Source organism: Pantoea sp. EKM10T (assembly GCF_011800685.1).
Lineage (GTDB): Bacteria > Pseudomonadota > Gammaproteobacteria > Enterobacterales > Enterobacteriaceae > Pantoea > Pantoea agglomerans.
In genome coordinates this window covers 287821-389954 of sequence record NZ_JAALEU010000004.1, presented here as the reverse complement: position 1 = coordinate 389954, position 102134 = coordinate 287821, and the positions used below count along the sequence as shown (strand labels likewise).

Below are 102134 nucleotides of genomic sequence, written 5' to 3'. Positions count from 1 at the left end.
AAGGAGAAGCTCTTGATCGAAGCCCCGGTAAACGGCGGCCGTAACTATAACGGTCCTAAGGTAGCGAAATTCCTTGTCGGGTAAGTTCCGACCTGCACGAATGGCGTAATGATGGCCAGGCTGTCTCCACCCGAGACTCAGTGAAATTGAACTCGCTGTGAAGATGCAGTGTACCCGCGGCAAGACGGAAAGACCCCGTGAACCTTTACTACAGCTTGACACTGAACATTGAGCCTTGATGTGTAGGATAGGTGGGAGGCTTTGAAGCGCGGACGCCAGTCTGCGTGGAGCCAACCTTGAAATACCACCCTTTAATGTTTGATGTTCTAACGTAGGCCCGTAATCCGGGCTGCGGACAGTGTCTGGTGGGTAGTTTGACTGGGGCGGTCTCCTCCTAAAGAGTAACGGAGGAGCACGAAGGTCAGCTAATCACGGTCGGACATCGTGAGGTTAGTGCAATGGCATAAGCTGGCTTGACTGCGAGAGTGACGGCTCGAGCAGGTGCGAAAGCAGGTCATAGTGATCCGGTGGTTCTGAATGGAAGGGCCATCGCTCAACGGATAAAAGGTACTCCGGGGATAACAGGCTGATACCGCCCAAGAGTTCATATCGACGGCGGTGTTTGGCACCTCGATGTCGGCTCATCACATCCTGGGGCTGAAGTAGGTCCCAAGGGTACGGCTGTTCGCCGTTTAAAGTGGTACGCGAGCTGGGTTTAGAACGTCGTGAGACAGTTCGGTCCCTATCTGCCGTGGGCGCTGGAGAATTGAGGGGGGTTGCTCCTAGTACGAGAGGACCGGAGTGAACGCACCACTGGTGTTCGGGTTGTCATGCCAATGGCATTGCCCGGTAGCTAAGTGCGGAAAAGATAAGTGCTGAAAGCATCTAAGCACGAAACTTGCCCCGAGATGAGTTCTCCCTGACTCCTTGAGAGTCCTGAAGGGACGTTGAAGACTACGACGTTGATAGGCCGGGTGTGTAAGCGCAGCGATGCGTTGAGCTAACCGGTACTAATGACCCGTGAGGCTTAACCTTACAACGCCAGAGGCGTTTTTGAGAGACACAATTTTCAGCCTGTACCGGATAAAAATTAGCGGAAACGAAAGATTTTGCGGCGTGACAAGGCGCAGAGCGAGGACGTCAGCGGGAGCATACTGAAGTATGTGACCGGTGTGGCTGAGCGATGGCAACGCGGTCATGGCGTAAAAGATTCGTTTCGTGCACCAAGATTTGCCTGGCGGCTTTAGCGCGGTGGTCCCACCTGACCCCATGCCGAACTCAGAAGTGAAACGCCGTAGCGCCGATGGTAGTGTGGGGTCTCCCCATGCGAGAGTAGGGAACTGCCAGGCATTAAATAAGTGAAGAAGCCCCGCACGAAAGTGCGGGGCTTTTTTACGTCTGCACTTTGCCACGTTAAGCTGAAAATATGATCTGCAGGCACGCGGTATGTCACCCTTAACTCCCCATTATTCACTTCTGAATGACCAGCAACCCGCTGATTTTTCGATAATTAGCGACATGGCTCACAATAATAATCTCGGATTACGCCGCCTTTACCTTCAGTAGACTTAAATGCTTTACTCACTCCTTTAAACGCTGTTGATCAGCAAGGAACAGAGGTAAGGCATGGCACCCACAAATAATAAAACTCAGACGGATGATACAAAGAAACGTATCTGGGCTATCGTCGGCGCGTCATCGGGTAACCTGGTTGAGTGGTTCGACTTCTACGTTTACTCCTTCTTCTCACTCTATTTTGCCCACATTTTCTTTCCGCAGGGCGATACCACCACTCAGTTGTTACAGACGGCGGGCGTTTTTGCGGCAGGATTTTTAATGCGTCCGATTGGCGGCTGGCTGTTTGGCTATATCGGCGACAAACATGGCCGAAAAAATTCGATGCTGGTTTCGGTCTGCATGATGTGTTTTGGTTCGCTGGTGATCGCCTGCTTACCCGGTTATGAAACAATCGGTGTGGCTGCGCCCGTCATTCTGCTGCTGGCGCGTATGTTTCAGGGATTATCGGTGGGCGGAGAATATGGGACCAGTGCAACCTACATGAGCGAAGTGGCTCTGGAAGGACGCAAAGGATTCTACGCCTCATTCCAGTATGTCACGCTGATTGGTGGCCAGTTAGCGGCGGTACTCACCGTCGTGGTCCTGCAATTTCTGCTGACGGATGCAGAACTGCGAAGCTGGGGCTGGCGTATTCCGTTCTTCCTCGGCGCACTCCTCGCCGTTGTCGCATTATGGTTACGACGTTCACTGGAAGAGACCTCAGATAAGACGAGCCGCGAACATCGCGATGCGGGTAGCGTAATCGGGTTACTGCGTAATCATACTCGTCCCTTCCTCATGGTGCTGGGTTTCACCGCAGGCGGCTCCCTGAGTTTTTACACCTTCACTACCTACATGCAGAAGTATCTGGTTAATACGTCAGGTATGGATCCTAAAACCGCCAGTGGCCTGATGACCGGTGCTTTGCTGGTCTTTATGCTGATTCAGCCGATTATCGGTGCCCTGTCAGATAAAATCGGTCGTCGCACCTCGATGATGATTTTTGGCGCGGGCGCGGCCATCTGTACGGTCCCCATTCTGACGCTGTTGCAAAACGTGCAGAGCCCTGGTGTGGCTTTCCTGTTGATCATGCTGGCGCTGCTGATTACCAGCTTCTACACCGCCATCAGTGGCATTCTTAAAGCAGAAATGTTTCCGCCACAGGTGCGCGCACTGGGTGTAGGACTATCTTACGCAGTAGCGAATGCGATCTTCGGTGGGTCGGCAGAGTATGTTGCGTTGCTGATGAAGCAGCAGGGGATTGAGACGACTTTCTTCTGGTATGTTTCAGCGATGGGCGCGGTGGCATTTCTGGTGTCGCTGTTGCTGCACAAGCGCGGTAAGGGGATTAAGCTTTAACAGAGAAAGCTACTGACTCAGATTCCACAGGGCAATGCCGCTGGCAGCACCGGCGGCATCCCATGCGCAATCCTTCCAGCTCCAGCTGCTGCCATTTGGGCGGCTGTCATATCACTCTTTTCCTGCCCCAGGGGTAATGAAAACAGGATGCCGATAGTCTGACTTTGCCGGTCAGAATGGTGCTGACGCTGCCTTCCCATATTCACTACCGGCAGCGGCCAGAACTGCAGAGGCGACAAAATGCTCCGCTTTATCCCGTCCGCTCTACTGATCTTTTGCCATATGGGCGCATCCATTACACAACAGCCCAGCAAGCAGCACACTTCGCATAGCAGATGCCTTATTGGCCGCAGCGATTAAAGAATCCGGCTGATCAGGCGATCGATACGTATCCGGCGCAGACGGCGAATCAGCTTGCGCACCTTGGCCGGGTAATCAGCAATACTTTCAAGCTCACGGAAATGCGTCACTACCGTCGTGTTCTGCCGGATTAACGTCAGCTCCTTCTCACGCTGAGCCGCTAACTCCTGATGAGGATCGTGGATCAGCACCGCATTTTCCAGATCGAGCCGCCAGGCACGTGGATTGAGGTTATTACCGGTAATCAGCTGCCATTCATCATCAACCCACATTCCTTTAAGGTGATAACTGTTCTCGCCATCCTTCCACAGTCTCACGACCAGCTGATCGGTCGTAACGTAGTAGTGCAAACGGCTCATAAAGCGACGCAGATTGATTTCATACAGGTAAGGCAGTGCGCCGATGATTTTGAACGGCTGATCGGGCGCAATATAGAAGTCATTGGCTGTTTTATCGCCGACGATGATCTCAACCTGTTTTCCCTGACGCAGAAGATGAATGATATTACGTACCAGCAAGGCGGGCATGTTGAAGTAGGGGGTACAGATGATCAGCTTCTGTTCCGCACAGGGCATCAGGTGGAAAATGGTTTTATTGAGCAGGCTATGCTTACCCAGACCGACCAGCGGCGTGACCGTCAGTTCATCGTTGCCGGCATTCCCTTCAAACTGATAATTGAAACCGCGCAGGTCCTGACGGAACTGGCGTGTCTCATTTTTAATTTCAGGACTTGAGGGGCGCTCAGCAAAATCGAGTCGGTTTACCGCCTCTGCTGACTTCAGATTGAGCGTGATCCAGTCATACATCGTATCTGTCAGCTGGGAATTACGGATAACCTGATAACGGTCATAGCGATACTTATCATGCTGATGCAGGTAGACATCATTGATGCTGGCGCCGCTGTAGAGCAGCATATCATCAATAATGAACCCTTTAAGGTGGAGCACGCCCAGCGCTTCACGGGTATTGACCGGGATACCATAAACCGGGATGGCAATATCCGGATAACGTGTCGCCATTTCGCAATACCAGTCGGCATTGGTTACGCCTCGCGCTGCGCCAATTCGCCCACGCTGCGCACGGTGCCAGTCAACCAGAATCGAGATATCCAGCTCCGGCCGCGCCTGCTTCGCACTATAAAGCGCATCCATGACGGCACGTCCGGCGTCATCATTTTCCAGATAGAGCGCAACAATACAGATGCGAGTCTGCGCTGCCGCAATCTTCTCCAGCAACGTCTGGCGAAATTCGGCAGGCGAGTAAAGTGTCGACACATCCGCAACGGATTGTGACAGTTTCGGCAGCTGTGCGAGGTGTTGTTGGTGTTTGTTACGTTTAAATTTAGACAACATCACAGTGCACTTCTTCTCTGTTCATTGCATGGCCTTTTGCCATCAAATCAGGGTTATAACCACAAATAATAACATCAACTTCGCCGATTCGAACGTTTTTTACCTTTCTCTACAAGGTTAGTTGATCTCATTCTGTAAAGACAATTTCAGGCTGACAATACCGTCATCCAGTTGAATATCAACATGAAAGTTGAGCTTTCGTGCCAGCGTAATCATGCCGCGGTTATGGGGCATGGTGATACCGTTCAATTGTTGCAAGCCGTGATGCCGGGTATAGCGGATCATCTTTTCCAGCAGACGACGGCCCATGCCTAAGCCTTTCAGGTCGGAACGGACCAGCACCGAAAACTCCGCATCAATGTTATCTGCATCAGAGATAGCGCGGGTGACGCCGATGATCTCGGATCGTCCATGATGCTGACGTACCGCCACAATCGCCATCTCGCGGTCATAATCGATCTGGGTCATGTTGGCGAGATCATCATGAGTAAACTCACTGATTTCACTGAAGTAGCGGTAGTAGAGATCTTCTTTGGTGACCTGACTGATGAAATCGCGCAGCAGGGGCTCATCCTCTGGCAGAATGGGCCGGAACAGGCAGAATTGCCCATCCTTTAACTCTACCTGCTCTTCCAGATGCTGAGGATAAGGACGTATTGCCAGCCGTGCTTCGTTATCGCCGTGGAACGGAGCCAGCGTCAGGGTGACATCCAGCAGGGTAAAATCATTGCCCGCAGCCAGCAGCGGATGAATATCCAGTCGCTGGATCTCCGGACAATCCACCACCAGGTTAGAGACCTGCACCAGCAGCTGGCTTAAACCGGGGATATCCAGCGGATTCAGCGCGCTGCGGCTGCGGATTTTTCCGCTCTTGATCGCCTGAATCACCAGATAGCGTGCCAGCGTCATATTCAGCGGGGGAAGGGCAACGGCAGCCTGTTTATCGGCCTGCCATTCAACGCCGCCTTCCCCCAGCATAATGATCGGGCCAAACAGGGCATCCTGTTCGACCACGACCCGCAGCTCCTGTGCGCCTGCACGACTCGCCATGCTCTGAACCAGCAGCCCTTCGATACGTGCCTGCGGCAGCGTCTGTTTTACCCGATCAAAAATGGCCTCAGCGGCATGCTCCACTTCGCTGGCATTACGCAGGTAGAGCATCACGCCCTGCACCTCCGATTTATGCGCGATATCGGGTGAACGCAATTTTAGTGCCACCGGGTAGCCAATCTGATCGGCAATGGCCACTGCCGCCTTACTGTCACTGGCGATCCAGGTCGGCAGCGTGGCCAGCCCGTAAGCCTGCAGTACCGGCTGCACTTCGTGGGTATCCAGCGCAGTAACACCGCGCTCCAGCGCCTGTGACAGCAGCTGGTGTGCATGGGCACTGTCCAGGTTCAGGGTGGCGGGCAGGGCAGGGGTTTCGCGCAGCTGCTTCTGGTTACGGCGGTACTCAACCTGATGCATAAAAGCGGTCACCGTTCCCTCTGGCGTGCGCCAGGTCGGTATCCCCGCCTGCGTAAAGGCTCGGCGCGCGGCTTGTGAAGAGAACTCGCCGCTCCAGTTGGTCAGCAGCGTCACCAGCTTACCGCGCGGGTGACGGGCGATGGTGTCGATCAGATGTCCGGCCGTTTCAGTCGCGGGCGCGACCGCGCTTGGCGCATGAATAATCATCAATGCATCAAGTTCATGGCTGTCGAGCAGGATCTCTGTGCAGGCGGCATAACGTTCTGCTGTGGCGTCATCTTTTAAATCCAGCGGGTTGCCGCGGCCTGCGCCAGCGGGCAACAGCGCCTCGAGCTGCTGAATCGTCTGCTCGCTGAGCTGCGCCAGTTTCCCGTTGCGGGCATAGAGCTCATCCAGCGCCAGCGCGGCGGGGGCGGCACCATTACTGATGATCATCAGCCTGTCGCCACGCAGCGGCCGCATATGACTCAGCGACTCAACGGCGGAGAAGAGCTCATGAGTATCCTGCACCCGCAGTAACCCGGCACGCTGAATGGCTGCATCCCAGGCGGCGTCCAGACCGCTGTGGGTGCCCAGCAGCGCCTGTGCTTCCCGGCTGCGACCACTCTTGATCACCAGAATCGGTTTATTACGGGAGGCGCTGCGTGAGGCAGAAACAAAACGACGCGCATCGCTGAGGTGCTCAAGATAGAGCAGGATAGCGCTGGTTTTACCGTCGCGAGCCAGGAAGTCGAGCAGATCATCGACATCGGTATCCAGACTGTCACCCAGCGCGATAAACCAGGAGAAACCGAGATTACGCTGCTGCGCCCAGTCGAGAATGGTATTGGATACGGCGGCGGACTGGGAGATAAATGCGATACGGCCTTTCTCTATCGGCACTGGCGAGAAGCTGGCATTCAATCCCTGCCAGGGGGCCAGCAGGCCAAGACTGTTCGGGCCCAGCAGACGTATCTGCCACTGGCTGGCACAGGCTTTGAGTTCGGCAGACTGGCTGGCGGGCGCAGAGAGAATAATGCAGGCTTTGCAACCTTTCTCCCCGAGCTGTTGCAGCAGTTCGAGGTTACGTTTTGAGTGGGTGCAGATCACTGCCAGGTCTGGCGCGAAAGGTAAGCTGTCGATGGTGGGCCAGGCCAGTACGCCGCTGACCGCTTTATATTTCGGCGTCACCGGCAACACCGGGCCGCTAAAACCGCCCGCCAGCAGGTTACGCATCATAAAATATCCGGCGCGCCCTGGCGTGACCGAGGCACCAATCACCGCAATTGATTTAGGTCGTAACAGCGCTTCCAGTCCGCGTTGGCTCATCTCGCTCTCCAGAGTTCGGGATTTGCGTGATTGTAAACGCTTTTTGCTGGCAGTGCTTCCGGGCAGATCGCAGGCTGCGCATTCCGATTTTAATCTCTGTCACCGCAGGGACGCTCCCGCCAGGAGGTGACTGGGCGATTAAACCTGTCCGGCGTGGTGCGGTTTCCCTGCCAGGTAGGCCGCGCGGAACTGATCAAAATGGTGAGATAACGCCTCAGCTGCCAGCCGATCGCCCGCCTGCGCCAGCAGCGCCGCGGCCACTTCAGCAGTACAGTGCTGACCTGCGCCGTGGGCTTCACGCAGCGTATAGCGCGACGGGGTGCTGACATCCAGCGACATCACCGGCAGGGCGTCGAGCCAGGGGCTTTTACGGAACATTTTGCGGGCTTCGGTCCACGTGCCGTCCAGCATAATAAACAGCGGCGGCTTGCCACTGACGGGCGGCGTTGTCAGCACTTCGCGACCGGGGTCGGCATAAGCGGCCGGGAAAACCACCAGCGGCTGATAATCGGGATTGCGCACCGCCGCCAGCAGCAGCGGATCCGGCTCGGTGCGTGACCAGCCAAAAGCCTGGGTATCCGGCAGAATATCGGCAATCAGCCGGCCGGTGTTGCTCGGCTTCATCGGCTCGGTATCGAACATCACCAGGCAGAAGCGGCTACGGGCGGACTGCGGTACGATCTGACTGCAGAGACAGTTGACTTCTGGCAGCAGGCAGCCCTGACAGCGGATGACCCGATTCCCGCGCGCGAGGAAAGGACGGGTGGATCGGGCCAGGCGTTGGGTGCGCAAGCGCAAAACAGCATTATCAGACATGAGTATTCAGGGCAGGAAAAACGTCAGTGTAATCGAAGCACACGCGAAAAGGAAAAGGCCAGCCAGGCTGGCCTCTGAAGATTAAAGTGACTCATCCAGCCATTCATTGAAAGGCGCTTTGGGCATCGCGCCATTCAGCATGTCGACCCGCTCGCCGTTCTTAAACAGCATGATGGTCGGGATGCTGCGAATGTTGAAACGGGCGCTCAGGGCCGGTTCCGCTTCGGTGTTCACTTTAATAAAGCGGACTTTACCGCTGCGTTCACTGGCGACATCTTTAAACACCGGCGCAAAATTGACACAGGGACCACACCAGGGCGCCCAGAAATCGATCACCACCGGCAGATCGTCCTGCAGATATTTGTCAAAGTTAGCGCTGGTGGCATTCACCACTTCGCCATCAAATAACGCATTTCCACAGCGACCACATTTCGCCACGTCGGCAAGGCGTTCTTCAGGAACGCGATTGGTTGCCTGACAGGAAGCGCATACCGTATTCATAGGAACCTCTGATGTTGAAAAGTGTCAGTCTGATAAATATTGTTCATTATGAAAGGGGACGGATTCCCTCTCAATCTGGATTGCTCTATAGGTTCAATAGTTGATAGCTAAGCGCCAGCACATCAGGTAATCTGCGCGCTCTCAATGCAGGAGGAAGACATGAACGACGAATTTAAAGGCAAGAGCGGTAAGGTTAAGGTGATGTACGTGCGTGGCGAGGACGATAAAAGCGCGCGCGCGCCTAATCCTCGTACAGGCAAAGGTGGTCACGCTGCTGCCCGTTCGGATGATAATCGTCGTTCGTCTGGCCCCCGTACTGAACGCAGTCAGGAAGGTGGTCGCTCCGCTGGCCGTCGCAGCGACGACACCGGTCGCAGCAGTTCACCGCGTCGTGATGAAGGCGGACGTGGCGCTCCACGCCGTTCAGACGATGGCGCAGGCCGCCGCAACGATCGTGGCGATGATAATCGCGGCGCCTATGGCAGCAGCGATTCCCCATGGCGCACTGTGTCACGCGCGCCATCAGCAGATCGTCCGGCAACCGAAAGCGATAAGCCGGATCATGGCGGCATCAGCGGCAAGAGCTTCGTCGATCCCGAGCAGATCCGTCGTCAGCGTAACGAAGAGACGCGCGTCTATGGTGAGAACGCCTGTCAGGCGCTGTTCCAGAGCCGTCCTGAAGCGATTGTTCGCGCCTGGTTCGTGCAGGAAGTGACACCGCGTTTCCGCGAAGCGCTGCGCTGGCTGGCGGCTAACCGCAAAGCCTATCACGTCGTGGAAGATGCTGAGATTACCAAAGCGTCAGGCACTGAGCATCACGGTGGCGTCTGCTTCCTGATCAAAAAGCGCATGGGTATGGCGGTTTCTGAATGGCTGAGCCAGGCGAATACCAAAGATTGCGTACTGGCATTGGAAGATGTCAGCAACCCGCATAACCTCGGCGCGATTATGCGCAGCTGCGCGCACTTTGGCGTAAAAGGTTTGCTGGTGAACGACGCCTCACTGCTGGAGTCCGGCGCAGCGGTACGTACCGCAGAAGGCGGAGCTGAGCATGTGCAGGCCATCAGCGGCGCAACCTTCAGTGAAGGTCTGGAAGCGTTCCGTAAAGCGGGTTACACCATCGTCACCACCTCCAGCCATCAGGGCACGCCGCTGGCGCAGGCTCAGCTGCCCGAGAAAATGGTGCTGGTGTTAGGGCAGGAGCGTGAAGGTCTTTCTGATACCGCGTTCAAACAGGGTGACATGAGCCTGTCGATTGGCGGCACCGGCAACGTAGAAAGCCTTAACGTCTCGGTCGCAACCGGCGTACTGCTCGCCGAATGGTGGCGTCAGAACGCATAAAAAAACGGGCCGAAAGGCCCGTTTTGCTGTGTCACATCAGTGCGCGCCACCGCCACCGCCGCCTGCGCTAAACGGCGGACGGGCAAACCAGATCAGCACCAGCAGAATCAAAAAGACCCCCGCCGACGCCCAGAAAATTTCATTCGCTGAAATAATCAGTCCCTGGTTAGTAATCTGCTGCGCGATCCAGGCCGACGCCTGCTGCTGCGTCATCCCCATGCTCTCCAGCTGGCTATACATCTGCTGCGAATTGACGTTGTACGGGGTGATCGACTCCGTCAGGTAGCTATGATGCATCGACTCGCGGTTACTCCACATAGTGGTGGTAATCGACGTTCCCACCGAGCCTGCAAAGGTACGCATAAAGTTCGACAGGCTGGAGGCTGCGGCCATGCGCTCCGGCGGCAATCCCGACAGCGTAATGGTGGTCAGCGGCATAAAGAAGCAGGCCACGGCAAAGCCCTGAATAAACTGCGGCCAGGCTGAGGCACCAAAGTCCATTCCCGGTTCAAACGTATACGCGCGCCAGTAGAAGCAGACGGCATACATAATGAAGCTGAACGTGACCAGCCGTCGCATGTCGAGCTTATGGGCAAAGCGTCCGATGATCGGCGACAGGATCACCGGCAAAATGCCCACCGGCGCAGACGCCAGACCGGCCCAGGTTGCGGTGTAGCCGTAGACCTCCTGCAGCAGCTGCGGCAACAGAACAATCGAGCCGAAGTAGAGCATATAAGCCAGACTGATCGACAGGCAGCCAATGGTGAAGTTGCGCGACTTAAACAGCGACAGATCTATGATCGGGTGATCGTCAGTCAGCTCCCACACCAGCAGGACTGACAGCGCAATCACGGCCACTACCCCGAGCACGATGATCTCGGACGAGTTAAACCAGTCGAGCTCCTTTCCGCGATCCAGCATCACCTGCAAACAGCCGATCCCCACCACCAGCAGCACCAGCCCGACCATATCGATCCGCCGGATTTCGGTTTTGGTTTCCCGGCCGCGCAGGGTTTGCAGCGTCAGTATTACCACCGCCACACCAATGGGCACGTTGATAAAGAAGATCCAGCCCCAGTGATAGTTATCGCTGATCCAGCCGCCCAGTATCGGGCCACAGATTGGGGCGACGATCACCGTCATCGCCCACAGCGACAGCGCAACACTGCGCTTGGCAGGCGGATAGTTGTTGAGCAGCAGACTTTGCGACAGCGGGATCAATGGACCCGCGACGATCCCCTGAATGACGCGGAAGAAGATCAGCATCTCCAGGCTGTCTGACATGCCGCACGCCCAGGAGGCGATAGCAAACAGAATGGTCGACCAGGTAAAGAGCTTCACTTCACCGATGCGTTTTGCCAGCCAGCCGGTCAGCGGGATCGAGATCGCATTGGCCACACCAAACGAGGTGATCACCCAGGTTCCCTGGGAGTTCGACGCTCCCAGATTACCGGCAATCGTGGGGATAGCCACGTTGGCGATGGTCGAGTCCAGAACCTGCATGAACGTCGCCAGCGACAGCGCAATGGTCATCAGGACCAGCGGCATTCCTTCAAGCGGTTTTTGTGCCATTACAGCCTCCGCGTCATCATCCGGCGTTGGCGCGGACGATATCGGTGATCAGCTGATTGACCGGCGCAAGGTCAATCGCCAGTGCGTTGCTGCTGTAAGCGGCTTGCTGACGGGCGCTGGTGGCCAGCGCGCTGCCCTCTTTGCTGGTGGTATCTATTTTAACCAGCGTTGAGAGGCCAATACGCAGCGGATGTCTGGCGATATCTTCCTGATTCAGTTCGATACGAACTGGCAGGCGCTGAACCACTTTGATCCAGTTACCGGTGGCATTCTGTGCCGGCAACAGTGAGAAGGCGCTGCCGGTGCCCATATCCAGTCCTGCAACTTTGCCCTGATAAACCACTTCGTCACCGTAGATGTCGGCAACCACGGTGACAGGCTGACCAATACGAACGCCAGCCAGCTGGGTCTCTTTAAAGTTGGCATCGACCCACAGATTCGTTGCAGGCACGACGGCGAGCAGCGGGGTGCTGGTGGAGATTTGCGAACCGACCTGTACGCTGCGACGGGAGACAAAACCATCCATCGGGCTACGGATTTCGGTGCGCTGCAGCGCCAGCCAGGCGTCACGCAGCTCAGCCGCGCTCTGTTGCACGGCAGGCTGATTTTCCAGTGAGGTGTTGAGGATCATCGCCTGATTCGCATTGTATTGCTGAATCGCCACGTCCAGTTGTGCTTTGGCCGTCGCGACAGCATCGCGGGCGTGCTGCAACTCTTCACGGCCAATCAGATTAGCCGCACCTAACGGCTCACGGCGTTTCAGGTCGGCCTGTGCCTGCGCCAGAGCGGTCTGTTGCAAGGTAATGCTGGCCTGATACTGTTTGCCATTAATCATCAGCTGATGCGTCTGACGCACGCTGGTGGCGAGTGCCGTCTGCGCTTTTTCAAACGCCTGCTCCGCATCCGTCTTATCCAGTGAAACCAGCACATCGCCTTTTTTGACGAAATCGGTATCTTCAAACCAGACTTTATTCACGCTACCGGAGACCTGTGCCATCACCTGCACCTGGTTACCCGCAACGTAGGCGTCATCTGTTTCCTGAAAATGGCGCAGGACCAGGAACCAGTAAACTCCCCAGGCAATACCAATCAGCACAAAGATCAGCGCCAGCACGATGAGCACACTTTTGCGCTTCTTCTTTTTGTTGGCTGACGGTTGCGGGCTTTGTGCTTCTGCCGTTGCACTCATGTCTTTCTCCACGTTTTCCATTTAGTCGGGCGGCAGAAATCCCTTTTCGCCAGCGCCCGAGTCGAAAAAGCCAGCGACTGAGCGCTGGCCAGATAAAAAAGGAAATTAAAATAACGATTCCGACAGGTGATTGTGTCGCACTTATTGCTATTAGCGGGACAGTGAGGCGATCAGCTGATCTTCATCCATTTTATCAAGACGATTAAGTAGCTTACGGGTGATGCCTTCCAGCTGCGACTTCTCATCGACGGAGAGCGAAGACCAGAGGTATTGCAGGCTCTGATGCTGAGGTGGCAGCAACTGACGCAGGAACTCCATCCCTTTATCGGTCAGATGCAGGTGCAGGCAGCGACGGTCGTGATCGCTTTCGCGACGCTCAATCCAGCCGCGCTTTTCCAGTTCATCAGCAATGCGCGTGGCATTGGTGCGCGAAGAACCAAGGGCAGAGCTGAGCTCAGAGGGCTGAATACTATGGTTTTCCTGTGCATCCAGCGTAATCAACGCCATGAACAGGGTTTCATTAATACCCTGTGCTTTCAGCATCTTATTACGGTTGTCCAGCAGTTTACCCTGCATATGCATACAGAGACGCGTCAGAATAATTTCCTGCAACGGAAAATCCTTATGGCGATTGGCACGGATGTTTAGCATCTGCTCAATGGGAGTAAACGAACTTTCCATTAAAAAAAACCTCACTAATTGCAACTTGTATAATAACTATGGTGACAGGATAAGCGTAGTCACTTTTTGGCAGGTGATCGCTGACAGAATCACTATTCACCATCAAAGGTATTCCAAGCCATTCCCTGGCCCTGGGTCAAAAACCCGTACGTCCGGCGGCAGCCGCTGTGCCGGAACGTGATCAACAAGGGGGCAAATTTAATAATATCGCGGGGAAAAATAACTGAAGTGAATAGGTTTGCTACTAACCATAACAAACCTAACCATTTGTGACCAGACGCAATGCGCTGTCCGGCCAGGCTTCAGTTGATTTTTTCCGGCTCAAAGCGCGATCCGGCTGCCCAAATCAGCAGATTAACCACAGTCAGCAGCGCGCCAGCGCCACAGACGCCATACCAGCCCCAAAGATGGTAAGCGGTCGCGGAGAGCAGTGAGCCGGCCGCGCCACCCATAAAGTAGCTGGTCATGTAACCGGCATTAAGACGGTTCCGCGCCTCCGGCATCTGCGCGTAGATCACGCTTTGATTGGTGATATGGACGGCCTGTACCGCCAGATCCAGCAGCAGGATGCCGACGATCAGCGGCGCAAGCTGCTCCGCGCCCCACGCAATGGCGGCCCACGACAGCAGCATAAGCAGCAGGCCCAGTTGGGTGGTCAGCTTCGCTTTACCCTTGTCAGCCAGCGCGCCCGCCTGACGTGCGGCCAGCGCACCCGCGGCACCGACCAGCCCCAGCAAGCCAATCTCGCCCTCTGAGAAGTGATAGGGCGCCCCGGCGAGCAGAAAGGCCATTGAGGTCCACAGCAGGCTGAAATTGGCAAAGGAGAGGCAGCCGGTCCAGGCGCGGGTGCGGAGCACCCGATTACCCGCATACAGGCGAAAGATGGAGGCCAGCAGTTGCGGATAGCTCATGGGCACGGACTGTTTCACGCGCGGCAGCGATCGCCACAGCGCCAGGGCCATCACCACCATCAGCAGGCTGGCAGTCCAGTAAACGGTACGCCAGCCGCCAAGCTGCGCCAGGCCGCCTGCCACGGTGCGCGCCAGCAGAATCCCCAGCAGCAAACCGCTCATTACCGTTCCCACTATTTTGCCGCGCCGCTCCGGCTCTGCCAGCGTGGCGGCCAGCGGCACCAGGATTTGTGCGGCGACCGAGAACAGGCCGGTCATCACCGTGCCCAGCAGTAAAAAGAGAAAGGAGTGCGAAAGGGCGATAATCACCATGCCCGCAGCAGCCAGCAGGATCATCGTAACAATCAGGCTGCGTCGTTCAAACCGATCGCCAAGCGGCACCAGCAGCAGCAGACCGCAGGCGTAGCCCAGCTGCGCCGTGGTGACAATAAATCCGGCGAGGCTGACAGAGAGATCAAACTGTTGGGCGATGGTATTCAGTAGTGGCTGAACGTAGTAATTACTGGCTACGCAGAGGCCGGTTGCTACTGACATCAGCATTACTAAAGCAGGCGTCAGACCCTGGCGAGTCGCATTCATAAACAGCATCGGTCGCTAATAATCATTTGAGGTTAATAGTAACTCAAAAAACTATTTCACACGCATGTTTATTAACAGGCCATACCAGTCGGGAAAGCAGGCATAAAAAAAGGGCAGAAAAATTTCTGCCCTCAGATAACTGCCCGACTAAAAGCGTATGCTCACTGAGCCAGCACTTTTATCAACCACCCTGAGGCGGAAATGTTTTCAGGTTATTGCGCGGCGGCCTGCGCCTCGCTGATCCATTTATCGAACTCAGCCTGATGCGCCTTAATCCAGCCATCCACATGACGGTTAATCGCCTCTTCTGAGTTTTGTCCGGCATGCATTGCTGAGTTTTCAGCATTGATATCGGTAATGGGCAGCTTCATGACCGCAAACAGACGGGCAGCCGCCGGGTTTTTCGCCGCCCAGGCTTTGTTGGCGACGATGTGCATGGTGTTAACCGGGAAACCGTAGTTCGCGCCGTTTGGCAGCTTAGTATCCACATCCTTCTGTTCGCCAGGCAGCGAAGAGAACGGCACCTGCAGCCAGACCACATCGCGGCCCGGCTTCAGCACATCGCTCAGCCAGTAGGGCGTCCAGGTGTAATAAAGGATCGGTTTACCCTGCTTGTAGCGTGCCAGCGTATCCGCCACCATCGCCGAATAGTTACCCATATTGGCGGTTACGGTATCACTAAGACCGAAGGCGCTGTTCTGATGATTAATCACCGCTTCACAGCCCCAGCCTGGCGTACAGCCGGTCATATCCGCTTTGCCATCGCCGTTGGCGTCAAACAGGCTGGCGATCTTAGGATCTTTCAGCTGTTCGATATTGGTGATGTGATATTTCTCGGCGGTCTTCTTATCAATCAGATAACCCTGGGCGGCACCGGTAACGTAGGTTCCCTGACGATAGAGCTTCTGATCGCCACCGGCGGCTTTGTACATGTCGTCATGCAGCGGCTGCCAGTTCACCGCGGTAAAGGTGGCGTCGCCAGCGGCGATAGAGGTGTAGCCCACGTTGTAATCCACTTCACTCGGCTTGCTGACCTGATAGCCGAGTTTTTCCAGCGCGCGGCTGACAATCAGGGTCTGAAAAGTCTCTTCAGCGATAGTGCTCTGTATGGGTTGTACCGTAATACCTTTGCCCGGCAGATCGGCAGCGGAGACGTGTGAAACGGCCAGCGTGGTTACCACGGCGGCGAGCAGAGAGGCTCTGTTGCGCATAGTCATTCCTTATTTCAGATGTCGCGTCAGGATGGGCGGCGCGCAGGCGCCGCCCGACAGATTATTTTTTACGCGAAGGAGAGAAGATCAGGCCCAGCGGGCCGGTGTGATACCAGTGGCGATTACCGCGGCTGCGGCTATCGCGACCAAACGATTGGGTCAGGCGGTCAAGGATAATGGCAAGGATCACAATCCCTACGCCACCCACCGTAGCCAGCCCCATGTCGAGACGGCCAATACCGCGCAGCACCATCTGACCGAGTCCGCCCACGGCGATCATCGAGGCGATCACCACCATCGACAGCGCCAGCATCAGGGTCTGATTAACGCCCGCCATAATGGTGGGCATCGCCAGCGGCAACTGCACTTTGAATAGCAGCTGACGCGGACTGGCACCAAAGGATTCGCTCGCTTCGATCAGATCGGCGGGCACCTGCTTAATGCCGAGAATAGTCAGACGTACAATCGGTGGCAGGGCGAAGATAATCGTGACCACCACGCCTGGCACGTTGCCGATACCAAACAGCATCACAATCGGCACCAGATAGACAAAGGCGGGTGTTGTCTGCATCGCATCCAGCAAGGGACGTACGATACGCGCTGCCCGTTCACTGCGGGCCAGCCAGATCCCCAGCGGCAGGCCGATGAGAATGCAGAACATCAGCGCGGTAAGCACCAGCGCCAGCGTGACCATCGCCTGCGACCAGGCGCCAATTGCGCCAATCAAGATCAGCGATACCAGCGTGGCGATGCCCATGGCGGGTGTCGCGATCTGCCAGGCGATCAGCGCAAACACCAGAATCGCTACCGGCGCGGGCATTCCCAGCAACAGCTGCTGAAAGGCGCTGAGAATATAGTCAACCGGTACCCGGATACCCTGAAACAGCGGGCGGAAATGGTTGACCACCCAGTCGATGCCGGTAGTCACCCAGTGATCAAGCGGGATCCAGGTTTTGTGGAACGGATCCATGATATTGAAATGTTCCGGCGCGGGCGCGGGGGCGCTGTTGAGCCAGTCACTGCTGCTGGCTGCATCGGGTGTCGCGCTGCCATCGGGCGTGCCCCAGGCATCGGCACCGCCGCTGCTGGTGGGCGCAGCCTGACTGCTGGCGGCGGTGCCGCTATCCCACGGATTGGTGGTTTCCTGACTCATGGCTGGGCTCCTTCACGATCTAACGCGCGCAATAGCGTGCTTTTGGAAATGATACCGACATACTGATTCTCCTCGCCGACCACTGGCACCGCACAGGGCGCCTGAGCGACGTGCGAGAGCAGATCGCTCAGTGAGGTATCGGCGGGCACCGCGGCTGGCGAGTCGAGGAGGGCGCTATCGAGTCCCAGACCTGCTGCCAGCGCGGCTTTCAGCGAGTCGGTGGAGACCACGCCAAGAAACTTCTGTTTCTCCAGCACGTAGCCGTAGTCGCGGTCTTCATCCTGCAGCAGCTTAATGGCGGAGCGCGGGCCGAAACCTGGCGCTTTGCGGATCAACGCTCCCGCGCTACGACGGGCGATATCTTTGGCGCTGAATACGTGGCTGATATCGACGCCACGGAAAAAGGTGCGGACATAGTCATTGGCCGGATTATTCAGGATCTCATCCGGCGTACCAACCTGTATCACTTCGCCGCCCTGCATAATGGCAATACGGTCGCCAATACGCATCGCTTCATCAAGATCGTGGGAAATAAAGACGATGGTGCGCTGATGCCTGGCTTGTAAATTAACCAGTTCATCCTGCATTTCAGTACGAATCAACGGATCCAGAGCGGAGAAGGCCTCATCCATTAATAAGATGTCGGGATTGATGGCCAGTGCGCGGGCTAATCCGACGCGCTGCCGCATCCCTCCGGAAAGTTCATCCGGGTAAGCGTGCGCATAATTCTCCAGCCCGACCTGACGTAACGCTTCCAGTGCTTTTTCCTGGCGTTCAGCCAGTGCGACTCCCGCTAATTCCATGCCAAATGCCGTATTATTTAATACATTCATGTGCGGCATCAAAGCAAATGACTGGAATACCATGCTGATTTTATTTCTGCGCACGTCACGCAGTTCGCTGGCTGATATTTTGGCAATATCGACACCGTCAATAATCACCTGGCCGCGCGTCGGCTCTATCAGACGATTGAGAAGGCGAACCATGGTCGATTTTCCTGAACCGGATAACCCCATGATGACGAATATCTCGCCTTCTTCAATGGCCAGACTGGCGTTCTTTACGCCAAGGGAGAGCCCGGTCTTCTCAAGAATGACATCTTTGGTCGCACCCTTTTCAATATATTTAAACGCGCGATCCGGATTGTCGCCAAATATTTTATAGAGATTTTTTACTTCGAGCTTAATAGCCATGCAGTCATTAAATCCTGGTTGAAATATCTAATATTATCCTGTCGTTCCCGCTGAAATTTAAGCAGGCCATACCGTAGCACACTGACGTTATCTGACAACCCTGAAGTGGAATATTGACCGGCCGCGGGACATTCAGATGCCGATTATCTTCAGTGCTCACAAGGGATAAACGTGGATTAATTTTTTGTGAAATCATTGGCGGGTTTTTGGCATTTCAGCCGATTTGCCGCGTGAAAGGGAGAAAAACAAGCGTCACCAGGGTGAAATATTACGGAAATAATGGATTCCGATGCAGGGAAATAATCACGCCTGAAACGATCGGATTCAGTGGAATAATTGGTCGAAAAAAAAGGAAATGCGGGGAGGGGCAGAATCAACAAACGGTGAAATAGTCAGGCTGTTTTGCAGTAATATTTTTTTCTTATGATTAGACGGAATGGCGCGGCTGACACGGCACTGCCAGAGAAAACCGGATGCTGACAAAACAGCACCCGGTAACCCTCAGAAATTCCAGTCCTCGTCTTCGGTTTCGACCGCTTTTCCCATCACATAGGAGGAGCCTGAACCGGAGAAGAAGTCGTGGTTTTCGTCGGCGTTGGGCGACAGAGCCGACAGAATGGCCGGATTCACCGCTGTCAGCTCCGCCGGGAACAGCGCCTCATAGCCCAGATTCATCAACGCTTTGTTGGCGTTGTAGTGCAGGAAGGTTTTCACCTCCTCTACCCAGCCGACATCGGCATAGAGCGCCTCGGTATAAGCCACTTCGTTCTCATACAGCGCCAGCAGCAGATCATAGGCGAACTGCTGCAGCTCTTCGCGGCGCAGATCGTCAGCGGCAGCCAGCGCCTGCTGATATTTGTAACCGATGTAGTAACCGTGAACCGCTTCATCGCGAATAATCAGGCGAATCAGGTCAGCGGTGTTGGTCAGCTTGCCACGGCTCGACCAGTACATCGGCAGCCAGAAGCCGGAATAGAACAAAAACGACTCCAGGAAAACGCTGGCGATCTTCTTCTTCAGCGGATCATCGGCCTGGTAGTGTTCCAGAATGATGCGCGCCTTGTTCTGCAGCGGCGCATTCTCTTCACTCCACTGATAAGCGGCATCCACATCCTGGGTGTTACACAGCGTTGAGAAGATCGAACTGTAGGAGCGGGCATGCACCGCTTCCATAAAGCTGATATTCGACAGCACCGCCTCTTCGTGCGGGGTAATGGCATCTTCCATCAGCCCCGGCGCGCCGATCACGTTCTGGATAGTGTCGAGCAGCGTCAGGCCGGTGAACACCCGGATGGTCAGCTGCTGCTGCTGTTTATCCAGCGTCTGCCAGCCGGGCAGATCGTTGGAGAGCGGCACTTTCTCGGGCAGCCAGAAGTTGCTGGTGAGACGATTCCACACTTCAAGATCTTTGTCATCCTGAATGCGGTTCCAGTTAATTGCCTGAATCTGTTTTAGTTTCATCGTTTTCATCACAGGGAGCATGAGACGCAACCCTGAACCTCCGTGCCCTGAAGCGCCATCTGGCGCAGTCGAATGTAATAGAGCGTTTTGATGCCTTTTTTCCACGCGTAAATCTGCGCTTTGTTGATGTCACGGGTCGAGACGTCATCGCGGAAGAACAGCGTCAGCGACAGGCCCTGATCGACATGCTGAGTCGCTTCTGCGTAGGTATCAATAATCGCTTCCGGCCCAATCTGATACGCATCCTGATAGAGATGGAGATTCTCATTGGTCATAAAGGGCGCGGGATAGTAGACGCGGCCGGTTTTGCCCTCTTTGCGGATCTCGATAGGGGAGACAATCGGATGGATGCTGGAGGTGGCATGGTTAATGTAGGAGATTGAACCGGTTGGCGGGATCGCCTGCAGGTTCTGATTAAACAGCCCGTGCTGCATCACCGCGTCGCGCAGCGCCTGCCAGTCCGCCTGTGTCGGCAGCGTCAGTCCGGCGTCGGCAAACAGCGTCGCTACCCGTTGCGTGCGCGGCAGCCATTCGCGCTGCAGATACTTATCGAAGTAGGCGCCGCTGGCGTACTGCGATTCCGCAAAGCCATCGAAGTTCTGCTGACGCTCCTGTGCCAGCTGATTAGAGGTGTGCAGCGCATAATAGGTGATGCAGTAGAAGTAGAGATTAGTGAAATCCAGCGCTTCCGGTGAACCGTAGGCGATGCCTTCCCGCGCCAGATAGCCGTGCAGGTTCATCTGACCCAAGCCAATGGCGTGCGAACGGCGATTGCCTTCGGCGACCGAGGGCACCGAGCCAATTTCGCTCATCATCGACACCGAGGTCAGAGCGCGGATCGCCACATCCACGGTACGCGACAGATCGCGTGAATCCATCGCGTGCGCAATGTTCAGTGAGCCGAGATTACAGGAGATATCTTTGCCGATCCGGCGATAGCTGAGATCGTCATTGTACTCGCTGGCGCTGTTCACCTGCAGGATCTCAGAGCAGAGGTTGCTCATGTTAATGCGACCGGCAATCGGATTACTGCGGTTCACGCTGTCCTCATACATGATGTAGGGATAGCCCGACTCAAACTGAATCTCGGCCAGCGTCTGGAAGAAGTCGCGTGGCTGAATATAGGTTTTACGGATGCGGTCGTCGGCCAGCATCTCGTCATATTTCTCGCTGATGCTGATATCGCCAAAGGCCTGACCGTAGATCCGTTCAACGTCGTAGGGCGAGAACAGCGCCATCGGTTTGTTCTCTTTTGCCAGCTGGAAGGTGATATCGGGGATCACCACGCCCAGCGACAGGGTTTTGATGCGGATCTTCTCATCGGCGTTTTCGCGCTTGGTATCAAGGAAGCGGAAAATATCGGGATGGTGTGCATTGAGCCACACCGCGCCAGCGCCCTGACGCGCGCCGAGCTGATTCGCATAAGAGAAGGCGTCCTCCAGCATTTTCATCACCGGGATAACGCCCGACGACTGATTTTCAATACGTTTGATTGGCGCACCGGACTCACGCAGGTTCGACAGCAAAAAGGCGACGCCGCCGCCGCGCTTTGAGAGCTGCAGTGCCGAATTCACGGCGCGACCAATTGACTCCATATTGTCTTCGATGCGCAGCAGGAAGCAGGAGACCAGCTCACCGCGTTGCTGTTTGCCGCAGTTCAGGAAGGTTGGTGTAGCGGGCTGGAAACGGCCGCTGAGGATCTCCTCCAGCAGGGCCCGCGCAAGCTTTTCATCGCCCTGAGCCAGCGTCAGCGCCACCATGCAGGCGCGCTGTTCGAAGGTTTCCAGATAGCGTTTGCCGTCGAAGGTCTTCAGGGTGTAGCTGGTGTAGTATTTCCAGGCACCGAGAAAGGTTTTAAACTCAAATCCCCAGTTTTCCGCCACCTCATGCAGCGCAAGCAGGAACGCAAAATCGTACTGGTTCAGCACTTCCGCTTCGTAATAGCTCTCTGCCACCAGATAGCGTAAACGCTCAGCGCAGCTATTGAAGGGGACGGTATTGGGCTGCACATGCTGCAGATAAAACTGACGTGTCGCTTCGCGATCCTTGTCGAACTGGATGCGGCCCTCGGCGTCGTAGAGATTGAGCATGGCATTAAGGGCGTGATAATCGAGCGTCACGCCGTTGAGGGTGTCTGTTGTTGCCAAAATTGGGTTACTCCCGCTTTAACTTTCGCGATATCGTCAGGCGTTCCCATCAGCTCGAAGCGGTAGAGGCAGGGAACATGACATTTATTTGCAATGATGCTGCCCGCCAGGCAGTAACCGGCACCGAAGTTACGGTTGCCCGCTGCGATCACGCCACGAATACCGCGTCGGTTCGCCTCATCATTAAGAAACTGAATCACCTGACCGGGCACCGCACCGCGACTGCTGCCACCGCCATAGCTGGGCACCACCAGAATATAGGGCTGGTCGATATGCAGTTGTTGCCGGGCATCAAGCGGGATGCGCCGGGCAGGCAGGCCGAGGCGCGTCACAAACCGGTGGGTGTTTTCCGACTGGCTGGAAAAATAGACCAGCGGGAACATGTGTTTATCCTCCGACAGCAGAAAGCGTGCGCAGCGTGGCGATTTTGTCCGGGCGGAAACCGCTCCAGTGATCGTTATCTGCCATCACGACGGGTACCTGGCGGTAACCCAGTGATTTCAGGTTGTCGATCGCCTCGGGCTGGCTGTCGAGATTGATAAGCTGATAGGCGAGACCCTGACGGTCCATCGCATTTTTGGTTGCCGTGCACTGGACACAGTTATCTTTAGTGTAAATAATAATGCGCATGATTCGTATTTCCCTCTATATGCGGTTCTGATGCCCGAAAACAAAGCAGACGCGGCAGGTTGCGGGCTTCATTGTGACGAACATCTGGTGTCGTGCTGATGAGATAAATACTAGATGTAGTGGTTTTGTGGGTCAAGCCCACCAGATATAGGGTTTTATGATTTGCATTTGCGCAACAGCGGCAAAGCCAGCAGGGATGCGCCCTGCAGCCTGGAAAAATCTTTTGTAAATGTCATCGGCCAGAAAAAGGGCATAAAAAAGCCCCGCACAGGGCAGGGCTCAGGAGATTTTTTGGAGTTGAGCTTAGCGGCGTGAAGCCAGCAGCACACCCACTACGATACCGAAAGCGGCACCGATACCAACACCGTGCCATGGCTTGTCATGGACATAGGTGTCAACCTGTGCACTGGCATCACGGGCAACCTGTGAGACACGGTTGCTGCCGCCGTTCAGTCTGGAGCGGGTCTGTTTCAGCAGCTTTTCTGCCTGACTGCGTGCAGAATCCACTTCGTCTTTGGCGTCACTGCCGTAAGATTTCAGCAGCGCTTCCAGTGAATCGGCCAGTTCGTTAACATCCTGATTAATATCAATGTCATCGTTTTTTACAGTGCGATTAAACATTTTTTAGCTCCCTTTGATTTAAAAACGTAATACTAGTGTAGACGACCTTGAGATAAACGAGACGCGGGAGTGTTCTTTAGGGAAAATTCCGAATGCCCACTCTGTCATGCTGTTGTAAGGTTGCGAAGCTTTTGAAAGAGGAGAGGATCGAGCATGTATTTACGACCAGATGAGGTAGCGCGCGTACTGGAAAAAGCGGGTTTCGAAGTCGATGAAATTACCCCACGGGCCTATGGTTATCGCCGTGGAGAGAACTATGTTTATGTGAATCGCGAAGCGCGCATGGGGCGCATGGCACTCGTCATTCACCCGACACTGAAAGAGAAGAGCCAGCCGTTCGCTGAACCTGCTTCAGAAATGAAGACCTGCGATCACTACACCCAATTCCCTCTCTACCTGGCGGGTGATTCACAGGAACACTACGGCATCCCGCACGGATTTAGTTCCCGCATGGCGCTGGAACGTTATATTCAAAGCGTTTTCGGCTAACGCATCAGGCCCCGCCGCGACGGGGCACTGAACCGCCTTTACCTCCTCCCTGTTTCCCTGCCGTTGCAATTACCGGCTGTGACGCGTATAAAACTGTCCCTTATAGATGTTTAGACGTCCATACGGATAAAAGTGATGAGCGAACAGCCAACTCCCTCGCAGGAACAATTTAAACGCACCATGAAAGTGCGCCATCTGGTGATGTTATCGCTGGGCGGCGTAATCGGCACCGGCCTGTTTTTTAACACCGGCTACATCATTTCCACCACCGGGGCGGCGGGGACGCTGCTCGCCTATCTGATTGGCGCGCTGGTGGTCTGGCTGGTGATGGTCTGTCTGGGCGAGCTCTCGGTGGCGATGCCGGAAACCGGCGCGTTCCACGTCTATGCCGCACGCTATCTCAGCCCGGCAACCGGCTACACCGTGGCCTGGCTCTACTGGCTGACCTGGACCGTGGCGCTCGGCTCCAGCCTGACGGCGGCGGGCTTCTGTATGCAGTACTGGTTCCCGCAGATCCCGGTATGGATCTGGTGCCTGGTCTTCTGCTGCGCCATCTATCTGCTGAACGTTATCTCAACCCGCTTCTTCGCCGAAGGGGAGTTCTGGTTCTCGCTGATTAAGGTGGTAACGATCGTCGCCTTTATCGTGCTCGGCGGTGCGGCGATGTTTGGGTTTATCCCGATGAAGGATGGCACGCCCGCACCGGGCCTGAGCAATCTGACGGCGCACGGCTGGCTGCCCAACGGCGTACTGCCGATTCTGATGACCATGGTGGCAGTCAACTTCGCCTTTTCCGGCACCGAGCTGATCGGTATTGCGGCCGGTGAAACCCAGCAGCCGGAGAAAGTGCTGCCGCTGGCGATCCGTACTACCGTGGCCCGGCTGATTATCTTCTTCATCGGCACGGTATTTGTGCTGGCGGCGCTGATTCCTATGGATCAGGCGGGTATCGTGAAAAGCCCGTTCGTGCTGGTCTTCGAAAAGATCGGCATCCCGTGGGCGGCTGACATTATTAACTTTGTGATCCTGACCGCTATCCTGTCTGCGGCCAACTCCGGACTCTATGCCTCCGGGCGGATGCTCTGGTCGCTGGCCAATGAAAATACGCTGCCGCGCGCCTTTGCCCGGGTGAACAAGCGCGGCGTGCCGATGCTGGCGATCACCGTCAGCATGGTGGGTGGTTTGCTGGCGCTGGTCTCCAGCGTGGTCGCGCCCGACACGGTGTTTGTGGCGCTGTCAGCTATCTCCGGCTTTGCGGTGGTAGCCGTCTGGCTCAGCATCTGCGCTTCGCATTTTGTTTTCCGTCGTCGTCATCTTCAGCAGGGCAAATCGCTGGCCGATCTGGCCTATCGTGCGCCGCTCTATCCGCTGACGCCGGTGCTGGGTTTCCTGCTCTGCCTGCTGGCCTGTGTCGGTCTGGCGTTTGATCCGACTCAGCGTATCGCGCTGTGGTGTGGCATCCCGTTTGTGCTGTTCTGCTATGCCGCTTACCATCTGACCCACAAATCATCCCCGAAGCCTGAGGAGGCCAATGATGTCGTATAACCCTGTCGCGCAGGCTTTAACGGAGTCGCCACTGCTGATTCTGGATGGTGCCCTGGCCACCGAGCTGGAAGCCCGCGGCTGTCATCTGGCCGATGCGTTATGGTCAGCTAAGGTGCTGATGGAAAATCCTGAGCTGATCTATCAGGTGCACTACGACTATTTTGTCGCCGGCGCGCGCTGTGCCATTACCGCCAGCTATCAGGCGACGCCGCAGGGCTTTGCCACACGTGGCCTTGATGAGGCGGAGTCACTGGCGTTGATCGCGCAGAGCGTCGAGCTGGCGCGACGCGCCCGTCACGATTATCTGGCGGTCCGGCCCGACGCGAAAACGCTGCTGGTAGCGGGATCGGTCGGTCCCTATGGCGCCTTCCTGGCGGATGGTTCGGAATATCGCGGCGACTATGCGTTGCCGGAAGCGGAGATGATGGCGTTTCACCGCCCACGCGTGCAGGCGCTGCTGGCGGCGGGTGCCGATCTGCTGGCCTGCGAAACCCTGCCTTCGTTTGCCGAAGCGCAGGCGCTGGTAAAGCTGCTGGCTGAATTTCCTGAAGGCCGCGCCTGGTTCTCGTTTACCCTGCGTGACGCCGGACACATCAGCGACGGCACGCCGCTGTCAGACGTCGTGAGCTGGCTGAATCAGCAGCCGCAGGTGGTAGCGGTGGGGATCAACTGTGTGGCACTTGAGAGCGTGACGCCTGCGCTGCAGCAGTTGCAGAAACTGACCAACAAGCCGCTGGTGGTCTATCCCAACTCTGGCGAGCAGTATGATGCCAGCAGCAAAACCTGGCACTCAGCGCCATCAGGCTGCACGCTGCATGACAAACTGGCAGAGTGGCAGCAGGCGGGCGCGAAGCTGATTGGCGGCTGCTGTCGCACCTCACCCAACGACATCGCGGCTATCGCCCGCGCTTGTCAACCGCAATAAGCTGGCTGAATCGGGCGATGATAGCCCGATTGAGGTGGAGAGGGCGGTCTACACTCTGATCACTGATCACTCTGTGGACCCCTTCATGAAACAGCGAATTCTGGCCCTGGCCGCCGCGCTGCTGCTTAGCGGCTGTGCCACCATTGTCGGCAATGAAACCCAACTGGTGCGCATCGACTCCTTGCCGCAGGGCGCGCGCTTTACCGTGCAGGATGAGCGTGGCTATGCGGTTGCGCAGGGTTTCACGCCGCAGACCGTTGAACTGGAAAAATCTACCGGCCGCTACTTCGGCAAAAAGCACTACCTGCTGATGCTGGAAAGCCCGGGCTACGTGCCGGTCACGGTGCCTATCGAGGCACGCGCTAACCTGTGGTATCTGCTGGGCAATATCCCGCTGGGTGGATTCCCCGGCTGGCTGCTGGTCGATCCCTTCTATGGCGGCATGTACGACCTTAAGCCTGAACACCCGCGTCCCTTTATGAACCCGGTTGGCGCGCGCGGCTGATTACTGCGCGGTCGGCTTCACCATTCCGCCTGGCGTTTTATGGCGTTCCAGATACTGATGCTGGAAAATGCACATGCGGATGGTGTTGCGGTACTCCCCGTTGATGAAAAACTCATGTTTAAGCACGCCTTCGATCTCGAAGCCGAGCTTGGTGTAGATGTGGATCGCTTTTTCGTTCTCCTGATCGACAATCAGGTAGAGCTTGTAGAGATTCAGTACTGAGAAGCCGTAATCCATCGCCAGCTTCGCCGCCTGGGTTGCCAGTCCTTTGCCCTGATGGGCCGGATCGATAATGATCTGAAACTCGGCGCGGCGGTGCACATGGTTGATTTCCACCAGTTCCACTAATCCCGCTTTCTGCCCGCTGTGCTCGACCACAAAGCGACGTTCGGTCTGATCGTGAATGTGCTTGTTGTAGAGATCGGACAGCTCCACAAACGCCTCATACGGCTCCTCAAACCAGTAACGCATCACGCTGGCGTTGTTATCCAGCTGATGGACAAAGTGCAGATCTTCCCGCTCCAGCGGACGCAATTTTACCGTCATTGCCTTTTCCTCTCATGAAATAATGGTCGCGAGTATACCGCATCAGCCAGCCGCTGCGTTTTGCGCTGTCGCATTCGCGTGCCTGCTTCAGCCTGTAAAGGTTTACAGCGTCGCGTGGCAATCTAATGACTCAGAGGAAGATAACAGCGCGCCGTTCTGGCAATGGAGAGGATGACGCTAATGGCGGAAGAAGGGGATGTTACAGAAAGGCGCGGCGGATGCAGCAGCGCCGGACGGCAGGTGAACGCCGTCCGGCCTGATTTCAGGCAGAGATCTGTTCGATGATACGACCCTGCGACATGTGCACGGCGCGATCGCACATGTGATCGATCACGTCGGGATCGTGGCTCACCAGCACCATGGTCAGGCCATCCTGCTGTTTCAGATCGTTGAGCAGATTGAGGATCTCCGCCTGCACTGACATATCCAGCGCCGACGTCGGCTCATCCAGCAGCAGGATCTTCGGCTGCAGCAGCAGGGCGCGCACGATGGCAACACGCTGACGCTGACCGCCGGAGAGCTGATGCGGATAGCGATCCGCCATAGCGGGATCGAGTCCGACATGACGGAAGCCCTGATCGATACGATCGTTGATATTGTCGCGTTTCAGCAGCTTCAGCGGCTCGGCCAGCGTGCGACGCAGCCGGTGACGCGGATGCAGCGAGGCATAGGGATCCTGAAACACCATCTGCACTTCCTGACGCAGCGCGCCGGTGAAGGCTTTACCCGGCTGAACCTCGTGACCGGCAAGCTGCATCTGACCCTGCCAGTGTGGGTTCAGACCTGCCAGCACCCACAGCAGCGACGACTTGCCGCAGCCTGACGGACCCACCAGACCAAAACACTCGCCAGCGTTAACCTCCAGGTTAACCTCATGCACCACGGTGCGCAGCTCGTAACCCTGTTTGTGGGCGACGCTTAGATTCTGCAGCTTAATCATCATTCGCCTCCAGCGCAGCGCGGTCCAGCACCGGTAATGTCTGTCCGTGGGTCGCTTTGCCCGGACGGCAGGCCCACAGCGTGCGGGTGTAGGGATGGGTAGCGTGCGGCAGATCGGCGGCGGGCAGCGTATCCAGCAACCGGCCTTTATACATCACCATCACCCGCTCGCAATGTTCTGAAACCTGCTGCAAATCATGGCTGATCAGCAGCAGGCCCATGTTGCGCGCCTCCACCAGACCGCGGATCAGCGCCAGCACCTGATCGCGCATGGCATGATCCAGCGCGGAGGTCGGTTCATCGGCGATCAGGAAGTCCGGATCGGTAATCAGGGCGATCGCCAGCATCACGCGCTGGCCCATGCCGCCAGAGAGCTGATGCGGATACTGCTGCATCAGACGACGCGGATCGGGCAGGCCGACCGCATCCAGCATTTCACACACTTTCTCTTTGCGCTCGGCACGGCTCAGGCGGCGATGCAGGATCAGCGGCTCTTCCACCTGCCAGCCAATGGTGCGCGTCGGGTTAAGGGCATACTTCGGGTCCTGCATCACCATCGCCACGCGGTTACCGCGCAGCTGATTCCAGTGACGCTCACTCAGCGTCAGCGCATTTTCACCGGCCACCTGGAGCTGGCTGGCCTGCAGATGCAGCGCGGGCGAGAGTAAGCCCATCAGGCTGCGGGCGGTCAGTGACTTGCCGGAACCGGACTCACCGACCAGCGCCACACGCTCGCGGCCTACGGAAAAACTGATGTTATCGACCAGCAGCGCATCGTCGCTGCGAATGGTCAGCCCCTCGGCATGGAGCAGATTATTTTGCATGACGGGTATCCAGTCGGTCGCGCAGGCCATCGCCTGTCAGGTTAAAGGCCAGGCTGGCAAACAGAATCGCCGCGCCCGGTGCAGCAGCAACCCACCACTGATCAAAAATGACTTTACTGCCTTCGGCCACCATCGAACCCCATTCCGCCGTCGGCGGCTGAACGCCCATACCGAGGAAACCGAGCCCGGCTGCGGCCAGGATAATCCCGCCCAGGCTCAGGGCGGCGCGGACTACCGCCGTCGGCATGCAGAGCGGCAGGATATGACCGAACATCAGGCGAAAGCCCGTAATCCCCTGCATCCGCGCGGCGGCAAGGTAGTCGCTGCGGCGCAGTGCCAGGGTTTCAGCGCGTGCCTGACGGGCAAACGGCGGCCAGCTGGTCAGTGCCAGCGCCAGTGCGCCGTTCATCAGGCCAGGGCCGAGAATCGCCACCAGCGCCAGCGCGATTACCAGGTTGGGCAGTGACAGAAAGATATCGGTAATGCGCATCAGCAGGCGTTCGGTCCAGCCGCCCACGTAACCGGCGGTGATGCCGATCAACAGCCCGGCCGGAATGGTCAGCACCAGAATCAGCGACACCAGCAGCAGGGTCGGACGCGCGCCGTAAATCACGCGCGAGAGCAGATCGCGGCCAAAGCCGTCGGTGCCGAACCAGTGCTGTGCCGACGGGGCCAGCAGACGGCTCGACATGGTCTGCACGTTCGGATCGAACGGCGCAATCAGCGGCGCCAGCAGTGCCATCAGGATAAGAATCGCCACCAGCGTCAGCCCAACGGTTAACGAGGTAACGCGTTGACGGCGACGGCGTGGTCGCAGCGTTTCGAGTTCAGAGAGTTGTTGCGTCATCGGGTTCTCGGATCGGTTAACCAGGTTAAAACATCCGCCAGGGTGTTAATCAGGATAAAGCAGCTGCCGATTAACAGGGTTGAGCCCAGAATCGCCGGCACATCGCCGGAGAACAGCGCATTGGTCATATAGCGACCCACACCTGGCCAGGCGAAGACGGTTTCAGTCAGCACCGAGCCTTCCAGCAGCGTAGCGTAGGAGAGAGCGATCACCGTGACCAGCGTGCCCAGCACGTTGGGGAAGATATGGCGCAGCAGGATGCGCACCCGACCCGCGCCTTTAGCACGCGCCAGCACCACATACTCTTTGCTGCTCTCTTCCAGCAGCGCAGCACGCAGCAGGCGGGTAATGCCCGCCATCGCCAGCAGGCCGAGGATCACCACCGGCAGCCAGAGGTGCGCAATTGCATTGCGGAACATCTCCGGTTCACCCGACAGCCAGCTGTCGATCAGCACAAAGCCGGTCTTCGGCTCCAGGGTGTAGACCCAGATATCATCCAGCCGTCCCGGTCCGGCGGACCAGTGCAGCACCGCATAAAAGAGCAGCAGGCCCAGCAGGCCGAGCCAGAACACCGGCACCGAGTAGCCCAGCAGCGAGACAAAGCGGGCGAGATTATCGATCCAGCTGCCCGGTTTCCAGGCGGCCAGCAGCGCCAGCGTCACGCCGAACACCACCGCGAAGATCATCGCACAGGTCGCCAGCTCGATGGTGGCGGGGAAGGTGGTCATCAGGTCGCCGCTCACCGACTGATTGGTGAGACGGGAGACACCCAGATCGCCCTGCGCCAGATGTTCGACGTAGCGCCAGAACTGCATCAGCACCGGCTGGTCGAGACCCAGGTCATGACGCACCTGCTCATAAGTCGCTTCACTGGCGTGATCGCCGGCGATCTGCTGCACCGGATCGATCGGCGAGAGATGCGACAGCATAAAGGTAAAGGCGAGCAGGCCAAGCAGCGTAACCAGCAGCGACAGTACGCTACCGATCAGGCGCCCGCCACGCTGCCAAAAAAGCCGGGCGAACCCGGCTGAAGGAACAGACTGTGCCATTACTTAGTGACCTGCGAGTAATACACCATGTCAGGGTTAATGCCCTGCACATAGCCTTTCAGGTTGTCGCGCAGGGCGATCAGGTTCTTCGCCTGCATCCCAATCACATACGGTGAGTTCTTCATCACTTCACGCTGCATCGCTTCATACAGCGCCACGCGTTTCTTCGGATCGCTCTCGGCGGTCGCCGCAATCACCTGCTTGTTCAGCTCAGGAATGTGCCAGTCTGAACGGAAGGCGATGGTTTTGCTGCCATCTTCCGGATTGTAAGCAAACGAGGCGGCATTGGTGTTGGGATCGAAGTAGTCGGAGCCCCAGGCGTTCAGCGTCGCTTCATATTTATGCGCTTTCACGTTGGTCGACACTTCGGAGCTCAGACCCGGCACCACTTCCACTTTCACGCCCGCTTTGGCGAAGCTGCCCTGCAGCGCCTGTGCGATATCCAGATAAGGCGGCTGGTTGCTGGTGGAGAGCTTGAAGGTGACGTTGTTCAGGCCCGCTTTCTTCAGAATCGCTTTGGCTTTTTCCGGATCGTAGCTGTATGGCGTGTCGTTGATCGCGCCCAGGAAGCCCTTAGGCAGGAAGCTCTGATGCACGTCGAACTGGCCTTTCAGCAGCTCACTGGCGATGCCTTTGTAATCCCACAGGTAGCGTGCCGCTTCCCAGAAGGCCGGGTTCTTCATCGTTTCGTTCGCGCCGATGTTGAACTGGATGTAGTAGAGCGACGCCATTGGAATCGCTTCCGTCTTCACGCCCGGTTTGCCGTTCAGCGCAGCAATCTGATCGGCACCCAGGTTACGGGCGATATCGGCATCACCCTGTTCCAGCAGCAGACGACGCGCAGCCGGTTCAGGCACGTTCTTGATCAGAATGTTCTTCATTTTTGGCGCGCCCGCTGGTGAAGTCGGGTTAGCGCTGAGCAGCACCACCTGATGCATCACCACTTTGCGGATCTGATACGGGCCGCTGCCCGCCGAGTGGGTGGCCAGCCAGGCGTTACCGAAATCGCCGTTCTTCTGGTTCGCCATCGCGGTTTCTTCATCAATGATCGATGAAACCGGGGCAGAGAGCAGGCTCAGGACGTAGGTCGGGCTGACGTTGGCGGTCCAGCTGATCTGCACATGATTGTCGTCGACTTTCTTCAGGAAGCCATCGACGTTATCTTTGGTCCAGCCGAGCTGCGTCAGGATGAAAGAGGGATCGAGGTTCAGTTTCACCACGCGGCCCAGCGAGAAGATCACATCTTCCGGACGCAGCGGGTTGCCGGTAGAGAATTTCGCATCTTTGCGCAGTTCAAAGGTCAGGCTGCGATTGTCGCTGCCGGGCTGCCAAGAGGTGGCCAGTGTAGGTTTCAGGTCCACCGGATTCTGCGGGTCAGACTGCACCAGGCGCTGATAGATGTTAGTAAAAGCCTGAACGCTGGTCAGTTCAAACCCTTTGGCCGGGTCGAAGCTGTCTGCGTCGTCAGTTGATTGTGCAATCACCAGCGTATCTTTGGGTGTTGCGGCCTGGGCTGTGAAGGCGGCAGCCAGCGTCAGCGCCAGCAGTGATGGAATTATAGTTTTCATGAAATTTCCTTGCCTCTAAAAAGTTACGCGAGTTTACGAAAGGGCCGATGCGAAGAATAGTCGAATATGGGCTAATCATATGCCAAAAGGTTATAAGGATTACCTGGCGGTTATAAGAAGATCGCCACGCTGTTACCGAAGCGGCAAACTGAGCAGAAACAAATCCTCAACGAAACCGTTATTCAATACGTTATTGCTTTACCGAAGCCGGCCTCTCTTTATAATGGCGGCAGATAACTTCAGGAGAATTCAGTTGGACAGTCACCCGAGATTAACCTTTATTCTGGCAAGCTGAGTTTCCTCTGCTGCTTGCCAACCGGCGAGCAGCGATCCCCGCTTTAATTAACGATCGCGCTCCTTATTTTTAATCCTGCTATCACCAGGAGTGCGCGTTATGCTGCTGTTTATATTCGCTCTTTTTCCTCCGCCCCGTCTGGCGTAGCCCAGGCTGCGCCCAATCGCTGATATCAGACTTTTAAAACGCCGCGTATAACCGGCGTCAGGTAACCCTGCGTGCGTCATTATTTAGCGCGCAGGCGGAATAACCTGACTGTTTCTGAAAGTCACCCCATTAAATAACCCGGCCACGCCAGGTTTTATCCATGCACGTTATTTCCCGTGCAGGACAACTATTGCTTTAAATCAGGGAGATGTCGAAATGAGCGACATGAAACTGGAACAGGTTGCGATCACTTCATCCGGCAACCGTAATGATAAAAAAAGTAAAAAAATGTTTGCTGTGGCGCAGCAGGCAGACCAGCACATTGATATGACGCTGGCGAACCTGCGTAGTCAGCGTCAGGGCCTGACCCAGGCTGAAGCGGCGAAACGACTGGCTTTGTATGGCCGTAATGAAGTGGCGCATGAGAAAGCGCCACCGGCGCTGATTCAGCTGCTGATGGCGTTTAATAACCCGTTTATCTACGTATTACTGGTCCTGGCGCTGGTGAGCCTGTTTACCGACTATATTCTGCCGCTGCGCGCCGGTCAGGAGACCGATCTCTCCGGCGTCATCATCATCTTCACCATGGTGATGCTGAGCGGGCTGCTGCGCTTCTGGCAGGAGTTTCGCACCAACCGTGCGGCGCAGGCACTAAAGTCACTGGTGCGCAGCCAGGTCACCGTGCTGCGGCGTGAGCCGGGCAGCGAAACCGCGCAGCGCCAGGATGTGGATATGAGTGAACTGGTGCCGGGCGATATCATTCTGCTCAGCACCGGCGATCAGGTGCCTGCCGATGTCCGTCTGCTGAGTTCACGTAATCTGTTTATCAGTGAAGCGGTGCTGACCGGCGAGTCGCTGCCGGTTGAAAAACAGAGCTGCGATGCGGGTATCGATGCCGAAGGTCAGACCGCCCAGGAGCGGCTGGCATCACCGAATATCTGCCTGATGGGCACCAGCGTGGCCAGCGGCACAGCCAGCGCAGTCGTGGTAGCGACGGGCGGCGAAACCTGGTTCGGCTCACTGGCCTCATCGCTGACCGGAAGCCGTCCGCAGACCGCCTTTGATCGCGGGGTGAACAGCGTCAGCAAGCTGCTGATCCGCTTTATGCTGGTGATGGTCCCGGTGGTGCTGCTGATTAACGGCTTCACCAAAGGCGACTGGATGGATGCCACGCTGTTTGCACTGGCCGTCGCGGTCGGGCTGACCCCGGAAATGCTGCCGATGATTGTCAGCGCCAACCTGGCTAAGGGCGCGATTGCGATGTCACGTCGCAAAGTGATCGTTAAAAAGCTCAACGCCATTCAGAACCTCGGCGCGATGGATGTGCTCTGCACTGATAAAACCGGCACGCTGACCCAGGACACCATCCTGCTGGCGCATCATCTGGATGCGCGGGGTAACGAAGATGCACAGGTGCTGCTGCTGGCATGGCTCAACAGCGGCAGCCAGAGTGGCGCGAAAAACCTGATGGATCGCGCCTTACTCTGCGCGGGCGACAAGGTCATTTCACAGTCTCAGCGCAGCCAGTTCCAGCTGATCGATGAGCTGCCGTTTGATTTTACCCGCCGTCGGGTGTCGGTGCTGGTGGAGGATCTGACTCAGCATCATTCACAACTGATCTGCAAAGGCGCAGTGGAAGAGATGCTGGCAGTGAGCATTGCCGTGCGGCAGGGCGACACGGTAGTCGCACTGGATGCGGCACAGCGCGCGGCGCTGCTGGCGCAGACTGAACACTATCATCAGCAGGGTTATCGCGTGCTGCTGGTGGCAACCCGTGATGGCGAGCTGCACGCGCCGCTCAGCGACAGCGATGAGCGCGATCTGATTATCCAGGGAATGCTGACCTTCCGCGATCCGCCTAAAGCCAGCGCGGGCAAAGCGATTAAAGCCCTGCGTGACAGCGGTGTGACGGTGAAAGTGCTGACCGGTGACAATCCGCTGGTGACGCTGCGGGTCTGTGCCGATGTCGGGCTGACCGATCCGGCCATGCTGACCGGCGATCAGATTGAGGCGATGAACGATGATGAGCTGGCGCAGGAAGCAGAACGCTGCACTCTGTTTGCTCAGCTGACGCCGCTGCAGAAATCCCGTCTGGTGCGGCTGATGCAGCAGAACGGTCACACAGTCGGGTTCCTGGGCGATGGCATTAATGACGCGCCTGCGCTGCGGGCGGCTGACACCGGGATTTCCGTGGACAGCGCGGCGGATGTGGCGAAAGCCTCATCGGACATCATCCTGCTGGAGAAGGATTTACAGGTGCTGAATGAGGGTGTACTCAAAGGACGCGAGACCTTTGGCAACATCATCAAGTATCTCAACATGACCGCCAGCTCCAACTTCGGCAACGTTTTCTCGCTGCTGGTGGCCAGTGCCTTTATTCCGTTTCTGCCGATGCTGTCGATTCATCTGCTGATTCAGAACCTGATGTATGACGTTTCCCAGCTGGCGCTGCCGTGGGACAAGGTTGACCGTGAGTTTCTGAATAAGCCGCGTAAATGGGATGCCGGCAATATCAAACGCTTCATGCTGTGGATGGGCCCGACCTCGTCAATTTTTGACGTCACCACCTTTGCACTGATGTGGTTTGTTTTCGGCGCTAACCATGCAGGCGTGCAGTCGCTGTTCCAGTCCGGCTGGTTTATTGAGGGGCTGCTGTCACAAACGCTGGTAGTACATATGCTGCGTACCCGGAAGATTCCGTTTATCCAGAGTCGCGCCACCTTACCGGTGATGCTGACTACGCTGGCGGTGATGGCGCTGGGCATCCTGATCCCGTTCTCACCGCTGGGTGCGATGGTTGGTCTGGTGCCACTGCCATGGCAATATTTCCCGTGGCTGGTGCTGACGCTGTTCAGCTACTGCCTGGTGGCGCAGGGCATGAAACGATTCTACATCCGTCGCTTTGGTCAGTGGTTCTAGGGAGGAGAAGATGAAAAAAAGCAGGCTCGATAAGGTCTTTGTCGGCGTGATGATCATCGGCTTAACTCTGATTGCGCTGACGGTCATCGTGCGGTGATGGCGTTGTGATAGTGCGGTAAGTGAGAGGCAGCGAGGGGACTCGCTGCCTTTTTTTATTGATGCAGTTACTCTTCGTCGCGCTCACGGCTGGCGCGCTGGCGCTCGTAATATTCATCTTCTGCGGTGATGATCTCATCCATCAGAGAATCCATATCGACTACGCGCTCCTCTTCCACAAACTTCCCGGTAAGCGGCGTTTCCGGCGTTAGCTTGCCATCTTCATAGAGCAGCCAGATCTCTTTGGCATAGCGCGTCTTCAGCAACTGCGGAGCGAACTGACCGTAGTAGGAGGTGATGTTGTCCACGTCACGTTCGAACATCGACTCGGCATGGTTATTGGCCGCCGCATCGACCGCCTGTGGCAGGTCGATAATCACCGGCCCCTGTTCGTCCAGCAGCACGTTGAACTCGGATAAGTCACCGTGAACGATACCGGCACAGAGCATACGGACGATGTTGCGGATCATGGTGTGGAAATCCGTCACCGCCTGCTCTTCAGACAGAGAGACATCGCTGAGACGTGGCGCGACCGAGCCATTGGCATCGGTCACCAGCTCCATCAGTAACACACCGTCGATGCAGAGATAAGGCTGTGGAACGCGAACACCGGCGTTCGCCAGGCGGAACAGGGCATCTACTTCGGCGGTCTGCCAGGACTCTTCCTGCTGCTTACGGCCGAACTTTGTACCTTTCTGCATGGCGCGGGCGTTACGGCTGTTACGGGTTTTACGGCCTTCCTGATACTGCACGGCCTGCTTGAAGCTACGCTGGGTCGCTTCTTTATAGACTTTGGCGCACTGCACCTTGCCGCCGCATAGCACGGTATAGACGTCTGCTTCTTTGCCGCTTTTCAGCCGCTGCAGGACATCGTCAATCAGGCCGTCATCGACCAGGGGCTGGATTCTGTTTGGGATTTTCATGCGGCTTTATACCTTATTTCACCCGCTTTTCGTATCACTTTGCGATGATGGAAAACATTGGCAATGACTGAACAAAGTTTCTAATTCTACCCTGGAAAGTCGCTTTGTGGGGATGAACCTTGATGAGCTGCGCTTTTGACCTTTGTTTTATCATAAACAATGGATTAGAGGGGAGAGCAGGACGGTTTTATCCGCCAGAGCAACGCTTTGTTATGTATCAGCCCTGTGGGCGGGGATTTCGTGTCAGAGAAATGTGCCTGAATAGCAGGCTGGCGGGAGGCTGAAGGCCGGAATTCTGCTAACAGAATTTCGGCCCGCCTGCGGGATTACTTCAGGCCTTTAAGCACTTTAACCGTGCTTTCAATGTCGATCTCATCTTCGGAGAAGATCAGTGTCGTACCCTGGAAGGTGGTGACCGCCAGCTTTTTCAGCGAGCGCATCTCATTGGCGTTCGGGTCAGTTTTCGGCCGGATATTATTCAGCAACAGACCCACTGACAACACCGCGTTCTCTTTATCGACACCGGCATCGACCGGGACTTCTTCGTTGTAGACCAGATAAGACTTAATCGAGGTGATCTTGAGCCGCTCGCCTGCGATATAGATGTATTTGCTTGTCGGCGCGACCTTCACCGCATAGGCGGATAAGCCCTTGTTGTTGGTGGTGGGTTCAAACGTCACCGCCGCATCTTTCTTGATCAGATCAGGATTGGCGACCTTAATCACATGAAAATAGCGGTTATCACCGTTTTCATCTTTGATAAAGCCAAAACCTTTATCTTCAAACCAGGTTGTGATCGTTCCGTTCATCGCCATTTTTGCCTGCTTAATCTACTCAGTTTTTTACAGCGCGCAGTGTAAAACACAATGCCTGCGCAGACTATATAAGTCTGGATGATAATTTTCAGGTGCGCCAGAGGGTGAGCGGCGGAAGGGGGCTTTGTGGCGGATGAAGAGTAGTGTGATGGAGTGTGTGTAGCGGCAGATAAAGACGAAGATGGGTCGGCAGGGCAGGGAACGGATATCAGCCACGTGAGACACGTGGCTGTCAGCACTGGGCGTTGTTGCGGGGATACCGGCGCTGTGTCGAATCAGGTTGTTGAGTCAGGCAGATTAACCGGCGGATTGCGCAAAGCTCGTCTGCCGGTGAGTGTCTGTTACTCGTTGCCCCAGCGGTTCAGGAACTCCGCAATTTCATCAATACGCTGCTCATCGATACCCGCTTCACGCGCCATATCCTGCTGCGACTCTTCACTGATCTCTTCGTTGTTCATCAGACGGGTGATCAGCAGCTGGAAGTAATGCGCCAGTGGGGTACGTTCAGCTTCGCTCACCGGCTTAGCGGACTCCGTCGCATACTCATCTGCGACATCATAGTATTTGAGAGAGATTTCGTTATTCATAGGGTGTCCGCAGAGTTGAGTTTGGGTTTGGGTTTAAGCGTTGGCAGGGCGTTGTGGCCCGGCGTAGAGGGGTATTATTTCGTGTTTGGGTTGGGGCTGTAAAGGGGGGAGTGGGGAGGCGGAAGGGAGTATAGTAATGACGTTGCAGAAAATGTTGATATACATGCCTGAAGCGCATTCGTACGGAAGGCCGCAAGGCTGCACAGACACAAAAAGCCCGCAGTACGTTTATCTCGCGGGCTCTGAGGCGTTCGACGAAGTTCTTTTAACCCTCCATCGAACACCAATGCTCGTTTATAAGGGATTGCCATGGTCACTATGCTTGTTGATGCTTTCGAGTATTCTCAGAAGCAACCCTTTACCATCTTCCGGTGCAAAGGTATTAATATACCTGTCTCTGAACTCTGATTTTATCATTTCATCGTCATATGTCAGAAAGTTCATCACTTCTTTTTTTAGGTCTTCACGATCCTGGAGTGTTAATTCAGCTGTATAAATATCAATAGCTTCATCAATGGTGTCAGCACCTGTAATAAAGTCAAAGTCCTGATTTAATGTCCCTTCAATCAGAATATCTATATTAGTAGTTAGTAACATAATTTAAACCTCCGGGAATGCAGTCAGAATATAGTAAGGCTTGCCGTTGTACAATTCATATTTAAGAACAACCTTGACTTTCGTTGCCGGAGTCAGTTTTTGACTACCCCTGAACAGGGAATAACCAATGACTTTTCCGGTGTCATATTTGATATTTAAATTATGTCCTGGTCTGTTTGCCGCCCAAATCTTTATCCACTCTTTATTTACCTTTATGGCATCGGATACTGATTTTTCGGCCAGATCTATATTGGTGAAAGAGCTAATGGCATTTGGCGGGCGAGCCAAATTTTCTATGCTTTTTAACCGGGCTGCTAGTTCATGCTGGGTTTTACCAATATGCTTTAAAATTGCATGGCCTCCGGGCGTATGACCAGTTACTGATTCATGTTGAATAAGTTTGATGCGTCCTGTGCGAATGGCTGCAATTCTCGCCGCTCCTGCCCCCAGAGAAAGAGCAACAGGTACAGCAACATCGAAGGTTAAACCTACCTTCCAGGCAGTATCTTCATCAGCACCAAACTGTTTCGCCATCTCAATGGCGGCGCGATATGTTGCACTACGAACATTCTTGCCGCTCAGAACCTGATTTGCTGCGGTATTAATACTGTCCATGCTGTGCGTGCCAACAACGATGCAGGCCGCCTTTGTTAAGCCTGTAGGCTCGGGTGCCATACAAAGCGCAGTTGCCCCGGCAAGCTCCAGCGTACCCATTATCAGCCCCAGCCCGCCCATAAGACGGTTAGACATTGTTTCAGATTCGGTAACTGAGTTATCAGAAAGTGCAGCAGCCAGCTGGACAGGAGACAATACTATTTTTAACCCATCATCCATGATTCAACTCCATCTGTGTGAACGACATCCTTTTGAAATCAGGCAGGTAGGTGCTTTGATCAGACCTACCTTAAATAAACACTGTTTCTTTAAAGCTTTGTTATCTCGATTATTAGTTATTTATTTTTAAAATAATATAGTCAGGTCACTAACTATGGGGATCAACTTACGCAGCGAGGCTCATGCCAGTTTCATTATCTTATGGAGTTAGTGAGACGATGAAGCAGGGGTTTTGTTAATTGAGAGTTATGTTTTAAATAGGGTCGCAGACATAGAAAAGTCTGCAAGATTTTTATCTTGCAGGCTCAAAGTATTTTGATAAGGGCTGGCTGACAGGATTTCAATACGGCTGAACTCTCTGTAATTTAATGAAATAAAAACAATATTTTTTTAAAATGGTACGCCGCTTTTCATGCGGCTCCTTTTGAGGGGCCATCGCCCTCGACGTGTGACTGCATCATGGGAAATGTTCCTCTGTCTGGTAGTGGATTAAAGTTGGTTGTTGTAATCGGCATGACTCAGCAATTGCCAGTTCCTACCGTTATATCTTGAAAGCAGACATTATTGGTGCGTGACCCGAAATGAGAGATAGCTGTCACGGTAAGTGTGCTGTGCATGAATTTTTCCTGCACGCTATGAGCGGATTACCTGCTTAGCGCGCTGTTTTATCCGGTCAGGAGCATGAGGTTTGGGCATCATCGTGAACTCATTTCAGCGGCGTAGGCGGCTTCTGCACAAATGCCCGGGTAATGCCTGCACGATCTCTGATGCATTGACGGCTGCGTTCTAACAGGCAGGGCGTGAAAATAAGCCGTTTAATCTCATGGTGAATAATCATCACTGGCCTCATCAGCGGACAAAAAAACCGCCTTAGTGGGCGGTTGTGGCATTAATCAGGCAGTCAGGGCTGGCAATAAAAAAAGCCGGATATTTATCCAGCTTTAGTGAAAAGTTTGTTATGGCCTTTCATTTTTCTGCACGGAGTTTACTTTGAATTTTTAATAAAACTGCTTGATGAAAAAGCGAGTGAACTGTCTTTTGCTATTCGCTCCCCTTCAGCAGTAATACGGCTCTCTAAACCTTCACCCTTATCAATGATGATATCCTCATCTTTAATCATGAGTGTGTACATTGGCATGTATTCTGACCTGTAATTCATGTAGGTTTTTATTTTTAGCTTAAATTGAACACTGCCAAATAATGTCTCTGGTTTTAATGCTTTTTCATTAGTGAGCCCCTGGCTTTTGTTGACATCTTTCGCAATTTTTTCAAGTGCTTGATGAAGTTCTTTCGAGAAATTATCAGGGTCAATGTCTGTTAAGGTTATTGCTGCCGGGGATTTCTCTTCGGAATTAATAAGGATGATGTCCATGCCACGGCTTTCACTATATACTTTCCCTAAGTTTACATGGCCTACAGTTGTTGTAAGTATGTTTTCCTTAGGTTGTACATTTTCTTTTTGCAGTATTAGTCCGTTATTTACCATTGCGGAAAAAATTATCGCCAAGCCCAAAATAACAGCGGCACCTATTACTGAAACGACTATGTTTTTATTATTCACGTGTTGAGGTCCATTTTTTTATAAAGTTAGATTGCTCAACTCTACTAAGCGACGGCGTCGATCAAATGCTCGAACAGGCTTCATTAAGCATCTTTATTAAAGCTTTCTCTGTCAAATAACATAAATTATCCTATAATATACTGCCTTGACCGACTCTCTCTACCTGCCCCCAGTGGCCTGCCCCCAGTCTTAGATACAACGATCAGTTAGTAATGTCGGTTTGATTACCTTCTAATTTTCTATTTCTCCATCCCGCTGCAAATTCAGATGGTGTCTGGTAATTCAGCGACGAATGTGGACGGCACTCGTTATAATCTAGCCGCCAGTCATAAATGATTTTCCTGGGTAAACAATATCGCTGAACCAGTGCTCATTCAGGCATTCATCACGAAAGCGTCCGTTAAAACTCTCAATAAATCTTTTCTGCGTTGGCCTGCCCGGCTGGATTAAGCGCAGCTCCACGCCATGCTCATAAGCCCACTGGTCATGTGCTCTGCAGGTAAACTCCTGCCCCTGGTCAGTTCTTATCGTAACCGGATAGCCGTGAAAAAGCGCAATGCTGTCCAGAATACGCGTGACCTGCACGCCTGAAATCCCGAAGGTAACAGTGACCGTCAGGCATTCCTTCGCGAAGTCATCCACGCAGGGAAGGCACTTGATCTTGCGACCGGTGGCCAGTACGTCCATGACGAAATCCATCGACCAGCTCAGATTGGGCACCATTTGGTGGAGCAGCGGCAGACGTTCTGTTGTCAGCCCTTTACGACGTCGTCTGCGTTTTACACTCAGGCCATTAAGTTGATAGATGCGGTAAACTCGCTTGTGGTTAACGCAAAGACCTTCACGTCGCAGAACTGCCAGATACGCCGGTAACCAAAACGGCGGCGTTCAAGTGCCAGCTCTGTGATGCAGAGAGACAGCCGCGCGTCAGCAGCCGGACGCTGAGCCGAATAACGACAGGTTGACAGGGACAGACCTGCCAGCCTGCAGGCACGACGTTGCGACTGACCCGTCGCCCTCGCACATGACTTCCAAGGCTTCCCGCTTCTGGTCTGTCGTCAGTACTTTCGCCCCAGAGCCACCTGAAGAGCCTCCTTATCCAGCATGGCTACGGCAAGCAGCTTCTTGAGTCTGGCGTTCTCCTCCTCAAGCGACTTCAGGCGCTTAACTTCGGGCACCTCCATACCGCCATACTTCTTACGCCAGTTGTAAAATGTGGTATCGGAAATGGCGTGCTTACGGCAGAGCTCACGGACAGAAACTCCGGCTTCGGCTTAGCGGAGAATACTGATGATTTGTTCGTCGGAAAAACGCTTCTTCATGGGGATGTCCTCATGTGGCTTATGAAGACATTACTAACGTTGGTGTGTACTAATCAACGGGGAGCAGATCAATCCCTTCCGGGGAGCCAGAACCGACCGCCGCAAGCGTAAACTTTTCTGAGCCGCAGACTCAGAAACTCACCGAAGCCCGGCCCGTGCCGGGCTTTTTTACGTCCGCTTTGTGAGTGCATGTCTATGCTGCATGAAAACGCATGAGTCTCCGGCATCCCGGGACGGCGGGAAAGGCCAGCAGCAGCGCGGCTCAGAGCTAATCATGCAGGTGCATGAAAACCGCTGCATAGAGCGGGCAGGCGTGGCGGGGCTACGAGAGCGCGCTGGGTAAATTTAGCCTCACACATAAAATCTCACTTTCATCTAAACGTTATGATGGTTACATCAGATACATTATTTAAAATGATTGAAGCGTCTAGCCGGGTGGATGTCTTTTTTTTTAACCTTTTGATTATAGTGTTTAATTTTCAATATATTCTTTTTTCTCGGAAACGAACCCACCATTAATCATTAACAATATAAGACTATTCTCATTTAATTTGCTATTAATTGTAACCTCATGTATGCGCAACTCCATTAACTGTAAACACTTACGGACAAGAGGTTGGTTATGAAAATATCTTTTTTTGCAGTCAATAATTTCAGGAGTATTTCTGGAGGCTTAGATAAGAATAAAATAATATTTAAAGATACTAATACTTTATTTATTTATGGCGCAAACAATGCAGGTAAGTCTACCTTCCTCAAGGCTTATATGTTTTTTTATAAAGATGAGACTCCCTGCTTAGATGATTTCCACAGGAGAAATAAAAATTCCAAAATCGAGTTCGAACTAGAGGTAGAAATTGATGATTTTGATAGGGCTAAAATTGAATCCGTAGGGCCAACAAAAAAAGAAAGCTATAAAAAATATTTAAATGGCAACCTGCTTAAAATAAAAAAGATATGGGCGTATGAATCAAATAAGATCGTCTCAACTAATGTTACTTTCAACTATGAGACTGGAGTTTATGAAAATATTGCTTACGCATCGCTTGGGTTGCCGACTGTTTTTCAAGCTTGTCTGCCGAAGCCTATTTTTATAAATGCAATGCCAACTGAAGAACAAGCTAAAAATATTCTTAATGAAATTTTAAAAGCGATGGCAGAAAGCACATTAAAGGAAAAAGATTTTATAGAGCTGCAATTAGCACAAGCAAAAATTAAAGCTTTGCAAGAAAAAATGTATGATGCTTCACTTATAGATAGTTATCAACAATCAGTAAATACCTATTTCAATAAAATATTTGGAGATACAAATATATCGTTTAAAGATCATAAGGATAGAGTTATTTGGACTGAAAACAAATTAGGCAAAGAATTTGATATTGAATTTATAAAAAAAGGCTTGGATGGTAAGAATGATGAGAACATCCCTTCTTCTTATAACAGTGTAGGGCATGGAACAATCAGGACTGCAATATTTACCTTATTGTTAATGAGAGATGTGGCAGAAAAATTTGAAAGGCAGAAGGGAAGAAAAGATTATATGGTTCTTTTCGAAGAACCCGAGCTATTCTTATACCCAAGAATGGTCCAAGAGCTCAGAGAGTTAATTTACCAAGTCAGTACTGAAGATTTGCCTTATCAGGTATTATGTGCGTCTCATTCCGCATCAATGATTGATATCACTAAACCAAAATCATCAATTATAAAATTAGTAAAAAATAGTAGCGGAACCGAAATCTTTCAAATAAATGATGCTTTTCTGAAATCTGCCAAAGGGATAGCAACTAAAGAAGAATTAAAACAAGAAATGTATGAAGTCTTGAGGTTTAACCCTTACATTTGCGAATCGTTTTATTGTGATGAAGTTCTTCTGATCGAAGGGCCGACTGAAGAGATAATCGCGCGTGCTTATCTTCAAGAAAGACACTCAGAGAAATCCATATTTGTTTTAAACTGCGGAACTGTAAATAACATACCCTTTTACCAAAAGATATTTTCAAGATTTAATATCAAATACCATGTTATTTTTGATACAGACAAATCTGTTAGAATAGGAGCAGATGAACGAGGTAATTGTATTTTTGAGTCTGGAATACAAAAGTCTATTGTCGATCAATATAACCTAGATTATATTGCTATGAAGGGTAATTTGGGCATTTATAGGACACATGTAACAACATTTGAACCCGCACATAAATGTCAATCGATACCAGATATTCTAAGATTTACAGAGTCTGGAGATAAGAGTAAACCTTACAATGCAAATCTTTATTGGAAAAATGTGTTGAAGCCGAATATCGATCATGTAGATATACTTAAAGTTCCTATGATGAAATATCTTAATGAAATAATTAGCCATTAATTTAAGTTGCTGAGCCTAGGGCTCAGCAAACATTTATAAACTTCTTCACCCCACCAATTCATTAATTGAATGCGTTCTTTTAGATAACTAGAGCGGTTATAAGCTCTTCGGACCTCATTCCTATCGCTATGAGCCAATGCTGCTTCAATTGCATCAGGGTTGAAGCCATTTTCATTTAAAGCAGTACTTGCGATAGACCGTAAACCATGCGCAACTAACTTACCCTCATAGCCTAACCTTTTTAAAGCAGCATTAGCCGTTTGGCTGTTCATTGGCTGCCTTGGGTCGTTACGGCCTGGGAAAATATACTCACGATGCATGCTAATAGGCTTCATGATGTCAAGTATATCTAGCGCCTGAGGTGATAAAGGAACAATGTGTTCGCGTTTTGCTTTCATCCTTTCTGCTGGAATCGTCCAGAGTCTCGAATTGATATCAATCTCTATCCATCGAGCACCAGAAGCCTCAGATGGTCGCACAAGTGTCAGAAGTTGCCATTCAAGCAAGCAGCGAGTTGGAACAGTTAGATTAGACATTGCCAAAGAACGCATAAGGTTAGGCAATTCCTCAGGTCTTAATGTAAGCATATTTTGCTTCTTAGGCTTTTCAAAAGCCATCCCAATCCCAGACGCAGGGTTAGCATCAATTAGCCCGGTATTAACTGCATAAATCATAATCTCGTTAATACGCTGCACCAAGCGGCGAACAGTTTCAAGAGCACCTCGGGCTTTGATTGGTTCTAAAGCCTCAACTAGCTTACGAGCTTTAATCTCCTGCACAGGAATCTCGCCAATGGCAGGAAAAACATCTTTCTCAAGAGAACGCCAGATATCCTTCGCATAATCCGGTGTAACGCTGGCCTGCTTCAAAGCAAACCAGTTAGCGGCCACGGTTGAGAAAATGCTATCTAATGCAATCTGCTGCTGTTCTGTGGCCTGTTCAGCTTGGGTCTGTGGGTCAATACCATTAGCGAGTAAGGAGAGGTAATCAGTACGCAAGCGCCTGGCATCCCCCAGCGACAGGGCTGGGAAGGAACCGAGACCGATCATAGTACGCTGTTTCGTAGCTGGTCGCTGATAGCGAAAACGCCAGAGTTTCTTGTCGGTGGTTTTTACAACCATAAAAAGCCCGTCGCCATCATGTAGGGTTATATCTTTGTCAGTGGCTTTTGAGCGAAGCACTTCAGTGTTGGTTTAAGGGCGCGTTGTCCTTGCCATGCGGGGCCTTCCTGCGAAAATTGGTATACGTTTTTTGGATACATCTTACCGTATACCAATACGTGTACCAATTATCTCTGGATTCAGACGGATCTTCTCGGAAGGTTATAGACACAAAAAAGCCCGCAAGGCTTTCACCTTGCGGGCTCTCAGGACTTCGATGATGGTTCTGGTAACCATCAACCAAGAATTTGGTGGAGCTGGCGGGAGTTGAACCCGCGTCCGAAATTACTACACCGTCGGCACTACATGCTTAGTCAGTTTTTACATTCGCCGGTTAGCTGCGAACAGACACGCCACTAACAGACTAGCCTGATTGGATTTAACGCTTCAACCCCAGGCAAGGCATCCACGCGATCTCTTTTGGGTTTGACTTCTCTTGATCCCCGTCTTAAGAGCGGAAGCTAGGGAGAGAAGGCTCTAAGCAGGTTATTAAGCTGCTAGTGCGTAGTTTTCGTCGTTTGCGACTATTTTTTTGCGGCTTTTTACGAGGCAAACCGCCCCTCGGCATGCTCCTAAGGCTTCACAATCCCGTCGAGTCCAGAATCAGCCCCAGAACTTCAAATACTAACAACAAAACAACTCAAAATCCAGTGCTTAACGCTTTGAATTCTTCATGATACGTGCTTTGTCTAACTGCCATTCGCGGTCTTTGATATCATCGCGCTTGTCGTGCTCTTTTTTACCGCGTGCAACACCAATCTTCAGTTTGCACCAGGCGTTCTTCCAGTACAACGACAGCGCCACGATGGTGTAGCCTTCGCGGTTGACGCGGCCATACAGGGAGTCGAGTTCACGTTGCTTCAGCAGCAGCTTACGGCTGCGCGTTGGGTCACAGACCACGTGACTGGAGGCAACGGCTAAGGGTTGAAAGGTTGAACCGAACAGAAAGGCTTCGCCATCGCGCAGCAGAATATAGCTGTCGCTGATGTTGGCTTTACCAGCACGAAGTGACTTAACTTCCCATCCTTGTAACGACAATCCCGCTTCGTACTCCTCTTCAATGAAGTACTCGTGACGGGCGCGTTTGTTCATGGCAACAGTGGCAGAACCGGGTTTGTGTGCTTTTTTCTTTGTCATAGTGCGGCGTATTTTACATCACTTAGTCGGTTATCGCATCCCCAGTCCAGCGGGGCGGCAGGAAACGGGATATTCTAGCACACCCTCACTCGGGGACATTTTTGTTTAATCGCTGAAAATGCTATTATTCAGCGGTTTCGTGATGAACAGGAACCATTATGGCTCAGATTAGTCGTTCGGCGCTGGTCCCGTTTAGTGCCGGGCAGATGTACAAACTTGTAAATGATGTGGATGCCTACCCGCAATTCCTGCCGGGTTGCACCGGAAGCCGCGTGCTGGATGCGTCAGATAATCAGATGACTGCGTCCGTGGATGTGTCGAAAGCGGGCATCAGCAAGACATTTACCACCCGCAATACCCTGACAGATAACCAGAGCATCCATATGCAACTGGTTGATGGACCGTTCCGCAAGCTGACCGGCGGCTGGAAGTTCGTCTCGCTGGGCGATGACGCCTGCAAGGTTGAATTAAGCCTGGAGTTTGAATTCACCAACATGCTGGTAGAGATGGCCTTTGGCCGTATCTTCAAAGAGCTTGCCAACAGCATGGTGCAGGCTTTCACTCAGCGTGCCAAAGAGGTCTACAGTGCCTGAGATCTCCGTTGAGGTGGTCTACGCCTTACCTGAAAAACAGTATCAGCTTTACGTGAAAGTGGAGCAGGGCAGCACGGTAGAGCAGGCCATCGAAAAGTCAGGGCTACTGGAACTGCGTCGGGAGATTGACCTCACCAGTAATAAAGTCGGCATCTACAGTCGGCCAGTGAAGCTGGGTGATGAGGTTAATGAGGGCGATCGTATTGAGATCTATCGTCCGCTGATTGCCGATCCCAAAGAGCTGCGCCGTCAGCGCGCAGAGCGAGCGGCAGAAAGCAAAAAATAAGTCGCTATCCCTTCAGGCTCAGTGGATAGCGGGCATAAAAAAAGGCGCTCAGTGCGCCTTTTTGCTGTCTGTCGTTTAAACGGTCTTACGTTCAATCAGTCGCTGTTTCTGGCCAGATTCTGCTTATTGTCGATGTTAGTCAGAACACCGTTGCCATCAAAGTTCAGCGTCAGCGTCTGCTGCTTCACGCGCTCATGACCTGGCTCCTGACGGAACACGTAATACCACACGTTGCTGCCAAACGGGTCTTTCATCATCGGCGTACCGAGGGTGTAAGCCACCTGTTGCTGTGTCATACCGGTATGGATCTTGGCTACGTCGTTAGCTACCAGATAGTTACCCTGGTTGATATCAGGACGATAGACCACGCGCTCTAAGGTGGAACATCCGGCGGTCATCATCAACATTACTACTGCCGCGGCAGTCAGCGTTTTACAGCGCATCTATACATTCCTTTTCCGGGGCCAAACGCCTTATACAGGCGGTTTTCTTGCCATCAAAATCTGAACTCTGCCTGCGGCAGGCTTTATTACTTTGGCGACATAAGTGCCGATGATAATAAACCTTTTCGCTATTGGAAACCTCTACAGAGCAAGCTTATGACCCCAGCCGGTTAAAAAAGTGCGCTGCTATGCGGCTAAAAGTTCTTTTGCGTTGGCCAGGGTGTTGCGTGTGACCTCGCTGCCACCCAGCAGTCGCGCCAGTTCCTGCAGACGTGCACGCTTGTCCAGCGGCTGCATATGGGTCTCGGTCATCGCACCATCGGTCTCTTTGCTGACATAAAAATGCTGATGACCACAACCGGCCACCTGCGGCAGGTGGGTTACGCACATCACCTGGGTCGATTCGCCCAGCTGACGCAACAGTTTACCCACCACGGCGGCGGTCGGGCCGCTGATGCCGACATCCACTTCATCGAAAATCATCGCCGGCGTTTCCATTTTCTTCGCGGTGATCACCTGAATCGCCAGGGCGATACGTGACAGTTCACCGCCCGAAGCAACTTTGCCCAGCGGCTGCAGTGGCTGACCTGGGTTAGTGGTCACCTGGAAATCTACGCGGCTCGCACCGTCTGCGGTCAGCTGATCCGGGTTAAAGGTCAGCGCGATTTTAAACTGGCCATGCGGCATCGAGAGCAGATGCATACTCTGGGTAATCAGCAGCTGCAACTCATCGGCATAGTGGCTGCGCTGCTGATGCAGCTGCTCTGCGCTTTGCAGCGCGGCCTGATAGTGTTCACCCACCAGTAATTGCAGGCTCTCCTGATCGCTCTCCTGCTGAGACAGCAATTCCGCTTCCGCCAGCAGTTGCTGATGCAGTTCAGGCAGCCCTTCAGGGGTGACGTGATGCTTACGGGCTAAGGCGATCTGGCGCGAAATACGCTGTTCCAGTTCATACAGGCGGTTAGGATCCAGATCGAGGCTGTCGCAGTAGTGGCGCAGCTCATCGCTGGCTTCGCTCAGCTGAATCGCCGCCTCTTCCAGCAGGTTGTGAACGCCGTTCAGCTTCTCATCCAGTGAGGTCAGTTCTGAAATCATCTCACGTGCGCTGTAGAGCAGGCTGTTGAGATTATTGTCATCGCTGTCTGCTAACAGTTGCAGTGCCTGCTGGCTGGTCGAAAGCAGCTGTCCGCTGTTGGCCAGACGCTTGTACTCTTCGTCGATCTGCTCATATTCACCCTGCTGCGGAGCGAAGTCGTTCAGCTCTTTCAGCTGGTACTGCAACAACTCGCGGCGGGATTCGCGCTCCTGCGCCTGCTGCTGATGCAGCGCCAGGGTGCGGCAGCTCTGATGCCAGGTCTGATAGCTGGCGCGCATTTGCTGCAGCAGCTCGTCGTGACCGGCATAGGCATCCAGCAGATGTTTCTGATGGTCTGGTTTGAGCAGAAGCTGATGGGCATGCTGGCCGTGGATCTGAATCAGTAACTGGCCGAGATCGCGCAGCTGAGAGAGCGGCACCGCCGTGCCATTGATAAAGCCGCGGGAACGTCCGTCAGCGCTGATAACCCGGCGCAGCAGACATTCGTTGCCATCGTCCAGATGATTATCAATCAGCCAGCGCTGAGCAGAAGGGGAGGACTTAAGCTGGAAGCGGGCGCAGAGGTCGGCCCGGCTGGCACCCTGACGCACCATGTCGGCATCAGCACGACCACCCAGACATAACCCCAGCGCATCAATCGCGATAGACTTACCGGCACCGGTCTCACCAGTGATTGCTGTCATGCCGCGTTGAAAATCAATGTCGAGCTCACGAACGATAGCGAAATTACTGATGGTCAGTTGGGCCAGCATAGGTTCACCTGTATGAATAAACACATATGGTTTTTCATACAGTATAAACTGGTTTTTTATCCAGTAAAGAGGGGAGGCCGCATTTCAGAACAATTTTTTTGACCAGCCCAGTTTTGAACTCAGCGTATTGAAATAGCTGTAGTTTTTGGGGTGAATCAGGTTCAGGTGATTGGCGCTGCGTCGAATCAGTACATCCTCGCCTTCCTGAATCGGCAGCGCAATCTGGCTGTCACAGCTGATTTCCAGGTCGCTGCGGCGCGATGAGAAGCGCAAACGGATGGTACTGCTGCTGTTGATGACCAGTGGCCGCGCTGACAGCGTATGCGGGAACATCGGCACCAGCACGATTGCTTCGAGTGACGGCGTCAGAATCGGGCCGCCCGCAGAGAGTGAATAGGCGGTCGAGCCGGTGGGTGTCGAAATAATCAGCCCATCCGAGCGCTGGGAGAAGGCGAACACTTCATCGATATAGACTTCAAATTCGATCATGTGCGCGACTTTGCCGGGATGCAGCACCACTTCGTTGATAGCGGAGCCAATGCGCGGCGAGCAGTCAGACTTACACACCTGCGCTTCCAGCAGAAAGCGGCTCTCGACGAAATAGTTGCCCTGCAGCACCTCATCCAGCTGCTGCTGCGCATTGTCCGGGTCAAGGTCGGTGAGAAAGCCGAGATTACCGCGGTTAATCCCAATCACTTTAATGTCGTAGCGCGCCAGTACCCGCGCTGCGCCCAGCATATTGCCATCACCGCCCACCACGACCGCTAAATCGGCCTGCTGACCAATCTCCGCCAGCGTGCCCGTCTGCACGTCGTGAAGCGACAGCTCCTGCGCAATTTGCTTCTCAACGATCACTTGATAACCTTTGGCTGTCAGCCAGCGCCAGAGCATCTCATGCGTGGTTAACGCGGTGGGATGGCGCGGATGACCCACAATACCAATGCAGTTAAAGTGTTTGTTCATCTGGTCGGTGTTCCTTATAAGCCAAAACGGTAAGGCAATGTGATAGGTTCCCTTGAATCCGTCATACCAATCCCCATAATAAGCCAACCAGCGAAATGAATGTGCAAAACGCGGAGAAATTCATGAGTAGTAAAGAACAGAACACCCCAAACGAGCAAGTCTCAGACGAAATTCAGCAGGATCAGCAGCAACCTCAGGAAGCGGAGACAGCGGCAGAGGTGGATCCGCGTGATGAGCGTATTGCTCAGCTCGAAGCTGAATTAGCGCAGTCGCAGACCGGTGTGCGCGATGCCCAGCTGCGTGCGCAGGCAGAGATTGAGAACATTCGTCGTCGTGCCGAGATGGACGTTGAGAAGGCGCACAAATTTGCGCTTGAGAAGTTTGCCAACGAACTGCTGCCGGTAATCGACAGTCTGGAACGTGCGCTGGAAGTCGCGAACAAAGAGGACCCACAGCTGGCTTCGATGATTGAAGGGATTGAACTGACCCTGAAAGGCCTGCTGGGCGCCGTACGTAAATTCGGTGTTGAAGTGGTCGGCGAAACCGGCGTGCCATTTAACCCGGAAGTGCATCAGGCGATGTCGATGATGGAGTCTGAAGAGTTTGAGCCAAACCATGTCATGCTGGTGATGCAGCGTGGCTATACGCTGAATGGTCGCCTGCTGCGCCCGGCGATGGTTGCGGTTTCCAAAGCTAAAAGCTGATTCAACGCCTGAATCCCGTTACACGGCCGCGCTCTGACGCGGCCGTGTGCTTTCTGGCGTCAGTCAGGTAAAACCGGCGTCCAGTCCACCGGCTTTTTACCGGCAGCGCTCAGCAGCTCATTGGTTGTTGAAAAGTGTTTGCAGCCGAAAAAGCCACGGTGCGCGGAGAGCGGCGAGGGATGCGGTGCCTGCAACACGTGATGGCGCTGGCGATCGATAATGCTGCCTTTCTTCTGCGCATGTGAACCCCACAGCAGAAAAATCACCCCTTCACAGTGCTGGTTAATCGCCGCAATCACATTATCCGTAAAGGTCTCCCAGCCAAATCGCGCATGGGAATGCGCTTTGCCCGCCTCAACCGTCAACACGGTGTTCAGCAACATCACGCCCTGTTTTGCCCAGCTCTCAAGAAAGCCGTGATTGGGCTTCTGAAAACCTGGAATATCCTGCATCAGCTCTTTGTAGATATTCTGCAGCGAGGGCGGCACCTGGACGCCGGGCAGTACCGAGAAGGCTAGACCGTGCGCCTGATGAGGCCCGTGATAGGGATCCTGACCGAGTATCACGACGTTGACGTCGCCCAGTTCCGTCAGGCGAAAGGCGTTGAAGACATCTTTCTGCGGCGGATAGACCGTGACACCTGCGGCGCGTTGATCGGCGACCTGCTTCAGCGTCTCGATAAAATAGGGTTTCTCTTTCTCTTCAGCCAGCACGTCGTGCCAGGTCAGCTTTTCAGCCATGTTTAACTCCCTTAACGTTAGTGCCATAAGCTTAGCGGTTCCTGCCGCTGACCTGAAGGCAAAAATAATTTGAATAATGCAAATTAAGTTTAGGTGGCAGGGATATTGAGATCAATGGGTTAGCTTAAAAGCGGCCGGAATGCCTGATTAATATTGATACAGGTCAAAACTGTCCGAAATCAAAGGTGATATACCGGGGCCTCAAATTTGATTTATCCACGTATTACCCGGGAGACGCAATCATGATCACTGGTATCCAGATCACTCAATCAAACAATTCACAATTACTGAACTCCTTCTGGCTGCTGGACGAAGAGAAAGCCGAAGCGCGTTGCCTGTGTGCAAAAGCGGGCTACGAAGAAGATCAGGTTGTCGCCATCAGCGAGCTGGGCGAATTCGCTTACCGCGAAGTGCCGGTTGAAATCAAACCTCAGGTACGTGTTGAAGGTGGACAGCATCTGAACGTCAACGTTCTGCGTCGCGAAACGCTGGAAGATGCAGTTAAACATCCTGAAAACTATCCGCAGCTGACCATCCGCGTTTCAGGCTATGCCGTGCGTTTTAACTCACTGACGCCTGAGCAGCAGCGCGACGTAATTACCCGTACCTTTACTGAAAGTCTTTGAGCAGCCTGAGTTATCGGTTGCTGAAAATTAGCGCAAAGCGCACACAGCAATTTTTATTAATATTATGAATAAGATAAACAGTTAACTTTCTGGCACGCTGATGCCAGTGTCATGAAGAAAGCGCTCTGGCAGACAAAAGTTTGTGAAAGGGCTGTTACTGATTATCAGATAAAAAAAATCGCCTCCTGTGAGGCGATTTTTTTATAGCTGCGATGATTTATTCCGCATTCTCGTTAGCTGGCGTACTGCCGCTTGCCTTGCGGCGCTTGCCGACATTTTTGGCATCACGATGGCGTTTTTTCACACGCGGTTTTTCTGTTTCACTGGCTTTCTGCTCTGCACGCTTCGCCAGAACCTTTTTCGACGGTTTGCCGGTCGTTTTGGCACTTGGCGCCCGCGTCTCAGGACGCAGCTCATCAATCACGCGCGCTTTGATCGGCTCGTTAACATAGCGGGTGATTTTGCCCAGCAGCACGAAATCGTGCGCTTCAACCAGTGAGATGGCGATGCCTTTACGGCCCGCACGACCGGTACGCCCGATGCGGTGCAGATAGGTATCGGCGGTGCGCGTCATGTCATAGTTGAAGACGTGACTGACATCTTCAACGTCAATGCCGCGCGCGGCAATATCCGTCGCAACCAGCACGTTAACGCGGCCTTCACTCAGACGTTTAATCGCTTCGTTACGCTTCGCCTGCACCATTTCGCCTTCAAGATAGCTGCTACGAATCCCCGCTTCGTGCAGCCAGCTCACCAGCTCATGCAGACGTTCACGCTTACGCACGAACACGATGCTGCGCGTCACATCCGGCTGTTTCAGCAGATGGATCAGTAATTTGGTCTTGTGCTGCAGATCGTCAGCGCGGTAGTACCACTGCTGGATCTTTTTGCGCTCACGGCGGCTTGGGTCCGCTTCCAGCTCAACCGGATCGTTCAGCAGACGCTCGGCGAAGTCACGGATATTGTCGCCTTCCAGCGTGGCCGAGAACAGCAGGGTTTGCTTGCGCCAGCGCGTTTCAGCCGCGATGGTTTCGATATCCTGGGCAAAGCCCATATCGAGCATGCGGTCCGCTTCATCCAGCACCAGGGTTTCTACTGCGCGGCAGTCAAAGTTCTCTTCTTTGATGTACTGCAGCAGACGGCCGGTGGTGGCGACCACGATGTCCTGGTTTTCGCTGAACACTTCGGCATGGTTCATATAGGCCACGCCGCCGGTGATGGTGGCGATGTCCAGATGGGTATGTTTCGCCAGCTCACGCGCATGATCGGCGACCTGCATCGCCAGTTCGCGGGTCGGGGTCACAATCAGGATGCGTGGCGGGCCAGATTTCTTACGCGGAAAATCAAGGAGGTGCTGCAACGCCGGTAACAGATACGCGGCGGTTTTCCCGGTCCCTGTAGGTGCCGAACCCAGAACGTCACGGCCCTCCAGCGCGGGCGGAATTGCAGCAGCCTGGATCACTGTTGGGCGCGTAAAGCCTTTTTCCTGCAACGCTTGTAGCAGGCTTTCGTCGAGTTCGAGTTCGGAAAATGTGGTTACTGTCATGGTCTACCTCAGTTTGGGGCGCTGATTATAGACAGATCAGACTGAATCTTCATCTGTTAATCCGTTTCGGCTGCGCCTGGGGTTGTCTGCCGCGTGAATTCCCTCTGTTGTCACGTTACACTCATGCGCTGCCGTACGGCAGGAAAAAAACGATGGTAGTGACGAATGATGCAGGATAAGCCGCGTGAACGGCCACAGTTAAACAAGAACGGTTTTACCTTTAAACAATTTTTTGTCGCGCACGATCGCTGTGCGATGAAAGTGGGCACCGATGCCATTCTGCTTGGGGCCTGGGCGCCGGTTGCCGGGGTAAAACGTATTCTGGATATTGGCAGCGGCAGCGGGCTTATCGCGCTGATGCTGGCGCAGCGTACGCCGTCGCTGGTCAACATCGATGCGGTTGAGTTAGAACCGCAAGCCGCGCTTCAGGCGCAGGAGAATGTGCAGCAGTCGCCGTGGCCTGAACGTATTCAGGTTCATCAGCAGGATATCGCCGACTGGGCTGAACAGTGCGACAAACGTTACTCGCTAATCGTCAGCAATCCGCCTTATTTTGCGCCTGGCGTGGCCTGTTCGACTGCGGCACGGGACAGCGCCCGTGCCACGGCCTCGCTCGATCATCAGACACTGTTACGCAGTGCTGCATTACTGATTGAAGAAGAGGGGATGTTCTGCGTGGTGCTGCCCACCGCGACCGGCCAGGAATTCATCGCCCTGGCGCAGGCGGATGGCTGGCATCTGCGTTTCCGGCTGGACGTGGCGGAATATGCCCATCGTCCGCCGCACCGCGTTCTGCTGGGGCTGTCGCCGCAGGCCGGTGAAACCCTGCTTGAGCGTCTCGCTATCCGCACGCCGGACACCCGCTATTCTGATGAGTGGTGTAGTCTGACGCGGGAGTTCTACCTTTTTATGTAGTCCGGCGGCGTCAGGATGGTTGGCCGCGCCTCGGGCAGTAAATCCGGGTAGTCGCGGATATAGTGCAGGCCGCGACTCTCTTTTCGCTCCAGCGCACAGCGCACCATCAGGTCAGCGACCTGCACCAGATTCCGTAGCTCCAGCAGGTTATTGGAGAGGCGGAAATGACGATAATATTCATCGATCTCCTGCTGAAGCAGGTTGATGCGACGCAGCGCCCGCTCCAGCCGCCGGGTCGTGCGGACGATTCCCATGTAATCCCACATGAATAACCGTAGCTCGTGCCAGTTATGCTGGATCACCACGCGCTCATCGGCGTCATCAACCTGACTTTCATCCCATGCGGGTAGCGCAGTAACGGCTTCAATGGCGGGCAGGGTGCGAATCAGCTCCTCTGCGGCGGACCAGCCATAAACCAGACACTCCAGCAGCGAATTGGATGCCATGCGGTTAGCGCCATGCAGGCCGGTATAACTCACCTCACCGATGGCATAGAGGCCACTCACGTCGGTCTGGCCATGCTGATCAACGACTACGCCGCCACAGGTATAGTGCGCGGCAGGCACAATCGGGATGGGTTCTTTGGTGAGGTCAAAGCCAAAGGTCAGCAACTTCTCATAGATCATCGGGAAGTGCGCGCGAACAAACTCCTCAGGCTGGTGGCTGATGTCCAGATACATACAGTCAACGCCCAGCCGCTTCATCTCATGATCGATGGCCCGGGCGACGATATCGCGCGGGGCGAGTTCGGCACGCTCATCGAAATCGGGCATGAAACGGCTGCCATCGGGACGCAACAGCCAGGCACCTTCTCCGCGTAACGCTTCGGTTAACAGGAAATTCTGCGCCTGCGGATGAAACAGGCAGGTCGGGTGGAACTGGTTAAATTCCAGATTGGCAACCCGGCAGCCGGCACGCCAGGCCATCGCGATGCCGTCACCGGAGGCGATGTCGGGGTTAGTCGTATATTGATAGACCTTGGCGGCACCGCCAGTTGCAACCACCACGGCCCGTGCCCGACAGGTTTCCACCTGTTCGCGATTACGGTTCCAGATCCACGCGCCTACTACACGGCGTGGGCCTGGCAGGCCGATTTTATCTGAAAGAATCAGATCGACTGCGTTGGTGCGTTCCAGAATCCGGATGTTGGGATGGCTCAACGCCTGGCTTACCAGCGTCGTTTCAACCGCATGGCCGGTGGCGTCAGCGCTGTGCAGGATACGGCGATGACTGTGGCCGCCTTCCCGCGTCAGGTGATAACGCATGTCGCCGGCCGCCTGCGGATCGAGATCAAAGGCGACACCGTTGTCGATCAGCCACTGCACGCAATGCCGGGCATTACTGGCGATAAACGAGACGGCTTCACGGTCGCATAATCCGGCACCGGCAATCAGCGTATCTTCGATGTGCGACTCGATGCTGTCAGTCTCATCAAATACCGCAGCAATACCGCCCTGGGCGTAAAGGGTTGACCCCTCATTGACCTGCGCTTTACTGAGAACTGTCACCTGATACTGTTTTGCCAGCCGCAACGCCAGCGACAGGCCAGCAGCACCGCTGCCCACAATGAGTACATCACACTGATAATCCGGGTTCGCATTCATCATAATGTTTAATTTACTAAACAAGAATAGGGCTGAGCATAAGCGCAATGGGGGTTGCTGTGAAGTATTTTAAACATCTGGCGCAGGTTTTTGTCTGATGATTTCCCAAAGTTACTTAATATCAGTGAGTTAAAACCGGACTGCTTTTGGCGCGGTTTTTTATAGCAAACTTATTAAACCTAAAGGATTTAATGATGAAAAAGCTGTTGTCATAGGTTACTCTGCCTGCGATTTACGCTCCTTACACTGAACGAAAACGAAGAACCTGTGTAATGTCCATCGGAGCGGTAAATATCAGGGCGAGAAGTGAACTTCGCACCACATCACAACTCTAAGCGCATGCTTGCTCAGAACCATGAGATGTGCTGGCAGTTACTTTATGCGTATGAAAAATTTGGGGAGACATTACCTCGGATGAGCGAGCAGTTGACGGACCAGGTCCTTGTCGAGCGCGTACAGAAGGGAGATCAAAAAGCTTTCAACTTACTGGTGATTCGTTACCAGCATAAAGTGGCGAGCCTGGTTTCACGCTATGTTCCCTCGGGCGACGTACCTGATGTAGTACAGGAATCGTTTATTAAAGCGTATCGCGCACTGGATTCATTCCGGGGCGATAGCGCGTTTTATACCTGGCTGTACCGCATTGCGGTAAATACAGCGAAAAATTACCTGGTTGCTCAGGGGCGTCGTCCGCCATCCAGCGATGTGGATGCTATTGACGCAGAAAATTTCGAAAGTGCGGGTGCATTAAAAGAAATTTCGAACCCTGAGAACTTAATGTTGTCAGAAGAATTGAAACAAATTGTCTTTCGTACCATCGAGGCGCTACCCGAGGATTTGCGTATGGCAATCACCCTCAGGGAACTGGACGGTCTGAGTTATGAAGAGATCGCCGTCATTATGGATTGCCCGGTAGGCACTGTTCGATCACGTATCTTTCGTGCGCGAGAGGCCATTGATAACAAAGTTCAACCGCTTATCCAACGTCAGTGATAACGGCTACTGGAAGGGTACATAGGCATGCAGAAAGAAAAACTTTCCGCTTTAATGGATGGTGAGACCTTAGATAACGAGCTGTTTTCCGCCTTGTCTAAGGACGCAGAATTACAGAAAAGCTGGGCAAGCTATCATCTCATTCGCGACACCATGCGCGGTGATGTGGGCGATGTCCTGCATTTTGATATTTCTGCGCGCGTCGCTGCTGCCATCGAAAAAGAACCGTTGCGTACGGTTACAACGCTGATCCCTGAAGCTCAGCCAGAACCTTCCCGCTGGGAAAAAATGCCGTTCTGGAAAAAAGCGCGCCCGTGGGCTGCGCAACTGACCCAGGTCGGTGTCGCTGCCTGTGTTTCACTGGCCGTGATCGTAGGCGTTCAGCACTATAACCAGCCAGAGGGCAGCGCCACGCAGACCTCTGACTCTCCGGTGTTCAATACGATGCCGATGATGGGCAAAGCGTCTCCGGTGAGCCTGGGCGTGCCGTCTGATGCATTTGACACCAACAGTTCTAACCAGCAGGTTCAGGACCAGCGTCGTCGCGTAAATGCCATGCTGCAGGATTACGAACTGCAACGTCGCCTGCACGCTGACCAGCTGCAGTTTGAAACCACTGCGCCAAAACAGGCGCAGGTTGATGTTCCCGGAAATCAATCATTAGGACAGCAACAGCAGTAATGAAGCCGCTTTGGTATGCTGTTAGCCTGCTGACAGGCAGCCTGTTGTGGTCATCTGCCGCCCCGGCGCAACCTTCTGCGTCCGGGGCGCTATTGCAGCAGATGGAGCAGGCAAGTCAGAACCTCAACTACGAATTTGCCTATATCAACGTTTCCCGCATCGGCATCGAATCGCTGCGTTATCGTCATGCTGTAATCGATAACCGGATATTCGCGCAGCTGTTGCAGATGGACGGGCCACGTCGGGAAGTGATCCAGCGCGGCAACGATATCAGTTACTTCGAACCCGGCCTCGATCCCTTTTCGCTCCCCGGCAATCACATTATCGATGCTTTACCGTCGGTAATTTTTGCTGACTTCACCAAGCTCGCCACAGCCTATGATTTTATTACCGTAGGCCGCTCGCGCATTGCCGATCAGATGTGTGATGTGTTGCGCATCGTTTCACGCGATGGCACCCGTTACAGCTATGTGGTCTGGCTGGATGTGGACACCAAGCTGCCGCTGCGCATCGACTTGCTCGATCGTGATGGCGAAACGCTGGAGCAGTTCCGCGTCATCAGCTTTGCGGTGGACGAAGGGGTGCGTAATCTGATGCAGGGGCTGGAGAAAGCCAATCTGCCTCCGTCGCTTTCGGTGCCGAAAGGGGATGCGGTCACGCTCACCTGGCAGCCAGGCTGGATACCTGCCGGTATGTCGCTGGTGTCGCAGAATCGCCGCACGCTACCCGGTCTGAATAAAAATATGGAATCGAAGCTCTACAGTGATGGCCTGTTTAGTTTCGCTATCAACGTGACGCCGGCCGATAAAACCAGCACAACGCAGACATTGCGCACTGGGCGTCGTACGGTCCAGACCGTTGTGCGCAATAATAACGAAATAGCGGTGATCGGCGAATTACCGCCCTCGACCGCAAAACGTATTGCGGACAGCATCGACCTGGGGTCACAAAAATGATGAGAGAATGGGCCACCGTGGTGGCATGGCAGGATGGCATCGCCACGCTGCACACCGAAGCAAAAACCTCCTGCAACAGCTGCCAGGCGCGTAAAGGCTGTGGCAGCCATATGCTGAATAAACTCGGTCCGAAGAATGCCCACGTGATGCAAATCGCCAGCAGCAAGCCGCTGCAGCCGGGGCAGCGGATCGAACTCGGTATCAAAGAGAGCAGCCTGCTGGGTTCAGCGTTGCTGGTCTACATGACGCCGCTGTTTGGCCTGTTCCTGGTTTCCGGGCTGTTTCAGGCGCTGTTCAGCAGCGATCTGGCCGCCGCCTGCGGTGCGCTGCTGGGCGGCATCGGGGGTTTTATTGTCGCCAAAGGCGTTTCAATGAAATTCGGCGATCGGGAAGCCTTTCAGCCGGTCATTCTGAACATCGCCTTGCCTCCCGATGCGCTGCGTGTTGAAAGCGAAGCGTAACGCACGTCCAGGCCGCGCATCCCGCGGCCTTTGTCTGTTCTGCCTCGCGCAGATATCTGTTTCGCTTCCACCACGTTCCATTCTTTTATGCGCGGCGTTAACAGTGTAATATGCGTCGTCATTAATGAGGCTGACAGGATTGTGGGTAAAGAGCGATCTTCCTGAATGTGTCTGTGCTCAGGTTTTCAACTGAATTTTAAGCGAAGATATCCCAATAAATGAAGCACATAAGAAATTTCTCCATCATCGCTCATATCGACCATGGCAAATCTACGCTCTCTGACCGCCTGATTCAGATTTGCGGCGGCCTCACCGCTCGTGAAATGGCTGCGCAGGTTCTTGACTCTATGGATCTGGAGCGCGAGCGTGGCATCACCATCAAAGCACAGAGCGTCACACTCGATTACCACGCGAAAGACGGCCAAACTTACCAGCTCAATTTCATCGATACCCCAGGCCACGTAGACTTCTCTTATGAAGTTTCCCGCTCACTGGCCGCCTGCGAAGGCGCGCTGCTGGTGGTGGATGCCGGTCAGGGTGTTGAAGCGCAGACACTGGCGAACTGCTACACCGCGATGGAGATGGATCTGGAAGTGGTGCCGGTTCTGAACAAAATTGACCTGCCCGCTGCCGATCCCGATCGCGCCGCGCAGGAAATTGAAGATATCGTCGGCATTGATGCGACTGACGCGGTGCGCTGCTCAGCCAAAACCGGCGTCGGCGTTCCGGAAGTGCTGGAACGCTTAGTGCGCGACATTCCGCCGCCAGAAGGCGATCCGGAAGCGCCGCTGCAGGCACTGATTATCGACTCCTGGTTCGATAACTACCTGGGTGTTGTTTCCCTGGTGCGCGTGAAAAACGGCACCATGCGCAAAGGCGACAAGATCAAAGTCCTGAGCACCGGCCAGGTTTATAACGCTGACCGCCTGGGTATCTTCACCCCGAAACGGGTTGATCGTAATGAGCTGAACTGCGGTGAAGTAGGCTGGCTGGTCTGCGCCATTAAAGATATCCTCGGCGCACCCGTGGGCGATACGCTGACTACCGCACGTAACCCGGCAGACAAAGCGCTGCCAGGCTTTAAAAAAGTGAAGCCACAGGTTTACGCCGGTCTGTTCCCAATCAGCTCTGACGACTATGAAGCATTCCGTGATGCGCTCGGTAAGCTGAGCCTGAACGACGCCTCGCTGTTCTATGAGCCAGAAAGCTCAACGGCGCTGGGCTTTGGTTTCCGCTGCGGCTTCCTCGGTCTGCTGCACATGGAGATCATCCAGGAGCGTCTGGAGCGCGAATACGATCTCGATCTGATCACTACCGCACCGACGGTGGTGTATGAAGTCGTGACCACCAGCGGCGAAATCGTTCATGTCGACAGCCCATCCAAGCTGCCGGCACTGAACAATATCGAAGAGCTGCGTGAACCGATTGCCGAATGTCACATGCTGCTGCCGCAAGAGTATCTGGGCAACGTCATCACGCTCTGTATTGAGAAGCGTGGCGTGCAGACCAACATGGTTTACCACGGCAATCAGGTGGCACTGACTTACGAAATTCCGATGGCTGAAGTGGTACTCGACTTCTTTGACCGTCTGAAATCAACCTCGCGCGGTTATGCCTCGCTGGATTACAACTTTAAACGTTTCCAGCCTTCAGACATGGTACGTGTTGACGTACTGATTAACTCTGAGCGTGTGGATGCGCTGGCGCTGATTACCCACCGTGACAACGCGCCTTATCGCGGACGCGATCTGGTTGAGAAAATGAAAGAGCTCATCCCGCGTCAGCAGTTTGATATTGCGATTCAGGCTGCCATCGGCAACCACATTATCGCGCGTTCAACGGTGAAACAGCTGCGTAAAAACGTTCTCGCCAAGTGTTATGGCGGTGACGTCAGCCGTAAGAAGAAACTGTTGCAGAAGCAGAAAGATGGTAAGAAGCGAATGAAGCAGGTTGGTAACGTTGAGCTGCCACAGGAAGCGTTCCTCGCCATTCTGCATGTCGGTAAGGACAGCAAATAAGGATTTCCAATGGCTAATATGTTCGCCCTGATTCTGGCGATAGCGACGCTGATTACTGGCATCGTATGGGTAATTGATCGTTTTAAATGGGCACCCGCGCGTCGCGCGAAACAGGCTGAGGCTCAGGCCCAGACCGGTAACGCGCTCGACAGCAAAACGCTGGCGAAGGTCGCTGCAAAGCCAGGCTGGGTTGAAACCACCGCATCCGTGTTCCCGGTGCTGGCCGTGGTTTTCATCGTGCGTTCGTTTATCTACGAACCATTCCAGATTCCCTCTGGCTCGATGATGCCGACGCTGTTGATTGGTGACTTTATCCTGGTGGAGAAGTTTGCTTACGGCATCAAGGATCCGATCACCCAGACGACGCTGATCCCAACCGGTCAGCCGAAGCGCGGCGATATCGCGGTATTTAAATACCCGAAAGATCCGAGCCTGGATTACATTAAGCGCGTTATCGGCCTGCCGGGCGACAAAGTCATTTATGATCCTTACAGCAAAACGCTGACGGTGAAACCGACCTGCTCCGATGATAAAGCCTGTGACACAGCGTTAGCGGTGACTTACACCGACGTTGAGCCAAGCAACTTTGTTCAGACCTTTAGCGGCTTTGATGGCAACGAAACCGGCAACGGTTTTTATCAGGTGCCGCAGGGCGATACCCTGCGCGGTGGTTTGCGCCTGGGAACCCGCAAAGAGACAATCGGTAACGTGACGCATGACATTCTGCTGGTAAACGAAGCGCAGAGTCAGGCAGGCATGTATTATCAGCAGCCGGGTCAGCCGCAGGCGAGCTGGGTCGTGCCGAAAGGGCAATACTTCATGATGGGCGACAACCGTGATAACAGCGCCGACAGCCGCTACTGGGGCTTTGTCCCGGAGCGTAATCTGGTCGGTAAAGCGGTCGCTATCTGGATGAGCTTTGAGAAACAAGAAGGCCAGTGGCCAACCGGCGTGCGATTCAGTCGCATCGGTGGTATCCACTAACATTATTGTCTGATTAACAGGCAAATCGGGTGGCCTCCTCAGGGAGGCCACTGCACACCAAACGGAACGTGTTGGATTACCAGCCCCGTTTGGTATGCAGAGTCACAGACGCAACAAAGAACTGGAATCGCATGAACCCCATCCTGATTAACAAGCTTCAGCGCAAACTGGGCTACACTTTTACTCATTCGGAACTGTTACAGCAGGCCCTGACTCACCGCAGCGCCAGCAGTAAGCACAACGAACGCCTGGAATTTCTTGGCGATTCTATTCTTAGCTATGTGATTGCTAATGCCCTTTATCACCGCTTCCCGCGGGTTGATGAAGGTGACATGAGCCGCATGCGCGCCACGCTGGTGCGGGGCAACACGCTGGCTGAAATGGCACGCGAATTTGATCTTGGCGAGTGCCTGCGCCTGGGACCCGGTGAGCTGAAAAGCGGCGGTTTCCGTCGTGAATCGATCCTGGCGGATACGGTGGAAGCGCTGATTGGCGGTATCTTCCTCGACAGCAGTATCGAGCGGGTAGAGCAGCTGATCCTCGACTGGTATCAGAGCCGCCTCGACGAAATCAGTCCTGGCGACAAACAAAAAGATCCGAAAACGCGCCTGCAGGAGTATCTGCAGGGACGTCATCTGCCGCTGCCAAGTTATCTGGTGGTACAGGTACGTGGCGAAGCCCACGATCAGGAATTCACCATTCACTGTCAGGTGAGTGGCATGGCCGAGCCGGTTGTCGGCGTCGGCTCCAGCCGTCGTAAAGCCGAGCAGGCAGCGGCTGAACAGGCACTGATAAAATTAGGTCTTGAATAGATCTGTCGGGGTGACAGTGCCGGAACCGGCACTGAACCATTAACCTGACACTCTATCCCGGCGTCAGAAGACGCTGAATGACACATGACTCAAATAGCACTCTTTCGGCGCCGCATCAGGCGCTGAACAATTCAGGACTCGAATGAGCGAAAACGTTACTTATTGCGGCTTTGTCGCGATTGTTGGCCGACCAAACGTCGGTAAATCCACCTTACTGAACCAGTTGCTGGGGCAGAAGGTGTCGATCACCTCGCGTAAGCCGCAAACCACGCGCCACCGCATCATGGGCATTCATACCGAAGGCGAATATCAGGCGATCTACGTCGATACTCCCGGTCTGCACATGGAAGAGAAGCGCGCCATTAACCGTCTGATGAACCGCGCAGCCAGCAGTTCCATTGGCGACGTTGAACTGGTGATCTTCGTGGTTGAAGGCACCCGCTGGACGCCCGATGATGAGATGGTGTTGGGCAAACTGCGCGACAATAAAGTGCCGGTGGTGCTGGCGATCAATAAGGTCGATAACATCCAGGATAAAAGCATTCTGCTGCCGCATCTGCAGTTCCTGAGCCAGCAGATGAACTTCCTCGATATCGTGCCTATTTCTGCTGAAAGCGGCAAAAACGTCGATACCATTGCGGCGATTACCCGCAAGCATCTGCCACAGGCCGATCATCACTTCCCGGAAGATTACATCACCGACCGCTCACAGCGTTTCATGGCGTCAGAGATGATCCGTGAAAAACTGATGCGCTTCCTGGGTGCTGAACTGCCTTACTCCGTTACGGTTGAGATCGAGCGCTTCGTGACCAACGAACGTGGCGGTTACGACATTCACGGCCTGATTCTGGTTGAGCGCGAAGGGCAGAAGAAGATGGTGATTGGCAATAAAGGCGCCAAAATCAAAGTCATCGGAACAGAGGCGCGCAGAGACATGGAAGAGATGTTCGAAGCGAAAGTGCATCTCGAACTGTGGGTGAAAGTGAAATCCGGCTGGGCAGATGACGAACGTGCGCTGCGCAGCCTGGGTTATACAGACGATCTCTGATTCAATGGAAGGCTGGCAACGCGCCTTTGTGCTGCATAGTCGCCCCTTCAGCGAAACCAGTCTGCTGCTCGACCTGTTCAGCGAAAGTGAAGGGCGGGTGCGGGTTCTGGCCAAGGGCGCACGTTCGCGGCGCTCGCAGCTGAAGGGGGCGTTACAGCCTTTTACCCCGCTGCTGGTTCGCTGGAGCGGGCGCGGGGAAGTCAAAACCCTGCGCAATGCCGAGGCGGTGTCGCTGGCTTTACCGCTCAGCGGCATCACGCTCTACTGCGGTCTCTACGTCAATGAGCTGGTCTCTCGCGTATTGCAGCAGGAATTCCCCTTCTCAGAACTCTTCTTCGACTATCTCAACTGCCTTCAGGCATTAGCCTCAACGCACGGCAAGCCCGAACCGGCACTGCGGCGTTTTGAACTGGCGTTGCTAGGTCACCTGGGTTATGGCGTCGATTTCCTGCACTGCGCCGGCAGCGGCGAGCCGGTCAGCGACAACATGACGTACAGCTACCGCGAAGAGCGCGGCTTTATTGCCAGCCTGGTGGTCAATCAGCGCAGCTTTACCGGCCGCGAATTGCGCGCCCTGTGCGAGCGAGAGTTTCCCGATGCCGACACTCTGCGCGCCGCGAAGCGGTTTACCCGCATCGCCCTGAAGCCCTATCTTGGTGGCAAGCCGCTGAAGAGTCAGGAGCTGTTCCGCCAGTTTATCCCGAAGAAAAAGCCTGAACAGGCAGAAGAATAGCGCGGGTCGTACCGCCTGTTTCACTTTGCGCGGTACACTCAACATCACGATGAAAAACAAGTGAGGACGGTCATGGCTGAGTTGCTGTTAGGCGTCAATATCGATCACATTGCCACGGTGCGTAACGCCCGTGGGACAAACTATCCCGATCCGGTGCAGGCGGCGTTTATCGCCGAGCAGGCGGGCGCAGACGGCATTACCGTGCACCTGCGCGAAGATCGCCGTCACATCACTGATCGCGATGTGCGTATCCTGCGTGACACCATCCAGACGCGGATGAATCTGGAGATGGCGGTCACCGATGAGATGATCGGCATCGCCTGTGATATCCAACCCCATTTCTGCTGCCTGGTGCCGGAAAAGCGTCAGGAAGTGACCACTGAAGGCGGGCTGGATGTAGCGGGGCAGCAGGAGAAGATGAACGCGGCTGTACGACTGCTGAGTGACGCAGGCATTCTGGTTTCGCTGTTTATCGATGCCGATCACCGCCAGATTGAAGCGGCCGTGGCTAGCGGCGCGCCTTACATCGAAATCCATACCGGCGCTTACGCCGAAGCACCAGAGGGACTGGCGCGTGACGCTGAGCTGGCGCGTATCCGTCACGCCGCGACCTTTGCCGCCAGTCTGGGACTGAAGGTCAATGCCGGTCATGGTCTGACCTACCACAACGTGCTGCCGATTGCGGCGCTGCCGGAAATGCATGAGCTGAATATCGGCCATGCGATTATTGGCCGCGCGGTGATGAGTGGCCTGCCGGATGCGGTGAAAGAGATGAAGCAGCTGCTGCGTGAAGCCCGTCGCTGATGGCTATTCTGGGACTGGGTACGGACATCGTTGAGATTGAACGCATCGCCGGGGTAATAGAGCGCTCCGGCGACCGGCTGGCGCGGCGGGTGCTGAGCGAAGCCGAATGGCAGCAATATCAGGCGCACAAGCAGCCGGTGCGCTTTCTCTCTAAACGCTTTGCGGTAAAAGAGGCGGCAGCAAAAGCCTTTGGCACCGGTATTCGCGGTGGTCTGGCGTTTAATCAGTTTGAAGTTTACAACGATGCGCTGGGAAAACCGGGATTACGCTTCTTTCAGCATGCCGCTGAAGTGGCGGAGAGGCTGGGCGTTAAACACGTTCACGTGACGCTGGCCGATGAGCGTCACTACGCCTGCGCCACGGTGATCATTGAAAGCTAGCCGTGCAGCAGCACGAACTTCTCCCACAGCGCATCACGTGATTCGGTGTGCTGTGGGTCAATGATGATGGTGTTGTCGATGGGGCATACCTGCTGACAGGTTGGCGTCTCATAATGCCCGACACATTCCGTGCAGCGGCTGACATCAATCTCATAGATCGCATCGCCCAGTGAAATGGCCTGGTTCGGGCACTCCGGTTCACACATATCGCAGTTAATGCATCTGGACGTAATCAACAGCGCCATTTTACCCACCTGATAACAACAGAAAAAGCGCGGGTATTATACGCACTGCCGCTGATCAGACCAGCTTTTTCACCAGCGCTTCGCTGTGGCGAATATGACTGGACGCGCGTTCCGGATCGTTTTGCACCAGTGCCATAAACAGCAGATCGGTCAGTGCCAGCTGCGCCGTGGTCGAGGAGATGGCCGCGCTGCGGGTACTCTGCTCTTCCGCCACCGTATAGAGACAGTAACTGGCGCTCTGCTGCAGCGTATTCGGCGTAAAACCGGTAAACGCCACCACATCGGCGCCTACCTGAACCGCCTCCTGCGCGGCCAGATTGATCTCCCGTCGTTCACCGGTGTAAGAGATGGCGAGCAGCACATCGCCGGGCCCCATCGCCTGCACGCTGGCCAGCAGGGCGTGCATATCCTGCTCCGCCACCGCATTGATGCCGATCTTCATCAGCTTCCAGGAGAAGTCCTTCGCCACCAGACCCGAAGCGCCAATGCCTACCAGTAAAATACGCCGGGCATTTTTCAGCAGCTGTAACACATCGTTGAGCTTCTCTTCGCTGTTGATGTCAAGCGTGGCGCGGATCGCCGAGAGTTTCTCCGTCAGCAGCTTCTCACCCACCATTTTAAGGGGATCGTCGCTGAGGATATGGTTATGTACGGTAATGGCATCTTTGTCCGCCAGTGACTCACTCAGGGCCAGCTTAAGCGCCGGAAAACCTTTGTATCCCAGTTTCTGAGCAAACTTCACCACGCTCGACTGGCTGACGCCAGACTCTTCCGCCAGCTTTTGCGAACTCAGGTGGCGCGCCCGATCGGGTTGCGACAGTAGAAAATCAGCCAGCCGACGCTCGTTCAATGCCAGACGTGGATAAAGCTGGCGAATGCGCAGCAATGAACTCATGCCCAATCCTCGTAATTCAGGGATAATCTGTGAAGAATAAACTATTCATCAGGCATTGTAGTCATCGGAATTAAAAATGACAGTCATCGCCGTAGCGCCTGATGATGGCTACACTACTCTTTATCATTCCAGAATCAGCCTGAAGGAGAGTTGTTTGACCAGGGGAACACAACGTCGCGTCGTATTTTTTGACCTGGATGGCACTTTGCACCAGCAGGACATGTTCGGCACTTTTATGCGCTATCTGCTGCGTCGCCGACCGCTTAATCTGCTGCTGGTGGTGCCGTTATTGCCGGTAGTGGGTATCGGCTTGCTGTTTAAAGGCCGGGCGGCACGCTGGCCCATGAGCCTGCTGCTCTGGTCTATTACTTTTGGCCGTTCTGAGCGGACGCTGCTGCAACTCGAAGCCGAATTTGCGCAGTGGTTCCGCCTGCGCGTCAAAGCCTTTCCGGTGGTTCAGCAGCGCCTGACCGATTATCTCGGCAGTGATGATGCTGACGTCTGGCTCATCACCGGATCGCCACAGTCTCTGGTGGAGCAGGTCTATTACGACTCCGCGTTTCTGCCACGCGTGAAGCTGATTGCCAGTCAGATGCAGCGCGGCTGGGGCGGGCGGGTACTGGCAATGCGCTGCCTCGGCCATGAGAAAGTGGCACAGCTGGAAGAGAAAATCGGCACGCCGCTACAGCTCTACAGCGGTTATAGCGACAGCAAACAGGACAACCCGCTGCTGTTTTTCTGTCAGCATCGCTGGCGCGTAACACCCGCAGGTGAGCTGCAACAGCTGGAATAAGTTTCTAAAGGATCGGTGAGACCGCTATAATGCGCCGCTTTTCTGTCGCCCGGAGTGGTCAGCATGAAACAACAAGATGAATACTGGATGCGCCATGCGCTTGACCTGGCGCGCCGGGCGTGGGAGCAGGGCGAAGTGCCGGTGGGTGCGGTGCTGGTTCAGAATGACCGGGTTATCGGTGAAGGCTGGAACCGGCCCATCGGCCAGCACGATCCGACGGCGCATGCGGAGATTATGGCGTTGCGGCAGGGCGGTAAAGTACTGGAAAATTATCGTCTGCTGGACACCACGCTCTACGTGACGCTGGAGCCGTGCGTGATGTGCGCCGGCGCTATGGTTCACAGCCGCATCAGCCGGCTGGTCTACGGTGCGCACGACATCAAAAGTGGGGCGGCAGGATCGCTGCTCGATGTGCTGGGACACCCCGGCATGAATCATCAGGTTGAATTACAGAGCGGCGTGCTGGCTGAAGAGTGTGCCGCTATGCTGAGCGACTTCTTCCGTATGCGTCGCGAGCAGAAAAAAGCGCTGCGGCAGGCGCAACGCCAGGATTAGTTCATGGCGATCTTCGGTTCGACCGCCGGATAGCCTTTGGCCAGTTCGGCCTGTGCTTCTTGTGCTTCAGCCTGCTGCGCCAGGCGCTTTTCCTGCTCCTGCAGATAACCCACCAGGCTTAACTGATATTTGCGGATGTTCTCCACATAGTTATAGGCTTCATGCCCACGGGCATAGCCATAAGCCGTCTGGGTGTAGTAACGCTTCTGACTCAGCATGGGCAGACGCAGCTTCACATCCGCCCAGCTATCCGGATTACCCCCCTGGCGGGCAGTGAGTTTACGGACATCCAGCATATGGGCATAGCCCATGTTATAGGCCGCCAGCGCAAACCAGATGCGCTCATCTTCCGGGATGGTCTGCGGCACCTTCGCCATCATATCCTGCAGATACTGACTGCCGCCGCGAATGCTCTGTTCGGGATCGGTCCGGTCGCCCACATCCAGGCTCTCAGCGGTGTTACGGGTCAGCATCATCATGCCGCGCACGCCGGTAGGGGAGGTGGCCTGCGGGTTCCAGTGCGACTCCTGATAGGAGATTGCCGCCAGCAGTCGCCAGTCAATGCTGGTGGCGTACTTCTCAAACAGCGGTTTGATGTCAGGCAGCGTGTTGTCGATGGCGCGCAGGAAAGTGCGGGTATCGACATAATCAAAGGTGCCGACGTGGCCGAGATATTTCTCCTCCAGCCGCGCCATCGCCCCTTCTTCACCCATACCGTTAAAGAAGTCGAGCATCGCGGCATTCAGGCTGTCGTCATCGCTATGCCGCACATACCAGGTGACCGGCTCTTCATCAGTGACGTCAAACGCCACCGCCAGCTGCGGATAGATGCGCTGCAGCAGAGCGATGGTCACGGAGTCGCCAATCGTATAGTCGAGCTTGCCGTCTGCCACCGCTTCCAGCAGGGCTTTAGGACTTTGATCGGTGGAGATCGCCCAGTCCAGATCGGGGTACTGATTTGACCGCGCGCTCTTCAGCGTTGACAGATACGCCGATCCTGACGCAACAGTCAGCCGCCCCTTTAAGTCACCGAGGTTTTTAGGGCGCGGCTTATCCACGCGATAGACCAGCTGCTGCGAAACGTTGTAGTAGCCTGGCCCGGTCTGATAGCGGGTCAGGCGTTCGCTGTTGTAGTTCAGACCCGCGGCCAGCAAATCGGCTTTGCCATCATCTAAATCGTCAAACAGATCGCTCAGGTTGGGACGTACTGTCACCTTGAGTTTGACGCCCAGATAATCGGCGAAGCGTTTTGCCAGCTCATAATCCATACCGGCCGGAGATTGGTTCACTGTGTAGTAAGTCAACGGGGAATTGATGGTACTGACACGCAGTACTCCCCGTGATTTAATCTGTGAAATCTGGTCCTGCCCACCCCCATACCAGGGAATGGATGGCCATAGCGCCAACGCTAACAGCACGGCAACCAGACCGATAAACAGATAATTAAATTTTAGGCGTTTCAAATAGTTATCTCTCGCTGGCTCTAAGGCCTCTGTCTTTTAAAGGCAGTATTTGTCTTCTTTGAACTCCCAGAGCGAGGGGCATTTTGCGCAACAAAATCACGCTGAGCAACTTTTATAGCAGCTTTTGCGCAAAATTCAGGCAAATCCGGGTCGCCAAAAATTGTGCGCAAACGGTTTCGTCGCGAGGTCGCTTTCTCTATAATACGCCCCGTTTTCCCTGTTGCGCCCAATGAAGCGTCGCCCGGCGCCCTGACGAGAGATTTATTAATGGAAATTCTGCGTGGTTCGCCCGCCCTGTCGGCATTTCGTGTAAACAAACTGCTGACCCGCTTTCAGGACGCTCATCTGCCGGTGAGTGATATTTACGCTGAGTACATCCATTTTGCTGATGTCAGCACGCCCTTAAGCGCTGACGAACAGAGCCGTCTGCAGCGCCTGCTGAAATATGGTCCCTCTCTCGCTGAACATGCCCCACAGGGGCGTCTGCTGCTGGTGACGCCTCGTCCCGGCACCATTTCGCCCTGGTCATCCAAAGCCACTGACATTGCCCACAACTGCGGTCTGCCGCAGGTACGTCGCCTGGAGCGCGGCCTGGCCTTTTATGTACAGGCTCCACAACTGATGGAAGCGCAGTGGCAAACGCTGGGCACACTGCTGCACGATCGGATGATGGAAACGGTCTTCGGCGATCTGGCGCAGGCTGAACAGCTGTTCGCGCATCACACGCCACAGCCGGTTAAAAGTGTCGATCTGCTGGGTGAGGGCCGTCAGGCGCTGGTTCAGGCGAATATCTCACTGGGTCTGGCGCTGGCCGACGATGAAATCGACTACCTGGTGGCGGCGTTTACCGCACTGGGCCGCAATCCCAACGACATTGAACTCTATATGTTTGCGCAGGCGAACTCTGAGCACTGTCGTCACAAGATCTTCAACGCCGACTGGATTATCGACGGCGAGAAACAGCCAAAGTCGCTGTTTAAGATGATTAAAAACACCATGGAGCAGACGCCGGACTACGTGCTCTCTGCTTACAAAGATAACGCCGCCGTGATGGAAGGCTCAGAGGTTGGCCGCTTCTTTGCTGACGCCGGAGAGAGCGAATACCGCTGGCATCAGGAAGCCGCACACATCCTGATGAAGGTGGAAACCCATAACCACCCGACGGCCATCTCGCCGTGGCCTGGTGCTGCGACCGGTTCCGGTGGTGAAATTCGTGATGAAGGCGCAACCGGAAGGGGTTCAAAGCCAAAAGCGGGCCTCGTCGGTTTCTCCGTATCGAACCTGCGTATCCCTGGCTTTGAACAGCCGTGGGAAGAGGACTTCGGCAAACCGGCCCGCATCGTCAGCGCGCTGGAAATTATGACCGATGGCCCGCTGGGCGGCGCTGCATTTAACAATGAATTTGGTCGTCCGGCTCTGAATGGTTACTTCCGTACCTATGAAGAGCAGGTCACCAGCCACAACGGCACTGAGCTGCGTGGCTACCATAAGCCCATTATGCTGGCGGGCGGCATCGGGAATATCCGTGCCGATCACGTGCAGAAAGGTGAAATCACCGTAGGCGCGAAGCTGGTGGTGCTGGGCGGTCCGGCAATGAACATCGGCCTGGGCGGCGGCGCGGCCTCATCAATGGCCTCGGGCCAGTCTGATGCCGATCTCGACTTTGCCTCGGTACAGCGTGATAACCCGGAGATGGAGCGCCGTTGTCAGGAAGTGATCGACCGCTGCTGGCAGCTGGGCGATGAGAACCCGATTCTGTTTATCCACGACGTGGGCGCTGGCGGTCTCTCCAATGCGATGCCGGAGCTGGTCAGCGATGGCGGTCGTGGCGGCCGGTTTAACCTGCGTGATATCCTGAGTGATGAGCCAGGCATGAGTCCGCTGGAGGTCTGGTGTAACGAATCACAGGAACGTTATGTGATGGCAGTGGCACCCGATCAGCTGGCGCAGTTTGAGGCAATTTGCCAGCGTGAACGCGCACCGTTCGCGGTCATTGGTGAAGCCACCGAAGAGCTGCACCTGAGCCTGGAAGATAGTCATTTCGGTAACAAGCCGATCGACATGCCGCTTGATGTCCTGCTGGGCAAAACGCCGAAGATGACGCGGGATGTGGTGACGCAGCAGACACAGGGTACTGCCCTGCAGCGTGACGGCATTACGCTGGTCGATGCGGTGAACCGCGTGCTGCATCTGCCTGCCGTGGCGGAAAAAACCTTCCTGATCACCATCGGTGACCGCAGCGTGACCGGCATGGTTGCGCGCGACCAGATGGTGGGACCGTGGCAGATCCCGGTTGCCAACTGTGCGGTGACAACGGCCAGCCTCGACAGCTATCACGGCGAAGCGTTTGCCCTGGGCGAACGTTCACCGGTTGCGCTGCTGGACTTCGCGGCATCGGGTCGTCTGGCCGTCGGTGAAGCACTGACCAACCTGGCGGCTACCCATATTGGTTCGCTGAAGCGTGTGAAGCTTTCCGCAAACTGGATGTCCGCCGCCGGTCATCCGGGTGAAGATGCCGGTTTATATGCGGCGGTAAAGGCAGTCGGCGAGGAGCTTTGCCCGGCGCTGGGGATCACCATCCCGGTCGGTAAAGATTCGATGTCGATGAAAACACGCTGGCAGGAAGGCAGCGAACAGCGCGAAATGACCTCACCGCTGTCGCTGGTGATTACCGCTTTTGCCCGCGTCGAAGATGTTCGTCGCACCGTCACGCCACAACTGCAGGCCGATCAGGATAACCTGCTGCTGCTGATCGATCTGGGCAACGGCGCGAATACGCTGGGCGCAACCGCGCTGTCGCAGGTTTACCGTCAGCTTGGCGACAAACCTGCCGACGTGCGCGATGCCGCTCAGCTGGCGGGCTTCTTCAATGCCATCCAGGCGCTGGTGGCTGAGCAGAAACTGCTGGCTTATCACGATCGTTCCGACGGTGGTCTGCTGGTGACGCTGGCCGAGATGGCGTTTGCCGGTCACTGCGGCATCGACGTTGACATCGCCTCGCTGGGTAACGATGCGCTGGCCTCCCTGTTTACCGAGGAGCTGGGCGCGGTGATTCAGATCAACGCCGCCGATCGCGCCGTGGTTGAGCAGATCCTGGCGGATCACGGCCTTGCCGACTCGACGCATCTGCTGGGCAGCGCGCAGCCGGGCGATCGCTTTGTGATCCGTTCCGGTGACAGTGCGGTCTACAGTGAAAGCCGCAACACGTTGCGTACCTGGTGGGCGGAAACCACCTGGCAGATGCAGCGTCTGCGCGACAACCCGGCGTGTGCCGATCAGGAACATGAAGCGAAGAAAAACGACAGCGATCCTGGCCTGAACGTTAATCTGACCTTTAATCCGCAGGAAGATGTTGCTGCCCCGATGATCGCCACTGGCGCACGTCCAAGGGTCGCGGTGCTGCGTGAGCAGGGCGTGAACTCCCATGTAGAGATGGCCGCCGCCTTTGATCGGGCTGGCTTCACCGCCATTGACGTTCACATGAGCGATCTGCTGGCCGGACGTCGCGGCCTGGAAGAGTTCCAGGCGCTGGTCGCCTGTGGCGGCTTCTCCTACGGCGATGTGCTGGGTGCCGGTGAGGGCTGGGCGAAATCGATTCTGTTTAATCCGCGCGTGCGTGACGAGTTCGAAACCTTCTTCCATCGTCCGCAAACTCTGGCGCTGGGCGTCTGCAACGGCTGCCAGATGATGTCTAATCTGCGTGAACTGATCCCAGGCAGCGATCTCTGGCCGCGCTTTGTGCGCAACCAGTCTGAGCGCTTTGAAGCGCGCTTCAGTCTGGTAGAAGTGGCCGCCAGTCCCTCGCTGTTGCTGGACGGCATGGCCGGTTCGCATATGCCTATCGCCGTTTCGCACGGTGAAGGCTTTGTTGAAGTGCGTGATGCTTCGCATCTGGCGGCGCTGGAGTCGAAAGGGCTGGTGGCACTGCGCTTTGTCGATAACTTCGGCAAGGTAACAGAAACCTATCCGGCTAACCCGAATGGCTCACCAAACGGCATCACTGCCGTGACCAACGAAAGTGGTCGCGTCACTATCATGATGCCGCATCCGGAGCGGGTGTTCCGCACCGTCAGCAACTCCTGGCATCCGGCAGAGTGGGGCGAAGACAGCCCGTGGATGCGCATTTTCCGCAATGCGCGCAGACAGCTGGGTTAATTTAATCCGCTGAAAAGAGCAGGAGGCCAGTGTGCCTCCTGCTCTTTTTTGTGGTTCTGTTGGCAAATGGCGACAATGAGTATGTCGTACTGTCTCTTTTTGGCGACATCTATCTCGTTGATTTTTAATGAACGCCCATCCGGCGCGATTTCATGTCGCTCAGCGGAGACAGTTTTCCCTTGCTGTAATCAGATTTTGCGCAACAGTTGTCCGGTAAGCTTATTCAATCTGCTGAAAAATATAATGATTTATTTTCTGGCATGGAACTTGCTATACTCATGCAGCTGCTCATTCACCTGTTTATGATTGCCCCGCTTAGCGGAGAAGAGCTCATAAAGCCCGAATGACGCACCAAACGGAGCCTGCCGTCCAACTGACCGATAATCGCTTGCGTTATCAAACACCGGACGTAACGTTGAGTAAGGCTCCACCCATTTTTACGCGATGCATCACGCGTCGTGCCAGCGGCAGGCCATTGAGCCTGCCGTTTTCTTTTGTTCCCCTTTCTTCCGCCGACACCTTTCTTCCGCTGACAGAGTCCGTTAGCATCCAGACAGCAAATCTTAAGGAAGCGGCTGCGTGAAAAAATGGCGTTTATTTCCCCGTTCTCTGCGTCAGCTGGTGCTGATGGCGTTTGTACTGGTGCTGCTGCCGTTGCTGGTGCTGGCCTGGCAGGCGTGGGAAAGTCTCTCTGCGTTAAGCGAACAGGCAGCGGATACCAACCGCAATACCTTCACCGACGTACGCAGAAGTGAGGCGATGGCGCGAACGGCGGTTGAGCTGGAGCGCAGCTATCGCCAGTACTGCGTGCTGGATGATGCCTCGCTGGCGCGCCTTTATCAGACCCAGCACACCCGCTACAGCCAGATGCTGAGTTCGCACAGCGCCAGCCTGCCCGAGCTGCCCGCATTCCAGACTTTACAGGCGACGTTGCCGCTGCTGACACCGTTAAAGTGCGATAACGGTAATCCGGTTACGCCTGCCGCAGAGGCGCTGGATCGTTTTTCTGCCACCAATGCGCAGATGGTGCAGGACACGCGCGAAGTGGTGTTTTCGCGCGGCCTTCAGCTGCAGCGCGAAATTGCCGATCGCGGCCAGTTTTTTGGCTGGCAGGCGCTGATTCTGTTTATCATCAGTCTGGCGTTGATGACGCTGTTTACCGGCATGATTATCGGGCCGGTCAAGCGTATTGAGCGGATGATCAACCGGCTTGGCGAAGGCCGGGAACTGGGTAACAGCGTGACATTTCGCGGCCCGCGCGAGTTACGCTCGCTGGGACAGCGCATCGTCTGGCTCAGCGAACGGCTTCAGTGGCTGGAATCGCAGCGCCATGAATTCCTGCGCCATCTTTCTCACGAACTGAAAACGCCGCTGGCCAGCCTGCGTGAAGGCACCGAACTGCTGGCGGACGAGGTAGCCGGGTCGCTGAACGCCGATCAAAAAGAGGTGGTCACTATCCTCGACGGCAGCAGCCGTCATCTGCAGCGTCTGATTGAACAGCTGCTTGATTACAACCGTAAACTGGCAGATGGCCCGATCCAGCTGGAACCGGTCAGCGTGGCGGAAATTGTGGAGGGGGTAGTGAATGCACACGCACTCTCGGCGCGCGCCAAACTCATGCAGACGGTTGTCGATCTGGAGGTCAGTCACTGCCTTGCCGAACCGATGTTACTGATGCGGGTCATCGATAATCTCTATTCGAACGCCGTGAACTACGGCAGCGAATCCGGTACCATCTGGCTGCGCAGTCAGCAGCAGGGCGATCGGGTCTGGATTGATGTCGCGAACAGCGGTACGCCGATCCCGCCGGAAGAGCAGGCAATGATTTTCGAACCTTTTTTCCAGGGTAGCCAGCAGCGCAAAGGGCCGGTAAAAGGCAGCGGGCTGGGATTGAGTATTGCCAAAGATTGCCTGCGCCGGATGCATGGCGACCTGACGCTGGTCTCCTGCGAGCAGGCTGACGTCTGTTTTCGAATTGAACTGAACACCACAGCCGGGAATGTCTGACTGATGAAATATTTACCCGCTTTGCTGCTGAGCACACTGACCACGCTGCTGCTCAGCGGATGTACGACCTCCCCGGCCACCTCATCCCTGCCGTCAGGCCATCAGGTAGCGGAACCCGAGGTCAGCGTGGCTGATTACCTGGCGACCCGCTGCAGTGACCTGTGGACGATAGAGAATAGTGCGGCACTGAGTAATCCCCTCTACTGGATGCGGGCGATCGATTGTGCTGAACGCCTTTCCCCCGCCGAGGCCCGAGCCGAAGCTCACCGCTGGCCGGTTGAGAGCTGGTCGCGCGCCTTCAAGCAGGGCGTGCTGATGTCGAACGGCAACGTGACGCCAGTGGAGCGTCGTCGCTATGTTGAAACCCTGGATCGCTACAGCAGCGATTTCCCGCAGTCTGTGCGTCCGCTGCTCCAGTTGTGGCGCAGTAATCAGGCCGCGCAGCTCGACCTGAGTGAAGCGCGCACCCGTTATGTTCATCTGCAACAGAGCAGCGATACCCAGCTGGAGGCGATACGCCAGCAAATGGTTAAACAGCAGCAGCAGCTCAGCGACACGCAGCATAAGCTGGAGCGGCTTACTGACATTGAGCGCCAGCTTTCATCACGGAAAGCCCCGGATGTTTCTGACAGCGGCCATGGCACTGCGCTGCCGCAGGATGAGGAGCAATAATGGTCAGACAAGCGGCAAAACTGCTGCTGGTGGATGACGATCCCAGCCTGCTGAAGCTGCTGGGCATGCGTCTTCGCAGCGAAGGTTATCAGGTCACCACCGCGGCCAGCGGACCCGAAGCGTTGCGTCTGCTGCAGAAAGAAAAAATCGAGCTGGTGATCAGCGATCTGCGGATGGATGAGATGGATGGTCTGGCGCTGTTTGGCGAGATCCAGAAACGCCACACCGGTCTGCCAGTGATTATCCTGACGGCACACGGTTCTATCCCGGACGCAGTTTCCGCCACGCAGCAGGGCGTCTTCAGCTTCCTGACTAAACCGGTGGATAAAGATGCGCTTTACAAAGCGATCGATGAAGCACTGGCTCAGCAGGCGCCGGTCAGCGATGACCGCTGGCGGGAAGCGATCGTCACCCGCAGCCCGCTGATGTTACGGCTGCTGGAGCAGGCGCATATGGTGGCGCAGTCGGACGTCAGCGTGCTGATTAACGGGCAGAGCGGTACCGGTAAAGAGATGCTGGCTCAGGCGATTCACGCTGCCAGCCCGCGAAACGGCAAGCCCTTTGTCGCCATTAACTGCGGCGCACTGCCGGAGCAGTTACTGGAGTCAGAGCTGTTCGGGCATGCCAAAGGGGCCTTTACCGGCGCAGTCAGTGCCCGTGACGGTCTGTTTAAAACCGCAGGTGGCGGCACGCTGTTCCTGGATGAGATTGGCGATATGCCGCAACCGCTACAGGTTAAGTTGCTGCGGGTGTTGCAGGAGCGTAAGGTCAGGCCGCTGGGCAGCGATCATGATATTGAGATCGACGTGCGCATTATTTCAGCCACGCATCGCGATCTGCCGAAGGCGATGGAGAAAAAGGAGTTTCGCGAGGATCTCTTCTATCGTCTTAATGTGGTGAATCTGAAGATTCCGGCGCTGCATCAGCGCACTGAAGATATTCCGCTGCTGGCTAATCATCTGTTGCGTCAGGCGGCGGAACGGCATAAACCGCAGATTCGCAGTTTTTCCGTTGATGCGATGAAGCGGTTGATGGCGGCCAGCTGGCCGGGCAATGTGCGTCAGCTGGTTAACGTGATTGAGCAGTGTGTGGCGCTGAGTTCATCGCCGGTGATCAGCGATGCGCTGGTGGAGCAGGCGTTAAGCGGTGAGAACAGCGCTTTGCCGACCTTTGCTGAGGCGCGCAATCAGTTTGAGCTGAACTATCTGCGTAAGCTGTTGCAGATGACCAAAGGCAATGTGACCAATGCCGCACGTCTGGCTGGACGCAACCGCACGGAGTTCTATAAGCTGCTGTCTCGTCATGAGCTGGATGCCAGTGATTTCAAAGAGTAGCGGAGGCTGCGGAGTGATACCGGCAGGTTGCCTGCTCAGGCCCGAATCAGAATGGGTGCGGTCAGCATAATCTGGCAGCGCTTGCGGCAACCTGAAGAATCCCGGATATTACCGCCCGACAGCGCCAGCAACATTTATACTTGATAAACCCTCTGACCATGGAGGGAGTGAAAAAGGGTCTGACATGAAAAAGATTGATGCGATTATCAAACCATTCAAACTCGATGATGTCCGTGAAGCCTTAGCGGAAGTCGGCATCACCGGGATGACCGTGAGTGAAGTAAAGGGTTTTGGCCGCCAGAAAGGGCACACCGAGCTTTACCGCGGCGCAGAGTATATGGTCGACTTTTTACCTAAAGTTAAAATCGAGATGGTGGTGGGCGACGATATCGTTGATACCTGCGTCGAGACCATTATGCGTACTGCGCAGACCGGCAAAATCGGTGACGGTAAAATCTTTGTCTTCGACGTGGCGCGCGTGGTGCGCATCCGAACTGGCGAAGAGGATGAAGAGGCGATCTGATTATATCTTTATCAGCTCTTTATCAGCATAAAGAAGCCCGCGCTGCGGGCTTTTTTATGCCTGAGGAACCTGATACGGATGATTGTGCGATCGTGCCTGCTCAGGGAACACGGTCAGATCGGAAAGACGCAAAACCCGCCATCCATGGCACGCTCGGCCCGCGCCGTCCTGGCGCGGGACGCTTTCCTCTTCTGCCCGTGTTCCCTTCGCTTTAGGCTAATTCGTTGCTGCCAGATTTACATCCCTTTTTGCGGGCCGAAAAGTTCGTAATGAATGCGTGTATCTGCCACGCTGGCATCACGCAGTTGCGCCACCACATGCTGCATAAAGGGCAGCGGACCGCAGAGGTAGAAGTGGGTGTCGGGTGAGGCGAGACGTGCGGAGATCGCGGTGATATCCATCAGACCCTGCGCGTCATAGCGACCGGCATCTTCAGCGGCGGGATCGCGATACCAGACCTGACTGACGAAATCGGTGAGCTGCGCGCCCGTAGCTATCACTTCCGGGCCAAATGCGTGCTGTTTGCCGTTCTCTGCTGCGTGCAGCCAGCTGACCGGCGCGCGGTGCTGGCGGGCCGCCAGGGCATGCAGCATGGCCAGCATCGGCGTCTGACCCACGCCCGCGGATATCAGCGCCACCGGGGTTGCAGCATCGACCTCAAGGAAGAAGTCGCCATGCGGTGCGGCCAGCATCAGCTCATCACCCACTTTGCCATTCTGATGCAGCCAGTCGGAGACGGTGCCCTGCGCTTCACGTTTCACCGCAATCCGGTAATCTTTGCCATTACTGAGGTGAGTAAGCGAGTACTGGCGAATCTGGTGATGTTCGAAACTGGCGGGCTGCAGATGCACCGTCAGATACTGACCCGGTTTAAAGGCCGCTACCGGGCCGCCATCTACCGGACTGAAGGTAAAGCTTTTAATCACCTCGCTCTGCTGCTCAACAGCACTGATGCGAAACGCACGAGTGCCGCGCCAGCCACCGGTTTGCTGCTCCGTCGCCTGATAAATCTCCTCTTCGCGATTAATGAACACATCTGCCAGTACGCCATAGGCCCGGCCCCAGGCTGCCAGCGCCTCTTCACCCGGATTCAGCAGCTCTTTAATGGTTGCCAGCAGATTTTCACCGACGATGGCGTATTGCGCAGGCTGAATATTCAGGCTGGTATGTTTCTGTGCAATCTTTTCCACCGCAGGCAGCAGCACGGCCAGGTTCTCCAGATTCGCGCCATAGGCGCAAATGGCGTTGAACAGCGCTTCACGCTGATCGCCATTGCGCTGGTTGTTCATATTGAAAACATTTTTGAGTTCAGGATGGTGCGACAGCATACGGTCATAGAAGTGTGCGGTAAGCGCAGGACCACAGGCGGCGATGGCAGGCAGGGTCGATTTAACCGTGGCGATAGTGTGTGCATCAAGCATAAAAGCGGCCTCTCATTTAAAGATGTATTTTAAATGCATCTTATAGCCGTCTCGCCTGTGGTGTAAATAACCCGATAAATTTCCCGGTTGTCAAAGTGGCAACTTTTTGGTGCATCCTGAGAAACCGCCGTCACATCCTGAAGAAAAATTGTGGCGTCTGAACAGGGTGAAAAGGTGTAAAAAAGCCCTGCCAGTAGCCAGCCAATCGTTTGCGTAAAAAGAGGAGGTTCACCCTACCTTCACCTCTTAAAACGGTTTACACTGTGGGCCTTCGCCCCTGAAGGGGGGTAAATACCGTCAGAAAGTTAGCTGAGTCAGGAGATCCGGATGTTAAAGCGTGATATGAACATTGCCGATTACGATGCCGAGTTGTGGCAGGCGATGGAGCAGGAGACAGTGCGTCAGGAAGAGCACATTGAACTGATTGCTTCTGAAAACTACACCAGCCCGCGTGTTATGCAGGCACAAGGTTCTCAGCTCACCAATAAATACGCTGAAGGCTATCCGGGCAAACGCTACTACGGCGGCTGTGAGTACGTTGATATCGTTGAGCAACTGGCGATCGATCGCGCAAAAGAACTGTTTGGTGCCGATTACGCTAACGTGCAGCCACACTCAGGTTCACAGGCTAACTTTGCGGTTTACACCGCGCTGCTGCAGCCGGGCGATACTATTCTGGGGATGAACCTGGCGCACGGTGGGCACCTGACTCACGGCTCACCGGTTAACCTGTCGGGCAAACTCTATAACGTCGTGGCTTACGGTATCGATGAGACCGGTAAAATTGACTACGACGAGCTGGCTGAACTGGCGAAAACCCACAAGCCAAAAATGATCGTTGGCGGATTCTCAGCTTACTCCGGGGTTTGCGACTGGGCGAAAATGCGCGAAATCGCGGATAGCGTAGGTGCATGGCTGTTTGTGGACATGGCACACGTTGCCGGCCTGATTGCTGCAGACGTTTACCCGAGTCCGATCCCGCATGCGCACATCGTGACCTCTACCACTCACAAAACGCTGGCGGGTCCGCGCGGTGGTATCATTCTGGCGAAAAACGGCGACGAAGATTTCTATAAGAAACTGAACTCTGCTGTCTTCCCTGGCGGTCAGGGCGGTCCTCTGATGCACGTTATCGCTGGTAAAGCGGTTGCGTTCAAAGAGGCGATGGAGCCGGAATTCAAAACCTACCAGCAGCAGGTGGCAAAAAACGCCAAAGCGATGGTTGAGGTGCTGATTGAGCGTGGCTATGACATCGTTTCTGGCGGCACGTATAACCATCTGTTCCTGATCGATCTGGTGAGCAAAAACCTGACCGGTAAAGAAGCGGATGCGGCGCTGGGCCGTGCCAACATCACGGTTAACAAAAACAGCGTGCCTAACGATCCGAAAAGCCCGTTTGTGACTTCCGGTATCCGTATCGGTACACCAGCTGTTACCCGTCGTGGCTTCAACGAAGCGGACGTGCGTGAGCTGGCTGGCTGGATCGCGGATGTGCTGGATAACGTCAATGACGAAGCGACCATTGAGCGCACCAAAAAGAAAGTGCTGGAAATCTGCAGCCGTCTGCCGGTCTACGCTTAATCGTTAACCTGTTGTGAGACAGCATACAAAGGATGGCATCAGCCATCCTTTTTTATTGCCTGTCCTGCGGCGCTCTGCCAGAGTAGCGCCCACTCATGCTGCCAGGCAGCACTCTTGCTGGAGGGAATATGGCAATCGGCTCCGCCAGATGGCTCGGATTGGGCTACTTCACTTACTTCTTCTGTTACGGCATCTATCTGCCATTCTGGGGCGTGTGGCTGAAAGGCACCGGTCTTGATGCTGAAAAGATTGGCCTGCTGCTCGGCTGTGGCATGGTGGCACGCTTTGTCGGCAGTCTGCTTATCGCTTCTCAGGTCAAAAATCCTTCACGGTTGATTACGGCGCTGCGTCTGCTGGCGCTGATGACCTGCCTGTTCGCCGCCGGTTTCTGGGTGGGTGAGCAGTGGATGTGGCTGCTGACGGTCATGATCGGCTTTAACCTCTTTTTCTCGCCGCTGGTCCCGCTTAGCGATGCGCTGGCCGCCACCTGGACACAGCAGATAGGACTGGCGTATGGGCCGGTCAGGCTGTGGGGTTCGCTGGCCTTTGTGATCAGCTCGGCATTAACCGGCGTGCTGGTCAGTGCTTACTCTTCAAACGCCATTCTGCTGCTGCTTTCCGTCGGCGTCATCTCTATGCTGGCAGGCATGATGCTGTCACCCGCCACCCAGCCACAGGGTAATGAACGGCAGGGCGCGGCGGGCGGCGGCTGGCAGGTGTGGCGTGAATTGCTGCGTGAGAATGCGGTATGGCGATTTATGCTCTGCGTAACGCTGCTGCAGGGTGCGCACGCCGCCTATTACGGCTTCAGTGCTATCTGGTGGCAGGAGAGTGGCTACTCCGCCTCCACGGTGGGTTATCTCTGGTCGCTGGGCGTGGTGGCCGAAATCGTCGTGTTTGCCCTGAGCAACCGGTTGTTCCGCCGCTGGAGCGCGCGCGATCTGCTGCTGCTTTCGGGCATTTGTGCGTTGATCCGCTGGAGTCTGATGGGCGCCACTACCGCGCTGCCGCTGCTGATTGTGGCGCAAATCCTCCACTGTGGCAGCTTCACCGTCTGTCATCTGGCGGCGATGCGTTTTATTGCGGCGCGTCAGGGAGCGGAAGTGATCCGTCTTCAGTCGCTCTATTCCGCGCTGGCGATGGGGGGTGGCATTGCGATAATGACCATGATCTGCGGCGTGCTGTTCGCTCATCTGCAGGGGCATCTGTTCTGGGTGATGGCACTGGTGGCACTGCCCGCGCTATTTCTGCGTCCCGGCTACGACTCCAGTAAATAACGAATCCGCTGCTGATGGTGTAACGTCAGCGGCAGTTCCGCATGCACCAGCGGCGGAGAGAAGAGTGGCAGCGAGGTGGGGTAGGGCGAAATGATGATGTCCACATCCCGCGGTGCGCCATCCCGCTGAAACTGTTTCACGTCCTGATAGGTAATATTGATCGGCAGCAGCGTGATCTCCCGGATCTGCTGCTCCACATCCTGCTCCAGATCGGTATCGTCACCCGTCAGAATCAGCACCTGCTTCTCCTGCAACGCATTCTCCTGCATCAGCCAGGCACCAAAAATAACGGTAATTAAGCTCACCTCTTCCGGGCTGAACGCAATCCCGTATTGCTGCTCAAACGCCTGCAGCGCCTGCTGAGTGGTACGCAACAGGCGGGGGTAGAGGCGGCTGACATCCAGCGCCACGCTGTTGTCGATGCCGATAGTGAAGTGGGTGCGATCCAGCGCCTGTGCCAGATGAGGATAGAGCTGGTTAAGCAGCTCGTCGCGATCAGCAAAAGTAATGTCGGCACACCGTTCAAAGTCATTAATCAACTGCTGCGTCGCAGCCATTAACTGCTGCTCAGCAGGATGTGCAATCGTATCCACGACAGGCGTATGTATCTGGCTGAACAGCAGTGTCCAGAAGTCGGTTTCACTGACGGGCGGTGCAAGGTGGCAGCGTTTGCGCCAGTGGTGAATCACATCCTCGGCAGCCTGCCGCTCAGCCTTCTGCTGCAGCCAGTGACACTGCGCTTCACTGAACAGCACCGGCTGGCGCTGGCACAATCCATATTTCATGAAAATCTGCAGAAAAAGCCGGTCGCGTTCGCTGAAATCGCGCTTCAGACGCAGGCTACAGTGCTGGATCAGCGCCTGTAAATTGGTCTCATCCCACAGCGCCTTCTCAATCTTCATCACCTTCAGGCGCTGACGCAGGGGAGCTGCAAAATGGTCGCAGACGAAATCCTGCGATAAACGCAAACTGCGTCGCAGGTTGTGCAGCAGACAGAGGCGCCGATCCAACTCTGTGCCATGAAGACGAAAGCTGCCATCCACCATCTGATGCAATTCCAGCTGGTGATATCGCTGTATCTCAAGGCCCACATCCGCGATATCCTGTCGGGCAACAGCAGGATCGACGCCATTCAGCTGGCAGACTTTTTCAAGCGTAAGCACGGGTGTCGGCAGAAACAGCAGCAATAAAAGATGGCACTGACGCTGTGAGCGGGTGAAGAGTGGTGCCAAAGGGGTAGCAGAACTCATCAATCAGGTTTCCAGCAGGCTATTTTGAGCTAAGAATAGTCAACCCCGTCAGCGCCTGCGCGGTTTACGCGGTTTATTTGCCGGAGGTTTAAGGCGGGTCACAAAATTTTGTTACTTATAGATTCTTTTCATCGGGAACGTTACTTTATAACATTATGAAACGCACACTCTTTGCCCTCTTGATGGTATTAAGTCCGGCTGTAATGGCACATCCTCACAGCTTCATCGATATGAAAACCGAACTGGTGGCGCAGGATGACACCTTTACCGGATTAAAGATGACCTGGACCATGGATGAGATTACCTCCGCCGATCTGCTTTACGACGCGGGCGAGGCGAAACCAGGCAGCGTGGTGTGGAAGAAGCTGGCGGCAGGCGTGATGGCGAACGTGCTGGGCCAGCACTACTTTTCTGAAATCTGGCACAACCAACAGCGGGTAAAGTTTTTGAATCTGCCAACCGAATACAACCTGTCACGTAACGGCCATAAAGCGGTGCTGGAATTTATTCTGCCGCTGGCGGAACCCCCGAAGCTGACCGGGCAGCGCTTTGAGATCCTGACTTTTGATCCCACCTATTTCGTCGATATGTTCTATGACAATCCTGGTGCGTTAACGCTGCCGACGGCGCTGCAGGCGCGCTGCAAGTTCGCGCTGAACACGCCAAAGCCCAATGATTCATTGAAGCAGTATGCGCTGTCGCTGGATAAAGCCGACGCGCCTGCAGAGGAGATGGATTTAGGCCGCCAGTTTGCCCAGACGGTGATACTGACATGTCAGTAATCTCCACACCGTTACGGGCTTCCCGCCTCTGGCCGCTGTGGCTGATGGCGGGCGTGCTGCTGAGCAGCGCATTGCTGGTCTGGCTCTACTGGCCGCAGATTCTGATGCAGAGCGTACTGTGGCAAAAAGATCTGCATCGGCAGATGACTCAGCTGCTACAGCAGGTTGCGGAGCAGCCCCACCAGGCAGGCATTTCGCTGGTGATATTCAGCCTGCTATATGGCGTACTGCACGCGCTGGGGCCGGGCCATGGCAAAGTGGTGATCGCGACTTTTCTGGCGACCCATCCCACCAGAGTGAAAACCAGTATCAGGCTGACGCTGCTCGCCTCACTGCTGCAGGGTTCGGTGGCGATTGCCCTGGTGACGGTGATGCTGGTGCTGCTGAAAACGTCATCGCGACAGCTGCATCTCAGCAGTTTCTGGCTGGAGAAGGGCAGTTATCTGTTGGTGATCGGGCTGGGCGTGATGATCGGTTATCGGGCGCTGCGTTCGTTGTGGCGGACATTGCGTCCGCGTCCGGCCCCGGTATTTCGCACCTTCAAACCTCACCATCAGCATGACGATCAGTGCGGATGCGGACACGCACATCTTCCGACACCGCAGCAGATGAGCGGCAATCTCAGTGTGAAAACCCAGCTGCTGGTGGTGGTGTCGATGGGATTACGTCCCTGTTCCGGCGCGATTATGATGCTGCTGTTTGCCAAAGTGATTGGTGTCTATGGCTGGGGGGTTATCTCTGCTGCGGTGATGGCGCTGGGCACGGCACTGACCATTTCGGCGATTGGCCTGCTGGTTCAGCAGGCGCGCACGGTGGCGCAACGGCTGGCTCAATCTGGCGTTGCCGCAGGCATGACGCGACTGCTGATCCCCGCGCTGGCCTTAACCGGCAGCCTGATTTTAATCGTAGCGGGTATCGCGCTATGGCAGTCAGCGCAGATGACGCTGGGTGGCGGAATTCGACCTTTCTGAATAAAAGCGCAGCGGAAATAAAATTGCCGCTGCGCTCTTCTCTTCGTTAATTATCTCTGAATTCATCTCTTTATTTTTTTCTCTGGCTGGTTTAGTGGTGAAATGACTATTCCCTGTCTACGCTGATAATACCAAAACGGCATTCCGCCGTCGGGATGATAAAAGATCAAGACCGCTTTCTGTTTATTGCGAGGAGTATATTTCATGGCTGATACCCGTATTAATAATGGCTACACCGAAACGCTGGCGACCGGGCCTGCTGGATTGCCGTTAAAACGTATTTCCTGGAGCGCCGTGTTTGCCGGTGTCATTTGTGCGTTGATCGTTCACATTATTCTGACGCTGCTGGGAACCGCCATTGGTGCAACAACCATTGATCCGATGAAAGAACAGAATCCACTCGACGGCCTGGGCACAGGCGCGCTGGTCTGGACTGCCATTGAAATGCTGGTCGCGATGGCTGCAGGTAGTTATGTTGCAGGCCGACTGGCTCAGCGCGAAGGCGCACTGCACGGTTTACTGATGTTTGGCCTTAGCACAATTTTCACTATTTACCTGGCTATTGCGCTGGCGACCAGTGTATTAGGCGGCGCGATGAATATTGTGGGCTCAGGCTTCCAGGCGCTGGGGAGTGGTATTTCCGCCGCTGCGCCATCCGTTACCCAAATGGCAAAAGACAAACTGCAGGAGAGTAATATTAATTTAGATAACCTGCAGAACGAACTGGAAACGACTTTACGCCAGACCGGGAAACCCGAATTACAGCCAGAGAACTTAAAGCAGGATGCAAATAAAGAAGCGCAGAATGCTGAAAACCAGGCTAACAACACCGCAAACCATCCACAGACAGCGGATACTGATCTGGCTAACTGGTTAAAAGGGGTGATGGATCGTCATTCCGATACCCTGCAGGCAGCCGATCGTGATGCGCTGAAAAATATTATCAAAGCGCGCACCGGCAAAAGCGATCAGGAAGTGGATCAGATCGTGGCCAAAACTGAACAGAGCTATCAGCAGGCGGTTCAGAAGTATCAGGAACTGAAACAGCAGGCTGAACAGAAAGCGCGTGAAGCTGGTGAAAAAGCCGCTGCCGCGACTGCGAAAGCGAGCTGGTATGCCCTGATTCTGCTGATCATCGAAGCGGTGCTGGCAGGCGTGATGGGTATGGTAGGTCGTCGTACTCAGCCTCGTCAGGTGCTGTCACACGAACGTCGTTAATCATCACTGAGTAACAGGCAATAAAAAAGGCGGCTAAGAAGCCGCCTTTTTCTGTACTGAAACTTAGCGTTTTAACGCTTCGCTCAGCTCATCACGCATGTTCGACAGCATCGATTTCACCACACGTGGGTTACCCGCGACCAGGTTACCTGACAGCAGATAGCCGTGGTTGCCGGTGAAATCAGTCACCAGACCGCCCGCTTCACGGACCAGCAGTTCACCCGCCGCAAAATCCCACGGCTTCAGGCCAATCTCAAAATAGCCATCTACGCGACCGGCAGCCACATAGGCCAGATCCAGCGCAGCAGAACCGGTGCGGCGGAAGTCAGCACACTGGGTAAAGAGTTTGGTCATGATATTCATGTAAGCCGGCGCGTGCTGCTTCATTTTGAACGGGAAGCCGGTCGCCAGAACGGTGCCATCCAGATCGCGGGCCGTGCTGCCACGCAGGCGATAGCCATTCAGCTGAGCGCCCTGACCGCGTGAAGAGGTGAAGAGTTCATTGCGCATTGGATCGTAAACGACGGCGACTTCGGTGCGGCCTTTAATGCGCACAGCGATAGAAACAGCAAAGTGGGGTAAACGTTTGATGAAGTTCGAGGTGCCATCCAGCGGATCGATAACCCATTGAACATCCTGATCTTCGCCCGCCAGTTCACCGCTTTCTTCAGTGATGATGGTATGTTTCGGGTAAGATTTACGAATAATTTCGATAATCAGGCGTTCTGCTTCGCGGTCAACATTCGTTACGAAGTCGTTGCTGCCTTTCTGGCTGGCTTCGACGGCGTCCGGGGTTTCATAATATTTGGCAATTAAATTTCCGGCCTTGCGCGCTGCGCGCACGGCAATGTTGAGCATTGGATGCATCGGTATCTCTCGCTGGATGTTAAAGAACGGGGAAAACGGCGCGGAGTATAGCAGCGTGTTCGGTAAATGTCCTGCTTTATGTTAATATTCTCTCTACTGATTTTACTGACCCGTTTCTGAGTATCCCTAATCATGTTGCAAAATATTCGTATCGTGCTGGTCGAGACTTCTCACACCGGTAACATGGGCTCCGTTGCGCGCGCCATGAAAACCATGGGCTTAACCAACCTCTATCTGGTTAACCCACTGGTCAAGCCTGACTCACAGGCTATCTCACTCGCGGCCGGTGCCAGCGACGTTATCGGCGACGCAAAAATTGTCGACTCGCTGGATGAGGCCATTGCCGGATGCAGTCTGGTGGTCGGCACCAGCGCACGTTCCCGCTCGCTGCCCTGGCCGATGCTGGATGCGCGCGAATGTGGCGTGAAAAGCGTGGAAGAGGGCCAGCAGGCACCGGTTGCGCTGGTATTTGGTCGTGAACGTGTCGGCCTGACCAATGACGAGTTGCAGAAGTGCCACTATCACGTCGCGATTCAGGCAAACCCGGAATACAGCTCGCTGAACCTGGCGATGGCCGTACAGATTATCGCCTATGAAGTGCGCATGGCATGGTTACAGGCGCAGGAGCAGGCCAGCCCGCCGCCGCAGTATGAAGAGTCACCTTATCCACTGGTGGATGACCTGGAGCGTTTCTATCAGCATATGGAACAGATGATGCTGAATAGCGGCTTTATCCGTGAAGCCAATCCTGGCCAGGTGATGAGCAAACTGCGTCGCCTTTACACCCGCGCCCGCCCGGAACGCGATGAACTGAACATCCTGCGCGGCATGCTTTCGTCGTTTGAAAAGCGAAAAAACGATAAAAAAGAAGCAGATAATAGTTGAGTGAATTACCAGGTTAAATACCTGACTAATTTACCAGGTTAAATAGTTGACCAATTTACTCGGGAATGGCAGACTTCAGAGCATCTGTTGCTAATCCTCCGATAACCGGACGCTATTGAGGTCGTACGCTATGAGACTGACATCCAAAGGACGTTATGCCGTTACTGCAATGCTGGACGTTGCCCTTCACTCCCATGAAGGTCCGGTCCCGCTGGCTGATATTTCAGAGCGTCAGGGCATTTCGCTCTCCTATCTGGAGCAGTTATTCTCCCGATTGCGTAAAAATGAGCTGGTGTCCAGCGTACGTGGTCCGGGCGGCGGTTATCTGTTGGGTAAAGCGTCTAATACCATCTCTGTCGGTGAAGTGATCACCGCCGTTGATGAGTCTGTTGATGCCACCAAATGTCAGGGTAAAGAAGGCTGCCAGGGCGGCGAGCGTTGCCTGACTCACGTGCTGTGGCGCGATCTGAGCGTGCGTATCAGTGACTTCCTGAACAATATTACACTGGCTGAGCTGGTGAATAATCAGGAGATCCTGGATGTAGCCGATCGTCAGAATGCGATTGATAATCGTCGCTTCCAGAGCCCGCGCACGCAGGAAATTAACGTCAACCAACGCGCCTCGTAATCCCCGCTGTTGCGGCCCTTACTGCTAACGCGGTCAGGGCCGAATCTGCTATAAAGACGTATGATTTTTTATACGGAGCTGTAGCGCAATGAAATTACCGATTTACCTGGATTACGCCGCCACCACGCCGGCCGATCCGCGTGTGGCCAGCAAAATGATGCAGTTTCTGACGCTGGATGGCACGTTCGGTAATCCGGCCTCGCGATCGCACCGTTTTGGCTGGCAGTCTGAAGAAGCGGTTGATGTTGCGCGTAATCAGATCGCCGAACTGGTCAATGCCGATCCGCGTGAAATCATCTTTACCTCTGGCGCCACCGAATCCGATAACCTCGCGATTAAAGGTGCAGCTCACGCCCATCAGGCGCGCGGCAAACATATCATCACCAGCCAGACAGAACATAAAGCGGTGCTTGATAGCTGCCAGCAGCTTGAGCGTGAAGGCTTTGCTGTCACTTATCTCACCCCGGCGGCTAACGGCATTATCTCGCCTGACCAGCTGCGTGCGGCGCTGCGCGACGACACGATTTTAGTCACTCTGATGCACGTTAATAATGAAACCGGAGTGATTCAGGATATCGCCGCCTTTGGCGAACTCTGCCGCGAACGTGAGATTCTGTTTCATGTGGATGCGACCCAGAGCGTCGGCAAGCAGCCTATCGATCTCAGCCAGTTACCGGTTGATTTGATGTCCTTTTCTGCCCATAAACTCTATGGCCCGAAAGGCATCGGCGCACTCTATGTCCGGCGTAAACCGCGTGTGCAGATTGCTGCGCAGATCCACGGCGGCGGACATGAACGCGGTATGCGATCCGGGACATTGCCGGTGCATCAGATTGTCGGCATGGGCGAGGCGTATCGTATCGCAGCAGAAGAGCGCGAAACCGAGATGGCGCGACTGCAGACTCTGCGCAATCGCCTGTGGCAGGGCATCAGCACACTGCCCGACGTCACCCTCAATGGCGATCTGCAGCAGAGCGCACCGAACATTCTTAACCTCAGTTTTGCTGACGTTGAGGGTGAATCACTGATCATGGCGCTGAAAGATCTGGCGCTCTCTTCCGGATCGGCCTGCACCTCCGCCAGCCTGGAGCCTTCCTATGTATTGCGGGCGCTGGGCCTGAGTGAAGAGCTGGCGCACAGTTCGTTGCGCTTCTCGCTGGGACGCTTCACAACCGAGGAAGAGATCGACTACGCCATTGCCCTGGTGCAGAAATCAGTGACCCGTCTGCGGGCCTTAATGAAATCCTGATATCCGGTCATAGTCCGGAAATTGCGCCTATATTTGCACTTCGCTGGCAACACCTGACGGAATCTGTTATCAGGTCTCTCTGCGAATTATATTTAACATCTTATTAAAGCCGTTATAACAATCAGGCTGGATGAAACAGATAACGATTATGGAGCTTTTCGATGACCACACAACCCATGAATATTACGCTTAGCAGCCAGCCCGCCGATGCGCGCTGGGGCGAAAAAGCGATTCTCAGCAGCAACGACAGCGGCATGACACTGCATCTGACCGGCGCGGATGCGCTGAATATCATTCAGCGTGCGGCTCACAAAATCGACAGCCAGGGGATCCGCCATGTGGCGCTGACCGGCGAAGGCTGGCACCTTGAGCAGTGCTGGGCATTCTGGCAGGGCTTCCGTGGTCCGAAAGGTCAGCGTCAGGTTGAGTGGCCGGCGCTGGGCGAACATGAGCAGGCGGAGTTTGATCGCCGTCTGAAAATTATCGACTGGGTTCGCAACGTTATTAACCTGCCTGCGGAAGATCTTGGGCCAGAACAGCTGGCACACAATGCAGTCGATCTGATCAGTGAAGTGGGCGGCAGTGCCGTCAGCTATCGCATCACCAAAGGCGACGATCTGAGGGTACAGGGGTATATGGGCCTGCACACCGTTGGACGCGGTTCAAATCGTCCGCCGGTATTTCTGGCGCTCGATTACAACCCGACCGGCGACGACGATGCCCCGGTCTACGCCTGTCTGGTCGGTAAAGGCATCACCTTTGATACCGGTGGCTACAGCCTGAAGCAGAGCAGCTTCATGGACTCAATGAAATCTGACATGGGCGGCGCGGCGACCGTCACCGGCGCGCTGGCCATGGCGATTTCGCGCGGTCTTAACAAGCGCGTCAAACTCTACCTCTGCTGTGCCGATAATATGGTCAGCAGCAACGCCTTTAAACTGGGCGACATCATTCGCTATCGCAACGGTAAATCGGTGGAAGTGATGAACACCGATGCGGAAGGGCGTCTGGTCCTGGCCGACGGTTTAATCGACGCCAGCGAGCAGAACCCGACGATGATCATCGATGCTGCGACGCTGACCGGTGCGGCTAAGACGGCGCTGGGCAACGATTACCATGCGCTGTTTACCTTTGATGATGTGATGGCACAGTCGCTGATGGGCAGCGCGGTGAGTGAGAACGAACCTTTCTGGCGTCTGCCGCTGGCCGAATTCCATCGCAGCCATCTGCCGTCTAACTTCGCCGATCTCAATAATATCGCCAGCCCGTCACATGCGGCGGGTGCCAGTAGCGCGGCAGCGTTCCTGTCACACTTCGTCAGTAACTATCAGCAGGGCTGGCTGCACATCGACTGCTCCGCGACCTATCGCAAAGGCGCAGTTGACCAGTGGGCGGCGGGTGCAACAGGTCTTGGCGTGCGTACCCTCGCCAATCTGTTACTGAAATAAGCCGATCTCAGCGGTGGCTGATGCCGCCGCTGTTCAAAGGAAAACTATGAATCGTCTTGAAGAGGTGCTGAAGCTGGCGGCCACTGAGCCTGCCCATCGGCCCGAATTTTTTCAGCTGTTGCTGGAATCTGATGCCTGGGTGCCAGGTGAAAGCACCACGCAACAGCTTGATGCCAGCACGCCCGTTGATCTGCAGCACTGGGAAAAAGAGGATGGCAGCAGCATCATTCCTTTTTTCACGTCAGAAGAGGCGATGAGTGAAGCGGTGAGCGGTGAGCAGTCCTGGCTGCGTCTGCCGGTACGAACGCTGTTTGAGATTACACGTGGCGAGACGCTGTTTCTCAATCCCAAACTGCCTTCCGGTAAAGAGTTTACTGCGGCCGAGATCACCCATCTGCTGGCTGAAGAGGGCAGTGCACTAAGCCAGCAAACCGTGCTGGAAGGCGGACAGTCACTATTGCTGTCTGAGGTGGCTGAACCCCCTGCGCAGATGATCGACTCACTGACTCAGCTCTTCAGCAAGCATAAGCAGGTGCGTCGCGCGTTTATCGCCAGTATCCGTGAGCGGGCTGACGAAGCGCCCAATCTGCTGATTGGCATTGAAGCGGACAGCAATATTGAGACGATCATTCAGGCGGCGGGCAGCGTGGCAACCGATACGCTGCCGGACGATGCGCCGGTTGATATCTGTGAGGTGACGCTAAACGATCGCGGCATCAGCCACTTCTTTACCGCCCACATCACGCCATTCTACGAGCGTCGCTGGGGCAGTTTCCTGCGGGACTTCAAGGGCAGTGAGCGGATTATCTGAGACAACAAAGTAAACAGGCGGCTCATGGGCCGCCTGTTTTTTATTTCGCGATAGGTAAGTCGTCGCGACTGCCCCATTCGCCCCAGGATCCGTCATACAGCGTGACATCCCGTGCGCCCAGCGCCGTCAGCGCCAGAATCACCACCACCGCCGTCACGCCTGAGCCACAGCTGGCGACCACCGGTTGGGTAATATCGACGCCCGCATCGGCAAACAGCGTCTGAAGTTCCGCCTCCGGCTTGAGTTTTCCCTGTTCAACCAGGCTGTTCCACGGCACGTTCAGGCTGTTGGGAATATGGCCACGATGCAATCCGGGACGTGGTTCATCCACTTCGGCGTTAAAGCGATTGGCAGGACGCGCATCAATAATCTGTGCGCCGCCTTCATGGCTGATCAGCAGTACGTCCGTCAGGCGCTTCACCCGGCTTTCATCTGCGTGGGCCTCAAACTCACCTTCCGGCAGATTCACTTCGCCGGTTGCCAGCGCAAAACCGGCTTCTTTCCAGCCCTGCAAGCCCCCGGCCAGAATCGACACCTGAGCCACACCAAAGGTTTTCAGCATCCACCAGGCGCGTGGCGCAGAAAAGAGATTACCCTCGTCATACACCACCAGGTGCTTATCACTGCTGACACCCAGTTCACGCATCGCGACGGCAAAACTTTCGGCGCGGGGCAGCATATGGGGGTAAGGGCTGGTGTGATCGGAAAGCGCTTCAATATCGAAGTAAGGGGCGTCGGGTAAATGACCCGCCAGATTTTCGGCCTGGATATCGCGAACCGCTTCCATACCGGGTGGCAACAACCGTGCATCCAGCACCTGAAGCCGCTCATCGTTGTAGTGCTCTTGTAACCAGTCGGCGGACACAAACAGTGGCGTCGTCATAACAACCTCATCTCAGCAATCTGTCATACCAGTGTCAGGGAATGTGCGCACCATCTCAAGAGAAGCGTTGATTAAATGCGAGCATTGATATGAAATTGCGCTGCGTAATCAAACGACACTCCCTGCGTCCCGGTGAAGGAACTACCATGAAGAAACGCAATACCCGGCTGCTGCTCAGCATGCTGATCGGTGGCTCGCTGCTGTCAGCGACCCTGTTACCTGTTTTGCCTCTCCAGGCGGCAGAAGCACCCGCAACCTCCCAGGTCAGCAAACCGCTGACGATTATCGATCTCTCGGAACTGCAGATCGATAATGCCGCTGCGCTGGTCTTAACCTTCAGTCAGCCGCTTGATGATAAACAGGATATCGCGCAAAAAGTCAGGCTGACCGACGATAAACAGGGCCGGGTGGATGGCGGCTGGGAGCTTTCTGCTAACCGCAAAACGTTGCGCTTCCGCCATCCCGAGCCGTCGCGTCACTTCACCGTCACGGTGGATGCGGGACTGCGCGCGGCCAGCGGAGAGACGCTTGCCGCCGATTACAGTCAGAAAATCGCCACCCGTGATATCCAGCCGATGGTGGGCTTTGCCAGTCGCGGTTCACTGCTGCCGCTGCGTATCACCCAGGGACTGCCGGTGCTGGCGCTGAATGTTGACCAGGTCGATGTCGATTTCTTCCGGATAAAGAATGCCGGCCTGGCGGAATTTCTCTCGCAGTGGAATTACGGCAACAACCTCTCAAGCTGGCAGTCGCAGGAGCTGCTGAAAAGCAGCCAGCTGGTTTATAGCGGACGCTTTGAGCTCAACCCGGCGCGTAACACGCGTGAAAAATTGCAGCTGCCGATGCGTGACATTACCGCACTTCAGCAGCCGGGCGTCTATCTGGCGGTGATGAAGCAGGCCGGTACTTATCGCTACAGCCAGCCCGCCACGCTTTTCACCCTGAGCGATATTGGCCTGTCACTGCATCGCTTCCCGACCCGGTTCGAACTGTTCGCCCAGAGTCTGGCAGACGGTCAGCCGCTTTCCGGGGTCAGCGTCAGGTTACTGGATGAGAAGGGGCAGGTGCTGCAAAGCGGAACCAGTGACAGCACCGGTCATCTGAGCCTCAAGGCGGATGAAAAAGGCAAGCTCCTGCTGGCAATTCAGGGAGAACAGACCTCAATGATCGACCTGGCGCGTCCGGCGCTGGATCTCGCTGAATTCCCGGTCGCGGGGCCGCAGGGCTATGACAAACAGCTGTTTGTTTTTGGTCCGCGCGATATCTATCGTCCTGGCGAAACGGTCATCGTGAATGCGCTGCTTCGCGATGCCGACGGACACCCCTTGCCCGCGCAGCCGATCAAAGCGGAGCTGGTGCAGCCCGATGGCCAGGTGATGCGGACTTTTGTCTGGCAGCCTGAAGCGGGATTCTACCAGCAGCGACTGGCGCTGTCCGCGTCGGCCATGACCGGCGACTGGATGTTGCGACTGAATACCGGCGATAACCTCAAGCGAGAGTGGAAGTTTCACGTCGAAGATTTTCTGCCGGAGCGTATGGCGTTAACCCTGAAAAATGACCCTCAGCCACAGGCCGCTGATGCCAGTGTTGAGTTCGGTATTGAGGGGCGCTATCTCTATGGCGCCCCAGCAGCAGGTAACACGCTACAGGGTCAACTCTATCTGCGACCGGCACGCGAGGCGGTGACTGCACTGCCAGGCTATCAGTTTGGTGACATCACCGAAGAGGGGTTAAAGCGCACGCTGGATGAGGTGGATCTCAAGCTCGACGCCAGCGGTAAAGCACAACTCACGGTAGAAAATCAGTGGGAGCAGCTCCACTCTCCGCTCAATCTCATCCTGCAGGCCAGCCTGCTGGAAACCGGCGGACGTCCGGTCACCCGTCGTGCCACCCAGGCCATCTGGCCCGCTGAAGCGCTGCCGGGTATCCGGCCGCTGTTTGGTAACAAGGCGGTTTATGACTACCGCAGTGACAGCTATCACGATGAGCCGACCGTGCCGGAACAGAGCCTGGCCGAATTCGACATTGTCTATGCCAACAGTCAGGGCAAAAAACTGGCGGCAGAGAAGCTGGATGTTCGCCTGATCCGTGAACGCCATGATTACTACTGGAGCTTCTCTGACAGCGAAGGCTGGCAGTCGCAGTATAGCGACAAGGATCTGCAGGAAGATGAACGCGCCATCTCTGTCCCGGCTGATGGCAGCACCAAAGTCAGCTTCCCGGTCGAGTGGGGCCACTACCGGCTGGAAGTGCAGGCGGGCGAGAAGATCGTCAGCAGCGTCCGGTTCCAGGCGGGTTATGACTGGCAGGATAACACCAACGGCACGGGTGCATTGCGCCCGGATCAGGTCAGACTGAAGCTGGATAAAGCGGCTTACCAGCCGGGCGATACCGTGCATCTGCAGGTTGAGTCACCGGCGGCCGGTAAAGGTTACCTGATGGTGGAGTCGAGCAGCGGCACGCTCTGGTGGCAGCCACTGACCGTACCAAAGGGCGGCACAACGGTGGATGTCCCTGTTGCTGAGAGCTGGCAGCGTCACGATCTCTACTTCAGCGCCATCGTGGTGCGTGACGGCGATAAGGTCAGTGGCGCAACGCCAAAACGCGCGGTGGGGCTGTTGCATCTGCCGATGGCGACGGAGGCGCGCCGCTTAAATCTGACGCTGGATGCGCCCGATAAAATCCGTCCTGAGCAACGCCTGACGGTAAAAGTCCACGCCAGTCGTGATGGCGGCCCGCTGCCTGAAAAAGTGAATGTACTGCTGTCAGCAGTGGACAGCGGCGTTCTGAGCGTCACGGATTATAAAACCCCCGATCCGTGGCAGGCGTTTTTTGGCCGTAAACGCTATAACGTCGATCAGTACGACGTCTTTGGCCAGCTGATCGAAGGCGGTGGTCGGCTCGCGGCACTGCGTTTTGGTGGTGATGGCGAAGATGAATCGATGACGCGCGGCGGCAAAAAGCCGGTGACGCACGTCAATATCGTGGCGCAGCAGTTACAGGCGGTGACGCTGGATAAAGAGGGCAACGGATCGATTACGCTGCCGATCCCGGCCTTTAACGGTGAACTGCGGCTGATGACCCAGGCATGGAGCGACGACAGCTTCGGCGCGGCCGAACGTAAACTGGTGGTTGCGGCACCGCTGATCAGCGAACTGGCCACCCCGCGCTTCCTTGCCAGCGGCGATACAGCCTCACTGGCGCTGGATCTCACTAATCTGACCGATCTGCCGCAAACTCTGAAGGTGGATCTGAGCAGCAGTGGCTTAGTGGATCTGGCCGGGGCTGCCAGCCAGAGTGTGACGCTGGCCAAAGGCGCACGTACCACACTTCAGATTCCGGTCACGGCGAAAGCCGGCTTTGGTGATGGCGAGGTCGCCGTACAGATTTCCGGTCTGAACCTGCCGGGCGAGCAGGTGAAGCCCAGCAAACAGCAGTGGAAAATCGGCGTCAGGCCACCTTATCCGGCCCGGACGCTGAATTTCGATGCCGTCATCAATCCCGATCAGCCCTGGCAGGTCGCGGCAACCGCGTTTACCGGCCTGGATGCTCAGACCCTGAGTGGACAGCTGACGCTGAGCAATCGTCCGCCGCTCAATATCGCCAGTTATATCAGTGCGCTTTACGCCTATCCCTACGGCTGTCTGGAACAGACCACCAGCGGCCTCTGGCCGTCGCTCTACACCAGCCATGCCGAGCTGACCGCGATGGGGATAAAAACCAGCAGTGATGAGGCGCGCCGGGCCGCCGTCGACACCGGCATTGCCCGTCTGGCGGGCATGCAGCGGGCCAACGGTAGCTTCGGGCTGTGGGACAAACAGAGTGAGGAGGAGTTCTGGCTGACGCCTTACGTGACCGATTTCCTGCTTCGCGCCAGCGAGGCGGGCTATGCGCTGCCGGATAACGTAGTTGATCGCGCTAACGCACGGCTGCTGCGCTATCTGCAGGATCCCGCGCAGATCAGCGGCGGCGGCAGTGATAACAACGCCGCGCTGCAGTTCAGCGTGCAGGCTTACGCCGGACTGGTGCTGGCGCGTCAGCAGCGTGCGCCGCTGGGTGCGCTGCGCGCATTGTATGAAAAGCGTGAGAAGGCCCGCTCCGGCCTGGCGCTGATGCAGCTTGGCGTAGCGCTGAAGCTGATGGGTGACGGGCAGCGCGCATCGCTTGCGATCATGCAGGGTGCCAGTCTGACGCGCTCAGATAAAGAGTGGTATGGCGACTATGGCAGCACGGTGCGCGATCAGGGGATGATGATAGCCCTGTTAGCAGAGAATAAGCTGCAGCCTGATTTGCAGAATAGTCTGCTGCTGTCGCTGTCAAAAGAGGTCAACGGCAAGCGCTGGTTTTCGACTCAGGAGAATAACGCGCTCTATTTAGCGGCGCATACGCTGCAGCGTGCGCAGGGCGGAAGCTGGCAGGCGCAACTGTCGGGCAATGCACAGCCTCTGCAGGGCGATGCGCCACTGAATAAAGGGCTGGGGGCTGAACGACTGTTGCAGGGCTTAGCCATCAGTAATCCGGGCAGTGCGCCGCTGTATGGTCGTCTGGATGTCACCGGTTATCCGCTGGCCGCGCCACAGCCGGAGAGCAATGTGCTCGGGATAAAGCGTGAATACTTTACGCTGGATGGCAAAGCCGCCGATCTCAGCAATCTGCGCAGCGGCGAGTTGCTGGTGGTGCGTCTGACCGTTTCGTCGAAGCGCAGCATCACCGATGCGCTGGTGGTGGATCTGCTGCCTGCCGGTCTGGAGCTGGAAAACCAGAACCTGGCAGACAGCAGCGCCAGCCTCGGCGACAGTGCGGATGCGCTGAAGGAGAGCATGGGTGACATGCAGCAGGCTGACATCAGACACATTGAGTTCCGTGACGATCGCTTTGTGGCGGCACTGGCGGTGGATACTTATCGTCCCGCGACGCTGGTCTACCTGGCGCGGGCGGTCACACCGGGTCGCTATCTGATGCCACCACCGCAGGTCGAGTCGATGTATGTGCCGGAGTGGCGCGCCACCGGCAGCACGCCGTCACAGCTGCATATTCAGTAAGTGACGCGACGCGTGGTAAACGTCAGCAGCATCAAAAAGTGGTGGCTCGCGCTGCCGCTTTTTTTTCTGGCGCTGTGGCTGGCGATATGGGGGCTGGATCGGCTTTTCCCGTTGCCGCTTAAACAGGTGCAGCCTGCGCGGGTGGTTGTTGCCAGCGACGGTACACCATTGTGGCGCTTTGCTGACAGCAAGGGGATCTGGCGCTATCCGGTCACGCCAGAGGAGGTGGCTCCGGCCTATCTGCAGGCGCTGCTGACCTATGAAGATCGCTGGTTCTGGTATCATCCCGGCATCAATCCCCTGGCTCTGCTGCGCGCCGCCTGGCAGGATCTGCGCCATCAGAGCGTGATTTCCGGAGGCAGCACGCTGACCATGCAGGTGGCACGCCTTATCGACCCGCAACCCCGAACGCTGCGCGGCAAGCTGATTCAGGCGTGGCGGGCGCTGCAGCTGGAGTGGCATCTTTCCAAACGAGACATCCTGACGCTCTACCTTAACCGTGCGCCCTTTGGCGGCACGCTGGAAGGGGTGGGCGCGGCAAGCTGGAGCTGGCTGGGAAAAGCCCCGTCACAGCTGACGCCGGGCGAGGCGGCGCTGCTGGCCGTTTTGCCGCAGGCACCCAGCCGTCTGCGGCCCGATCGCTGGCCTGAGCGGGCAGAAGCCGCACGCAACAAAGTGCTGGATCGGCTGGCGGAATACCGCATCTGGTCTGCTGAACAGGTGGCGGAAATCCGTCAGGAGCCGGTGTGGCTGCCGCCGCGCCAGATGCCACAGATGGCGCCGCTGCTGGCCCGGCGACTGCTGTCGATCAGCCACAGCGATAAGATTGTCTCTACGCTTGACCCCTCACTGCAGCGCGAACTGGAAAGCCTGGCGCTGAATGTTAAAAATCAGCTTCCTCCACGCACCTCGCTGGCGATGCTGGTGGTGGATCACACCACCATGGCGGTTCGCGGCTACGTCGGCTCGGCTGACTTTACCGATGACAGCCGTTTTGGCCATGTGGATATGATCGCCAGCGTGCGTTCGCCAGGCTCGGTGTTAAAACCCTTTATTTACGGCATGGCGCTGGATGAGGGGCTGATTCATGCCGAATCACTGCTGCAGGATGTGCCGCGTCGCTTTGGTGATTACCGGCCAGGCAACTTCGATACCGGATTTCACGGGCCGGTCAGCGCCAGTGACGCACTGGTGCGGTCGCTGAATCTGCCTGCGGTGCAGCTTCTGGAGGCGCTGGGACCGAAAAACGTTGCAGCGCGCCTGCGCAATGTCGGTCTCAACTTACGTTTTCCCCCCGGCGCTGAACCTAATCTTTCCCTGATTCTCGGCGGCACCGGAGCGCGCATGGATGAGATCGTGGCAGCCTACAGCGCCTTTGCCCGCCACGGCAACGCCGGCCAGCTGCGCTGGATGCCCGATCAACCCTTACAGCAGCGGCCGCTGCTTTCGCCTGAGTCGGCGTGGATCATCCGGCGTATCCTGGCCGGGGAAGCGCAGCCCGCGGGCAATGGCAGCGTACCCGATGTGGTGCCACTGGCCTGGAAAACCGGCACCAGTTATGGCTACCGCGACGCCTGGTCGGTGGGGATCAATCCCCGTTATCTGATTGGCGTCTGGGTCGGAAGACCGGATGCGACGCC

At 55.2% G+C, this 102134-nt stretch carries 87 protein-coding genes, 2 rRNA genes, 1 other RNA gene and 2 pseudogenes (1 of these 92 running past the window's edge); 46 read left to right on the top strand and 46 right to left on the bottom strand.

Annotated elements, in window-relative coordinates:
• The 3 genes from HFD95_RS10745 to HFD95_RS10735 all read left to right on the top strand — a co-directional run.
• Nucleotides 1-1035 (top strand): 23S ribosomal RNA (locus tag HFD95_RS10745); the annotation flags it as partial.
• A gap of 198 nt (nt 1036-1233) precedes the next feature.
• Nucleotides 1234-1349, top strand: a 5S ribosomal RNA gene (rrf, locus tag HFD95_RS10740).
• Between the two features lie 277 nt (nt 1350-1626).
• Nucleotides 1627-2916 carry an MFS family transporter gene (locus tag HFD95_RS10735; protein WP_031594658.1) on the top strand — a complete coding sequence of 430 codons (1290 nt, stop codon included), beginning with the start codon at nt 1627-1629 and terminating at the stop codon, nt 2914-2916.
• Nucleotides 2917-2925: 9 nt separating this feature from the next.
• On the opposite strand, the pseudogene HFD95_RS22130 reads toward HFD95_RS10735, so the two are convergent.
• From HFD95_RS22130 to trxC, 5 genes and pseudogenes are all read right to left on the bottom strand, one after another.
• Nucleotides 2926-3246 (bottom strand): annotated as a pseudogene (locus HFD95_RS22130) (YfiM family lipoprotein).
• 26 nt (nt 3247-3272) lie between these two features.
• Nucleotides 3273-4628, bottom strand: a complete 1356-nt coding sequence (pssA, locus tag HFD95_RS10730; RefSeq protein ID WP_029519515.1) for a CDP-diacylglycerol--serine O-phosphatidyltransferase — start codon at nt 4626-4628, stop codon at nt 3273-3275.
• A 117-nt stretch (nt 4629-4745) separates the two neighbouring features.
• Nucleotides 4746-7403 (bottom strand): bifunctional acetate--CoA ligase family protein/GNAT family N-acetyltransferase, encoded by a 2658-nt coding sequence (locus HFD95_RS10725; RefSeq protein ID WP_010672150.1) that lies wholly within the window; start codon nt 7401-7403, stop codon nt 4746-4748.
• Nucleotides 7404-7541: 138 nt separating this feature from the next.
• Nucleotides 7542-8219, bottom strand: a complete 678-nt coding sequence (locus tag HFD95_RS10720) for a tRNA-uridine aminocarboxypropyltransferase (protein ID WP_022624064.1) — start codon at nt 8217-8219, stop codon at nt 7542-7544.
• Between the two features lie 81 nt (nt 8220-8300).
• Nucleotides 8301-8720, bottom strand: coding sequence for a thioredoxin TrxC (trxC, locus tag HFD95_RS10715; RefSeq protein ID WP_010257800.1), 420 nt, complete (start codon nt 8718-8720; stop codon nt 8301-8303).
• 159 nt (nt 8721-8879) lie between these two features.
• Here trxC and HFD95_RS10710 point away from each other — a divergent pair, with 159 nt between their 5' ends.
• Nucleotides 8880-10061 carry a tRNA/rRNA methyltransferase gene (locus HFD95_RS10710; protein WP_010672152.1) on the top strand — a complete coding sequence of 394 codons (1182 nt, stop codon included), beginning with the start codon at nt 8880-8882 and terminating at the stop codon, nt 10059-10061.
• Nucleotides 10062-10097: 36 nt separating this feature from the next.
• Here the strand turns inward: HFD95_RS10710 and emrB are convergent, their stop codons facing one another.
• The 12 genes from emrB to HFD95_RS10650 all read right to left on the bottom strand — a co-directional run bounded on the left by emrB (nt 10098) and on the right by HFD95_RS10650 (nt 23409).
• Nucleotides 10098-11633: a multidrug efflux MFS transporter permease subunit EmrB gene (gene emrB, locus HFD95_RS10705; RefSeq protein ID WP_010257793.1), complete on the bottom strand. Its 1536-nt coding sequence runs from the start codon at nt 11631-11633 to the stop codon at nt 10098-10100.
• Nucleotides 11634-11649: 16 nt separating this feature from the next.
• On the bottom strand, nt 11650-12822 hold the full coding sequence (gene emrA / locus HFD95_RS10700; protein WP_010257791.1) for a multidrug efflux MFS transporter periplasmic adaptor subunit EmrA: 1173 nt from the start codon (nt 12820-12822) through the stop codon (nt 11650-11652).
• A 150-nt stretch (nt 12823-12972) separates the two neighbouring features.
• Nucleotides 12973-13503 carry a transcriptional repressor MprA gene (mprA, locus tag HFD95_RS10695; RefSeq protein WP_003850381.1) on the bottom strand — a complete coding sequence of 177 codons (531 nt, stop codon included), beginning with the start codon at nt 13501-13503 and terminating at the stop codon, nt 12973-12975.
• Nucleotides 13504-13805: 302 nt separating this feature from the next.
• Complete coding sequence (locus HFD95_RS10690) at nt 13806-14993, bottom strand: MFS transporter (RefSeq protein WP_010672153.1); 1188 nt, start codon at nt 14991-14993, stop codon at nt 13806-13808.
• A gap of 212 nt (nt 14994-15205) precedes the next feature.
• Nucleotides 15206-16204 (bottom strand): glycine betaine/L-proline ABC transporter substrate-binding protein ProX, encoded by a 999-nt coding sequence (gene proX, locus HFD95_RS10685; RefSeq protein ID WP_010257785.1) that lies wholly within the window; start codon nt 16202-16204, stop codon nt 15206-15208.
• 61 nt (nt 16205-16265) lie between these two features.
• The gene (gene proW / locus HFD95_RS10680; protein WP_010257782.1) at nt 16266-17357 is read right to left on the bottom strand and encodes a glycine betaine/L-proline ABC transporter permease ProW; all 1092 of its coding nucleotides are present in this window, start codon (nt 17355-17357) and stop codon (nt 16266-16268) included.
• Nucleotides 17354-18550, bottom strand: a complete 1197-nt coding sequence (gene proV, locus HFD95_RS10675) for a glycine betaine/L-proline ABC transporter ATP-binding protein ProV (protein WP_010672155.1) — start codon at nt 18548-18550, stop codon at nt 17354-17356. The genes proW and proV overlap by 4 nt, the downstream gene beginning before the upstream one ends.
• A 501-nt stretch (nt 18551-19051) precedes the next feature.
• Nucleotides 19052-20011 carry a class 1b ribonucleoside-diphosphate reductase subunit beta gene (gene nrdF / locus HFD95_RS10670; RefSeq protein WP_010257777.1) on the bottom strand — a complete coding sequence of 320 codons (960 nt, stop codon included), beginning with the start codon at nt 20009-20011 and terminating at the stop codon, nt 19052-19054.
• 8 nt (nt 20012-20019) lie between these two features.
• Nucleotides 20020-22158: a class 1b ribonucleoside-diphosphate reductase subunit alpha gene (nrdE, locus tag HFD95_RS10665; protein ID WP_167430213.1), complete on the bottom strand. Its 2139-nt coding sequence runs from the start codon at nt 22156-22158 to the stop codon at nt 20020-20022.
• Nucleotides 22128-22541: a class Ib ribonucleoside-diphosphate reductase assembly flavoprotein NrdI gene (gene nrdI / locus HFD95_RS10660; RefSeq protein WP_167430212.1), complete on the bottom strand. Its 414-nt coding sequence runs from the start codon at nt 22539-22541 to the stop codon at nt 22128-22130. Before nrdI ends, nrdE begins: the two co-directional genes overlap by 31 nt.
• 4 nt (nt 22542-22545) lie before the next feature.
• Nucleotides 22546-22788, bottom strand: a complete 243-nt coding sequence (gene nrdH, locus HFD95_RS10655; RefSeq protein WP_010257769.1) for a glutaredoxin-like protein NrdH — start codon at nt 22786-22788, stop codon at nt 22546-22548.
• Between the two features lie 303 nt (nt 22789-23091).
• Nucleotides 23092-23409, bottom strand: coding sequence for a DUF883 family protein (locus HFD95_RS10650; protein WP_010257764.1), 318 nt, complete (start codon nt 23407-23409; stop codon nt 23092-23094).
• A 153-nt stretch (nt 23410-23562) separates the two neighbouring features.
• On the opposite strand from HFD95_RS10650, the gene HFD95_RS10645 reads away from it, so the two are divergent.
• From HFD95_RS10645 to HFD95_RS10630, 4 genes are all read left to right on the top strand, one after another.
• Complete coding sequence (locus tag HFD95_RS10645) at nt 23563-23898, top strand: DUF2002 family protein (protein ID WP_003850360.1); 336 nt, start codon at nt 23563-23565, stop codon at nt 23896-23898.
• Nucleotides 23899-24033: 135 nt separating this feature from the next.
• Complete coding sequence (gene mmuP, locus HFD95_RS10640; RefSeq protein WP_033758676.1) at nt 24034-25443, top strand: S-methylmethionine permease; 1410 nt, start codon at nt 24034-24036, stop codon at nt 25441-25443.
• Nucleotides 25433-26368, top strand: a complete 936-nt coding sequence (mmuM, locus tag HFD95_RS10635; protein ID WP_167430211.1) for a homocysteine S-methyltransferase — start codon at nt 25433-25435, stop codon at nt 26366-26368. Before mmuP ends, mmuM begins: the two co-directional genes overlap by 11 nt.
• Nucleotides 26369-26453: 85 nt before the next feature.
• Entirely contained in the window at nt 26454-26873 is a 420-nt protein-coding gene (locus HFD95_RS10630) for a hypothetical protein (protein ID WP_010257757.1), read from the top strand.
• On the opposite strand, the gene speG is transcribed toward HFD95_RS10630, so the two are convergent.
• From speG to HFD95_RS10600, 6 genes are all read right to left on the bottom strand, one after another.
• Nucleotides 26874-27419: a spermidine N1-acetyltransferase gene (speG, locus tag HFD95_RS10625; protein ID WP_003850356.1), complete on the bottom strand. Its 546-nt coding sequence runs from the start codon at nt 27417-27419 to the stop codon at nt 26874-26876.
• 262 nt (nt 27420-27681) lie between these two features.
• On the bottom strand, nt 27682-28359 hold the full coding sequence (locus HFD95_RS10620) for an ABC transporter ATP-binding protein (protein ID WP_086906285.1): 678 nt from the start codon (nt 28357-28359) through the stop codon (nt 27682-27684).
• Nucleotides 28352-29182, bottom strand: a complete 831-nt coding sequence (locus HFD95_RS10615) for an ABC transporter ATP-binding protein (RefSeq protein ID WP_031594057.1) — start codon at nt 29180-29182, stop codon at nt 28352-28354. The genes HFD95_RS10620 and HFD95_RS10615 overlap by 8 nt, the downstream gene beginning before the upstream one ends.
• A complete protein-coding gene (locus HFD95_RS10610) occupies nt 29172-30029 on the bottom strand; it encodes an ABC transporter permease (protein WP_010257750.1) in 858 nt (285 codons plus the stop codon). The genes HFD95_RS10615 and HFD95_RS10610 overlap by 11 nt, the downstream gene beginning before the upstream one ends.
• Nucleotides 30026-31078 carry an ABC transporter permease gene (locus HFD95_RS10605; RefSeq protein ID WP_010257745.1) on the bottom strand — a complete coding sequence of 351 codons (1053 nt, stop codon included), beginning with the start codon at nt 31076-31078 and terminating at the stop codon, nt 30026-30028. Before HFD95_RS10605 ends, HFD95_RS10610 begins: the two co-directional genes overlap by 4 nt.
• On the bottom strand, nt 31078-32646 hold the full coding sequence (locus HFD95_RS10600) for an ABC transporter substrate-binding protein (RefSeq protein WP_167430210.1): 1569 nt from the start codon (nt 32644-32646) through the stop codon (nt 31078-31080). The genes HFD95_RS10605 and HFD95_RS10600 overlap by 1 nt, the downstream gene beginning before the upstream one ends.
• Nucleotides 32647-33304: 658 nt before the next feature.
• Here HFD95_RS10600 and mgtA point away from each other — a divergent pair.
• The gene (gene mgtA / locus HFD95_RS10595; protein WP_167430209.1) at nt 33305-36007 is read left to right on the top strand and encodes a magnesium-translocating P-type ATPase; all 2703 of its coding nucleotides are present in this window, start codon (nt 33305-33307) and stop codon (nt 36005-36007) included.
• 10 nt (nt 36008-36017) lie between these two features.
• Nucleotides 36018-36104 carry a magnesium transporter protection protein MgtU gene (mgtU, locus tag HFD95_RS22300; RefSeq protein ID WP_350029534.1) on the top strand — a complete coding sequence of 29 codons (87 nt, stop codon included), beginning with the start codon at nt 36018-36020 and terminating at the stop codon, nt 36102-36104.
• A gap of 67 nt (nt 36105-36171) precedes the next feature.
• Here mgtU and HFD95_RS10590 read toward each other — a convergent pair whose 3' ends face one another.
• From HFD95_RS10590 to HFD95_RS10560, 7 genes and pseudogenes are all read right to left on the bottom strand, one after another.
• The gene (locus tag HFD95_RS10590; protein WP_033786757.1) at nt 36172-37026 is read right to left on the bottom strand and encodes a PA4780 family RIO1-like protein kinase; all 855 of its coding nucleotides are present in this window, start codon (nt 37024-37026) and stop codon (nt 36172-36174) included.
• Nucleotides 37027-37352: 326 nt separating this feature from the next.
• Complete coding sequence (locus HFD95_RS10585; protein ID WP_010257735.1) at nt 37353-37841, bottom strand: cold-shock protein; 489 nt, start codon at nt 37839-37841, stop codon at nt 37353-37355.
• 341 nt (nt 37842-38182) lie between these two features.
• Nucleotides 38183-38428 carry a YmjA family protein gene (locus tag HFD95_RS10580; protein WP_010672163.1) on the bottom strand — a complete coding sequence of 82 codons (246 nt, stop codon included), beginning with the start codon at nt 38426-38428 and terminating at the stop codon, nt 38183-38185.
• 294 nt (nt 38429-38722) lie between these two features.
• Complete coding sequence (locus HFD95_RS10575) at nt 38723-39025, bottom strand: contact-dependent growth inhibition system immunity protein (RefSeq protein ID WP_050679748.1); 303 nt, start codon at nt 39023-39025, stop codon at nt 38723-38725.
• 3 nt (nt 39026-39028) lie between these two features.
• The gene (locus HFD95_RS10570; RefSeq protein ID WP_167430208.1) at nt 39029-39859 is read right to left on the bottom strand and encodes an RNase A-like domain-containing protein; all 831 of its coding nucleotides are present in this window, start codon (nt 39857-39859) and stop codon (nt 39029-39031) included.
• A 985-nt stretch (nt 39860-40844) separates the two neighbouring features.
• Nucleotides 40845-41420 carry a hypothetical protein gene (locus HFD95_RS10565; protein WP_167430207.1) on the bottom strand — a complete coding sequence of 192 codons (576 nt, stop codon included), beginning with the start codon at nt 41418-41420 and terminating at the stop codon, nt 40845-40847.
• Between the two features lie 202 nt (nt 41421-41622).
• Nucleotides 41623-42742, bottom strand: a pseudogene (locus HFD95_RS10560) (IS3 family transposase).
• A gap of 622 nt (nt 42743-43364) precedes the next feature.
• Between HFD95_RS10560 and HFD95_RS10555 the strand changes: the two are divergent.
• Complete coding sequence (locus HFD95_RS10555; protein ID WP_167430206.1) at nt 43365-45104, top strand: ATP-dependent endonuclease; 1740 nt, start codon at nt 43365-43367, stop codon at nt 45102-45104.
• On the opposite strand, the gene HFD95_RS10550 is transcribed toward HFD95_RS10555, so the two are convergent.
• The 3 genes from HFD95_RS10550 to smpB form a co-directional block, all read right to left on the bottom strand.
• Nucleotides 45101-46285, bottom strand: coding sequence for an integrase domain-containing protein (locus tag HFD95_RS10550; protein WP_242462524.1), 1185 nt, complete (start codon nt 46283-46285; stop codon nt 45101-45103). The genes HFD95_RS10555 and HFD95_RS10550 overlap by 4 nt on opposite strands.
• A 228-nt stretch (nt 46286-46513) precedes the next feature.
• Nucleotides 46514-46875: a transfer-messenger RNA gene (gene ssrA, locus HFD95_RS10545) on the bottom strand.
• Nucleotides 46876-46918: 43 nt separating this feature from the next.
• Nucleotides 46919-47401: an SsrA-binding protein SmpB gene (gene smpB / locus HFD95_RS10540; protein WP_010257694.1), complete on the bottom strand. Its 483-nt coding sequence runs from the start codon at nt 47399-47401 to the stop codon at nt 46919-46921.
• Between the two features lie 158 nt (nt 47402-47559).
• Here smpB and HFD95_RS10535 point away from each other — a divergent pair, with 158 nt between their 5' ends.
• Both HFD95_RS10535 and HFD95_RS10530 read left to right on the top strand, forming a co-directional pair.
• Complete coding sequence (locus tag HFD95_RS10535; protein ID WP_010257692.1) at nt 47560-47994, top strand: type II toxin-antitoxin system RatA family toxin; 435 nt, start codon at nt 47560-47562, stop codon at nt 47992-47994.
• Nucleotides 47987-48280 (top strand): RnfH family protein, encoded by a 294-nt coding sequence (locus tag HFD95_RS10530; protein ID WP_033778631.1) that lies wholly within the window; start codon nt 47987-47989, stop codon nt 48278-48280. Before HFD95_RS10535 ends, HFD95_RS10530 begins: the two co-directional genes overlap by 8 nt.
• Nucleotides 48281-48375: 95 nt before the next feature.
• Here the strand turns inward: HFD95_RS10530 and bamE are convergent, their stop codons facing one another.
• The 3 genes from bamE to nadK all read right to left on the bottom strand — a co-directional run bounded on the left by bamE (nt 48376) and on the right by nadK (nt 51534).
• Complete coding sequence (gene bamE, locus HFD95_RS10525; protein ID WP_010672176.1) at nt 48376-48723, bottom strand: outer membrane protein assembly factor BamE; 348 nt, start codon at nt 48721-48723, stop codon at nt 48376-48378.
• Between the two features lie 186 nt (nt 48724-48909).
• Nucleotides 48910-50571, bottom strand: a complete 1662-nt coding sequence (gene recN, locus HFD95_RS10520) for a DNA repair protein RecN (RefSeq protein WP_062758833.1) — start codon at nt 50569-50571, stop codon at nt 48910-48912.
• 84 nt (nt 50572-50655) lie between these two features.
• On the bottom strand, nt 50656-51534 hold the full coding sequence (gene nadK / locus HFD95_RS10515; RefSeq protein ID WP_010257685.1) for an NAD(+) kinase: 879 nt from the start codon (nt 51532-51534) through the stop codon (nt 50656-50658).
• 122 nt (nt 51535-51656) lie between these two features.
• On the opposite strand from nadK, the gene grpE reads away from it, so the two are divergent.
• Nucleotides 51657-52238: a nucleotide exchange factor GrpE gene (gene grpE / locus HFD95_RS10510; RefSeq protein WP_010257683.1), complete on the top strand. Its 582-nt coding sequence runs from the start codon at nt 51657-51659 to the stop codon at nt 52236-52238.
• A gap of 59 nt (nt 52239-52297) precedes the next feature.
• On the opposite strand, the gene ung is transcribed toward grpE, so the two are convergent.
• Complete coding sequence (gene ung, locus HFD95_RS10505) at nt 52298-52978, bottom strand: uracil-DNA glycosylase (RefSeq protein ID WP_010257681.1); 681 nt, start codon at nt 52976-52978, stop codon at nt 52298-52300.
• Between the two features lie 242 nt (nt 52979-53220).
• Here ung and grcA point away from each other — a divergent pair, with 242 nt between their 5' ends.
• The gene (gene grcA / locus HFD95_RS10500; protein WP_010672180.1) at nt 53221-53604 is read left to right on the top strand and encodes an autonomous glycyl radical cofactor GrcA; all 384 of its coding nucleotides are present in this window, start codon (nt 53221-53223) and stop codon (nt 53602-53604) included.
• A 217-nt stretch (nt 53605-53821) separates the two neighbouring features.
• Here the strand turns inward: grcA and srmB are convergent, their stop codons facing one another.
• Nucleotides 53822-55150, bottom strand: coding sequence for an ATP-dependent RNA helicase SrmB (srmB, locus tag HFD95_RS10495; RefSeq protein WP_010257676.1), 1329 nt, complete (start codon nt 55148-55150; stop codon nt 53822-53824).
• 165 nt (nt 55151-55315) lie between these two features.
• Here srmB and HFD95_RS10490 point away from each other — a divergent pair, with 165 nt between their 5' ends.
• Nucleotides 55316-56065, top strand: coding sequence for a tRNA1(Val) (adenine(37)-N6)-methyltransferase (locus HFD95_RS10490; protein WP_167430205.1), 750 nt, complete (start codon nt 55316-55318; stop codon nt 56063-56065).
• Here the strand turns inward: HFD95_RS10490 and nadB are convergent.
• Nucleotides 56050-57669: an L-aspartate oxidase gene (gene nadB / locus HFD95_RS10485; protein WP_010671303.1), complete on the bottom strand. Its 1620-nt coding sequence runs from the start codon at nt 57667-57669 to the stop codon at nt 56050-56052. The genes HFD95_RS10490 and nadB overlap by 16 nt on opposite strands.
• Before the next feature lie 414 nt (nt 57670-58083).
• Here nadB and rpoE point away from each other — a divergent pair, with 414 nt between their 5' ends.
• The 11 genes from rpoE (at nt 58084) to acpS (ending at nt 67539) form a co-directional block, all read left to right on the top strand.
• Nucleotides 58084-58662, top strand: coding sequence for an RNA polymerase sigma factor RpoE (gene rpoE, locus HFD95_RS10480; protein WP_010257669.1), 579 nt, complete (start codon nt 58084-58086; stop codon nt 58660-58662).
• A gap of 27 nt (nt 58663-58689) precedes the next feature.
• Entirely contained in the window at nt 58690-59343 is a 654-nt protein-coding gene (rseA, locus tag HFD95_RS10475) for an anti-sigma-E factor RseA (RefSeq protein WP_010257667.1), read from the top strand.
• On the top strand, nt 59343-60299 hold the full coding sequence (gene rseB / locus HFD95_RS10470) for a sigma-E factor regulatory protein RseB (RefSeq protein ID WP_010257666.1): 957 nt from the start codon (nt 59343-59345) through the stop codon (nt 60297-60299). The genes rseA and rseB overlap by 1 nt, the downstream gene beginning before the upstream one ends.
• The gene (rseC, locus tag HFD95_RS10465; protein ID WP_010257664.1) at nt 60296-60760 is read left to right on the top strand and encodes a SoxR-reducing system protein RseC; all 465 of its coding nucleotides are present in this window, start codon (nt 60296-60298) and stop codon (nt 60758-60760) included. The genes rseB and rseC overlap by 4 nt, the downstream gene beginning before the upstream one ends.
• A 218-nt stretch (nt 60761-60978) precedes the next feature.
• The gene (gene lepA, locus HFD95_RS10460) at nt 60979-62778 is read left to right on the top strand and encodes a translation elongation factor 4 (RefSeq protein WP_010257661.1); all 1800 of its coding nucleotides are present in this window, start codon (nt 60979-60981) and stop codon (nt 62776-62778) included.
• A 9-nt stretch (nt 62779-62787) separates the two neighbouring features.
• Nucleotides 62788-63762, top strand: coding sequence for a signal peptidase I (gene lepB / locus HFD95_RS10455; RefSeq protein WP_010257658.1), 975 nt, complete (start codon nt 62788-62790; stop codon nt 63760-63762).
• Between the two features lie 131 nt (nt 63763-63893).
• Nucleotides 63894-64574, top strand: coding sequence for a ribonuclease III (rnc, locus tag HFD95_RS10450; protein WP_167430204.1), 681 nt, complete (start codon nt 63894-63896; stop codon nt 64572-64574).
• A gap of 142 nt (nt 64575-64716) precedes the next feature.
• On the top strand, nt 64717-65622 hold the full coding sequence (era, locus tag HFD95_RS10445) for a GTPase Era (RefSeq protein ID WP_010257653.1): 906 nt from the start codon (nt 64717-64719) through the stop codon (nt 65620-65622).
• 4 nt (nt 65623-65626) lie between these two features.
• Nucleotides 65627-66355, top strand: a complete 729-nt coding sequence (recO, locus tag HFD95_RS10440; protein WP_010257651.1) for a DNA repair protein RecO — start codon at nt 65627-65629, stop codon at nt 66353-66355.
• A 72-nt stretch (nt 66356-66427) separates the two neighbouring features.
• Nucleotides 66428-67159 (top strand): pyridoxine 5'-phosphate synthase, encoded by a 732-nt coding sequence (gene pdxJ, locus HFD95_RS10435; RefSeq protein ID WP_010257647.1) that lies wholly within the window; start codon nt 66428-66430, stop codon nt 67157-67159.
• Nucleotides 67159-67539, top strand: a complete 381-nt coding sequence (acpS, locus tag HFD95_RS10430) for a holo-ACP synthase (protein ID WP_010257645.1) — start codon at nt 67159-67161, stop codon at nt 67537-67539. The genes pdxJ and acpS overlap by 1 nt, the downstream gene beginning before the upstream one ends.
• On the opposite strand, the gene HFD95_RS10425 is transcribed toward acpS, so the two are convergent.
• Nucleotides 67536-67784 (bottom strand): YfhL family 4Fe-4S dicluster ferredoxin, encoded by a 249-nt coding sequence (locus HFD95_RS10425; protein ID WP_010671305.1) that lies wholly within the window; start codon nt 67782-67784, stop codon nt 67536-67538. The genes acpS and HFD95_RS10425 overlap by 4 nt on opposite strands.
• A 55-nt stretch (nt 67785-67839) precedes the next feature.
• A complete protein-coding gene (locus HFD95_RS10420; RefSeq protein ID WP_010257643.1) occupies nt 67840-68679 on the bottom strand; it encodes a MurR/RpiR family transcriptional regulator in 840 nt (279 codons plus the stop codon).
• A 154-nt stretch (nt 68680-68833) separates the two neighbouring features.
• Here HFD95_RS10420 and yfhb point away from each other — a divergent pair, with 154 nt between their 5' ends.
• On the top strand, nt 68834-69472 hold the full coding sequence (yfhb, locus tag HFD95_RS10415; RefSeq protein ID WP_010257641.1) for a phosphatidylglycerophosphatase C: 639 nt from the start codon (nt 68834-68836) through the stop codon (nt 69470-69472).
• A 63-nt stretch (nt 69473-69535) separates the two neighbouring features.
• Nucleotides 69536-70027, top strand: coding sequence for a tRNA adenosine(34) deaminase TadA (gene tadA / locus HFD95_RS10410; RefSeq protein WP_010671307.1), 492 nt, complete (start codon nt 69536-69538; stop codon nt 70025-70027).
• On the opposite strand, the gene mltF is transcribed toward tadA, so the two are convergent.
• Nucleotides 70024-71490 carry a membrane-bound lytic murein transglycosylase MltF gene (gene mltF, locus HFD95_RS10405; protein ID WP_010257637.1) on the bottom strand — a complete coding sequence of 489 codons (1467 nt, stop codon included), beginning with the start codon at nt 71488-71490 and terminating at the stop codon, nt 70024-70026. The genes tadA and mltF overlap by 4 nt on opposite strands.
• Nucleotides 71491-71757: 267 nt before the next feature.
• On the opposite strand from mltF, the gene purL reads away from it, so the two are divergent.
• The 5 genes from purL (at nt 71758) to glnB (ending at nt 80181) form a co-directional block, all read left to right on the top strand.
• Nucleotides 71758-75645, top strand: coding sequence for a phosphoribosylformylglycinamidine synthase (gene purL / locus HFD95_RS10400; RefSeq protein ID WP_167430203.1), 3888 nt, complete (start codon nt 71758-71760; stop codon nt 75643-75645).
• Nucleotides 75646-76224: 579 nt separating this feature from the next.
• Nucleotides 76225-77652, top strand: coding sequence for a HAMP domain-containing sensor histidine kinase (locus HFD95_RS10395; protein ID WP_010257633.1), 1428 nt, complete (start codon nt 76225-76227; stop codon nt 77650-77652).
• 3 nt (nt 77653-77655) lie between these two features.
• Nucleotides 77656-78324 carry a two-component system QseEF-associated lipoprotein QseG gene (qseG, locus tag HFD95_RS10390; protein WP_033758654.1) on the top strand — a complete coding sequence of 223 codons (669 nt, stop codon included), beginning with the start codon at nt 77656-77658 and terminating at the stop codon, nt 78322-78324.
• Nucleotides 78324-79658, top strand: coding sequence for a two-component system response regulator GlrR (gene glrR, locus HFD95_RS10385; RefSeq protein WP_010257627.1), 1335 nt, complete (start codon nt 78324-78326; stop codon nt 79656-79658). Before qseG ends, glrR begins: the two co-directional genes overlap by 1 nt.
• 184 nt (nt 79659-79842) lie before the next feature.
• Nucleotides 79843-80181 (top strand): nitrogen regulatory protein P-II, encoded by a 339-nt coding sequence (gene glnB, locus HFD95_RS10380; RefSeq protein ID WP_003848647.1) that lies wholly within the window; start codon nt 79843-79845, stop codon nt 80179-80181.
• A 236-nt stretch (nt 80182-80417) separates the two neighbouring features.
• Here glnB and hmpA read toward each other — a convergent pair whose 3' ends face one another.
• On the bottom strand, nt 80418-81602 hold the full coding sequence (gene hmpA / locus HFD95_RS10375; protein WP_167430202.1) for an NO-inducible flavohemoprotein: 1185 nt from the start codon (nt 81600-81602) through the stop codon (nt 80418-80420).
• 327 nt (nt 81603-81929) lie between these two features.
• On the opposite strand from hmpA, the gene glyA reads away from it, so the two are divergent.
• Together glyA and HFD95_RS10365 are read left to right on the top strand one after the other, a co-directional pair.
• The gene (glyA, locus tag HFD95_RS10370; protein ID WP_010257616.1) at nt 81930-83183 is read left to right on the top strand and encodes a serine hydroxymethyltransferase; all 1254 of its coding nucleotides are present in this window, start codon (nt 81930-81932) and stop codon (nt 83181-83183) included.
• A gap of 128 nt (nt 83184-83311) precedes the next feature.
• On the top strand, nt 83312-84460 hold the full coding sequence (locus HFD95_RS10365; protein WP_033772425.1) for a 3-phenylpropionate MFS transporter: 1149 nt from the start codon (nt 83312-83314) through the stop codon (nt 84458-84460).
• On the opposite strand, the gene csiE is transcribed toward HFD95_RS10365, so the two are convergent.
• The gene (csiE, locus tag HFD95_RS10360) at nt 84442-85710 is read right to left on the bottom strand and encodes a stationary phase inducible protein CsiE (RefSeq protein WP_010257611.1); all 1269 of its coding nucleotides are present in this window, start codon (nt 85708-85710) and stop codon (nt 84442-84444) included. The genes HFD95_RS10365 and csiE overlap by 19 nt on opposite strands.
• A 155-nt stretch (nt 85711-85865) precedes the next feature.
• Between csiE and HFD95_RS10355 the strand changes: the two genes are divergently transcribed.
• The 3 genes from HFD95_RS10355 to HFD95_RS10345 all read left to right on the top strand — a co-directional run bounded on the left by HFD95_RS10355 (nt 85866) and on the right by HFD95_RS10345 (nt 88681).
• The gene (locus HFD95_RS10355; protein ID WP_010257608.1) at nt 85866-86492 is read left to right on the top strand and encodes a DUF1007 family protein; all 627 of its coding nucleotides are present in this window, start codon (nt 85866-85868) and stop codon (nt 86490-86492) included.
• Nucleotides 86483-87463 (top strand): nickel/cobalt transporter, encoded by a 981-nt coding sequence (locus HFD95_RS10350; RefSeq protein WP_167430201.1) that lies wholly within the window; start codon nt 86483-86485, stop codon nt 87461-87463. The genes HFD95_RS10355 and HFD95_RS10350 overlap by 10 nt, the downstream gene beginning before the upstream one ends.
• A gap of 204 nt (nt 87464-87667) precedes the next feature.
• Entirely contained in the window at nt 87668-88681 is a 1014-nt protein-coding gene (locus tag HFD95_RS10345; RefSeq protein ID WP_010257601.1) for a TIGR04086 family membrane protein, read from the top strand.
• A 63-nt stretch (nt 88682-88744) separates the two neighbouring features.
• On the opposite strand, the gene suhB is transcribed toward HFD95_RS10345, so the two are convergent.
• A complete protein-coding gene (suhB, locus tag HFD95_RS10340; protein WP_008926709.1) occupies nt 88745-89548 on the bottom strand; it encodes an inositol-1-monophosphatase in 804 nt (267 codons plus the stop codon).
• Nucleotides 89549-89680: 132 nt separating this feature from the next.
• On the opposite strand from suhB, the gene trmJ reads away from it, so the two are divergent.
• From trmJ to sseB, 5 genes are all read left to right on the top strand, one after another.
• Complete coding sequence (gene trmJ / locus HFD95_RS10335; RefSeq protein WP_010257594.1) at nt 89681-90433, top strand: tRNA (cytosine(32)/uridine(32)-2'-O)-methyltransferase TrmJ; 753 nt, start codon at nt 89681-89683, stop codon at nt 90431-90433.
• 130 nt (nt 90434-90563) lie between these two features.
• Complete coding sequence (gene iscR / locus HFD95_RS10330; RefSeq protein WP_010257591.1) at nt 90564-91061, top strand: Fe-S cluster assembly transcriptional regulator IscR; 498 nt, start codon at nt 90564-90566, stop codon at nt 91059-91061.
• Nucleotides 91062-91149: 88 nt separating this feature from the next.
• Nucleotides 91150-92310, top strand: a complete 1161-nt coding sequence (locus HFD95_RS10325; RefSeq protein WP_167430200.1) for an IscS subfamily cysteine desulfurase — start codon at nt 91150-91152, stop codon at nt 92308-92310.
• A 161-nt stretch (nt 92311-92471) separates the two neighbouring features.
• On the top strand, nt 92472-93758 hold the full coding sequence (gene pepB, locus HFD95_RS10320; protein WP_010257585.1) for an aminopeptidase PepB: 1287 nt from the start codon (nt 92472-92474) through the stop codon (nt 93756-93758).
• 46 nt (nt 93759-93804) lie between these two features.
• On the top strand, nt 93805-94569 hold the full coding sequence (gene sseB / locus HFD95_RS10315) for an enhanced serine sensitivity protein SseB (RefSeq protein ID WP_010257582.1): 765 nt from the start codon (nt 93805-93807) through the stop codon (nt 94567-94569).
• Nucleotides 94570-94609: 40 nt separating this feature from the next.
• On the opposite strand, the gene sseA is transcribed toward sseB, so the two are convergent.
• Nucleotides 94610-95452, bottom strand: coding sequence for a 3-mercaptopyruvate sulfurtransferase (gene sseA / locus HFD95_RS10310; protein WP_167430199.1), 843 nt, complete (start codon nt 95450-95452; stop codon nt 94610-94612).
• A gap of 146 nt (nt 95453-95598) precedes the next feature.
• On the opposite strand from sseA, the gene HFD95_RS10305 reads away from it, so the two are divergent.
• A complete protein-coding gene (locus tag HFD95_RS10305; RefSeq protein ID WP_167430198.1) occupies nt 95599-100494 on the top strand; it encodes an alpha-2-macroglobulin in 4896 nt (1631 codons plus the stop codon).
• A protein-coding gene (gene pbpC / locus HFD95_RS10300; RefSeq protein ID WP_010671318.1) for a peptidoglycan glycosyltransferase PbpC crosses the window boundary here: on the top strand, nt 100495-102134 show its 5' portion. Its footprint extends 700 nt past the window's final position; 1640 of the gene's 2340 nt are visible here — the first part of the coding sequence; its start codon is at nt 100495-100497; the stop codon falls past the right edge of the window.

Coding starts and splice junctions, on each gene's coding strand:
- HFD95_RS10735 (WP_031594658.1), top strand. CDS start 1,627: ATGGCACCCACAAATAATAAAACTCAGACGGATGATACAAAGAAACGT.
- pssA (WP_029519515.1), bottom strand. CDS start 4,628: ATGTTGTCTAAATTTAAACGTAACAAACACCAACAACACCTCGCACAG.
- HFD95_RS10725 (WP_010672150.1), bottom strand. CDS start 7,403: ATGAGCCAACGCGGACTGGAAGCGCTGTTACGACCTAAATCAATTGCG.
- HFD95_RS10720 (WP_022624064.1), bottom strand. CDS start 8,219: ATGTCTGATAATGCTGTTTTGCGCTTGCGCACCCAACGCCTGGCCCGA.
- trxC (WP_010257800.1), bottom strand. CDS start 8,720: ATGAATACGGTATGCGCTTCCTGTCAGGCAACCAATCGCGTTCCTGAA.
- HFD95_RS10710 (WP_010672152.1), top strand. CDS start 8,880: ATGAACGACGAATTTAAAGGCAAGAGCGGTAAGGTTAAGGTGATGTAC.
- emrB (WP_010257793.1), bottom strand. CDS start 11,633: ATGGCACAAAAACCGCTTGAAGGAATGCCGCTGGTCCTGATGACCATT.
- emrA (WP_010257791.1), bottom strand. CDS start 12,822: ATGAGTGCAACGGCAGAAGCACAAAGCCCGCAACCGTCAGCCAACAAA.
- mprA (WP_003850381.1), bottom strand. CDS start 13,503: ATGGAAAGTTCGTTTACTCCCATTGAGCAGATGCTAAACATCCGTGCC.
- HFD95_RS10690 (WP_010672153.1), bottom strand. CDS start 14,993: ATGAATGCGACTCGCCAGGGTCTGACGCCTGCTTTAGTAATGCTGATG.
- proX (WP_010257785.1), bottom strand. CDS start 16,204: ATGCGCAACAGAGCCTCTCTGCTCGCCGCCGTGGTAACCACGCTGGCC.
- proW (WP_010257782.1), bottom strand. CDS start 17,357: ATGAGTCAGGAAACCACCAATCCGTGGGATAGCGGCACCGCCGCCAGC.
- proV (WP_010672155.1), bottom strand. CDS start 18,550: ATGGCTATTAAGCTCGAAGTAAAAAATCTCTATAAAATATTTGGCGAC.
- nrdF (WP_010257777.1), bottom strand. CDS start 20,011: ATGAAACTAAAACAGATTCAGGCAATTAACTGGAACCGCATTCAGGAT.
- nrdI (WP_167430212.1), bottom strand. CDS start 22,541: ATGTTCCCGCTGGTCTATTTTTCCAGCCAGTCGGAAAACACCCACCGG.
- nrdH (WP_010257769.1), bottom strand. CDS start 22,788: ATGCGCATTATTATTTACACTAAAGATAACTGTGTCCAGTGCACGGCA.
- HFD95_RS10650 (WP_010257764.1), bottom strand. CDS start 23,409: ATGTTTAATCGCACTGTAAAAAACGATGACATTGATATTAATCAGGAT.
- HFD95_RS10645 (WP_003850360.1), top strand. CDS start 23,563: ATGTATTTACGACCAGATGAGGTAGCGCGCGTACTGGAAAAAGCGGGT.
- mmuP (WP_033758676.1), top strand. CDS start 24,034: ATGAGCGAACAGCCAACTCCCTCGCAGGAACAATTTAAACGCACCATG.
- mmuM (WP_167430211.1), top strand. CDS start 25,433: ATGTCGTATAACCCTGTCGCGCAGGCTTTAACGGAGTCGCCACTGCTG.
- HFD95_RS10630 (WP_010257757.1), top strand. CDS start 26,454: ATGAAACAGCGAATTCTGGCCCTGGCCGCCGCGCTGCTGCTTAGCGGC.
- speG (WP_003850356.1), bottom strand. CDS start 27,419: ATGACGGTAAAATTGCGTCCGCTGGAGCGGGAAGATCTGCACTTTGTC.
- HFD95_RS10620 (WP_086906285.1), bottom strand. CDS start 28,359: ATGATTAAGCTGCAGAATCTAAGCGTCGCCCACAAACAGGGTTACGAG.
- HFD95_RS10615 (WP_031594057.1), bottom strand. CDS start 29,182: ATGCAAAATAATCTGCTCCATGCCGAGGGGCTGACCATTCGCAGCGAC.
- HFD95_RS10610 (WP_010257750.1), bottom strand. CDS start 30,029: ATGACGCAACAACTCTCTGAACTCGAAACGCTGCGACCACGCCGTCGC.
- HFD95_RS10605 (WP_010257745.1), bottom strand. CDS start 31,078: ATGGCACAGTCTGTTCCTTCAGCCGGGTTCGCCCGGCTTTTTTGGCAG.
- HFD95_RS10600 (WP_167430210.1), bottom strand. CDS start 32,646: ATGAAAACTATAATTCCATCACTGCTGGCGCTGACGCTGGCTGCCGCC.
- mgtA (WP_167430209.1), top strand. CDS start 33,305: ATGAGCGACATGAAACTGGAACAGGTTGCGATCACTTCATCCGGCAAC.
- mgtU (WP_350029534.1), top strand. CDS start 36,018: ATGAAAAAAAGCAGGCTCGATAAGGTCTTTGTCGGCGTGATGATCATC.
- HFD95_RS10590 (WP_033786757.1), bottom strand. CDS start 37,026: ATGAAAATCCCAAACAGAATCCAGCCCCTGGTCGATGACGGCCTGATT.
- HFD95_RS10585 (WP_010257735.1), bottom strand. CDS start 37,841: ATGGCGATGAACGGAACGATCACAACCTGGTTTGAAGATAAAGGTTTT.
- HFD95_RS10580 (WP_010672163.1), bottom strand. CDS start 38,428: ATGAATAACGAAATCTCTCTCAAATACTATGATGTCGCAGATGAGTAT.
- HFD95_RS10575 (WP_050679748.1), bottom strand. CDS start 39,025: ATGTTACTAACTACTAATATAGATATTCTGATTGAAGGGACATTAAAT.
- HFD95_RS10570 (WP_167430208.1), bottom strand. CDS start 39,859: ATGGATGATGGGTTAAAAATAGTATTGTCTCCTGTCCAGCTGGCTGCT.
- HFD95_RS10555 (WP_167430206.1), top strand. CDS start 43,365: ATGAAAATATCTTTTTTTGCAGTCAATAATTTCAGGAGTATTTCTGGA.
- smpB (WP_010257694.1), bottom strand. CDS start 47,401: ATGACAAAGAAAAAAGCACACAAACCCGGTTCTGCCACTGTTGCCATG.
- HFD95_RS10535 (WP_010257692.1), top strand. CDS start 47,560: ATGGCTCAGATTAGTCGTTCGGCGCTGGTCCCGTTTAGTGCCGGGCAG.
- bamE (WP_010672176.1), bottom strand. CDS start 48,723: ATGCGCTGTAAAACGCTGACTGCCGCGGCAGTAGTAATGTTGATGATG.
- recN (WP_062758833.1), bottom strand. CDS start 50,571: ATGCTGGCCCAACTGACCATCAGTAATTTCGCTATCGTTCGTGAGCTC.
- nadK (WP_010257685.1), bottom strand. CDS start 51,534: ATGAACAAACACTTTAACTGCATTGGTATTGTGGGTCATCCGCGCCAT.
- grpE (WP_010257683.1), top strand. CDS start 51,657: ATGAGTAGTAAAGAACAGAACACCCCAAACGAGCAAGTCTCAGACGAA.
- ung (WP_010257681.1), bottom strand. CDS start 52,978: ATGGCTGAAAAGCTGACCTGGCACGACGTGCTGGCTGAAGAGAAAGAG.
- grcA (WP_010672180.1), top strand. CDS start 53,221: ATGATCACTGGTATCCAGATCACTCAATCAAACAATTCACAATTACTG.
- srmB (WP_010257676.1), bottom strand. CDS start 55,150: ATGACAGTAACCACATTTTCCGAACTCGAACTCGACGAAAGCCTGCTA.
- HFD95_RS10490 (WP_167430205.1), top strand. CDS start 55,316: ATGATGCAGGATAAGCCGCGTGAACGGCCACAGTTAAACAAGAACGGT.
- nadB (WP_010671303.1), bottom strand. CDS start 57,669: ATGAATGCGAACCCGGATTATCAGTGTGATGTACTCATTGTGGGCAGC.
- rpoE (WP_010257669.1), top strand. CDS start 58,084: ATGAGCGAGCAGTTGACGGACCAGGTCCTTGTCGAGCGCGTACAGAAG.
- rseA (WP_010257667.1), top strand. CDS start 58,690: ATGCAGAAAGAAAAACTTTCCGCTTTAATGGATGGTGAGACCTTAGAT.
- rseB (WP_010257666.1), top strand. CDS start 59,343: ATGAAGCCGCTTTGGTATGCTGTTAGCCTGCTGACAGGCAGCCTGTTG.
- rseC (WP_010257664.1), top strand. CDS start 60,296: ATGATGAGAGAATGGGCCACCGTGGTGGCATGGCAGGATGGCATCGCC.
- lepA (WP_010257661.1), top strand. CDS start 60,979: ATGAAGCACATAAGAAATTTCTCCATCATCGCTCATATCGACCATGGC.
- lepB (WP_010257658.1), top strand. CDS start 62,788: ATGGCTAATATGTTCGCCCTGATTCTGGCGATAGCGACGCTGATTACT.
- rnc (WP_167430204.1), top strand. CDS start 63,894: ATGAACCCCATCCTGATTAACAAGCTTCAGCGCAAACTGGGCTACACT.
- era (WP_010257653.1), top strand. CDS start 64,717: ATGAGCGAAAACGTTACTTATTGCGGCTTTGTCGCGATTGTTGGCCGA.
- recO (WP_010257651.1), top strand. CDS start 65,627: ATGGAAGGCTGGCAACGCGCCTTTGTGCTGCATAGTCGCCCCTTCAGC.
- pdxJ (WP_010257647.1), top strand. CDS start 66,428: ATGGCTGAGTTGCTGTTAGGCGTCAATATCGATCACATTGCCACGGTG.
- acpS (WP_010257645.1), top strand. CDS start 67,159: ATGGCTATTCTGGGACTGGGTACGGACATCGTTGAGATTGAACGCATC.
- HFD95_RS10425 (WP_010671305.1), bottom strand. CDS start 67,784: ATGGCGCTGTTGATTACGTCCAGATGCATTAACTGCGATATGTGTGAA.
- HFD95_RS10420 (WP_010257643.1), bottom strand. CDS start 68,679: ATGAGTTCATTGCTGCGCATTCGCCAGCTTTATCCACGTCTGGCATTG.
- tadA (WP_010671307.1), top strand. CDS start 69,536: ATGAAACAACAAGATGAATACTGGATGCGCCATGCGCTTGACCTGGCG.
- purL (WP_167430203.1), top strand. CDS start 71,758: ATGGAAATTCTGCGTGGTTCGCCCGCCCTGTCGGCATTTCGTGTAAAC.
- qseG (WP_033758654.1), top strand. CDS start 77,656: ATGAAATATTTACCCGCTTTGCTGCTGAGCACACTGACCACGCTGCTG.
- glrR (WP_010257627.1), top strand. CDS start 78,324: ATGGTCAGACAAGCGGCAAAACTGCTGCTGGTGGATGACGATCCCAGC.
- glnB (WP_003848647.1), top strand. CDS start 79,843: ATGAAAAAGATTGATGCGATTATCAAACCATTCAAACTCGATGATGTC.
- hmpA (WP_167430202.1), bottom strand. CDS start 81,602: ATGCTTGATGCACACACTATCGCCACGGTTAAATCGACCCTGCCTGCC.
- glyA (WP_010257616.1), top strand. CDS start 81,930: ATGTTAAAGCGTGATATGAACATTGCCGATTACGATGCCGAGTTGTGG.
- HFD95_RS10365 (WP_033772425.1), top strand. CDS start 83,312: ATGGCAATCGGCTCCGCCAGATGGCTCGGATTGGGCTACTTCACTTAC.
- csiE (WP_010257611.1), bottom strand. CDS start 85,710: ATGAGTTCTGCTACCCCTTTGGCACCACTCTTCACCCGCTCACAGCGT.
- HFD95_RS10355 (WP_010257608.1), top strand. CDS start 85,866: ATGAAACGCACACTCTTTGCCCTCTTGATGGTATTAAGTCCGGCTGTA.
- HFD95_RS10350 (WP_167430201.1), top strand. CDS start 86,483: ATGTCAGTAATCTCCACACCGTTACGGGCTTCCCGCCTCTGGCCGCTG.
- HFD95_RS10345 (WP_010257601.1), top strand. CDS start 87,668: ATGGCTGATACCCGTATTAATAATGGCTACACCGAAACGCTGGCGACC.
- suhB (WP_008926709.1), bottom strand. CDS start 89,548: ATGCATCCAATGCTCAACATTGCCGTGCGCGCAGCGCGCAAGGCCGGA.
- trmJ (WP_010257594.1), top strand. CDS start 89,681: ATGTTGCAAAATATTCGTATCGTGCTGGTCGAGACTTCTCACACCGGT.
- iscR (WP_010257591.1), top strand. CDS start 90,564: ATGAGACTGACATCCAAAGGACGTTATGCCGTTACTGCAATGCTGGAC.
- HFD95_RS10325 (WP_167430200.1), top strand. CDS start 91,150: ATGAAATTACCGATTTACCTGGATTACGCCGCCACCACGCCGGCCGAT.
- pepB (WP_010257585.1), top strand. CDS start 92,472: ATGACCACACAACCCATGAATATTACGCTTAGCAGCCAGCCCGCCGAT.
- sseB (WP_010257582.1), top strand. CDS start 93,805: ATGAATCGTCTTGAAGAGGTGCTGAAGCTGGCGGCCACTGAGCCTGCC.
- sseA (WP_167430199.1), bottom strand. CDS start 95,452: ATGACGACGCCACTGTTTGTGTCCGCCGACTGGTTACAAGAGCACTAC.
- HFD95_RS10305 (WP_167430198.1), top strand. CDS start 95,599: ATGAAGAAACGCAATACCCGGCTGCTGCTCAGCATGCTGATCGGTGGC.